Raw genomic sequence first — 110,747 nt, forward strand, 5'->3', positions numbered from 1 at the left:
TTCGAGAAGCTAGATGTCATGTTCCTTGGATTCCTCAGCTTCGTCCTAGTCGTTGATGGGCTTCGGATGTGTTAACAGGCCCTAGCGAGCAGCGCGTTTGGCCTGCCGCGCACTCGCCAACGATTCGGCCACGGCGATTTTTTCGGCGACCGCTTTCTGCATCGCCGAGCCGGTGTCCAGCAAGTCATGCAAATGGCGCCAGTGTTCGGTGGCGGCGCTGTAGTCCTGCTGCTGGAAGTCGCTGATGCCGAGCAACCACAGGGCGCGTTGATGATCCGGCTCGCGTGCGATGACCTGTTTCAGGCGCGTGCGCGATGCGGCGTCGATGGCGAAATCGCTGCGCGTGCCCATGTCTGCTGCGATCCAGCCGACGATGGCGGCGCTGTTGTCGGGGGCGAGCTTGAGTGCTTGCGCATAGGCATCGCGCGCGTCGGCCGAACGGTTTTCCTGCTCGTGCGCCTTGGCCTGCTGCATCCAGGCGTCCAGCGCCTGCAGTTGTGCTTCCTCAGCCGGACTGATGGCTGGTGTTTGTGCTTGCGTGCTGCCGGCAGCAGTCGCATCAGGCGTCGCCTGCACTGTCTGCTGCGCTGGCGTAGCGTATACGCGCGTTGCGATGGCGTCGGGCGCGCCGACCAGGCGATACAGGCCGGCGGTGGCGATCGGCAAGCCGAGCACCAGCACAATCGGCAGCGCATAGCGTGTGCTGCGATGGCGCGCTGGCTGGCGCAGCAGTGGCACCAGCAACAACAGCAGCGCGATCACTACCAACGCCACGCTTATGAAATAGAAACCGGTCATCACCACTCTTCCTCAGCTTGCGGCGCCACCGGTGTGCCGGCACGCGCACGTTTGCGCACGGTGTGGATCACCACGCCTGCACCGGCACCCAGCAGCAACAGCGGGCCGAACCACAGCAGCCAGGTGCCGCGTTTGACCGGCGGGTCGTACAGCACGAAATCCGAATAGCGCTCGACCATGTACTGCTTGATCTGCGCGTCGCTGTGGCCGGCCTGGATCTGCGCGAACACCTGATGGCGCAGATCGCGTGCGAGCGCGGCGTTGGAGTCGGCAAGGTTTTCGTTCTGGCACACCAGGCAGCGCAGCTGTGCGGTCAGACGCTGGTAACGCGCTTCCTCGCTGCGGTTCTTGAACGGCAGCGGGTCCACTGCCTGCGCCGCCAGCGGCGGTGCAAGCAGCACGCCAAGCAGCAACACCAGCAGCAAGCGCAGTTGCCGGCCTTGCATGCGCCAGTGCCAGCACCACCAGGGGCGAGCCGGCATCACTGCGCGCCCTTGGGCAGCGCGGCGATGGCCGGCAGCAGTGTGTCGTTAATGACATCGGGTGTGAGCACGCCGATGTGCTTGTAGCGGATCACGCCTTGCGCATCGATCAGAAACGTCTCCGGCGCACCGTAGACGCCGAAATCGATCGCGGTCTGGCCGGCTTCGTCGGCGATCACTAAGGCATACGGGTTGCCGTATTGCGCAAGCCACTCGGTGGCATCGGCGGGCGCATCTTTATAGTTGTAGCCGATCAGCGGCACGCCGAGCCGGTTGGCCTGCGCCATCAATACCGGATGTTCGTGCACGCATTCGGCGCACCAGCTGCCGAACACGTTGAGCACATACGGCTTGCCTAGCAGCTGGTCGCGGCTGAACTGTTGTTCGGGTTGATCCAGCCTTGGCAGCGAGAACGCTGGCGCTTGTTTGCCGATCAACGGAGAGGGCACATCGCGCGGGTTGTGTTGCATCGTCCAATAGATGCCGAAGCCGAACAGCGCCGCCAGCAACAGGAAACCCAGCAAGGGCAGCAGACGGTTCATGCGGGCGATTCCTGCGCAGTGACGATGGCATCGTGTGCCGGCGAGGTGGTCGCCTTGCCGGCGACGGCAGGCGCACGAAAGCGGCGCGCGCAGGCGCTGACAAAACCGCCCAGCATCATCAGCAGGCCGCCGGCCCAGATCCAGCGGATGAAGGGTTTGTAGTACAGCCGCAGCGTCCAGTCGTATTCGATGTGTTGATCGTCCAGCGGCTCGCCTAGTGCGACGTACAGATCGCGGGTGATGCTAGGGTCGATCGCCGATTCGGTCTGAATGCGCTCGCTGCTGTACAGGCGTTTTTGCGGATGCAGCAGCGCGATCACCTTGCCATCGCGGCTGACCTGCACGCTGCCCTGTTCGGCCTTCCAGTTCGGCCCATCGATCATTTGCACGCCATCAAACCGGAACGCGTAACCGGCGATCTCCGCGCTCTGGCCGGGCGACAGCCGCACATCGCGTTCGACCGACAGGCTGTCGGACACCAGCACGCCGGCAACGAATACCGCCACGCCCGCATGCGCGAGCAACATGCCGGCCATTTCAGCCGGAAAACGCCGCCCGCGCGGCATCTCGCGCCAACGCTTGTGCATGTACAGCGCGGTGCCGGCGGCCACCCACGCAGCGACGCCGATGCCGGCAATCGCCTTGATCTGCCCATCGGCAAACAGGCTGCCGACCAACGCACACGCAATCGCGGCGATGCCGGCGCGCGTGCCAAGTGCCTTCAACGGTGCTGCCTCGGCCTTGCCCCAGCGCAGATATGGGCCAAACGGTAGCAACAGCACCACCGGCAGCATCAGCAACGGGAACAACAGGCCGAAATACGGCGGGCCGACCGAGACCTTGCCCAGGCCGAAGGCATCGGCAATCAGCGGGAACAAGGTGCCCAGCAACACCATCGCGGCGGCCACGGTGAGCAGCAGATTGCCGATCAGAATGGCCGTCTCGCGCGAGGCGGCGGCAAACGGTTTACCGCTGGCGATCTTGGGTGCACGCAAGGCGTACAGCAGCAGCGAGCCGCCGACCACGGCCACCAGGAAAATGAGGATGTACAGGCCGCGGCGCGGATCGGCGGCAAACGCATGCACCGAGGTGAGCACGCCCGAGCGCACCAGGAAGGTGCCCAGCAACGACAGCGAGAACGCCAGGATCGACAGCAGAATCGTCCAAGCACGCAGGCTGCCGCGTTTTTCGGTGACCGCCTGGGTGTGGATCAGGGCAGTGCCGACCAGCCACGGCATGAAACTGGCGTTTTCCACCGGGTCCCAGAACCACCAGCCGCCCCAGCCCAGTTCCGCGTACGCCCACCAGCTGCCGGCGACGATGCCGGCGGTGAGGCAGGCCCAGGCCACGTTGGTCCACGGCCGCGCCCAGCGCACCCAGGCCTGTTCCAGTTCGCCGCCCAGCAAGGCCGCCACCGCAAACGCGAACGCCACCGAGAAGCCGACGTAACCGGTGTAAAGCACCGGCGGGTGGAAAGTCATGCCCGGGTCCTGCAGCACCGGATTGAGTTCGTTGCCATCCAACGGAATCGGCGACAGCCGCCCGAACGGATTGGAGGTCAGCAGGATGAAGGCGAGAAAACCCACCGATACCAGCCCCAGCACCGCCAGCACGCGGGCGGCGAAATGCTGCGGCAGATGCCGGCTGAAGGCGGCCAGCAACACCGTCCATGTCGCAAGGATGGCGATCCACAGCAGCAACGAGCCTTCGTGCGCGCCCCACACCGCGGCAAAGCGGTAGTACCAGGGCAGGGCGATATTGGCGTTGGCAGCGACATAGGCCACAGAAAAATCCAGCGACAGCAGCGACCAGGCGAGCAGGCCGAACGCCATCCACACGAACACTGCCTGGCCTACCGCTGCCGGCCGCGCAATGCCCATCAAGGCGGAGTTGCCACGCCAGGCACCGATCAGTGGCAAGACGCCCTGGGCAAGCGACAACAGCAGCGCCAGGATCAGTGCGATCTGGCCGAGTTCAGGCGTCATGGGCAAATCGCATTGTGCAACGAAGGAAGATCATGGAAGTGGTGGAAAACGGTGCGCGCGGCATCAACGCGGCGCCGACAGCGGCACCGCGGCAGCGGGAATCGGCTTGCCGACATGGCCTTCGGCCATTGCGTCCTTGAGTTCCTTGGGCATATAGGTTTCGTCGTGCTTGGCCAGCACTTCGTTGGCGACAAAGCGCCCGCCTTGCATGCGTCCGTTGGCGATCACCGATTGGTTGTCGCGAAACAGATCCGGAAGGATGCCGGTGTATTCGACCTGCGTTGCGGCGTGCTTGTCGATCACGGTGAAGTTGACTTTCAGGCTATCGGTTGCGCGCTGGATCGAGCCGGCCTTGACCATGCCGCCGAGGCGAAATTGCTGATAACTGGCCGCCTCGCCGGCGTGCACCTGGCTGGGCGTGAACAGATAGCTCATGTTCCGCTGCAGCGCGAGCACGATCAGCGTCACCGCCAGTGCGGCAGCGGCGATGACGCCGATCACCAGCCAAAGGCGTTGCTTGCGTGTTGCATTCATGGCGCGTCCCGCTCCAGCGTGGGAACTGGCTGATCGCGTGCACGTCGCGGTGTCTGTCGTTGCAGCTGGCCACGCAATTCGCGTGGCAGGCGGCGGCGACGTAACCACGGCGCTGCCAGATCGGCCAGCAACACCAGCACGAACAACGCGTACGCGGTCCACACGTAGTGGCCGTAACCGCCCATCGCCAGAAAGGTGTTCATGCGGTGCGCTCCGTCAACACGATGCGGCGTGCCCAGTCCTTGCCGCTTTCCAGTGCGAGCAGGTCCACACGCACGCGGCCGAACAGACTGGCAAGGTAATAAAACTTGGTGGCCAGCATCATCGTCAGCAGCGGCCACAGCATGTCGGCGCCCATCTTGGAGGGGCCGAGCAGGCGCACGGTGGAGCCTTGATGCAGCGTGTTCCACCACACCACCGAGTAATGCACGATCGGCAGATTCACCAGGCCCACCAAGGCGAGCAAGCCGGCCGCACGCATCGCCTGACGGCGATCTTCCACCGCGTGATACAGGCCGAGCACACCCAGATACAAGAACAGCAGCAGCAACTCCGAGGTGAGCCGTGCATCCCAGGTCCACCAGGTGCCCCACATCGGCTTGCCCCACAGCGAGCCGGTGCACAAGGTGATGAAGGTAAAGGCCGCGCCGATCGGCGCCGAGGCCATGGTCACCACTTCGGCCAGCTTGATCCGCCACACCAGCGCAATGAACGCGGACACGCCCATTGCCGCGTAGATGAAAAGACTCATCCAGGCGCTGGGCACGTGGATGAAGATGATGCGGTAGGCGTCGTGCTGCTGGTAATCCGGTGGCGCCAGTACCAGCCCGCCGTAAGCGGCCACCGCGCCGAGCAGCAGCGCCAGCGCCAGCGCCCACGGGCGCACGATGCCGGCGACGCGGTAGAACGTGGGCGGCGAGCTGAGTTTATGCAGCCACAAGGGAATCCACTTGGCCATGCCGGTGTCGTCAGTTGGAATGTTTGGCGTGCGAAGCCAGCGCGTCGACCGCAGCGCCGGCGTTGACCTGCAGCTGGCCGTCGGACATCTTGCTGGTGCGTTGCATCAGTTCGCGCAAGCCGGTCGCGTCCATCGACGGCGACATCGACAACAGCAACGCGGCCATGCCGCTGACATGCGCGGTGGCCATCGACGAGCCGGAGGTGAAGTCGTAGCGGCCATTGGGCTGGGTGGTGAGGATGTCCTTGCCGGGCGCGCTCAGCACACCGGGCATCGCGGCGGTGGCGCTGCTGCTGCGCACCACCAGCACGCCGGGCACATCGTTGGGAAAGCCATCCATGCGCCCGTTCGGCGGCATCGCGGCCACCACGATGCGGCCCTGTTGCACCAGATGCAGCAGCATCTTGCTCAGCAGCGGGTCGGCCGGGCCGCCCAGGCTCAGATTGATCACGCGCGCGGAGCTGTTGTTGATCGCCGCCAGCGCCTTGGCCAGGGTGAAGGTGTTGCAGCGGGCGGTGGCACCGACGGTCGGTGCATACCAGCATGCCTTGTAGATGCTCAGCATGGCCTTGGGCGCCATGCCGACAATGCCTTGATGGTTGTTGCTGCCGGCAGCAATGATGCCGGCCACTTCGGTGCCGTGCGAATCGCTGCTGGTGGCGAGCGCGGTGTCGTCGACCAGATCGTGCACGTCGCGGATGCGCGACTTCAGATCGGGGTGAGCGGTGTCCACGCCGGTGTCGACCACCGCCACCACCACGCCGCGGCCCTGGGTGATGGTCTGCGCGCTGGCCGCATCGGTGGCGATGAAGCCGCGTTGCATGTCCACGTACGGGTCGTTATAGCCGGACAGCGCCGTGGTCTTTTCCGATGCATCGGCAGAGAACACCGAGAAATCCTGCACCGGCTGCACCAGCTCCACGCCTTCGTCGTCGGCCAGCGCGCTGACCAGCTCGTCGCGCGATACGCCAGCCGGCGGCTGCAGCACGGCGCAATACAGGCCCAGCGAGGTGATCGGCCAGCCGGAGACTTCGCGCAGCTTGTAGCGCTGCTTGATGGCTTCCATGCGCACGGCGGCTTTCTGGCCGGCGCCGTAATAGCTGGAGGCGTAGCCGATCAGGCTGGAGCCGGCGCGTGCCGGCGGCGCGCTGAGCGGGTTGGCCACCGCCAGCAGGATGTCGCGGCTGCTATCGGGCGTATGCGCATCGGCCTGCGCCGGCGCGGTGCTGGTGCCGACAGCTTGCGCAGCATGCTGGGGCGTGTCCTGGGCATGCACGCAGGTGCAGGTGCCCAGGCCGATGAAGCCGGCGATCAAGCCGATAACGTAGAAGCGGCTCATGGTGCCGACACGATCTCGGCCAGGCGGATACGCGGGTTCGCACGCAGCTGCTGCACGGTGTGCTGCGGCTGGGCAGGCGGCTGCGGTGCGACAGGCACCACGGTGTAGGCGCCCATTTCATTGGGGCCGCCGACCACCTGCAACTGCTGCGCATGCAGCAGGCTGTCCCAGTCGGCCACGGTCATCCTGGCGTCGGGCACCACGCGGATGGCACCTTGCGGGACCGGCAAGGCGGTGGCGCTGCTGAGCGTGCGGTAGTCGTGCGAGGGCGCAGGCGCGGCCAGCTTGACGCCCATGACGCCAAGACCAATGGCCTGCACCAGGGCGGCGGCGGCCAGGGCGCGCACCGTCCAGTTGCCGGAGCGGCGTGCTACCGGCACCGGTGCCGCCGGCGCGGTGTGCTGTTCCGGCGCATCCAGGCGGCCGAGCAGGCGCAGCAGGCCGGCGTTGGCGTCCAGCTTGACCGCCGACGGCAGTGCAAGCGCTTGCCGCAGACGATTCTGCTGGGCGAATTCGGCGCTGCACGAGGCACATTTGGCCACGTGCGCGATCAGCCAGGTGTTCTCTTCCTCGGTGGCACTGTCCAGCAATACTGCGGGCATCAGTTCCCAGGCGTGCGAGCATTCCTTGCCAGGCGCGATGAAAAACGTCTTCATTGCATGGTCTCCGTGTAAGGGGCGCCGCCGGCCAGGCCGGGCAGCACATTGCGTAATTTGACCCGCGCATGAAACAGCCGGGCTTTGATGGTGCCGACCGGGCACTGCATGATTTCGGCGACTTCTTCGAGCTTGTGGCCAACGCCATAGACCAGTTCGATCACCATGCGCTGGTCGGGCGAGAGCCGTTGCATGCCCTTGTCGAGCCAGTCGCGCAGCTCGCGGTCGTCGTTGTCGTCGGCGCTGGGGGCGTGGTCTTCCACCACGGCGGTGTCGTCGATGGCCTCGCCGTCATGCTGGCGCAGGCATTTGAGCCCGCAGCGATAGGCGATGCCCATGATCCAGGTCGACACCTGCGAATCGCCGCGGAAGTCGCCGGCTTTCTGCCAGGCGATCCAGAAGCAGTCGTTGATGGCTTCCTCGATGATGTCCGGGCGGCGGGTCAGCCGCGACAGGAACCGGCACAGCCGGCCGTGGTAGCTGGTGTACATGGTCGCCAGGGCGGCACGATCGCCCGCAGCCATGCGCCGCAGCAGCATGCGGTCGGTGGCATCACCCAGGGTGTCGGAATCATTCATCGAGGCAGGCACGGCAGAAGACGTAGGTCAGTGCCCGCACGGGGGCAAAAGGTTGCAGCTGGATCAGAACGTGGTGGAGACCGTGCCCAGCCAGGGCGTTTCGCCCGGGCCGCCCTGCAGGCGCGGGGTATTGCTGCTGGTGACGATGCGTTCCAGTTTCAGCGTCCATCGTGCCCGGCTCCACTTCAGGCCCAATTGCCCGTACTGATAGCGGCCGGATTCGGCAGCGCCGTAGGCCATCGCCGGAAAGCGCGAAGAACCGGCACCGACCAACAGGCTGAAGTCGTTTTGCAGCGGGACATTGGCGGTGACGTCGATGGCCACATTCCACGGCGATTGGTCGGCGCGGGGGAAGTTGAACACCGACACCGAAAAGGTCAGCACGTCGCGGTAAGACCAGGCCAGGCTGGCTTCCTGGCGGTCGAAGGTGCGTGTGGCCTGATTGGTCGGGTAGCCGTAATACAGCAGGCTGGCCTGCATCTGCCAGCGGTCGTCCAGCATCCAGGCGCGTGCGGCCTGGGCGGTGACTGCCACCGGCTTGCTCAGCGAGGGCGATTGCAGCGCGACCGAGGTGGAGACCGACCAGCCGGGCGAGGGCAGCCAGTAGCCGGCCGCCTGCAGCGTGGCCTTGTTGGGCGCGATCGAGATGCCCCGGTCGATCAGCTGCGAGGTCAGCGCCACCGCGCCGCCGACATTGGCGGCCATGGCGCCGGGGCTGATGACCAGGGCCAGCAGCAGGCAGTGGCGCAGCGTGGAGTTGTGCCGGCGCATGTGCAGGCACAGGCAACGCGGGTTGGCGCTGGCCGTTGTGCAGTGCCGCTGCCGCATGTTCAGCTCTGGCCTGTCCCACGGGTGCCCGCCGCAGGCGCAATGGCGTCGCGTTCGGAAGGGGGACGACCTGGCAGGCGAGACAGGGGGCAACGGATGAGCGTCTACGGTGAGCGGGGCGCAATAGTGCCTGATTGCGTCGGGCAGACCGCTGCGGGCACTACGGTTCCGTTCATATACGCGAAGGAATCGCGTCCGGCAACACGGCCGGCGCGACGCCCGAAGCGCAGTGCGCCCCGGTTGCCGGCCGGCAGGGGTGACTGCCGGCCGGTCAAGCAACGCTCAGTGCAGCGTGTTGAGATAGGCGATCAGCGCGTCTAGCTCTTTCTGATCTTCCAGGCCTTCGTACTTCATCTTGGTCCCCGGCAGGGCCTTGGACGAGGATTGCGACAGATAGGTCTTGAGCTGGGCGGGCGTCCACTGCCACTTGCTGCCCTTGAGTGCATCGGAGTAATTGCTGTAGTCCGCCAGGCTGGCGGCCGGGCGCCCGGCCACGCCGAACATGGACGGGCCTTTCTTGTTCTTGCCCTGGGCCGCGCTGTGGCATTCGGCGCATTCGGTCATGAACACGCCTTTGCCATCGGCCGCGCGCGCGTGCGGGGCAAGCAGTGCGCCGGCCAACAACAGGCCGGCCAGCGGGGCGCACAACAAGGTTTTGTGGAGTGACTTCATGGGGGTCCTTACGCGTGCGGGGGAATCAGAACGAGACATTGACCGACAACGAGAAGGTGTCGAGATCGCGCGGATTGGTGATTGGATTGCCGCCACCGAACACGTTGGTGGTGCTGCCGTTGAACTTGTCGAAGCGGAACCAGGTGGCCGCGAAACGCACGTTGGCGTTGGTGGTGTAGGTGCCTTCCTTACCGAACGGGGTCCAGTACAGCAGGATCAGATTGGCGGTGGTGTCGGGGATGCCGTAGGGCTGATAACGCGCCACATCGAACGAGCCGCTGTTGATCAGATGCGCTGCCAGCACGCCATAGGTCTGCTTGAACGCGTAGTTCATGCTGATGTTCTGGTCGCGCACGCTGCCGCGGTCGCGCGGCGACATGCTCGGGTCGGTCGGCTGCAGCGGGCTGCCGTATTTGCGGCGCTCGTAGATGTTGACGTAGGCCAGCGACAACACGTGCTCGCGGGTGCCGAGGAACTGATAGGTCAGGTCGTAACCCAGATCGGTGAAGTCATCGGTGGGACCGCCGCTGCGCAGGCGTTGGCGACGGGTGGTCATCGCGGTCAGGCCGGCCGAGAAGAACTGCCGCTTCATGTCCTTCATATAGGCAAAGCGCGCATAGCCGGTGTCGCTGAGCTTGCCCGGGTCGTTGTTGGGGTTCCAGCCCAGGTGGTCCTGCGCATCTGCGGACAATGCGCTGTAGCTGCCGACTTCGCCGTACCAATTGCGGTCGAACAAGCCGTACACGCTGGCACCGATCACGCGGTTGGAGAGCGCCGACGAACTCAGCATGCTGGCCGAGCCGGCGTTGGACACCGGGCTCAGGGTCGATGCATTCGGCAGCACCTGGATCGGATCGGACACGCCGGGATTGTTGTTGACGCTGACGCCGACCATCGCGTCCTTGCCGGCAAGCTGAAACGGCTTGCTGACGAAGCGCAGATCCACATCGTCCAACTGGGTGTTGAAGGTGTCGTTGCCGCCGTTGTTGGAGCGGATCTTGGAGTAACCGCCGATGTGGTCGTTGACCCGGCCGGCCAGATACAGATCGGCTTGGTTGATGCGTGCGCTGCTGTCGCCGCGGGCGGGATTGCTCCGCGTCCAGGTGACCTGGCCGGAGACCGGAATCTTGGTGCCGTTGCCATCGGTATCGGTGAAGCCGCCGAGCTTGAAGCGCATGCCATACGGCGTGAGCGAGGGGCCATAGGAGCCGATATGGCAATCCGCGCATGAAGAGCCGGTCTGGCGCGCGAACGAAGGGATCGCCTGCGCCTGCGTGCTGGCCAGCAGCAATAACGGGCCGGACACGCACAACAAGGACGTCAGGGAGGCGGTGCGCGTGGCGGCAACGCGACGCGGGGCGGGCTGGGGAGTAGGCATGGAAAGTCCTTGTTCGACGGTGCGGGGTTCGGCGCTGCGGGAGCGGGGGAGGGCTGGCAACTCGGGGGAATTCATCGGGCTTTTTTCGGCAACACGCGATGCAGCACGCCATCGCGCAGCACCAGGTGATGCCAGAGCGCGGCGCCGATATGCAGGATCACCAGGGCCAGCAAGACCCAGGCGGCATTCAAGTGCCAGGTGCCCAGGGTGTCGGCCAGGTCTTCGTCCGGCGCGACCAGATTCGGCAGCGTCAATCCGAACAGGTAGACCGGTTTGGCGTAGGCGTTGCTCAACGACCAGCCGATCAGCGGCAATGCGACCATCAGGCCGTACAGCGCGAAATGGGTGGCGCCTGCAGCCAGCCGCATCAGCAGCGGCGACGGCGGGCCGGGCGGCAGCTTGCGCAGGCGGATGCGCAAGCCCACGCGCAGGACGAAGAGAAAGAGCACCATCAAACCGAAGTGGCGATGGCCTTCCATCAGCCACTGACGCAATGCGCGTCCTTCCAGCTCGGCGCGCAGCAAAATCAGTGTGGCGGCCATGGCCAGGCACAGCACCGTCAGCCAGTGCAGCACGCGCATCGATTTGGGAAGTGGAATGACCTGCGCAACCGGCGGCGCGTGTTGCGGCAGCACAGTGGCGCTGTCGGTGGCGGCGGTGTCTGGCGCCTGAGGGGATGAACGCATTTGGTCGGTGTGCTCCGGTGCTGGTCGTTGGTTCCGGCAGTGCGTCGTGCGCTGCCAGGCCTGGCTCCCCACGCCGGCCGATCTGCGGCCAGGTGAACGTGCACCGATATGTGCGGCGATGCCGGCAAAAGGTTGCATCGCCCTGCGGGCGTTGCGCGGCAATCCGTGCATATCCACGTCTGCTGCGTCTGCAACTGCGCTTGCGCGCACATGGATTCGCAGTGCCGTGACGTGGTGCAACCTTTGGCGCATCCCGGTGCACTCAGGCATGTCGCACTACGTGCAGTCAGCGGTTACGCCCCCGAATCATGGCCATCGAACGCATCCAGTTGCACACCCACGGTGACGATCGCGGTCTGCTCATCTCGTTGGAGCAGCAGCGCAACGTCCCGTTCGAGATACGTCGCGTGTATTACCTGTTCGGCACCCGCGACGGCGTGCACCGCGGCCAGCATGCGCACCGGCAGCTCAATCAACTCGCCGTTGCCCTGCATGGCTCGGTGACGATCCTGCTGGACAGAGGCGACGGCACTGACCAGGAGGAAGTAGTGCTGGACGATCCTTCGCAAGGGCTGCTGCTCGGCCGCATGGTGTGGCGCGATCTGTATCGCTTCAGCCCCGACTGCGTGTTGATGGTGCTGGCCGACCAGTTCTACGACCCGGCCGATTACATTCTGGATTACGACCAATTCGTGAGCGAAGTGCGCGGCGAACATCGCCAGCGACATAGCCACGAAAGTAATAGCCCCTTTAGTGCCGCTCTGCTTGGGGTGCAGTCGTAAATGGATGGGCTAGAGAATATTCCTTTCCTGGATTTGCGTGCAGTCAATGCGCGCTACGCGGATGAATTGAAAGTTGCTGCCGCGCGGGTGATCGATGCCGGCTGGTATGTGCTCGGGCAGGAACTGGCCGCGTTCGAAGAAGAATTCGCCAGCTACTGCGGCGCCGCGCATGCGGTGGGCGTGGGCAACGGGCTGGATGCGTTGTCGCTGATCCTGCGCGGCTATCGCGAGCTGGGGGTATTGCGCGAGGGCGACGAGATCATCGTGCCCGCCAACACCTTCATCGCGAGCTTTCTGGCGATCAGCCAGAACCAGTTGGTGCTGGTGCCTGTGGAGCCGGATCCGCTGACTTTCAACATGGACCCGGCCGGTGTGGAGAAGGCGATCGGGCCACGCACGCGCGCCATCATGGCGGTGCATCTGTATGGGCAGCTGGCCGACATGGCCGCATTGCAAACGCTTGCTCATCGCTACGGTCTGCTGCTGATCGAAGATGCCGCGCAAGCGCATGGCGCGCGGGCGGGCGGGCGGCGTGCCGGTGCCTTCGGCGATGCGGCGGCGTTCAGTTTTTTTCCGACCAAGAACCTGGGCGCACTCGGCGATGGTGGTGCGGTGGTGACCTCGGATCCGCGTCTGGCCGAGCGCATTCGCGCGCTGCGCAATTACGGCTCGGAGGTGAAATATCACCACACCTGCCAGGGCGTGAATTCGCGGCTGGATGAAATGCAGGCGGCGTTCTTGCGGGTCAAACTGGGGTATCTGGAGGATGAGATCGCGCGTCGGCGCGCGGTGGCGCAGCGCTATCTGCAAGGCATCGAGCATCCGCTGATCACGTTGCCTACGGTGGTCGCCGAGGAACAGCATGTCTGGCATCTGTTCGTGGTGCGCAGTCCGCAGCGCGATGCCTTGCAGGCGCATTTGCTGCGCCTGGGCATCCACACCCAGATCCATTACCCGGTGCCGCCGCATCGGCAGCCTGCCTACACCACGCTAGGCGATGCCTGCCTGCCGGTGAGCGAGGGCCTGCACCGTGAAGTGCTGAGTCTGCCGATGGGCCCCGCATTGGATGACGCGTCGGTGGAACGTGTGATTGCCGCATGCCAATCGTTCGGCAGCCCTGCATGAATCTCATCCGCAGCAGCGCGTACACCGGCGTTGCGACGCTGGCCAAGCTGCTGGCTGCGCTGGTGGTGGTGAAGTTGGTAGCCGTCTATGCCGGCCCGCAGGGTGTCGGCCGCTTGGGCCAGTTCCTCAATCTGATGTCGGTGCTGGCGGTGTTGGCGGGCGGCGGTATCAGCGCCGGCATCGTCAAGTACGTGGCCGAGTATCGCGACGATGCGCCGGCACTGGCACGCTTGCTAAGCGCGGCGCTCTGGTACGCCTTCTGCGCGGCTTGCGTCATGGCGGTGTTGGCGGTGTTGTTCAGTGGCGTGATTGCCGAGCGCCTGTTGGGCGATGCAGCGTATCGGCCGCTGATCTGCGTGCTGGCGATCGCGCAGCTAGGCATTGCCTTGGTCAATTACATCCTGGCGGTGATCAACGGTTTCATGGATGTTCGCCGTCTGGCATTTGTGCAGGTGAGCGGCGCGGTGTTGAGCGTTGCGCTGGTGGCGTGGCTGTCCAGCCTGGCGCAGCTGCAGGGCGCATTGCTGGCACTGGTGCTGGGCCAGGTGCTGTGGTTGTTGGCTGGCGTGCCGGCACTGCGACGCAGCCCGTATTTCCTACGCGAGATGTTGCGCCTGCGTTTCGATGCACCGATGACGCGCAAGCTGGCCGCGTTCTCGGCGATGACGCTGACCGCCACGCTGGTGCCGCAGTTGGTGGCCATTGTGGTGCGCGACCATCTGGCGTTGCAGTTCGGATGGCAGCAGGTGGGTTATTGGCAGGCCGTCAGCCGGGTGTCGGATGCCTATCTGCTGTTCTTCACCACCGCCATCAACGTGTATTACCTGCCCAAGCTGGCCTCCCTGCACGATCGTGCGGCGCTCGGACGCGAGCTGCGGGCCGCGTATCGTTATGTGATGCCGGCGGTGATCGCGATGGCGCTAGGTGTGTACATGCTCCGCGATTGGGTCACCTGGCTGCTGTTCGATGCGCGATTCGCTGCAGCAGCACCGCTTTATGGTCCGCAGTTGCTGGGCGATGTGATCAAGATCGCCGCGTTCGTGCTGTCGTACGTGATGCTGGCCAAGGCGATGACGCGGCTGTTCGTGATTTCCGAATGCGTGTTCGCCGCCAGCTACCTGGCGCTGGTGTATTTGTTCACGACGCAGTTCGGGCTGATCGGGGCGATGTATGCCTTTGTCGCCAACTACGTGGTGTATCTGCTGTTCAATATCGTGGTGGTGCGTCGCTATCTGGTGCAGACCGCATGAGCGATCAAACCCAACCGAGCGGGCGAGCGAGCTGGCCGCTGGTGTCGGTGCTGATTCCGGCCTATAACCACGCTCGTTTCGTGCAGCGTTGTCTGGATAGCGTGTTGGAAGACCCGTATCCGTGCAAGGAGATCGTCATCATCGACGACGGCTCCAGCGACGCCACGGGCGAAAAGATCGCGCAGTGGATTGCCACCCATGGCCATCGGCTGCCGGTGCAGTTCGTGCAACGCGACAACCGCGGTGTGGCGGCCACGCTCAACGAGCTAGCCCTGCGTGCGCGTGGCGACTACCTGCGCATTGTTGCAAGTGACGATTATTTGATTCCTGGGGGAATCAAAGTGCAGGTTGGCTATCTCAAGAGGAATCCATCCAAGCTGGCTGTCATTGGCGATGCATGTGTTGTGGACCGAGAAGGACGAAGATTGCACGAGAGCGCGATGCGCGACTTGCATCGTGTTAACAAGAAATTGTATCTATCAGAAAATGGCATTCGCCGTGCTGTCATTTCAAATTGGGCGGTAAGTGGTGCGGTCTTGATGCTGAGGCGGAACGCATTCGATGCAGGGATGATATGGGATGAGACGCTCCGGATTGAAGACTGGGACTTATATCTCAGGCTGGTCGCCCGTGATGCGCTGGCCTTCATGGATGTCACGGTATGTGCGTATCGCTTGCATGGGGAAAATGTCAGCAAGACACGGGAAACCAATAAAAGATTGAGTAATCTCGGCGAATTCGGAGTGGTAGCCGAGCGCAGTGCAGCTATGTTCAATGATAGTGAGTACTGGCTGCTGCGTGCGCAATCAAGTTTGATAACTGCAAAAATTGCTTTCCTGAAGAAAAAATATTTTAAAGTTTTGACCCATGTCTCGATCTACTGCGCTAGATCCATGATGGCTTTGCGTAAACCAGGCGGGGGCGTATTCCGGTGATTCCATCCGCTGGAGAGCTGCTGCGCAGGCCCCTAATGTATTTTTTTCCTTCGCTGATAATCAGTTGCTTCGTTACGATCGTCACCTATGAGCTACCGCCGGGCTATATGCAGGGCATCGTATGGTTGGTCACGGCGGCATGGGCTGTGCTGATTATTGACTTGCTGATTGGATTCAAGCTTCCCGCGCTGGAGCGCTTTCGCAACTATCGCTACGCCGGCACGCGCGATGCCTTCGTGGTGATGACGCTGGCGGCAATGGTGACGGTGTTCTGCATCGTGGATGTGGCGCTGTTTCCGATTCCTCTGTTCAGCGATCCGTCCTCTTACGCCACCTTGAGCCCATTGCGCTCGCATGTGCGGCACATCTCCAACATGTGTTGGATCTTGCCGCCGATCGCGCTGCTGTGCGTGCGCCACCGCGGGCTGCGTGCGGCGATGGTGACGCTGGGGTTCGTATTCCCGATTGTGGTGATCGACCGCAACCGCATCTTTGCCGGACTGTTTTCGTTCGTGCTGGTGATGCTGTTGCGCCGCGATCCTGCGCGCCGCCTGCCGTGGAAGACCATTGGCCTGCTCGTGCTGGCTGGGGGCGGGGTGTTTTCGATCCTGGGCGCACTGCGTTCCGGCTCGTTGGCCACGGTTGCCTTGCCGTTCAGTGCGTTGTATCGCGCGATGCCGCAGGGCGTGCAGTGGCTGCTGCTGTACATCAGCGCCGGGCCGTACAACTTCGGCGCGATTCTGGCCAAGGGCTACGTCAACGCCAGTTTTCTGGTCAATCAACTGGTGCCGTTCAGTGGTTCGATCGCCACCGCCGGTACCAGCATTCCGCTGGATGCGCCCAATATCAATGTGGGCACGGAATTCTTCCCGTTCCTGATGGCCTGGGGCGCGCCGGGCGCCGTGATTGCACTGCTGGCGTTGTATGCGGGCCTGGTGTGGAGCGTGCGCCTGCTCAGCAGCTCGCTGTCGATCTTTCATGTGCTGATCTTCCTGCGCCTCGCCTATGCCTGCCTGATGTCGCCGTTCGCGCCGCAGGCATTCACCTGGACCAACTTCGGCTTCATCGCGCTGTGCCTGGTGTTGCATGCCTGCACCGTGTTGCTGCCCAGCCGTCATGCGGCATCTACCGCTGCCGCGTAGTGCGCGGCAGCTTCGTTTTCACCACGTTCCAGAGCCGGTGCACCATGAATCAACACGACGATATCTATCTGATCGACCTGTGGCGCATCCTGCGCCGCGAATGGCGCTGGGCGCTGGCCGCGCTGGTGGTGGTGCTTGGCCTGACGTTCGCCTTTACCCGGCTGGCCAAACCGCAGTGGGAGGCCACCGCCTGGATCCAGGTCGGCGAAATCGGCCCCACACCGGCTGGGCGCGACCCCAAGGTCGAGCCGTTCCAACGCGTGATCGATCGCATGAAGACGCGGCTGTTTCAGGATGCGGTGCTGCGCAAGGCTGGCCTGCCGCTCAACAGCCGCGCTGCGCAGTTGTATCGCGGCAGTCTCAAGCCCGATCCGGACCCGTACGCGAATCTGATCGGCGTGACCATTCGTGCCGAATCGTCCGCGCAGGCACGCCGCCTTGCGATGGCCACCGTGACCGAGCTGCAGACGCTGCACGGCCAGACCAATGCGGTGGCGCTTGGGCTCGCACGCACGCGCCTGCAAGGGTTGAATGAAGACCTGCGCGCGGCGCTCGTCAACCGGGCGCAACTGCAACAGCAAGTGCAGGCCGGGCAGGGCGGTGCTGCGGCCACACCGGCGCAGGTGGTTGCCGGTGTATTGCTGACCGACAGCAACACCACGATCCGCGCGTTGAAAGCCGAGCGCGACGATCTCATCGCCCGCCTTACCACCCGCTACACGTATCAGACCTCGTTGGCGTGGCCGCTGTATGTGCCAGATCGCCAGGCATTTCCGAATGCGATCACCGCCTGGGCCGCCGGTTTGCTCGCTGGCGCCGGGCTAGGCGTGCTGGCGGCGGTGTTTCGCAATGCCTGGCGGCGTCGCAGGGTTGCGGCCGGGCATTCCGTCGCCTGATGTAAACGGCAACGCGTTGCAGGTGGGACATCGCTCACCAAGCTGCAACCAAAGCCGCTGCGCGTGGCACTCACGGGTCAATCAAGCGATGCCGCGGTGGCGGTGTCGCGTCTGGAGAGTGTCGTGAGAACAACTGGTCTGGTGTGGGAGGCTGCGCATGTCGGTGGTCAATGAGCATGCGGCGCGTGGCGGCACGGTGGCCCCGGAGCGCTTGCTTGAAACGCAACGCGCGTTCGATAGCGTGGCCCCCGACTACGACGGCCCGCGCGGCAACAATGCGCTGATCCAGCGCATGCGCACCACGTTGTGGGACACGGTTGCGGCCGAGCTGCCGGTGGGGTCGCGGCTGGTGGATCTGGGCTGCGGCACCGGTCTGGATGCCGGCGAGTTCGCACGCCGCGGTTACAGTGTGCTGGCTACCGACTGGTCGCCGGCGATGGTCGAACGCACCCGTCATCGCGCTGCCACGCAAGGTCTTGAAGCACGGTTGACCGCCGCCCACGTCGGTATCCAGCAGCTCGATCAGCTGGATGGCACCTTCGATGGCATGTACTCCAACTTCGGCCCGCTCAATTGCGCTCCCGACCTGCCGGCAGTGGCTGCCGAGTGCGCACGTCTGCTGCGCGCCGATGGCTGCCTGGTGTTTTCGGTGATCGGGCGCATCTGCCCGTGGGAAATCGGCCATTACACGCTGCGCGGGCGCTTCAAGCGCGCAGCGGTGCGGGCTGCGCGCGGGGTCACTGCGGTGGGCATGAATGGCCACACCATCTGGACCTGGTACCACCTGCCGCGCGAGTTCTACCGCGCCTTCAACAAGCACTTCGTGCTGGACAGCTATCGCGCCTTGAGCCTGTTCCTGCCGCCGCCGTACCTGGTGGATTTTTGCGAACGGCATCCGCGTCTGTCTGAGCGCCTGGGCCGGTGCGACGACCGTTTGGGCGGGCTGCCGCTGCTGCGCGACATGGGCGACCACTTCCTGATCGTGATGCGCAAGCGCTGAGTGGAGACGCCGATGTCCATGGCCGATGTCTGTCTGCAGGGTGCACGCGCGATCACCCTGGCCGGTCCTTCGCGCGCTGCAGTGACGATGCGCGCGGGCCGCTTCGGCGGCACGCTCGGCACCGGCAGCCTGCGGCTGGATTTGCAGGGCCACGTGCTGGCGCCGGGCTTGATCAACGCGCACGATCATCTGCAGGTCAATTGTGTGCCGCCACTGCCGCAAGGCGCACCGTTCGCCAACAGCTACGCATGGATCGAGGCGTTTCAGGCACATTTTCAGCATCCCGATGTGGCGGCTGCGTTGCGCGTGCCCAAGGCGGTGCGCTTGCGCCACGGCGGTTTGAAGAATCTGCTGGCCGGCGTCACCTGCGTGGCGCAGCACGACCCTTGGCACGCCACCTTGGACGAGGCGAACTTTCCGGTCGGCCTGCTGCGCGAGTTCGGTTGGAGCTATGCGCTGGGCTGGACCGGCTATGGCCCGCCGGTGCAAGGCAGCTTTGCCGCCACGTCGCCCGAACATCCGTGGATGATCCACCTGGCCGAAGGCACCGACGCAGTGGCGGGTGCCGAACTCGAGGAGCTGGATCGGCTCGGCTGCCTGGCCTCCAATAGCGTGCTGATCCACGGCGTGGGCATGGGCGAATGCGATATCGACCGGGTGATCGCACGCGGCGCGGCGGTGGTGTGGTGTCCTTCGAGCAATCTCGCGCTGCTGGGCCGCACGCTCGATCCATGGCGCTTGTGCATGGCCGGGCGGCTGGCATTGGGCAACGATTCGCGCATCAGCGGTGCGCGCGATCTGCTGGAAGAACTGCGCATCGCCACCGACAGCGGGCTCGCACCGGATCTATTGCTCGGCATGGTCAGCCAGCAATCTGCGCGCATCCTGCGCATGCAAGCGCGCGGGTGCATCGCGCCAGGCGCTGCTGCAGATCTGCTGATCGTGCGCGATCGCGGTGGCGATCCTGCCACCAGCGTCATCGGCTGCCAACGGAGTGAACTGCGCGCAGTGATACGCGATGGCGCCCCGCGCATCGCCGACCCGGATTTCGCCAACTGGTTCGAGGCCGCCGGTATCCAGACCGTGCCGGTGTTGCTGGACGGTCGCCCCAAACTGCTCGATGCCAGGCTGGCCGACCCGGCAGTGCTGGCACTCGAACCCGGCCTGGAGTGCGTGCCGCACGCAGCGCAGGCGCCATCCGTCGCGATGGCAGCAAATGGTGCTGTGTCATGAGTGCTGTGCCGACACTTGAGCCGGCAGCGGCGTATGCGTTGTGGGCGCAGGCGTATCCGCCGCACGCGCATAACCCGGTGATGCTGGCCGAAGAACGCGCCATGCTTGCGCTGATGCCCGGTGCCTTGCAGGGCCAACATGTGCTGGATGCCGGCTGCGGCAGTGGTCGCTACATGCTGCATGCATTAAGGCGTGGCGCGCTGCATGTCACCGGTGTGGATCTGTCGCCGCAAATGCTGCAACGCGCCGGCACCGAGCTCGCCCGCGACTGGCCAGCGGCACGCGTGACTCTGCAACAAGGCAGTCTCGATAAATTGCCGTTGCCCGACGCAATTGCCGACCTCAGCGTCTGCGGTCTGGTGGTCGGGCATCTGCAGCAGCTGTGGCCTGCGCTGGAAGAACTGCATCGCGTCACCCGCGTTGGCGGGATCGTGCTGTGCAGCGATGTGCATCCGATCGGCCATGCACTTGGCTGGCGACGCGATTTCAAGGCCGACGGCCGCCAGTACGCAGTGCGGCACACGCAACATCTCTACAGTCATTGGCATACGGCATGCGCATCGCTGGGCCTGGCGATCGAAGCGGTGGCCGAACCGATGCTGGACCCGGCCGATATTCCGCCCGGTGCACGTTTCGACCAGGCGGCATTGCAGGTGCCGGTTGCCTTGGTGATGCGTCTGCGGCGCATCGCGTGAGTGATGTGGTGTTCATTGCGATTCCCGATGGCAGCGCATGCACGGCCTGCAAGCGCTACGACCCGAGCCGCTTGCGTTGCGCGCAAGAGCGCGTCATTGGCGTTGCAGAACGTGCATGCCAGTCGATGTCTGTGCCATGACCCTGCATGTGGCGCAACTCAATCTGCTGCCAACGCCCCACGGCCTGAGCGTCGAACAGGTCTTCGCGCAATGGCCATCGCTGGCCGACATCGCCGAGGCGGTGGCTAGCGCAGGGGTGCGGGTGACGGTGATCCAGGCCTCGGCACTGAACACTCGACTCACACGCCGGGGTGTGGACTACCGCTTCGTCGAGCTGGACGCGCGTGGTAGCAAACGGCGTGCGCACGTTCTCGCCGCGATGCTGCGCCAGATCGACGCAGACGTGATCCACGTGCACGGGCTGGAATTTGCCGGCGATGCGCGGCGGCTTGGGCGCCTGTTGCCGCAGAGTCCCATCCTGTTGCAGGACCATGCCAATCGCCCGCCACGCTGGTGGCGACGGATTGTGTGGCGTGCGCGTTATGCGGCGGCTGCCGGTATTGCGTTCACCTCGCTGGAACTGGCACAACCATTTCTGCGTGCGCGCTTGTTTCGATCCAGCACGCAGCTATTCGAGATTCCCGAATCGAGCAGCCGCTTCTTGCCGGGCGATCGCCTGCAGGCACGCGAGCACACGCGTCTGCATGGCGACCCATGCGTGTTGTGGGTCGGCCATCTGAGCACAGCCAAGGATCCGCTGTGCGTGCTCGATGCCATCGCCATGGCCGCACGCGTGTTGCCCGGGCTGCGGCTATGGTGCGTGTTCGACCAGGCGCCGTTGCTGGAGCAGATACAGCAGCGCCTGCGCGACGATCCGCAGCTGGCGCGCTGTGTGCAGCTACTGGGCAAGGTGCCGCATGCACGCGTGGAGACCCTGTTGCGCGCCTGCGATCTGTTCGTCTCGGCCAGCCATGCGGAAAGTTGCGGTTATGCCGCAGTGGAAGCGTATGCCTGCGGCAGCTTGCCGCTATTGACCGATATCCCTGCTTTCCGCGCGCTCAGCGAGGCCGGTGCGGTGGGCGAGTTGTATCCCGTGGGCGATGCCTCGGCCTTGGCGGAACTGCTATTGCGTGTCTCCAGGCAGCGACCCAAGCGCACACAGATACGTGCGCATTTCGATGCACGGCTCTCCTTCGCCGCCGTGGGGCAGCGCTGGGTCAACGCCTACACCCAATTACTCGCCGCCGCACCGGGACGCACAGCATGAAACTGGCCTTGGTGGTACCGGGCGGTGTGGACCGCAGCGGCGAAGTCCGCGTGATTCCGGTGTTCCTGACCCTGATCGAATGGCTGGCGCGCCATCATCAGGTGCATGTCTTCGTGCTGCATCAGGAGCCGATGCCGGGCACCTGGACATTGCGCGGCGCCACCGTGCACAACATCGGCGCGCAGCGTACCCGTCTACGCGCGATCGCCGCTATTCGTGACGAACATCGGCGCGCACCGTTCGATGTCATCCAGGCGATCTTTTCCGGCTACTGCAGCTTGATCGCGGTTGCGGCGGCAAAACTGCTGCGTCGCCCAAGCATGGTGCATATCGCCGGTGGCGAGCTGGTCGCACTGCATGCCATCGGCTACGGCGGCCGGCGTAAGTGGCGCGGGCGTCTGCGCGAAGCGGTGATCCTGCGCCTGGCCGACTGCGTCACTGCCGCCAGCGCGCCCATCGTCGATTCGCTGCAAGCACTCGGTATCCGCGCGCAGCGGGTGCCCTTGGGCGTGGATCTGCGTGCCTGGCCAGCGGCCGCACCACGCGCGCGCACTGGCGCAATTGCACGTTTGCTGCACGTGGCCAGCCTCAACCCGGTCAAGGACCAGGCCACGTTGTTGCAGGCCATGGCGGCGCTCAAACGCGCCGATGTCGCCTTTACCCTCGACATGGTCGGCGTCGATACCCTGGACGGCGCCATGCATCGCCTGGTGCAGCAGCTGGGCCTGAGCGAGCAGGTGCGTTTCTTGGGTTTCAAGACCCAGCGCGAGTTGCGCCCGATCATGCAATCGGCCGATCTGCTGGTGCTGTCGTCGTTGCACGAGGCCGGGCCGTTGGTGCTGCTGGAAGCTGCAGTGGCAGGTGTTCCCACAGTGGGGACGGCCGTCGGGCATCTGGTCGAGTGGGCACCGGTCTGCGCACTGGCAGTGCCGCCGGGCGATTGGGCGGGGCTGGCAGAAGCCGTCCGTCAGGTGGTGGCCGACGACGAACTGCGCTTGCGTCTGGCCTGGGCGGCGCAGTGCCGTGCGGTACGCGAAGACGCGGCATCGACCACACGCCTGTTCGAAAAGCTCTACCGCCAACTATGCGAGAAGTGCCCGCTGCACTGAATACCTGGGCGCGGAGTAGGCAATAGACTGCGGGCTTGCACAAACCGCTTTCAGATCAGCCAGCAAAACGCAAAGAACTGTCGCCTGGCGGTGAGCGCATGGGTTTTGTTGGCTTTCTCTTGTTGGATGGAGTCAGAAGCTTTAGGTCCAAAGCTTAGTGGGTCGAGGGCGCTGTGGCCTCACCGCACCAGAATCGAGTCACAAGCCTAGTCGGTCGAGGGCGCGATGCCCTCACCGCTCGCGGGACACGCCGCAAGTACGTCCATGTAGGCTCGGTGGCGGCATCCATGCCGCCACACGGTCCCGCAATCGGTGAGGGCACCGCACCAGACAGTTTGCCGATCGCTTTGAGAAGAGCTAAGCATATCGACCATCTCGACTGGTCCTTGCCCGCTCACCGTCGCGGGACCTTACGCGGCATGGATGCCGCGTAAGAGCCTACATGGACGTACTTGCGGCGTGTCCCGCGATGGTGGGCGGGCAAGGGCCCTGCAACCAGGCCACAGATCAACGGCTCCGCAGCCAAACCGCCAATCAGCCGCCCTGCAGCAAACCTGCGTAAAGTGGTTTTGTCAGTCGCTCCTAGCCTCACACCGGCCGCAAATACCCATCCAAAGCCGCACGCACCACATACAACATGTCAGTGCGCGGTACTGGTCGCGTAAGCCGCGTCATCAATCGGCGTGCCTGGGTCTGCCGTACCCATGGTTGCCCTTGAAGCCACAGCTGTGTCTGCAACATGTCCGCGCGTTCCTTGCGGCTTTCGGCCGACGGCGCAACGCGGTTGTGCAGATACTGCCGCGCTTCGCTCAGCGACCGCGACCATTCGATGCCGGGCAGTGCGGGCAACCACAGGTTGGAGCACGAGGCCGTGGTCAAGGTCTGGCGGGCCGCACGCATGCGCAACAACCGCGGGCAATCGGCCTGCAGGCGCGCCATCACCGCCGCCGGCACCACGCTGCGGTAGTAGCGTTGCAGCAGCAGCAGCGGCGGCAATGCCCACCACGGCGACACGCTCGCCTCTTCCCACAATTGGTCCCAATCGCGCTGCCCCATGCGGGTGGCCAGCAACGCAAGATCGTGCAGATGCATCAGCCGGATGCTGCGATGGCAGATGCCACCGGCCGCATGCAGCAGCAGATGGCACATCAATGCGCCGATGGACGGATAGGGATTCAAGCCCGGCTGCGGGCGCTCCGGCAGGATGTGTGATGTGATGTCCACGCTGTGCACCGGCAAGCGTTCCTGGATGCGCGTATGCAGCTCGATATTGATCGGCGCATCGCGATGCTCGCCCAGTCCCGCGACCGCTTCGCCTTGGATCGGCTTGAAGACCTGATGCTTCCATTGTTCGAACGAGGCCACGTAACCGAGTTCGCACAACAGTGCTGCTGCAGCTGGTGCGTTTTCCGGTTCCACCAGTAGATCGATATCGGCCATCGGGCGATCGCCCGGCAGGTACACGCCAAGCCGATGCAGTGCGGTTCCCTTCAGACCGACCAACGCGATGCCTGCAGCACGCGCCGCAGCATCGATGTGCGTCAGCAATAGGGCGATGCGCCGATGCCGATCTTCAACATGGCAGCGTTGCTCGCTCAGAAACGTCGTCCATTCGGCGTTCTGCCATAGCGAGCGACGCTGCAGCAGCGGTGATACGCCATGCGCTGCCGCCGCTGCGGCTGCCAGCTGCCATTGCAACCGATCCCATTGTGGCGCCACTTCGCCTGGCTGCGCCAACTCCTGCGCCAGCCGTTCGGTGGCCGTGCGCAGGCCGTGCTTGATGGTGCGAAGGGAAGGCTGCATGCGAAGGTGATCCGATAAGGCGAGGTGATGTGCGAGAAGATCGAGAGGCGTTGCGCGCTAGCCGACCAGCACGGTTGCCAGCTGCCGCGGTTGACCTGTGGCAACGCTGACCAGCGGTTCGGTGCGATGCTGTTTTTCTGATGCGATCAGTTCGGACCAGCGTGCTTCCAGGCGATCGGATGCCTGCGCAAACGCATCGGCACTCATCGTTGCGCGCGCCTGTTGCAGATCCACTTGCGTATGCAGCAGATCGCGCACGCTGCGATAGAACTCCGAGCCGTAGGCGCCACGGAACATCATCGCCAGGTCGTCGCTGTCCTGCCAATGGGTCTTGCCGCCCAACTGGTTTTTCACTTCTTCGTAGAACTTGGTGCCGGGCAGGGGATAGGACACGCTGACGCCGATGATGTCCGGGTTGGCCTGCGTCACCAGGGCGCGCGTGGCCAGGATGTCGTCGAGTTCCTCGCCCAGATAGCCGAGTTGAATGAAGAAACCCACGCGAATGCCGCGCGCACCCAGGCGTTGGCGTGCGGCGATCACCTCGCCAACCGTGGTTCCCTTGGTCATCTTGTCGAGGATGCGCTGGCTGCCGCTTTCCGCACCCAGCCAGGCCTCTGCGCAGCCGGCGCGCGCCAGTGCCGCGGCCATGCGCTCGCTGGCCAGATCGGCGCGGGTCTGGATGGTGAACGGAATCGCGCCATCGGCATCGGTCAAACGCTGCGCAAAGGTTTCCACCCAATCGATATGGAAGCCGAAGATGTCATCGGCCATCCAGATGTGATCGGGTTGAAAACTGCGTTTGAGGTGGATCATTTCGGCAGCCACATCTTCGGCATCGCGGCGCTTGTAGTGGTTGCCCCAGATCGGTTTGGCGCACCAGTTGCAGCGGAACGGGCAACCGCGCGAGGCGGCCATGTTCAAGCTGAAATAGCCGTGCCGTTGCTGCCAGAAACGCTGGTAACGCGGCATGTCCACCAGGTCCCATGCCGGCAGGCCGCTCAGGCGTGCGTCCGGCGGTTGTGCGCCGCGATGTACGTGTGCCTCAGCGGAGGGGCTGGTGGCGATACGTGCAACGCCCGCGAGCCAGGCACCCGTGTCGATGGTGGGATCTGCTTCGACGCGCGCCACCAGTTCCAGCAGCGGTGCGATGCCTTCGCCGATCAGTACCGCGTGCGCGCCAGCGGCCAGAAACACATCCGGATTGTCCGAGGCATCCGATCCGGCCACCAGCACGCGGCAACCGGCCGCACGCGCCTGCGCAATCATCTGGCAGGCAGCCTCGCGCATGCGGCTCAGGCACATCTTGGTGAGGAAGTTGAAGTTGTCTTCGTAGAACACCACCATGTCCGGCTGCGCGGCGTGCAAGGCGCCGGTGTAGTCCTGCACATCCTCGGCCAGCATCGCGTCGAACAGGCTCAAGGTATGGCCACGCTCGCGCAGCAACGCTGCGACCTGCAGTGTTGCCAACGGTGGATACGGCTTGCCGCGCTCCCATTGCTTCGGGTCGTAACGCAGAAAATACGAATGACTGACCTGGATCTTTAGCATCTGCACAAGGCTCTCGTTCTGTCGCCAGCTACGCGCAGCAATGGCGTGCGCAGACACCGGCATTCGGCTCGGCAGTAGGTGCGCACGCAGATGCGTTTGGTTGCGCCGCTGCGAAGCGCGCTATGCCATGCGTTATGCATGTGTGTCGCAGGCAGCGATGCAACCTTTCAGCAACGGATCGGCACACACCGGCTGATTGATGCAATGGATGGAAGGCATGCCCCACTCGGCCGCGTTGGCGGAACACCTGCCAGTGAGCGATACCGCACGCTTGGCGCCGCCCGGCAATGCGCTATCGCCTGCAGACCCGTTCGGTGAGCGCAGTGAGCGTCGATTCGTGGTGCGCCGGCAGATTCTCGGTGCGCTGTTTCATTTCCAGAGCGACAGCGAGGCGTTGCTGGCGTTGGTGGATGCCGCCTATGCAGGCTTGCCCGCGCATCGCCTGCCGGCTGCGCCGGAATTCCATGTCACGCTGGATCTGGTATCGCGTGGCCAGGCGCCATCGAGCGCAGAACCGCCACCGGTGCGCACGCACGCAAGCGGTGGCTTGCTGTGCGGCATCTTGGATGCCTGCAATTACCTGATGCTGTCGGTGCCCGAGCGCCGCGCCATGCTGGTGGTCTCCGAGGACATGCTCTCCCACGCCTATCACGTGCGCTATGAGCTGATCGAATTTGTGGTGTTCCTGCTTGCTGCACGCGGAATGGGATTGGTGCCGCTGCACGGTGCCTGCGTGGGCCGGCACGGACGCAGCGTGTTGCTGCTCGGCGCCAGCGGTGCGGGCAAGTCGACGCTGGCGCTGCATAGCTTGCTGCATGGGCTGGACTTCATCGCCGAAGACGGCGTGTTCGTTGCGCCGGAGAGTCTGCTGACCACCGGCGTTGCCAACTTCCTGCATCTGCGCTCGGACGCGCTTGGTCTGGTCGATGCAGACACTCGCGCGTGGATCAGCGCATCGCCGACCATCCGCCGCCGCAGTGGCGTGGAAAAGTTCGAGATCGATATCCGCCATGGCCGTGCACAGCTTGCGCGCACGCCCTTGCAGCTGTGCGCCGTGGTGATGCTGTCCGGCACACCTGCCAGCACGTCGGCGCAGCGTCTGCTGCCAACGCCGGCCGAGCAGATTGCCGAGTGTCTGGCGCGCGATCAACCTTACGCCGCCGGTCAACCAGGGTGGCAGCGCTTTGTCGAACAGGTGCAGCGTGTCGGCATGTTCACGCTGCGGCGTGGCACGCATCCGCAGGCATCGGTGGATGCACTGCTGCAGTTGTTGCGATGAGGGCGCAGATGCCGGTGCGTCGTCGCGTGATCCATACGCCTGCCAGCGTGCCGAAGCGCCTCTTGCACGATGTGCATCGCTGAGATGCAGACCTCCATCCCCCGCGATCGCATGCGTGCCGGCTTGCGCACGTTCGTCGGCACGCTGGTGCCTGCAGACGGGCCAACCATCGCGCTCTATGTCGCCCTGTCACTGGCGGCTGCATTGGCCGGCAGCATCGTGGCGGTCTGCCTGGTGCCATTGGTACAACCCGGCCACAGCGTGCAGTTGGCCGGCTATCGGCTGGCGTTGCCTGATGGTCTGGCGATACAGACGGCGCTGTTTGCCGGCGTCAGCCTGGTATTTGCCGCACTGCGATGGCATAGCGCGCGGCTGGCCGCACGGCTGACCAGCCGCTACGCAATCGGGCTGCGCCGTCGCGTGCATGCCGCGTTGATCGACGCACCGTTGCCAGCCTTGTCCGGCGCCAGTTCGGCAGAAATCGCCAACGTACTCACCTATAACATCGAAATCGCCACACAAGGTTTCGGCGCGGTGCTGCAGCTGCTGGTGGCCGGCATGACGGCGCTGGTGAGCATCTGCATTGCCGTGCTGATCGCACCCACGCTGGTGCTGGCGATGCCGTTGCTGCTCGCCCTGGCCTGGTTGGGCTTGCGCATCTCCAGCAGCGACAGGCAGGCGCGCATCAGCCGCGACTACGTGGCCGACATGACGCAGTTGTTCTGGTTGAGCGAAGATTTCCCGCGTCGCCTGCGGCATGTGCGCTCGTTCCAGCGCGAAGACGTCGAAAGCGGCCATTACGAGCGCATTTCCACGCGGCTGGGGCAGGGCTATGCACAACAGCAGGAGCTGGTGGCGGGTAGCCGCTTGGTGCTCGAACTCACTGCCGTGGCCGCGATCGCCGGCATTCTGGTGCTGGCCAATCTCTGGCAGGGCGCCGACCGCGCCGCGCTGATCGCCGTCAGCCTGCTGCTCGGGCGCTTGCTGCCGTATCTGGTCACCACGCGGCAAAGCGTGCAGCAACTGCGCTCGGCCTGGCCTGCATTGCAGTTGTGGCGGCGTTATGTGGAACTAGGCACCACGCGTGCGCAGGCGCCGGCAGAAACGGCAGTGCCATTGCCGGCAGCGCTGCATATCGAACACATCGGCCTGGCACCGCCGCTGCCCAGGCTCGATCTGGGTCCGATGATTCTGCTGCCGGGCGAAATGACCTTGGTCGTCGGGCCGTCCGGTATCGGCAAGAGCAGTCTGATGGATGTGCTTTCCGGGCAGACCCCGCCCGCACAGTTCACCGCGCATATGGCCGGACGCCGGCTGGATTTCGGCGCGTATCGCGCATTGGTTCGGCATAGCGCCTACATCGGCCAGGGCGTGCGGCCATGGCAGCGCAGCGTGCGCGATTGTCTGGACTGGGCGCTGCCCGGCACGGCGGATGCACGCATGTGGGAGGTGTTGGGCGATGTCGGTTTGAGCGCGCGCCTGCAGCGCGACGGTCAAGGTCTGGACACGCCGATCAATGGCCCGGAGGGACGCCTGTCCGGTGGCGAATCGCAGCGCTTGTTGTTGGCGCAAGTGCTGTTGCGCCAACCGACCTTGGCGGTGCTGGACGAAGCCACCAGTGCGCTGGATGCAGATGCCGAACATCAGGTGTTGTGCACGCTACGCCAGCGTCTGCCGCAGACCGTGTTGGTGGTGGTCTCGCATCGCACCAGCCTGGCCGCAGTGGCAGATCGCACGGTTGCGCTCGGCGTCGTGCTTGCTGCGCATGCAGCTGTCAAAGTTGATGCAGTTGCAAGCTCGCGCACGTAATCGCTGTCTAGTTCAATTGCGTCGGCACAGGGATTAACCGGCAATTTCTTCCAGTGCACGATTGCGCGTCCGCGGCCCGAACAACGCAATCACGCTGGCCACGATCGACATGCTGATCACGATAAACGCCAGCACGCCATGGCTGCCGACCTGCGCAAGCAGCCAACCGATCAGCACGCTGCTCACGGCGGTGGAAAGACGGCTGAAGGAATAACAGAACCCTACTGCACGCGCGCGCAATCCGGTGGGGAACAGCTCGGCCTGGTAGCCGTGATAAGCGAAGCTCATCCAGGCATTGCAGAACGCAATCATCGCCCCGCACGCCACCATGCCGGTCGCCTGATGCTGCTGCGAAAACAGCACGCCAAACAGCACTGCGCCCAACGCCGATGCGGTGATCTGCCACTTGTTTTCCCAGCGCTGCGCAAAGCGCAGCAACAGCAGCGGTGCCAACGGGTAAGCCAGCGAGATCGCAAAGGAATAGCCCAGGCTCTTGGTCACGCCGGTGCCTTGCGCCGAGATCAGTGCCGGCAGCCAATTGCCGAAGCCGAAGAAGCCGATCGCCTGAAAGATATGGAACACCACCAGCATGCCGATGCGCCCGCGATAGGGCGCTCGCCATAACAGCGATGGCTGCGTGTCGCTGTGTGCCAACGGCACAGCCACCTGCTGCGGCATCGCCAATGGCGCGCCCAGATCGCGTTCGCAGCGCGCCTCCAGTTGGATCAGCACCGCGTCCGCTTCGGCATGGCGTCCTTGCGCCGCCAACCAACGGGCCGATTCCGGCAAACGGCTGCGCAGCCACCAGATCGCCAGCGCAAACACGCCACTCAGCAATACCACCCAACGCCAGCCGCTCACCCCCAGCGGTGCATGCGGCACCAGCAGCCAGGCGGTCAGCGCCACGGCCGGCACGGCCAGAAACTGCACGAAGAACGCAAACGCAAATGCGGCGCTACGCATATGCCGCGGCACCAATTCGGACAGGTAGGTGTCGATGGTGACCAGCTCGATGCCTAACCCGATCCCCACCACAAAGCGCAGCACGATGACGCCGGTGGCAGTGCTTTGCAGGCCCATCGCCACAGTGGCAGCGGTGTACCAGATCAACGCGAACGTAAAGACCAGCCTGCGCCCAAAACGATCGGCAAACGGACTCAGCAATGCGGCGCCGACAAACAGGCCCAGAAAGGTCGCCGCCGCAAACGCGGCCTGGTCGGACATGCCGAACACACCATCCGCACCGCTGGCGAAAATGCCATCGCGGATCAGCCCGGGGCTGATGTAGGCGGTCTGGAACAGATCGTACAACTCGAAAAATCCGCCCAGCGCGAGCAAGCCAACCAGCCGCCACAGCGTGGCACTGGCCGGCAGCCGATCAATGCGCGCCGCGATCTGCGCAGCGCCGGAAGCAGGGTCAAGCGGAGCGGTCAAAGCCATTGTCATGCAGCGCGGCCAGTTCGGCATCCATCGTAGCCAGCCCTCTGATCGGTCAGCAGCTGTGCTTCGCGACGCGCTCAACGCATTCGCGCACCAGCAGCCACAGGCATCTAAAAGCCCCTCTCCTGCGGGGCGAGAAGGAAGGCACGGCTTGCGCGCCACTGGCGCGTGTCTTGGAGCGCCCGCGCCGCAAGCGCGGGCCGAGGCGCGGAGCGGGGGCGAGGCCCTAGCAATAGTTGAGCACACGAGGCTTCGCACGCACCCTCATCCGCCCCTGCGGGGCACCTTCTCCCGATGGGGAGAAGGGAGTAAAGCCTCCATAACCATCCCCGCTGTTCGACCACTGGAATGCTGTAATCCCCTCAGCGCCACCTGAGCGGGTAGCAATGCCTGCCGGCCAGCCCCATCTCTTGCACATCATTCATACCCCGGAGTCATCCGATGACGCCCATTTCCGTGCTCGACCTGGCGCCGGTCTGCGAAGGCAGCGACACCACCCACGCCTTCGCCAACATGCTCGATCTGGCCCAGCACGCCGAGCGCTGGGGCTACCAGCGTTATTGGCTGGCCGAGCACCACAACATGCCGGGCATCGCCAGCGCGGCCACTGCGGTGCTGATCGGTCATGTGGCCGGTGGCACCAAGACCATCCGCGTCGGCGCCGGCGGCATCATGCTGCCCAACCATGCGCCGCTGCAGGTGGCCGAACAGTTCGGCACGCTGGCGTCGTTGTATCCGCAGCGCATCGACCTGGGCCTGGGCCGTGCGCCCGGTACCGACCAGCCCACCGCGCGCGCCTTGCGCCGCTATTTCGACAGTGCCGATCACTTCCCGCAGGACGTGGCCGAGCTGCTGCGCTACTTCGCACCGGCGGTGCCGGGGCAGCTGGTGCAGGCCGTGCCGGGCGCCGGTCTGGACGTGCCGGTGTGGTTGCTGGGCTCCAGCCTGTTCAGTGCGCGCCTGGCCGCAGCGATGGGCCTGTCGTTCGCGTTCGCCTCGCACTTCGCGCCCGATGCGATGGACGAAGCCGTGGCCATCTACCGCCGCGAGTTCCGCCCGTCCGCGCAGTTGGCCAAGCCGCACGTGATGCTGGCCTTGAACGTGGTGGCCGCCGAGACCGAGGCGCAGGCGCGCCGCCTGTTCACCACCCAGCAGCAGAGTTTCGTGAACCTGCGTCGCGGCAAGCCGGGCAAGATTCCCGCGCCGATCGACGATATCGACAGCTTCTGGCAGCCGCACGAACGTGCCGGTGTGGAACGCGCGTTGGCCTGCACGGTGCTGGGCGACGCCGAGCAGATCGCGCAGGGCGTGGCCGAGTTCATCGATCGCCACACGCCGGACGAGTTGTTGTTCACCGCCAACATCTACGACCATGCCGCGCGTCTGCGTTCGTTCGAAATCGCCGCCATCGCTTGCCGCGAGCTGGATGTGACCACTGCGTGATTCACGTCGCTTTGCGCGGCGATCCGCTCAGATGCGTCCACATCCATTGGGAAGACCAGCATGCACCTTCAGCAACGCAGCGAGAGCATCAAGCAGTTGGCGGAATTGATCCGCGGCGTGGACATTGCGATGTTCACCACCGTCTCGGCCGACGGCAAGTTGGTGAGCCGGCCGTTGGGCACGCAGGAGGTCGAATTCGATGGCGACCTGTGGTTCGCCACCGCTGCCGATAGCCCGAAGGTGGCAGAGATTGCCGCCGACCCGCGCGTCAATGTGGCGTACGCCTCGGCGTCGAAGAACAGCTATGTGTCGGTCGCCGGTACCGCGCGCGTGGTCAATGACCGCGCCAAGATCGATGAACTCTGGTCGCCGGCAATGAAGGTGTTTTTTCCGGGCGGCAAGGACGACCCCAATCTGCGTCTGATCCATGTGCGCGCCGAATCTGCCGAATACTGGGACGGCCCGAGCGGGCTGCTCGGCAAGGCGCTGTACTTCGTGATGACGGCAGTCACCGACGACACGGGCAGCCTGTCCGACAACCGTGTGGTCGATCTGAAGTAACTGCTGCCGATCAAGTGTGTCGGTCGTCTCGCGCGTCAGCGCCAGGCGGCCGGCCACCAATCGCGCACCAGATCCAGCAGCTGGTCGGAAGTGACCCCGAACACCGCCACCGACACCAGCGCCGCCGCCCAGCCCACCAACAGCAATGCGCCATCGCGTTCCAGCAGGGCAAGCGCGAACAACAGCAGGATCAAGCCGAAAATGTAGTTGGTAAACGGGATCGGCAGCGTCAGCAAGATGCCGACCAGCACCAGCAGCAAGCCGGTGAACACCTGCGCCGGAATACGATCCAGCATGCCGTGCAAACGTGGCTTGAGCAGCCGGTCCAGGCGCTGCAGCGTCGGTGCAAGCCGCGCAACGAAACGCTGGCTGGTACTGCGGCGCGGCCCACGATCGCCGATGAAACGCGGCACCCACGGTTTGCGCAGGCAGCACATCATCTGCACGCCGATCAGCACCGTCAGCGGCCCGCTGATGCCGCCGGCCACGCCGGGAATCGGGATGAAAGAGGGCAGGATCGCCAGAAACAGGAACACGCCGAACGCGCTCTGCTGCAGATCGGCCAGAATCTCGCGTACACGCAACACGTGATTCGGATCGCCCTCGCTGAAGGCCGCCAGCAGGCTGCGCATGCCTTCGTTGCGATACCGCATGTGTTCGCCGCCGGAATCATCGGATGGCGGCGCGCCTTTATCCGACGATGTCATCGCTGTCCTCATCGCCGATGCGGCTCAGCAACAGCTTGTCCACGCGCGCCCCATCCAGATCCACGATCTCGATACGCCACCCGGCCCAATCGAAGAATTCGCCGGCCTGCGGAATACGCCCGAAGTAATAGATGCACAGACCCGCGAGCGTGTGGTAATCGCCTTCGTCGGCTTCGGGCAATTCGGCGCCCAGCACTTCGCGCAGTTCTTCCACCGGCAGCGACCCGTCGATCAGCAGCGAGCCGTCCGCGCGCGTGATCACCAGCGCGTCTTCGTCGGTGTTTTCCACCGCCTGCAGACGGCCGACCACTGCGCCCATCAGGTCGCTGATGGTCACCAGGCCGCGGATTTCGCCGTATTCGTCGACCACCAGCGCCATCGACTGCTGTTCTTCGCGGAAGATCTCCAGCAGCTTCATCGCATGCGTGGATTCGGAGACGAACAAGGTATCGCGCAGCGCCTGGAACAGGTTCTCGCCGTGCCCGCCCATGCGCGTGACCAGCGATTTGACTTCCAGCACGCCAGCAATGTCCTGGTCGCTGCCGCGATACACCGGGTAACGTGAGAACTCATGCTCGCGCATCATCTGCAGATTGCGTTCCGGCTCGGCATTGGCATCCAGCCAGGCGATGCGGTTACGCGGCGTCATCAGGCTGTCGGCGGTGCGGTCGCCCAGGCGCATCACCCGATTCATCATGTCGCGCTCGTGCGCATCGATCACGCCGGCTTCGTGGCTTTCGGCCACCAGCATGCGGATCTCTTCTTCGGTCACCGATGCCGATTCGTCCTTGCCCATGCCCAGCATGCGCAGCACCAACCGGGTCGAGCGCGCCAGCACCCACACGCCGGGTGCGGCAATCTTTGCCAGCCACGCCATCGGCACCGCCACCACGCCGGCAATGTCTTCGGAATTACGCAGCGCCAGCCGTTTGGGGACCAGTTCGCCGAAGATCAGCGTCAGGAAGGTGATCAAGGCCACCGCCAGCGTGCTGCCGATCACCGCCGAATACGGTTTGGGCTCGCCAACCAGCGAGAAAGTGGCCGACAGCGCAGGGAAGGCCAGCTGCAGCCGCTCGCCGATTGCCTCGCCGATGGCTTCGCCGCCGAACAGGCCGGTCAGGATGCCGATCGAGGTGATGCCGATCTGCACCGTGGACAAAAAGTTTTCCGGGCTTTCGGCCAATGCCAGGGCCCGCGCGGCGCGCTTGCTGGAGCCGGCCATCTGCTTCAGGCGGCTCTTGCGCGAGGTCATCAGCGACATCTCCGACATGGCGAAGAAGCCGTTCAACAAAATCAGCGCGATAACGATCAGAAACTCAACCACGGGCGTCTTCCCCGGTCAGTGAAGGGGAGGGCGGGCGAGCACTAGGTTGGCCGGCGCGCACGAGGGCGGGGCGGCAACGGGAGGGTAGGGGGTCGTCTTCCATAGGGTGCACCCGAAGGCGCGCGAGCATGTTAGCAAACCGCAGGGTGGTTCGAGCCGGGAAATGCGCATGTGAAGGCCGCCCCAGGCACCGAGATATCCAGACACGTCACGGAACGGTCATAATTCGCCCTCGGCGTCCGTCTCTCCCTCGACGGCAGGAAGTTCTTCACCCATGTTCTCGTTGCAGACCATCTTCGGTTCCGGCAAGCAGTTCTATGCGCTTCTGAACGAAGCGGCGCAGGCCGCCTACGACAGCACCAAGGCCTTGCACGCCATGATGCGCACGTCCGACCGCCAACCCGCGCTGGACGCCTTCAAGCTGGCCCGCCTGCGCGAACGCGCCGCCTCGGACAAGATCGGCCAGGCGCTGGTGGACAGCTTCATGACCCCGATCGAGCGCGAGGACATCGAAGCGCTGGGTTCGGCGCTGTACAAGATCCCCAAGCAGGTCGAGAAATTCGCCGACCGCTATTCGCTGGCCACCAAGCATCTGGAGCACATCGACTTCGCGCCGCGCGCGGCGATGCTGGAACAGGCTGCCGCGGTGGTGGTGGAAATGGTCAACGACCTGCCGCAGATGAACATCGATCGCATGACCGCGCTCAACGACAAGCTGCGCATGCTGGAAAACGAAGCCGACCGGCTGATGCTCGAGCTGTATCGCGACATCTATTCCGGCCGCCTGGACACGCTGCAGATGTTCCTGCTCAAGGAATTCTTCGAGATTCTGGAAAAGGCCATCGACCGTTGCCGCGAGGCAGGGGTGGTGGTGTACCAGATCGTGCTGAAGAACAGCTGAGGTCGCCGCGTGCTTACCCTAGTTCTGGTGGTGATCCTGGCGGCGTTGGTATTCGAGTTCATCAACGGCTTCCACGACACCGCCAACTCCATCGCTACCGTGGTCGCCACCAAGGTGTTGTCGCCGGGTTGGGCGGTCATGCTGGCCGCCGGCATGAACCTCATCGGCGCGCTCACCGGCACCGCCGTGGCGCTGACGATTGCCTCCGGCCTGCTCAACACCAACGTGGTCGAGGTCACCCCGCAGGTGATTCTGTGCGCGCTGCTGGGCGGCATCATCTGGAACCTGATCACCTGGTGGAAGGGCCTGCCGTCGTCGTCCTCGCACGCCTTGATCGGCGGCCTGTGCGGCGCCGGCCTGGCTGCGGCGCACAACAACTGGGACGCCCTGATCTGGTCGGAGAACATCGGCAACTGGGCCAAGAACAAGGGCCTGTTGTGGAAGGTGTTCGTGCCGATGATCACCTCGCCGATCGCCGGCTTCCTGCTCGGCATCGTGGTGATGCTGCTGCTGTGGGCGATCATCGCCGGCATGGCCAAACTCGGCGGGCCGATTGGCCGGCTGGCGCGTCCGCGCTGGGTCAACGCCTTCTTCGGCAAGGCGCAGATCGCCTCGGCCGCCTACATGGGGTATGCGCACGGCCACAACGACGCGCAGAAGACCATGGGCATCATCGCCATGACCCTGATCGGCGCGCAGTCGGCCGGTGCACTGGACGATCTGCCGAGCTGGCTGAGCTTCCTGCATCCGGGTACGGGCATTGGAGCCGGCGACGGCATCCCGATGTGGATCGTGCTGACCTGCGCGGTGGTGATGGCCGCCGGCACCGCCTCGGGCGGCTGGAAGATCATCAAGACGCTCGGCCACAAGATGGTCAAGCTGCACCCCATCCACGGCTTTGCCGCAGAAACCAGCTCGGCGACCGTGCTCACAGTGGCCGCGCACTTCGGCATGCCGGTATCGACCACGCACAGCATTTCCACTGCGATCATGGGCGTTGGTTTTGCCAAGAATCCACGCTCGCTGCGGCTGGGCGTGATCGAGCGCATCGTCTGGGCCTGGATTTTGACCATCCCGGCCGCCGGCGGCGTGGCGTATCTGATCCTGCGTTGCTTCGAATGGTTTGGCTGGACCTGAGCGCTGTCGTAGCCTGGTCACCTCGGTCGGCGACGATACGGCGCTGGTTGCGGGTGGTCCTGTTGCAGCTCATCCCGTTCGACACGATGTTCTAACGCGTTCTGCCTGAGGAAAACGCGCCGATGATGCTTGCGCTGGTGTGCGTGCTGTTCCTGCTGTCCTGGCTGATCGGCCGCCGGCGCTGGCGGCGCAGCGCCCGCGCGCTGGCGGCGGCCACGTTGGCGTTGCTGCTGCTGGTCGGCTGCGGTCCCTTGTCGAGCTGGATGCTGCACGGCTTGCAACAGACCGGCGTCAACGATTTCAACGACTGGCGCGCGCGCAACATGATCGTGTTGCTGGGCGCGGGCACGGTGCGGCCCGATGGCCCGGATGCCACTGCTGAAGCGAACATGTTTGCTTACGGCCGCATTGTCGAGTCGGCGCGGCTGTATCGGCAATGCCGCGCGCATGGCGGCGACTGCAAGATCGAGATCAGCGGCGGCGACGCGCGCGGGCTGGGCCTGTCCGAAGCGGTGGTGTATCGAAAGGTGCTGATCGGGATAGGTATCGATCAGGCCGATCTGATCATGGAGCCCTCCAGCATGAACACCTGGCAGAACGCGCAGTTCAGCCAGCCGTTGCTGCGCAAGTACCGTGCCGATCGGGTGGTGCTGGTGTCCTCGGCCACGCACCTGCGCCGCGCCGAACTGTACTTCCGTCACTTCGGCATCGAGGCCACGCCGGTGCGCTCGGACTGGTTGACCGCCTCCTGGGCCTGGTTGCCGCAGAGCTACAACTTCACCGTGGCCGATGTCGCCCTGCACGAGTATCTGGGCATTGCGCGCTATCGGGTCTACGAGTGGTTGGGCTGGAATGTGAAGGCCACGCTGCCCGGGGAGTTGTAAGCCGGGAGTGGAGATTCGGGATTCGGGATTGGGAATTCGAGATTCGAGATTCGAGATTCGAGATTCGAGATTCGAGATTCGTAAAAGCCGGCGCGCGTCCTGGTGTGCGCGGCTGATTTATTTCCAACATTGCTTGGTGCGGTGGAGAGCTCGACGGGAGCAACGCATGCGCGGCGGCCGGGAAAAGTAACGGCTCAGCACGGTGGTTTTGCGACTGCTGCGCATTCGCTTGCTGCAACCGGCCTGCAGCATCGCCAGCCGCGTGTGCGGCCGGCGATGCGAATGCTCAGCGTGTTTCGTACATCGCCTTGACGTCGTTGCGGAATGCGGCCTGGCTGTCGGCGCGGTTGTAGAACATGTGGCCGCCCGGATACTCGCGCACCTGCACACGTTTCAGGTCGTTGCCCATCGCCGGCATCTGATCCACAGTCAGCACCGAGCCCATGAACGGGCAGGAGAGATCGTTCCAGCCGTGCGCGATCAACACGCGCAGTTTCGGGTCGATCGCCACCGACTGACGCAGTTGCGTTACCGCGCCCTTGCGCAGTTCGTCGTTCCAGTCCCACAGTTTGTTGACGTCGTAATTGAGCGCCTGATAACGCGCATCGACCTTCCAGCCGACCACGCGGGTGACGAAGTCCACCATCGCGGTGGTGGTCGGCGCGATGATGCTGTCCAGCAACGGGTCGTTGGCGCGTTGCTCCGGATCGTTGGGGAATGGGTCGAACGCGGTCACGTTGGAGTCGTAGCGGCTGCCCAGTTCGCCCTTGTCGCGAAACACCTCGCGCAAGTACGCCTGCGTTTCCAGGCGTCCGCCGGAGCGCCGCACATACGCCGGATCCAGCCCGGTCATGCGCGTGACCTGCTGCAGCATCGCCTCGCTGGCCTGCGGGTCGGTGCGTCCTTTCATCAGCGCCACCGCGTAGTCGCCGCGGGTGTAATCGATCACCTCGCGCATGGCGCTGTCGCTGAGCTTGCCCTGGCGCTCCAGGTGCGCGGCGGCGATCGAGGGCAGCGTCATCATCCATGCCAGTGGCGACACATCGCTGTTGTCGTCCAGAGTCGGGTTGAGATACGGCGACACCAGCACCACACCGTTCATCGCCACGCCCAGTCGGGTCTGCAGGTAATGGGTGATGCGCGGGCCACGGAAGCCGCCATAGCTTTCGCCGACCAGGTACTTGCGCGCCTGCAGACGACGGTTCTTGAGCAGCCAGTCGTAGACCACGCGCGAGAGGTATTCCACGTCGGCCTGCGGGTTGTAGAACTGCTTCTTGGCCTCGTCGTCGCCGATCAGGGAGCGGCTGAAGCCGGTGCCGACCGGGTCGATGAACACCAGATCGGTGAAGTCCAGCCAGGTGCCAGGGTTGTCGCGCAATGCCGCCGGTGCCGAGGCGCTATCGCCTTCGGCGCCGAAACCCACCACCTTCGGCCCGATCGCGCCCATGTTCAGATACACCGACGACGCGCCGGGCCCGCCGTTCAATGCGAACGTGACTGGCCGGTCCTTTCCATCCACGGTGTAGGCAGTGAATACCACCTCGCCGGTGGTCTTGCCTTGCGCGTCGCGTACCGGCAGCGTGCCGACGGTGGCGGTGTAACTCAGCGTCCGGCCGGCCACGCGCGTGCTCTGACGCACGCTGGCATCGGCTGGCAACGGCGCAGGCTTGGATGCCGCTGCGTCGGGTTTTGCATCGCTTTTGGCGTCGCTTTTGCTATCGTTTTTATCTGGCGCAGCAGCCAGCGCCGTCCCGCTGAGCAGGACACAGGCCAGCAGGCCGGCACGGAGAAAAGAGGGCATGGCGATCGAGGTTCGAACAGGGGAGCGACGATGCTAGGCCCCGGCAGCGCTCGGTGGATGTGCACAAAGGCATGTGTGTCGCGCTGACCGATGTGGCTTGCCTGCTGGCTTGAAGCGGCGTGTGCGGCTGTCAGGTGGTGGTCTGATCTAAAGGGTGGGGTTTGCGCAGTCCGTTGAAAATCGGCGTCTACCGAAAAGAAAACCTATAGCACACCCTTCTCCCCTCGGGAGAAGGTGCCCCGCAGGGGCGGATGAGGGTACGGGCGAAGCCTCGTGTCATCCAGTACAGAGTGGCTTCGTCCCGTACCCTCACCCCAACCCCTCTCCCGGCGGGAGAGGGGCTTTAACTTCCGATGTTTTTACCCTTTCCGTATCTTTTAAACTTCCAGCGAAGCCAGATCGCCCTTACTCTCAAGCCACTGCTTGCGATCGCCGGCGCGCTTCTTCGCCAGCAACATATCCATCAACGAACGGGTCTGTTCGCCATCGTCGATGGTCAGCTGCACCAGCCGGCGCGTGTCCGGGTGAATGGTCGATTCGCGCAACTGCTGCGGATTCATCTCGCCCAGGCCCTTGAAGCGGGTGACGCTGACCTGGCCCTTGATCTTCTCGCGCGCGATCTTGTCCAGCAGCGTGGTCTTTTCTTCCTCGTCCAGCGCGTAGAACACCTGCTTGCCCACGTCCACACGGAACAGCGGCGGCATCGCCACAAACACGTGTCCAGCGGCCACCAATGCCGGGAAATGCCTGAGAAACAGCGCAGTCAACAAGGTCGCGATATGCAAACCATCGGAGTCGGCGTCGGCCAGGATGGTGACCTTGCCGTAGCGCAGCCCGCTGATGTCGTCCTTGCCCGGGTCGCAGCCGATCGCGATGGCCAGGTTGTGCACTTCTTCGGACGCCAGCACGCTGCCCGAGGCCACTTCCCAGGTATTGAGGATCTTGCCGCGCAGCGGCAGGATCGCCTGAAAATCCTTGTCGCGCGCCTGCTTGGCCGAGCCGCCGGCCGAGTCGCCTTCGACCAGGAACAACTCGGTGCGCGACAGGTCCTGGCTGATGCAATCGGCCAGCTTGCCGGGCAGGGCCGGGCCCTGGGTGACCTTCTTGCGGACGATCTGCTTTTCGGTCTTCAACCGCGCACTGGCACGGTCGATGGCGATCTGCGCGATCTTCTCGCCGATCTCCACGTTCTGATTGAGATACAGGCTGAAGGCATCGTGCGCGGCGCCTTCGATGAAACCGGCGGCCTGGCGCGAGGACAGGCGCTCCTTGGTCTGCCCGGAGAATTGCGGGTCGGTCATCTTCAGGCTGAGCACGAAGGTGACCCGGTCCCACACATCTTCCGGCGCCAGCTTGACCCCGCGCGGCAGCAGGTTGCGGAAATCGCAGAACTCGCGCAACGCATCGGTCAGGCCCGAACGCAGGCCGTTGACGTGGGTGCCGTGCTGCGCGGTCGGAATCAGGTTGACGTAGCTTTCCTGTACCAGTTCGCCTTCCGGCACCCAGGCCGCGGCCCAGTCGACGATCTCGGTGTCTTTCTTCAGGCTGCCTGCGAACAGGTCGGCCGGCAGCATCTCGTGCTCGGCCATTTCGCCTTTCAGATAGTCGCGCAGGCCATTTTCGAAGTGCCAGCTGTCCTGCTCGCCGGTGGCTTCGTCATGCAGTTTGACGGTCAGCCCGGGGCACAGCACCGCCTTGGCGCGCAGCAGATGGCGCAGCGCGCGCACGTTGAACTTGGGCGTGTCGAAGTACTTCGGGTCGGCCCAGAAGCGCAGCCGCGTGCCGGTGTTCTTCTTGCCGACGGTGCCGACCACTTCCAGCTTGGAGGCGGCAATGCCGTCGCGGAACTCCATGCGGTGCTCGCTGCCTTCGCGCTTGATGAACAGCTCGACCTTGGTCGACAGCGCATTGACCACGCTTACACCCACGCCGTGCAGGCCGCCGGAGAAGGTGTAGTTGCGATTGTTGAATTTGCCGCCGGCGTGCAAGCGGGTCAGGATCAACTCCACACCGGGAATCTTCTCCTCCGGGTGCATGTCCACCGGCATGCCGCGGCCGTCGTCGGAGACCTCGCAGCTGCCATCCTTGAACAAGGTCACTTCGACCTGCTTGGCGTGACCGGCCAGCGCCTCGTCGACCGAGTTGTCGATCACTTCCTGCGCCAGATGGTTCGGGCGCGCAGTGTCGGTGTACATGCCAGGACGGCGTTTGACCGGGTCCAGGCCCGACAGCACTTCAATATCGGCGGCGTTATAACGGGTGTTCATGCATCTCTTGGCACGTGAAACGACGCGCAAGTGTGGGGGCAGAACCGTTTTTTTGCACGCGACAGGCGTTCAGTGCAGGGCGGGGTGCGGCTGGATACCCTGGCGTTGGATTCGGAACCAAACGTCCCCACCTGAGGATGTCACCGAAACCGGAGGACACCATGAAGTTCAAGCACATTCTGATGCTCACCCTGGGTGCGGCCGCAGTGGCGGCGCTTCCTGCCATGGCCCAGGCCGCTCCGCAGCAGACCGGTCAGGGCGCCGCCGCGCAGAAGGCCGACGACGCCAAGGCCAAGACCGAAGCCGAGCGCAAGGCAGAGCGCCGTGCCGCCGCTGCTGCACAGAAGCCCAAGGCCGATGCCGCGCTGCCCGAGGAAGAGGAAGAAAAGAAGCCGGCGCGCTGATCGCGCTGCGCATCGGCTGGCTTCACATCGGTCATCTGCTCACAAACGCCCCGGCCCAGGTCGGGGCGTCTGCATTTGCGACCCACGCGGCGCGCGTTTGTCACTGCGTGATCGCAGCGGCGTCACGCAACCCTTGGGCATTCGTCCGTCACCCGCTAAACTATGGCTTTCCGGGAGGCTTCAAGCCCCATGACCCCCCTGATTTTTGTTACAGGCGGCGTAGTGTCCTCGTTGGGTAAGGGCATTGCGGCTGCTTCGCTTGCGTCCATTCTTGAAGCGCGTGGCCTGAAGGTCACGATGATGAAGCTGGACCCGTACATCAATGTGGACCCGGGCACGATGAGCCCGTTCCAGCACGGCGAGGTCTACGTCACCGACGACGGTGCCGAGACCGATCTGGATCTGGGCCACTACGAGCGCTACGTGCGCACGCGTCTTTCGCGCAAGAACTCCGTCACCACCGGCCGGATCTACGAGAACGTGATCCGCAAGGAGCGTCGCGGCGATTATCTCGGCGCCACCGTGCAGGTGATTCCGCATATCACCGACGAGATCCGTCGTTGCATCGACGAGGCCACCGCAGGTTTCGATGTCGCATTGATCGAGATCGGCGGCACCGTGGGCGACATCGAGTCGCTGCCGTTCCTGGAAGCGATTCGCCAGGTGCGCACCGAGCGCGGCGCCGAAAAGGCCATGTTCATGCACCTCACCCTGGTGCCGTACATCGCTGCTGCCGGTGAGTTGAAGACCAAGCCGACCCAGCATTCGGTCAAGGAACTGCGCTCGATCGGCATCCAGCCGGACGTGCTGCTGTGCCGCTCCGAGCAGGCGGTGCCGGATTCGGAACGTCGCAAGATCGCGTTGTTCACCAACGTCTCCGAGCGCGCAGTGATCAGCTGCCCGGATATCGACGTGCTGTACGGCATGCCGCTGGAACTGCGCCGCCAGGGCCTGGACGAGTTGGTGATCGATCAGTTCAAGCTGCGCGACAAGGTCGCCGCGGCCGATCTGTCCGAATGGGCTGCGGTGGTGGATGCGGTCAAGCATCCGCTGGACGAAGTCACCATTGCGGTGGTCGGCAAGTACGTCGATCACCAGGACGCCTACAAATCGGTGGCCGAAGCATTGCGGCACGGTGGCCTGCGCCAGCGCACCAAGGTCAATCTGAAGTGGCTGGAAGCGCAGGATCTGGAAGGCAGCGACATGGCCGCCTTGCAGGACATCGACGGCATTCTGGTGCCGGGCGGTTTTGGCGATCGTGGCTTCGAAGGCAAGGTGCAGACCTCCAAGTACGCGCGTGAGCACAAGGTGCCGTACTTCGGTATCTGCTACGGCATGCAGGCGGCGGTGGTGGACTATGCGCGCCATGTCGCCAATCTGGATGCGGCCAACAGCACCGAGAACGATCGCCAGTCGCCGCACCCGGTGATCGGCCTGATCACCGAATGGCGCACCGCCACCGGCGAAGTCGAAAAGCGCGACGAGAAGTCCGATCTGGGCGGCACCATGCGGCTGGGTCTGCAGGAGCAGCGCCTGAAGCCGGGCACGCTGGCGCGCGAGGTATATGGCAAGGATGTGGTGGCAGAGCGGCATCGTCATCGCTACGAGTTCAACAACCGCTACCGCACCCAGCTGGAAGATGCCGGCCTGGTGATTTCCGGCAAGTCGATGGACGACACGCTGGTGGAAATGGTGGAGCTGCCGCGCGAGACGCACCCGTGGTTCCTGGCTTGCCAGGCGCACCCGGAATTCCTGTCCACACCACGCGACGGGCACCCGCTGTTCATCGGCTTCGTGCGCGCCGCGCGCGAGAAGAAGGCGGGCGGCAAGTTGTTGAAGGAAGCGCGTGCGTGAGATTTTCCTTCTCCCATCGGGAGAAGGTGGCGCGAAGCGCCGGATGAGGGGCGCCGCAGTAAACCGGAAGATGGCAACCATGACGAACGCGTCGCCACGCGCCAGCGAGGGCAAACCATCGGGCTTCACCAGCGCTTCGCCAACCTTACACTCACCCCAACCCCTCTCCCGGTGGGAGAGGGGCTTAATCAATAGGTGACCTGATGAAACTTTGTGATTTCGACGTTGGCCTGGATCAGCCGTTGTTCCTGATCGCCGGCCCCTGCGTGATCGAGTCGATGCAACTGCAGCTCGACGTGGCCGGCAAGCTCAAGGAGATCACCGGCAAGTTGGGGATCAACTTCATCTTCAAGTCGAGCTTCGACAAGGCCAATCGCACCTCCGGCACCAGCTTCCGCGGCCCCGGCCTTGAAGAGGGCTTGAAGGTGCTGGCTGCGGTGAAGCAGCAGATCGGCGTGCCGGTGCTCACCGACGTGCACGAGTACACCCCGATGAACGAAGTGGCCGCCGTCGTCGACGTGCTGCAGACGCCGGCCTTCCTGGTCCGCCAGACCGACTTCATCAAGAACGTCTGCGCCGCCGGCAAGCCGGTCAACATCAAGAAGGGTCAGTTCCTGGCGCCGTGGGACATGAAGCCGGTGGTCGACAAGGCCAAGTCGACCGGCAACGAGCAGATCATGGTCTGCGAGCGTGGCGCCTCGTTCGGCTACAACAATCTGGTCAGCGACATGCGCTCGCTGAGCGTCATGCGCGACACCGGCTGCCCGGTCGTCTTCGATGCCACCCATTCGGTGCAGCTGCCGGGCGGGCAGGGCACCAGCTCCGGCGGCCAGCGCGAGTTCGTGCCGGTGCTGGCGCGCGCTGCGGTGGCGGTGGGTATCTCCGGGCTGTTTGCCGAAACCCATCCGGATCCATCCAAGGCGCTGTCCGATGGCCCCAACGCGTGGCCGCTGGACCGCATGGAGGAACTGCTCGAAACCCTGATGGAACTGGATGCCGTCACCAAGAAGCACGGGTTCGCGCGCTTCGCATGAGTTCCGACCCATGGGCGCAGGCGGCGTTGCACCAGCAGCGCCGGCACTGGCGCGGTTGGCCGTGGGGCTGGATCGCGCTCGGCCTGTCGGTCGGTGCCTGGGCCTGTATGGCCGTCATGGCCTTCCTGGTGACCGCCAGCATTGGCATGCCGGGCGACGGTAGCCACGCGATGCAGACCACACGGATCCCGATGCTGGTCACGCTGGTGGTGGCCGCGTTGGTCACGCTGGGAGGCCTCATCGCCGGCCCCATGGCACTCTGGCTGCGTCGCCAGCCTGCCGCAGCCGTCGTCGGGCTCGCGTTGCTGCTGGTGTTTGTGCTGCTGTTTGGCTTGTCGCTGCTTGGCTTGATGGCCTAGCGGCGCTCTGGCGGGCTTGTCGCGCGTCCGCTCCGCATGCGATTTGGCAATGGGACGGTGTGCGGCGATAATCCCGCAGCTTGTTTCCGGTGTACTTCCCCCCTTACTGGTAACCGATCGTTCCTATGACCACTATCGCCAAGATCCTCGCCCGCGAAATCCTCGACTCCCGCGGCAATCCCACGCTGGAGGCCGAAGTCACGCTGGAAGACGGCTCGTTCGGCCGCGCCGCCGTGCCCTCGGGCGCCTCGACCGGCACCAAGGAAGCGGTGGAACTGCGCGATGGCGACAAGACCCGCTACCTGGGCAAGGGCGTGCTGCATGCAGTGCAGAACGTCAACGGCACCATCGCCGAGACGCTCAAGGGCTTCGATGCGGCCGACCAGCAGGGCTTGGACCGTCGCCTGATCGACCTGGACGGCACCGAGAACAAGGGCCGCCTGGGCGCCAACGCGCTGCTGGGTGTTTCGCTGGCCGCCGCGCATGCCGTGGCCGCCTCGCGCAAGCAGCCGCTGTGGCAGTACCTGTCCACCATCACCGAATCCGATGTGTCGCTGCCGGTGCCGATGATGAACATCATCAACGGCGGCGCGCACGCCGACAACAACGTCGACTTCCAGGAGTTCATGGTGCTGCCGGTCGGCTGCAGCTCGTTCTCCGAAGCGCTGCGTGCCGGTACCGAAATCTTCCACGCGCTCAAGTCGGTGCTCAAGGGCCACGGCCTGAGCACGGCAGTGGGCGATGAAGGCGGCTTTGCGCCGGACTTCCGCAGCAACGTCGAAGCGCTGGACACCATCCTCGAAGCGATCGGCAAGGCGGGCTACACCGCCGGCGAAGACATCCTGCTGGGCCTGGACGTGGCCTCCAGCGAGTTCTACGACAACGGCAAGTACAACCTAGTCGGCGAGAACAAGCGCCTGACCAGCGAGCAGTTCGTCGACTTCCTGGCCGACTGGGTCGCGCAGTACCCGATCATCAGCATCGAAGACGGCCTGGCCGAAGGCGACTGGGCCGGCTGGAAGCTGCTCACCGACCGTGTCGGCAAGAAGGTGCAGCTGGTTGGCGACGATCTGTTCGTCACCAATCCGAAGATCTTCAAGCAGGGCATCGACTCGGGCACCGCCAATGCGATCCTGATCAAGGTCAACCAGATCGGCACGCTGACCGAGACGCTGGAAGCCATCGCGATGGCGCATGCGGCCAACTACGCCTCGATCGTCTCGCACCGCTCGGGCGAAACCGAAGACACCACCATCGCCGACATCGCCGTGGCCACCACCGCCACGCAGATCAAGACCGGTTCGCTGTGCCGCAGCGATCGCGTCGCCAAGTACAACCAGTTGCTGCGCATCGAGCAGGCGTTGGGCTCCGGCGCACGCTATGCCGGTCGCGACGCGTTCGTTTCGATCAAGCGATAAGCCGTGCGCAACTGGCGCTGGCTACTGCTGGTGCTGGCGGTGCTGCTGGCTTGGCTGCAGTACCGCTTCTGGTTCGGGCCTGGGAATTCCGGCGAAGTCATGATGCTGGAAGCCCAGGTCGCGCATCAGACACAGGACAACGAAGGTCTGCGCCAACGCAACCAGGCGTTGGCAGCAGAGGTGAAGGATTTGAAGGACGGCGAGGCGGCAATCGAGGAACGCGCGCGCAGCGAGCTGGGCATGATCAAGCCGGGCGAGACGTTCTATCGCGTGGTCGAGGATGCGCCGCCGCTGCCGCCCGCAGTGGCCGCGCCGTCGATCGAACCTGAGGCGCCCGCTGCAACCGCTCCGGCGGAACAGCCATGACCGGTTCGATCTGGGCGATCGTGCCGGCCGCCGGGCGCGGCACGCGCTTTGGTGGACAGACCCCCAAACAATATCTGCATGCTGCTGGTCAGCCTTTGATGGCTTACACGCTGGCGGCACTGGCAGCGCATCCGGTGGTGGCCGGAATTGTCGTGGCGATCGCGCCCGACGATGCCGACTGGCCGGGTTGGACGGCGGTGCAGTCCAAGCCGGTGTTGACCTGCGTGGGCGGCGTGACCCGCGCCGCATCGGTGCTGGCTGGATTGCTGGCCTTGCCCGAGAGCGTGCGCGCCGACGACTTTGTACTGGTGCACGATGCCGCACGTCCCAATCTGGCGCTGGCCGATCTGGAGCGCTTGCTGGAAATCGGTCGCGGCGATCCGGTCGGCGCAATCCTGGCCGCACCGGTGCGCGATACCCTCAAGCGGGCCGGCGACGATGGCGGCATCGATGCCACCGAGCCGCGCGAGCGTCTATGGCGCGCGCTGACCCCGCAGCTGTTTCGCCGCCATCAACTGATCCGTGGCCTTACCGAAGCATCGGCCGCTGGCGTGGATGTGACCGACGAGGCGATGGCGATGGAGCGGCTGGGATTGCGTCCGTTGCTGGTGGAGGGTGCCGAAGACAACTTCAAGGTGACCACGCCGGTTGACCTGGCGCGGTTCGAATTCGAACTGGCACGCCGCGGTGTGGCGGTGGATGCCGAATTAGTGGCCACACGCAACGATGCGGTGTTTGCCGGTGCCAATCACGACGTCAACACGCTTTAGAGCGGCTGTCGAACGATTGCCAGGCCGGTTTGCGGAACCGGCTGTGTAGGCCACTCGTACACTGCTCTCTACTTTGCAACGTCCATGCCGACCTAAACGACAGCTTGCTCCCTGTTATTGGGCACTCTCACTCACCACGGATTTTCCATGTCTTTCAATGTTCGAATCGGTCAGGGCTACGACGTGCATGCGTTCGGTGCGGGCGATCACGTGATGCTGGGCGGCGTGCGCGTCGCGCACAGCCATGGCGTGCTCGCGCACAGCGATGGCGACGTGGTGTTGCACGCGCTGTGCGATGCGATGCTGGGCGCGCTGGCGCTGGGCGATATCGGTCAGCACTTTCCGCCGTCCGACCAGCGCTGGAAGGACGCCGACAGCGCGCAGTTTCTGCGGCACTGCGATCACTTGCTGCGCGAGCGTGGCTGGCGCGTTGGCAATGCCGACATCACCGTGGTCTGCGAGCGCCCCAAGATCGGCCCGCATGCGCTGGCAATGCGCGAACGCATCGCCGGCCTGCTGGCGATCGAGCTCGATGCGGTCAGCGTCAAGGCCACCACCAGCGAACAACTCGGCTTCACCGGTCGCAGCGAAGGCATCGCTGCGCAGGCGGCGGTGTTGCTCGGCAGGATCGCAGCCTGACGGCGACAAACAAAACCACTGCGCTCATCGTCATGCAGGCGCGGCAGGTGCTCTGTACAGCATGTCGCACGCGCACCCTGCGGTTCCGAGCGTGCCGTCCACACTCACCTGACGACTGCCGGCCAGGTTTTTAGCCGCTCTAACTCGCAGTCACGCACGCCGGGCTCGCCTCGGCGCTGCAATGCGACACCACCGCGCCGAGGCATTCGGCACACAGCGCACGACACGTCGGCGCGAAGGTCAACCACAGCATGAGCGACACCTTTCTTCTGCCGCGCGCGCATGGCGCTGCGGTCCTTGGCGCAGCAATGCGCAGCACGCCCGAAGATTTTCAGGTCGATGAGCTGCCGGCATTCGAAGCTTCCGGCGAAGGCGAGCACCTGTTGCTCAGCGTGCGCAAGCGTGGCCAGAACACCGCGTACATCGCCAAGAAACTCGCACTGTGGGCAGGCATTGCGGAAATGGGCGTTGGCTACGCAGGGCTGAAGGATCGCCACGCAGTGACCACGCAGCGTTTCAGCGTGCATCTGCCCAAACGTATCGCGCCGGACATCGCTGCGCTCGACGACGACGAAATGCAGGTGGTCGACAGCACCTGGCACAACCGCAAGCTGCAACGCGGCGCGCTGCACGGCAATCGCTTCGTGCTGACGCTGCGCCAGGTGCAGGGCGAACGCGATGCGATCGAGCAACGCTTGCAGGCGATCGCCGCACGCGGCATTCCCAACTGGTTCGGCGAACAACGCTTTGGTCGCGATGGTGGCAACGTGGCATCGGCGTTGGCGATGTTCGGCTACACGCTGGATACCGCCGGTGCGTTGGTGCCGGCACCGAAGCGGCGTCTGCGCAACGATCAACGTTCGATCCTGTTGTCGGCGGCGCGCTCGGCACTGTTCAATCGCGTGCTCACTGCGCGCGTGGAGCAGGGCAGTTGGGACACTGCGCTGGAGGGCGAGGCCTGGATGCTGGATGGCTCACGCAGCGTGTTCGGTCCCGAGCCGTGGAGCGAGGTGCTGGCCGAGCGTCTGGCGCGCTTCGATATTCATCCCAGTGGTCCGTTGTGGGGCGTGGGCGAGCTGCGTTCGACCGACCAGGCTGCAGCAGTGGAGCGGGGCGCGTTGTCCGATCCGCAATCCGAGGCGCTGCGGATCGGTCTGGAAGCCGCTGGCTTGAAGCAGGAGCGCCGCGCCTTGCGTTTGCGCCCGCAAGGATTGGACTACCGCTGGCTGGATGCGCAGACCCTGCAGGTCGAATTCGCACTGCCGCCGGGCTGCTACGCCACCGCGGTGCTGTGGGAGCTGGGCGAGGTGATCGACGCAGGTCGCGGCATGGCCAATGTCCGTTCCGACACTTGAGTTTTGCGTCGTGCGGCGACGCGCAGCGCAAACAAACGTTGCCGGAGCCGAGGCGTTGTAGGAGCGGCCCTGGCCGCGACGGGCGTCACCGATAACACCGAACAATGCGCCAGCGCAGCTTTCGCTAGCGCCGCGCCAACAACACCAACAACGCTCCCGTGCCGCCTTGCGTGGCCGGCGCCGAATGAAACGCCAGCACATCGTTGCGCTGGCGCAACAGACGGTCCATCAGGTTCTTCAACACCGGCGCGCCGTTGTCCGACTGCAGCCCCTTGCCATGGATGATGCGCACGCAGCCGTGTTCGTGCGCATGCGCATCGAGCAGGAACTGACGCAACAACGACTCGGCCTGCGCTGCGGTGGCGCCATGCAGATCCAGTTCGTCCTGGATCGAGAACTGGCCGCGCTTGAGCCGCTGAAACAAGCGGGTGGGAAGATTCTCGCGCCGATAACTGGCGGTGTCGCCCGCCTCCAACGGCGCGCTGTCGCGCAGCAGACGTGCGAATTCGGTGTGCGCTTCGGCGTCGTCGCGCTCGGCCATGCGCGCGCGCGGCTTCGGTCGCGGTTTGGCGTTGGCCGGGGGGGCGACTTCACGAATCGGCTTGACCGCGCCAATCGCTGCGCGGAACAACGCGCCGTCGTCTTCGTCTTCAGGATGCGACATGCTCACAGCGTAACGTGCCCAACCTCAGGTGCAAGCGAAGATCAAGCGCGAAGGCGAGGGACGCATCCGGTATCATGACTCGGTTTTCCGAGGAGTCCCATGCGCGTACTGGTTAGCAACGACGACGGTGTCGACGCCCCCGGCATCCAGATTCTGGCCGAGGCGCTGCGGCGTGCCGGTCATGAAGTGATGGTGGTCGCCCCTGACCGCGACCGCTCCGGCGCCAGCAATTCGCTGACGCTGGACGTGCCGATCCGCACCCGCCGCATCGACGCGCAGACCTGCGCGGTGGCCGGCACGCCGACCGACTGCGTGCATCTGGCGCTGACCGGCATGCTCGATTACGACCCGGACATCGTGGTTTCCGGCATCAACAACTCGGCCAATCTCGGCGACGACGTGATCTATTCGGGCACCGTGTCGGCCGCGATGGAAGGCCGCTTCCTCGGCTTGCCCGCAGTGGCGGTCTCGTTGGTGACGCACAACCATGAAGCGCATCACTACGAAACCGCCGCGCGCGCAGCGGTGGAAATCGTGGCGCGCCTCAAATCCGATCCCTTGCCCGCCGACACCATTCTCAACGTCAACGTGCCGGATCTGGCCTGGTCGGATGTGCTCGGTTTCGAAGTCACCCGGCTCGGCAACCGCCACCGTTCCGAGCCCTGCGTGCCGCAACGCGATCCGCGCGGCCGTACCGTGTACTGGATCGGCCCGGCCGGTCCCGAGCAGGATGCCGGCGCCGGCACCGATTTCCACGCCGTGCGCACCGGGCATATCTCGATCACCCCGATCCATGTCGACCTCACCCGCTATCAGGCGCTGGAAACCGTCGCCGGCTGGGTCGGTGGCCTGAATGCCGCACTGGACGCACCGGCATGACGCCGAGGCTGCGTCTGCTGCAACCGGAGTCGGTGGGGATCGGCATGACCTCGCAACGCGTGCGCGACCGGCTGGTCGAGCGCCTGCGCGAGGCCGGCATCCAGGACGAGGCCACGCTCAACGCGGTGCGTACCGTGCCGCGCCATCTGTTCATCGATGAAGCGCTGGCCTCGCGCGCCTACGAAGACACCGCATTGCCGATCGGCCACGGCCAGACCATCTCGCAGCCCTGGGTGGTCGCGCGCATGACCGAGGCGGTGCTGCAGGTCGGCCCGACCAAGGTGCTGGAAGTGGGCACCGGATCCGGCTATCAGGGCGCGATCCTGGCCGCGCTGGGCCTGGAGGTCTATACCGTCGAGCGCATCGGAGACCTGCTACGGCAGGCGCGCAAGCGCTTCCGGCATCTGGGCATGAACGTGCGCAGCAAGCACGACGACGGCCGCATCGGTTGGCCCGAGCATGGTCCCTACGACGCCATCGTGGTCACGGCTGCCGCCCCGGCGCTGGTCGATGCGCTGGTCGATCAACTGGCGGTCGGCGGGCGGCTGGTCGCCCCGGTTGGTGGTGCGTCTTCGCAATCCCTGATGCAACTCACACGTGGTGCCGATGGCGCAATCGAACAGCAGGTTCTGGCGCCGGTCACGTTCGTCCCGCTGTTGTCGGGCATGCTGGATTGAATCCATGAGAGTTCCTCGATGAAGATCTTCGGGCCGTTGTACGACGTGGCCATTCGTTGGTCGCGCAACCGGCGCGCACCTGCGCTGCTGACCGGCCTCAGTTTCGTTGAGGGCTTCATCTTCCCGGTACCGCCGGAAGTGATGTTGGCGCCGATGTCGCTGGCCGAACCCAAGCGTGCATTGTGGTTCGCCACCTTGAGCCTGATCGGCTCGGTGTGCGGCGCGCTGGTCGGCTATCTGCTCGGCCATTTCGCCTTTGCCGCATTGCAGCCGGCGATCGAATGGCTGGGCTGGAGCGTGAAGATCCAGGCGCAGATCGAGATGCTGCGCGCACTGGTGGCCGAGTCGCCGTGGAAGGCCTTCTGGGCACTGGTGCTGGTGGGCTTCACCCCGATTCCGCTGAAGATCTTTACCTGGGCCTCGGGCGTGGTCGGTGTGCCGATCCTGCCCTTCATCGCCAGCATGTTGGTGGGGCGCGGCAAGCGCGTGTATCTGGTGGCCGGCGCGATCCGGCTAGGTGGCGCGCGCGCCGAAGCGGCCTTGCATCGCTGGATCGAACCGTTGGGCTGGGTAGCCATGGCGGTCCTGGCTGCGGGAGCAGGGTGGTTGGTGTGGAAGACAATGAACGGATGAGCACGTTGCAGATGAATTCGGTACGTAAGACAGCAGTCATGCTCGTGGTCGCCGCCGGGCTGACCGCCTGTAGCAGCGCCACGGTAGTGCGTTCGCCTGGGGCGGGCGGTTCGTCGTCCTCGCGTCCGTCTGCGGCTGCGCGTGCATCGGTGCCGCGCCCAGGTGCGACCGTCACCGTCCAGCGCGGCGACACGCTGTACGCCATTTCGCGCCGGACCAATATCACTGCGCCGGATCTGGCCGCCTGGAACGGGCTGTCCTCGCCGAACACCATCTATCCAGGCCAGACGCTCAAGCTGTATCCGGGTGGTGCCAGCAAGCCGGGCAGCAGCACCTCGACGGCCGGCACGGTGGTTCCGCCGCGGCCGACTGCGCCGATCGCTGCACCGGTCAGTAGTGGATTCCAGTGGCGCTGGCCAGCCGACGGCGTGGTGGTCGGGACCTTCGTCGCCGGCGAGACCACCAAGCAGGGCGTGGATATCGCCGGTGCCAGCGGGCAGGCGGTACGTGCCGCAGCCGATGGTGTGGTGGTGTATTCCGGCGCCGGCCTGGTCGGTTACGGCGAGCTGATCATCATCAAGCACAACGACCAGTGGCTGTCCGCCTACGGTCACAACCGCAAGCGCCTGCTCAACGAAGGCCAGAGTGTCAAGGCCGGCCAGCAGATCGCCGAGATGGGCCGCAGCGGTGCCGCCCGCGACATGCTGCACTTCGAGATTCGCTACAACGGCAAGCCGGTGGATCCGCTGCTGTATCTGCCTAAGAAGTGATTGGGGATTTGGGATTTGGGATTCGCACCTGCAACGGCGCTGGGCTGATGGTGCTGCGTGGAAGGTGCGGTCTACCGGCCTGACAATCGCTTGGGGCATCGTTGCGGCTGTTCGCCTGAGAGCGAAACTTGCTCCAGCCCGCGTTTACGAATCCCCAATCCCGACTCCCTAATCCCGTCCCTCAAGAATCATCGCCAGCGCCACCCGGCGGCCTTCGCTGGCCAGCACGTTGTAGGTGCGCGCCGCGGCCGCATTGGTCATCGCTTCCAGGCCGATGCCGCGGGTCAGGCAGGCTGCCAGCACGTCCGTCTTCGGGAACTGCTGCCGCTCGCCGGTGCCCAGCAGGATCACCGCCGGGGCCAGCGCCAGCACCGCGTCCATATGTCCGGTCTGAAGCTGTTCCAGGCTGGGCACCGGCCAGCGTTCGACCAGTTCATCGGGCATCAGGATGAAGCTCTGCTGCAAGATGCGCTCGTTCACCTTGGCATGGCGGCCATCGGCCGCGCGCAGCGCATAGGTGTAGTCGGGATGTTCCTGGCTTAAAGGCATAACGAACTCGTCAGGTCAGCCGCGCGGCAACACGATCTGGCGCTTTTCCTTGCTGGGGCGGTAAAGAATGGCGACATGGCCGATCCGCTGCACCAGCGCGCTGCCGGTCTTTTGAGTAATGTCGGCAATCATGGCGTCGCGGGCCTCGCGATCCTCCGATGCCACCTTCACCTTGATCAGTTCGTGGCGCTCGAGCACTTCCTCGAGTTCGGCCAGAAATGCCGGCGTGACCCCTTTGCCGCCGGTTTGCAGCAGTGCTTTGAGATCGTGGGCCTGGCCGCGCAGGAAACGGTTCTGGGCGGAGGTGAGAACAATGGACATGCAGGATCAAAGGGAAGCAAAGGGTGTTCAGGGTATCATGGCGACCCGTTCGGACCCCTTTGCCAATGCCCTCCCGCAGTAAAAGCAGCCAGCGCTGGCTCAAGGAACACTTCGCCGACCCTTACGTGAAGAAGGCTCAGGCCGAAGGCATGCGCTCGCGCGCTGCCTACAAGCTGGAGGAATTGCTCCAGCGCGACCGTCTGCTCAAACCCAACATGGTGGTGGTCGATCTGGGCGCCGCGCCCGGCGGCTGGTGCCAGCAGGTGCGCAGGTCGTTGGGCGACACCGGCCGGGTACTGGCGCTGGATATCCTGGAGATGCCCCCGCTGGCCGGGGTGGAGTTCCTTCATGGCGACTTCAGGGAACAAGCCGTCCTATCGGAATTCGAAGCGATGTTGGGCGATGTGCCGGTGGACCTTGTTCTGTCCGATATGGCCCCCAATAAGAGTGGCATGGATGCGGTCGACCAACCGCGGATGATGCACCTGGCGGAACTGGCGATGGAATTTGCCGACAACCACCTCAAGACGGGTGGGGCATTTTTGATCAAGCTGTTCCAGGGTGTTGGATCCGACGACTACATTCGCGAGCTTCGCCGCCGCTATGAGAAGGTGACGATTCGCAAACCGGCGGCCTCGCGCAAGCGCTCCCCGGAAGTTTATGCGCTCGGTCAGGGCAAGCGTGCCCAGATCAAGTAAGCTGCCAATGACCACCGTGTTTCAAGAATTTGAAGAGTAGAGGGCACCGGAGCCAATGAGGATGAACGACTTGACCAAGAATCTGCTGCTGTGGGTGGTCGTCGCGGTTGTGCTGATGGTCGTCTTCCAGAGCTTCTCGCCGCGGATGGCAGGCGGCGTCGGCCCCGACTCGATCACCTACACCCAGTTCCTGAAGGAAGTGGACTCCGGGCGCGTCAAGTCGGTGGACTACACCGATGAGACCAACCTGGCCGTCAACGCGATCCGCTTCAAGCGCACCGACGGCAGCGAAGCCACCGTGTACGGTCCGCGCGACGACAAGCTGGTCGACGTGCTGTACAGCAAGAACATCGAAATGACCCGCCAGAAGCCCTCCACCGGCCCTGGTTTCTGGTCGTTGGTGCTCAACTTCCTGCCGGTCATCCTGATCATCGGCTTCTGGCTGTTCATCATGCGCCAGATGCAGGGCGGTGGCGGCGGTGCCAAGGGTGCGATGAGCTTCGGCAAATCGCGCGCCAAGTTGCAGGGCGAGGACCAGGTCAAGATCACTTTTGCCGACGTCGCCGGTTGCGACGAGGCCAAGGAAGAAGTCAGCGAGTTGGTCGACTTCCTGCGCGACCCGACCAAGTTCACCAAGCTGGGCGGCAAGATTCCGCGCGGCGTGTTGATGGTCGGCCCGCCGGGTACCGGCAAGACGCTGCTGGCCCGCGCGATCGCCGGCGAAGCCAAGGTGCCGTTCTTCAGCATCTCCGGTTCGGACTTCGTCGAAATGTTTGTCGGTGTCGGCGCGAGCCGTGTGCGCGACATGTTCGAGCAGGCCAAGAAGCACGCGCCGTGCATCATCTTCATCGACGAAATCGATGCGGTGGGCCGTCATCGCGGTGCCGGTCTCGGCGGCGGGCATGACGAGCGCGAACAGACCTTGAACCAGCTGCTGGTCGAAATGGACGGCTTTGAAGGCGGCGAAGGCGTGATCGTGATCGCGGCCACCAACCGTCCCGACGTGCTGGATCCGGCGCTGCTGCGTCCGGGCCGTTTCGATCGCCAGGTCGTGGTCGGGTTGCCGGACGTCAAGGGTCGCGAGCAGATCCTGCGTGTGCACATGCGCAAGCTGCCGCTGGCCGACGACGTGGTGCCGATGGTCATCGCACGCGGTACGCCGGGGTTCTCCGGTGCCGATCTGGCCAACCTGTGTAACGAGGCGGCGTTGTTCGCCGCGCGTGGCAGCGAGAAGGAAGTCCGCATGGACCACTTCGACCGTGCCCGCGACAAGATCCTGATGGGCGCCGAGCGTCGCTCGATGGCCATGAGCGAAGACGAGAAGACGCTGACCGCGTACCACGAAGCTGGCCATGCCATCGTCGGCCGTCTGGTGCCGGAGCATGACCCGGTCTACAAGGTCACCATCATTCCGCGTGGTCGCGCCCTCGGCGTGACGATGTATCTGCCGGAAGGCGACCGTTACTCGATGAACCGGGTGGCGATCGAATCCCAGCTGTGCTCGCTGTATGGCGGCCGTGTTGCCGAGGAGTTGATCTTCGGCGGCGACAAGGTCACCACCGGTGCCTCCAACGACATCGAGCGTGCGACCAAGATGGCGCGCAACATGGTCACCAAGTGGGGCTTGTCCGACGAGCTTGGCCCGGTGGCCTACGGCGAGGAAGAAGACGAGGTGTTCCTGGGCCGTTCGGTAACCCAGCACAAGAACGTCTCCGACGAAACCGCGCGCATGATCGACGAAGTGGTTCGGTCGATCCTGGACAAGGCCTACAGCAAGACCAAGGCGATCCTCACCGAGAACCTGGACAAGCTGCACGCGATGTCGCAGCTGTTGCTGCAGTACGAAACCATCGATGTGCCGCAGATCGACGCCATCATGGAAGGCCGCGAGCCGCCGCCGCCGGCAGGTTGGGCCAAGTCCGACAAGGACGGTGGCAACAACAACGACAAGGGCAGCCCACGTCCGTTGCCGCCGATTGCCGGGCCAGCTGAGCAGCTGTAACGCTACGCATCGGTCAGCTGCAGCAGCATCCATCAAGGCCGGGGAGCGATTCCCGGCCTTGATGCGTTTGAACGCTGACCAGCGCAGCTCCCGGCTTCGGTCATTGGCGGCCTCCGTTGATAATGCATTCGGCAGATCGCAAAACACGCGCGCCACGGTAGCGCGCATCGGTCGCCACCCATCGCAACCCCTGCAGGAGAACCCCACGATGTTCGACACCGCCCTCAAGCTGGATTGCGCCGGTCGCATCCTGCGACTGGATGCGCCGCAGGTGATGGGCATCGTCAATGTCACGCCCGATTCGTTTTCCGACGGTGGCCAGCACGCCACCTGCGAGGCCGCCATCGCACATGGCTTGCGTCTGGTCGAGGAGGGCGCTGCGGTGCTGGATATCGGTGGCGAATCCACCCGTCCTGGCGCGACGCCGGTCGCGCTGGAAGAAGAGCTGCAGCGCGTGATTCCGGTGATCGACGCATTGGCGCGTCAAACCAGCGTGCCGATCAGTGTGGATACCTTCAAACCGGAGGTGATGCGCGCGGCCGTCGCGGCCGGCGCCGGCATGATCAACGATGTCTATGCGCTGCGTTCGCCGGGCGCGTTGGATGCTGCATCGGAATTGCGCGTGCCGGTGGTGCTGATGCACGCACGCAGCGCACCGCATGCCATGCAGGACGCGCCGCACTACGACGACGTGGTGGCCGAGGTGCACCGTTTTCTGGCCGAGCGCATCTTCGCCGCCGAAATGGCCGGCATCGACAAACGCCGGTTGATCCTCGACCCGGGCTTCGGCTTCGACAAGACCACCACGCACAACCTCACCGTGCTGGCGCAGCTGCAGCGCCTGCAGGAATTCGGCCTGCCGGTGCTGGCAGGGCTGTCGCGCAAGCGGAGCATCGGCGAGTTGACCGGGCGCGAACGTGCGGCCGAGCGTGTGCATGGTTCGGTCGCCGCACATCTGATTGCCGCGCAGCACGGCGCCCTGTTGCTGCGCGTGCACGATGTGGCCGCGACCGTGGATGCCTTGAAGGTGTGGAGTGCGATGTCGGCAATCCCCGTGCCGCGTGTGAGTGCGCCTGCGGCACCGACCATCCGTTGGCCGGACGAGGACTGATGCCGGCCGACCGACGCCCGCTCGCGATCGCGTTGATGGGCCCGACCGCCAGCGGCAAGACCGCGCTGGCACTGGAAGCAGCGCAGCGCTGGAATGGCGAGATCGTCAGCGTCGATTCGGCACTGGTGTATCGCGGGCTGGAGATCGGCGCGGCCAAGCCGGATGCCGCCATGCGTGCAGCCGTGCCGCATCATCTGCTCGATCTGCGCGATCCCTGGCAGATCTATTCGGCGGCGGAGTTCGCCAGCGATGCGCGGGAGGCGATCGATCAGATTGTGGCGCGCGGCAAGCTGCCGATTCTCGCCGGCGGCACCGGACTGTATTTCCGCGCCTTGCTGGAAGGGCTGTCGCAGCTGCCCGAAGCCGATCCGCAGGTTCGCTTGACGATCGCAGCCGAAGCCGAACAACTCGGCTGGGCCGCGCTGCATGCACAACTGGCGCAGGTCGATCCGGTCGCGGCTGCACGTATCCACAGCACCGATCCGCAGCGTATCCAGCGGGCGTTGGAGGTCTACCGCATCAGCGGCAGGCCGATCAGTTACTGGCAGGCGCTGCCGCCAGGCCCGCGCCTGCCGGTGCGGGTGTTGAAGGTGGTGCTGGCGCCGCGCGAGCGCGCAGTGCTGCACGCGCGGATCGAACAGCGACTGGACGCCATGCTGGCGCAGGATTTTCTGGCAGAAGTGGAGCGTCTGCGCGCGCTGCCGCAACTGCGCGCGGTTGCCGCGCCGCTGGATCTGCCTGCGATCCGCGCGGTCGGTTATCGCCAGGCCTGGGAGTATCTGGATGGCGCCGGCAGCCTGGCGCAGTTCCGCCAAAAAGCCATCTATGCGACCCGTCAACTGGCCAAGCGGCAACTCACCTGGCTGCGTGGCGAGCTCGACGCGCGCTGGTTCGATCCGGAGCGTGACCGCCATCAATTGGAAGCCGCACTTGTCGGCTTCCTCGCTCATCGTCCCGCTGTGCCGCAGGCTTCAGGCGTGTAACATCCCGTTTCCGGGGCCGGCTGGGGATGGCAGGTGTCGACCGGGACAATAAGAACAATAATGAAGAGGAGTTTTCGATGGCTAAGGGGCAATCTTTACAGGATCCATTCCTCAACGCGCTGCGGCGCGAGCGGGTGCCGGTCTCTGTGTATCTGGTCAACGGCATCAAGCTGCAGGGCACGATCGAGTCGTTCGACCAGTTCGTGGTGCTACTGCGCAACACCGTGAGTCAGATGGTTTACAAGCACGCCATCTCCACGGTCGTGCCGGCGCGCAATGTGCGCGTGGGGCCGGGCGGTGGTTATGTGCAATCCAATGAAGGCAACCAGGCGGAAGATGACGACGTCGAGCAGTAATGGAGTAGTGCGTGTTTGATCGCTCACGTAAGGGTGAACATGCGCTGTTGATTCAGACCCACTCCGGTGGGCCTGCCGAAGAGGATGTGCTGGAGGAGTTCGCCGACCTTGCAAAGTCGGCGGGCGCCACGATCGCGGCCACGCTCACCGCGCGCATCGACAAACCGAGCCCGTCGACCCTGATCGGCAGCGGCAAGCTGGAAGAGGTCAAGGCGGCTGCCGAAGCCACCGGCGCGGATCTGGTGCTGGTCAACCACACCTTGTCGCCCGGTCAGGAGCGCAATCTGGAGCGCTACCTGGAGCGGCGCGTGATCGACCGCACCGGGCTGATCCTGGACATCTTCGCGCAACGTGCGCGCAGCCATGAAGGCAAGCTGCAGGTCGAGCTGGCGCAATTGCGGCACATGGCCACCCGGCTGGTGCGCGGCTGGACCCATCTGGAGCGTCAGCGCGGCGGTGCGATCGGCCTGCGCGGCCCTGGCGAAACCCAGCTGGAAACCGACCGCCGCCTGCTGCAGAAGCGGGTGGAACAGTTGCAGCAGCGGCTGGAAAAAGTCGAGGTGCAGCGCACCCAGATGCGTCGCGCGCGTATGCGCAGCGAATTGCCGCGCATTGCATTGGTCGGCTATACCAACGCCGGCAAATCGACGCTGTTCAATGCGTTGACCGGTGCCGAGGCCTACGTGGCCGATCAATTGTTCGCCACGCTCGATCCCACCGTGCGCCGCATCGCGTTGCCGGGCGGCAGTGCGATCCTGGCCGATACGGTCGGCTTCGTGCGCGATCTGCCGCACCAACTGGTCGCCGCGTTCCGCTCGACCCTGTCCGAAGCACGCGACGCCGATCTGTTATTGCACATCGTCGATGCGGCCGACCCGTTGCGAGAAGAACGCATCCGCCAGGTCGATGAGGTGTTGCATGCCGTCGGTGCGGGCGATCTGCCGCAGCTGCTGGTGTTCAACAAGATCGACAAGATCGAGGGCGCGCAAGTGCGTCACGATGCACAGGACGGCATCCCCGACCAGGCGCGGCGCGAACGCGTGTGGGTCTCTGCGCGCGATGGACGCGGGCTGGAAGAGTTGCAACACGCACTCGGCCAGCGGCTGGATCTGCGTCATCTGACCGGACAGCTGCGGCTGCCGCCGTCGGCGGGGCGCTTGCGTTCCAAGCTGCATCAGCTGGAAGTGGTGCGTAACGAGCAATCCGACGAGGATGGCTGGTTGCTGGACGTCGATCTGCCGATGGTCGAAGCCGAGCGGCTCGCCGCCACCGAAGACGGCGCACCGCTGCGCGCGATGCTGCCGGATCGCCGCGAAGACTGGGAATCGTGATGGCACTGCACAGTCGGGTTGGCTCGACTGTGCAGAACGCCCGAGTCGATCCAGCGCGGGCCGAGCAGTACGCCTGCCTTGTGCATATCGCCACTGAACCTCTGCCACGCCGTGGCTGCCCCGTTTCTGCAGCCGCCGCAGACAGATGGGACGAATTGGGCTAAAACGTTCGCTGCCTCTTTATTCCCTTGCCTATGTCCATGTCCGCCGATTTCGAACTGCAGCAGTTGGCCGAAACCCTTGGTCAGCAACTGCTTGCTGCGCGCGAGCGCCTGGTCACCGCCGAGAGTTGCACCGGCGGCTGGATCGCCAAGGCGGTGACGGATGTGGCGGGTTCGTCGCACTGGTTCGATTGCGGCATGGCCGCATACAGCTACGAGGCCAAGCAGGCATTGCTGGGCGTGCGTCCGCATACGTTGGAAGTGCATGGTGCGGTCAGCCGCGAAACGGTGATCGAAATGGTGTCCGGTGCGCTGGTCAATTCCGGCGCCAGCATCGCCGTGGCGGTGACCGGCATTGCCGGGCCGGGTGGCGGCAGCGAGGACAAGCCGGTCGGCACGGTGTGGATCGGCTGGAAGCGTCGTGGTGGTTATGCCACTGCGCAGCTGTTCCAGTTCAACGGCGATCGCGATGCAGTGCGACGGCAAACCGTGGTTGCGGCGCTGCGCGGATTGAGCGCATTGCTATAGGTGCGTGATCTGCGCGCCAGCGGCTCGGGTTCATTAGCTGTCTGATGTGTCGCACAAGTGTGATTGCCAACGCCGCGATGCTCGCCTGACGATGCGTGGCATTGTTTTAACGCATGGCTCCAATGCGTATCGAACGATAGCCGCATTCGTCACGCGCTCCGTGTGTTCGGTTACCTGCGTTGCTCAGTCTCGTTAACCCGGTAAGGTGTGAAGCCACGCGAACTGCGGCGCTCGCCGTACTGCATCGCCTGCGCGCTTTGTCGGGGGATAAACATGGGTATGGATCAGCAACGTGGCACCACGCTTGCGCTCGCACTTTTTGCGGGCATGCAGGTATCGCCGCTGTGTGCACAGACAACGGCGCAGCCAGATCCGAAGGAGCCGGCAACGCTGGCAGCGCTCAAGGTCACCGCGCAAAAGCGCGAGGAATCGCTGCAGAACGTGCCGGTGGTGCTTTCGGTGTTTCCCGAGCAGCTGTTGCAGGACAGCGGCGTGCACGACATCAAGGAGCTGCAGATGCTGGTGCCCGGCTTGATCGTGACCAGCAGTCAAAGCGCGGCCCAAACCACCGCGCGCATTCGCGGCATCGGCACGGTTGGCGACAATGCCGGGCTCGAATCCTCGGTGGGTGTGGTCATCGATGGCGTGGCCCGCGCGCGCAACGGCGTGAGCTTTGCCGACCTGGGGGAGCTAGAGCGCATCGAAGTGTTGAAAGGCCCGCAAGGCACTGTCTTCGGCAAGAACACCTCGGCCGGTGTCATCAACGTGGTCACGCGCCGGCCCAGTTTTACCCGCAGTGCCGATGCCGAAATCACCGCGGGCAACTTTGGTGCGCTCGGGATTACCGCCGCCTTCAACGATGCGCTGGGCGACACCAGCGCATTACGCGTGTATACCGCCAGACGGCGTCGCGATGGATTCGAGCAGGTGGTCACCGGCGCTGGTCCGCGCACCGCCACCGACGATGGCGACCAGAATCTGCGCACCGCGCGCGTGCAGCTTCTTTGGGAGCCCACCGACGATCTGGACATCAATCTGGCGGCCGACGACACCAGCCGCCAGGAAAATTGCTGCGTCACCGTGACCACCGAGCGCGGTCCGACCGCTGCGCTGATCGATGCGCTGACGCCTGGCGGGCAGGGCACCACTGCGCGTGCCGACCCTCAGAGCAGGCGTGCCTACAGCAATCGCAGTACCGCGCAGGAGATTCAGGACAAGGGCATCTCGGCACAGGTGGACTGGACCACCCCCTGGTTGAGCGAGGCGGTGCTGACTTCGATCACCGCAGTGCGCGACTGGAAATCCGTCAACGGCCTGGATTTCGATTACAGCGCTGCAGACATTCTCTATCGCGCTCCGCGCGAGGACGAGATGCTGACCAGGTTCAAGACCTTCAGTCAGGAACTGCGCCTGGCTGGATCGAGTGAGCGTCTCGATTGGATGGTCGGCGTGTTTTACGCCGACGAAACCCTGCATCGCAACGAGTCCTATCGCTTCGGCAGTGCGTACGAGCCGTATCTGTCGAGCGTGCTGCTTGCACGCGTCAATCCGGCGTTGGCCGCACGTGCGGATGCGACGCGTTTTCTTGCCGACGCCACCGGCTTGCCGGCCGGCACGCTGTTCCGCGGCCAGGGTAGCCAGGACCGCTTTCGGCAGGATGGCACCAGCGCCGCGCTGTTCACCAACAACACCTGGCATGCCACCGACGCGCTGGATGTCGTGGTGGGGTTGCGCTACACCTACGAGAACAAAACGCTGCGATCGGCATTTCAAAATCCCGATGGAAGCCCGGCGTGTGCCAGTTATTTCGCGCCTAGCGGCCAGGTCGATCCGGCTGCGTTGCGGCGGATCGGTGCGGCGCTGGTGGCGCGTGGTGTACCCGCGTCTGCGGTGCCGACGATCGCACCGCAAGTGATCGGCTTCACCTGTCTGCCTTGGGCCAATGTCGCCCATGATGGTCGTCGGACCGAGCAGCAACGCACCGAGCGCGAGTGGTCCGGTACCGCCAAGCTGGCGTATCGCTGGAACGATGCGCTGATGACGTATGTGTCGGCGGCGCGTGGCTACAAGGCAGGCGGTTTCAATCTGGATCGCGTGCAGTCCTCCGATGGCTTGTCCAGCGGCGTGCAGGGCATCCTGCCGGTGGATGACACCGCGTTCCCGGGCGAGTTCGTCGACAGCTACGAGCTCGGCGCCAAGAGCACCTGGCTCGGTGGCAACCTGCTGTTGAATGCAGCGCTGTTCTATCAGGATTTCAGCGATTTTCAGCTCAACAACTTCCTGGGGACCAGCTTTGTGGTGCGTGCCATTCCCACCGTGGTGTCGCGCGGCATCGATGCCGAAATCCTGTGGCAGGGCGCGGTGCCTGGCCTGATGCTGCAAGGCGGGCTCAGCTATACCGACACCCGCTATGGCGACGATCTCTTACCGGATGCGGATCTGGCGCTGCTGCCGGGCAGCCGTTTGAGTTTTGCGCCGCGGTGGTCGGCCAATCTGTCGGTGACCTACGAACGTGCGCTTGGCAACCGGCTCACGGGCCGTTTCAACGTTGGCGCCAAGTACAGCTCCGAATACAACGCAGGCTCGGATCTGGATCCGCAAAAATCACAACCGGGCTACACCTTGCTCAATGCGCGCCTGGGCATCGGCGCCAACGACAAGCGCTGGCTGCTGGAAGCGTGGGCAGAAAATCTCGGCAATGAAACCTATCGGCAGATCGTCATCGACGCGCCGCTACAGGCTGGTTCGTGGAATGCGTTTCTGGGGGCGCCGCGCACGTATGGAGTGACGTTGCGGCTGCGTTATTGAGCCTGTTTCGCCTGACGTCCTGGCAGCGTTACACGGACGGGTTACAGCAAGCACGATCTAACGTGGGCTAAGCCTGATGTGGAGGGAGGCGCGACATCGTCATGCAGATCGGCTACAAACAAGCTCTCGTTGTTGAGCTGCGTGCCGATGCATCTGATGTTCGCCCCTGTGTTGTTTTCCTCCATGCCGCAGGCCGCTGTTGGCGGGCTGCTCTTTTTTATGGGCTGCTGCGCTGCATATCTTCAGCAGTCTGTGCGTAAGACCCTCGCTCACTCGATGACCGTGCGTGTCTGCGACGATGCAAGTGACTGCACAGCGCAGAGATCGCGTCGAAGAAAAGCATCACCGGTGGTATCGACCTTCAACATCCCACGGCGCGCTGCGCAGCGTGTTTGCGTGCAGTACTTGCATGCCGCACACGCACAGGCGGTGCACTGATGTGGGAAGCGCTCGGCACCGTTCGTGACCTCGGACGTCTGCAGGAAATCGCCGCGGTCCTGATTCGTTACGGGTTCGGCGATGTGGTGCGCCGCATTGGCTTGGCCGATGTGCTCGAACGTGCCGGCAAGCTGTTGCACTGGCATAACGCCGAAGGCCGCCTGCGCCTGTCCGCCGCAATGCGCGTGCGGCGCGCCCTGGAAGAACTCGGGCCAACCTTCGTCAAGCTGGGGCAGGTACTGGCCACGCGTGTGGACCTGTTGCCGCAGGAGTGGATCGAAGAGTTGAGCGAGCTGCAGAACGCAGTTCCCGCGCTGCCGTTCGAGCAGATCCGCCCGCAATTGGTCGCAGCGCTGGGCGCCGAGCCTGAGAGCGTGTTCGCGCGCCTGGACGAACACCCTTTGGCTGCCGCATCGCTGGCGCAGACGCATCGGGCCTGGCTTGCCGATGGCACACCGGTGGTGTTGAAGATCCGTCGCCCCGGTATCGGCGACACCATCGATGCAGATCTGCGCCTGCTCGCGCGACTGGCTGAGATCGTGGAAGCACGTGCCCCCGACCTGAAGCGCTATCGCCCCGCCGAAGTCGTGCAGCAATTCACCGTGTCCCTGCGGCGCGAACTCGACTTCGCCGCCGAGTGCCGCAATGCCGAACGCATCGCCGCCAATTTCGCCAACGACCCCAATGTCGTGGTGCCAAAGGTGTATTGGGAGTGGACCTGCGACTCGCTGAATGTGCAGGAGTTCATCGACGGTATTCCCGGGCGCGATCTGGCCGCAGTCGATGCGGCCGGCCTGGACCGCAAGGCGCTTGCACGCACCGGCGCCGGCATCGTGTTCAAGATGGTGCTGCAGGATGGCTGCTTCCATGCCGACCCGCACCCGGGAAACATTTTCTATCTGCGCGACGGGCGCATTGCGGTGATCGACTTCGGCATGGTCGGGCGCGTCTCCGAGCAGCGCCGGTTTCAGGTCGCGCAACTGCTGCACGGCATGGTGAGCTATGACGCCGAAGCGGTCATCGACGTGCTGCTGGAGTGGGCCGGTACCAATCTGGATGTCGATGAGTCGCGCTTGCAGCAGGACATCGGCGCCTTCGTCGACGAATATCGTGGCGTGCCGTTGAAGGAACTGCGCATCGGCGCAATGCTTGGCGATGTCACCTCCATCCTGCGCGATCACGGGCTCACGTTGCCCTCGGATCTGGCGCTGATGATCAAGGCGTTTCTCACGCTCGAAGGCATGGGCCGCCAGCTCGACCCGGATTTCGATATGGCCAGCGAAGCGCGCCCGTATCTTGAACGCGTGGTGCTGCAGCGTTACGCACCGAGCGCGATGTTGCGGCGCAGCCGGCGTACCGTGACCGGGGCGATCGATCTACTTGGCGATCTGCCGCGCGATCTCAAACGGCTGCTGCAGGCCGCGCGTCGTGGCAAGCTGCAACTGCATGTCGAAACGCGTGCGTTGCGCGAGTTCGGCGAGCAGGTCGATCGTGCCGCCAATCGGCTCACCATGGGCATTGTCACCGCGGCATTGGTGATTGGCTCGTCGATCGTCATGAACAGCGTCGGCGGCAGTGCCAGTCGCTGGCTGCTGGCGTTGGGTGTCGGCGGGTTCATCGGTGCGGCACTGTGCGGCATCTGGATCCTGTTCTCGATCTGGCGCAGCCGGCGTTAGCGCAGCCGTTCGGCTTCGATGCTGCTGTCTGCAACCCGCTCGTCGGGTTGCAGACCAAAGCTGCAAACAACAGTTGCGCAGGCGTCAGTTAGTAGTAATACTACTAACCATGGAACTGACCGATACCCAGCAAGCAATCCTGGCCTTGATCGCCGAGCGCATCGACGCCGATGGCGTGCCGCCCTCGCAAACCGAGATCGCGCGTGCGTTCGGTTTCAAGGGCGTGCGCGCAGCGCAGTACCACCTGGAGGCGCTGGAACAGGCGGGTGCGATCCGTCGTGTTCCGGGTCAAGCGCGTGGCATCCGCCTGGCCGGGCGGGGCACACAGTCGCGCACACCGCCGGCCAGCGAGCCTGTCCGCGACGACGTATTGCGTCTGCCAGTGCTGGGCCGCGTTGCAGCCGGCCTGCCGATCGGCGCGGATATCGGCTCGGACGACTTCGTGGTGCTGGACCGGGTGTTCTTCTCGCCCTCGCCGGACTACATGCTGAAAGTGCAGGGCGATTCGATGCGCGACGAAGGCATCTTCAACGGCGACCTGATCGGCGTGCATCGCACCCGTGACGCGCGCTCGGGGCAGATCGTGGTCGCCCGGATCGATGAGGAGATCACGGTCAAACTGCTGAAGATCGGCAAGGACCGCATTCGGCTGCTGCCGCGCAACCCGGACTACGCGCCGATCGAAGTGTTGCCGGATCAGGATTTCGCGATCGAGGGCTTGTATTGCGGGCTACTGAGGCCAAATCGTTGAGCAGTGCGCTGATGGGCGTGCTGGCTTTTTCCCGAGCCGGCACCGCAGGATTTCCCGCTGCCATCGCACTGACCGCATCCCTAATCTGAGTGTGTCGCCGCCAGTCTCAGCCTGTGCGATACACCACCGCTACATTCGCCCTACACCGAAATCACTGACAAGGATCACCCAGATGGACGAGAACAAAAAGCGCGCCCTTTCCGCAGCACTGAGCCAGATCGAAAAGCAATTCGGCAAGGGTTCGGTCATGCGCATGGGCGACCGCGCCATCGAGGCGGTCGAAGTCATTCCAACCGGTTCGTTGATGCTGGATATCGCACTCGGCATCGGCGGTCTGCCCAAGGGGCGCGTGGTCGAAATCTACGGGCCGGAAGCCTCGGGCAAGACCACGCTGACCCTGCAGGTGATCGCCGAATGCCAGAAGAAGGGCGGCACCGCAGCCTTCATCGATGCCGAGCATGCGCTGGACCCGATCTATGCTGCCAAGCTGGGCGTCAACGTCGACGATCTGCTGCTGTCGCAGCCCGATACCGGCGAGCAGGCGCTGGAAATCGCCGACATGCTGGTACGTTCGAGCTCGGTGGACATCGTGGTGGTCGACTCGGTCGCCGCGCTGACCCCGAAGGCGGAAATCGAAGGCGAGATGGGCGACCAGCTGCCAGGTCTGCAGGCACGTCTGATGAGCCAGGCGCTGCGCAAGCTGACCGGCAACATCAAGCGCTCCAACACCCTGGTGGTCTTCATCAACCAGCTGCGCCACAAGATCGGCGTGATGATGCCGGGCCAGAGTCCGGAAGTGACCACCGGCGGCAATGCGCTGAAGTTCTACGCCTCGGTGCGTCTAGATATCCGTCGTATCGGCGCGATCAAGAAGGGCGATGAAATCATCGGCAATCAGACCAAGATCAAGGTGGTCAAGAACAAGCTGGCGCCTCCGTTCAAGCAGGTCGTGACCGAAATTCTCTACGGCGAAGGCATCAGCCGCGAGGGCGAATTGATCGACATGGGCGTGGAAGCCAAGCTGGTCGAGAAGGCCGGCGCCTGGTACAGCTACGGCGAAGAGCGCATCGGGCAGGGCAAGGACAATGCGCGTACCTATCTGCGCGATAACCCGCAGGTTGCGATCAAGCTGGAAGCCGAGCTGCGCGAGAAGTTCCAGCCCGCCGAAGCGCCGCGTGAAGCCGGCGACGACGCCGAGAAGGAATAAGCGATAAGAGCAGCCAGAAGAACCTGGCGGATAGCTGTCAGATAGGTGGGGCGGTGCGCAGGAAGCGCAGGCGACGGGTGGTAGGTGCTCGCCTCTAACGCTGGCCGCACCTGTCTGACAGCAGTGCAACAGGTTTCGATGGCCGCTCCAAAGTTTTTCTATCGCGGGGACGGTGGAGTCAGTGCCGCCGCGCTTCGCGATAGATCTATCGAAGGCCAGGAGGGCAGGCGCCATGGACGGCGCATTGGTTGAGCAGTGATTTGGTGATTCAGGACACCTCACGATGGACGAGCAAGAGCCCGCGCCAAAGCGGGGACGCCGGTTCAAGGAACAGACGCCGGTCCAACGCGCACTCGGATTGCTGGTGCGTCGCGAGCATTCGCGCAAGGAATTGAACCGCAAGCTGCTGGCGCGCGGCATAGAGCCGGAAGCTGCCGAGGCTGCCGTAGAGCGTCTCGCGGGTGAAGGCTGGCAGGACGACACCCGGTTTGCGGCGTCGGTCGTTCGTAATCGTGCAGGCTCGGGCTATGGTCCACTGCATATTCGCGCCGAACTCGGAACCCATGGCCTGGATAGCGAGGCCATCAGTGCTGCCATGGAGACCTTTGAAGGCGATTGGACCGAAAACGCACGCGATTTGATCCGTCGTCGGTTCGGCGAACAAGGCCCGGTGGATCTGCCGCAGCGGCGCAAGGCCGCCGATCTATTGGCCCGGCGTGGTTTTGATGGCAACAGCATTCGTAGCGCCACGCGCTTCGAGCTTGAGGACTGAGGGCGTCAGGCCTGCTACCCTTTGTGGTTTAAGGTTGTTCCGCTCGTCTGCGCCCACATTCATTGGGTGACCGGGACCGCCGCCCGCCCAATGCCAGCACATGAACGCACCTGCCAAATACAGCACTTCCCAGATCCGTAGTGACTTCCTTGCCTTCTTCGAGGGCAAGGGCCACACCATCGTGCCGTCCGCACCGCTGGTGCCGGGCAACGACCCGACCTTGCTGTTCACCAACTCGGGCATGGTCCAATTCAAGGACGTCTTTCTCGGCGCGGAAAAGCGCAGCTATGTGCGTGCTGCCGACGTGCAGCGCTGCCTGCGTGCCGGCGGCAAGCACAACGATCTGGATTCGGTGGGCTATACCGCGCGCCACCACACGTTCTTCGAAATGCTGGGCAATTGGTCGTTCGGCGATTATTTCAAGAAGGACGCCATCAGCTGGGCCTGGGAGCTGCTGACCCAGGTCTGGAAGCTGCCGGCCGACCGCCTGCTGGTCACGGTGTACCACACCGACGAAGAAGCCTTCGCATTGTGGCGCGACATGATCGGCATCCAGGAAAGCCGCATCGTGCGCATCGGCGACAACAAGGGGGCGCCATATGCCTCCGACAATTTCTGGCAGATGGCCGATACCGGTCCATGCGGCCCGTGCACCGAGATCTTCTTCGACCATGGTGATCACATCGCCGGTGGTCCGCCAGGTTCGCCGGACGAGGATGGCGATCGCTTCATCGAGATCTGGAATCTGGTCTTCATGCAGTTCGATCGGCAGCCCGATGGCACCTTGATTCCGTTGCCGGCCCCGTGTGTGGATACCGGCATGGGTCTGGAGCGTCTCGCTGCGATCCTGCAGCACGTGCATACCAATTACGAAATCGACGTGTTCCAGGCGTTGATCGGCAAGGCCAGCGCGCTGACCGGCGTTGCCGATCTGGAAAACAAGTCGCTGCGGGTGATCGCCGATCACATCCGCGCCTGTTCGTTCCTGATCGTCGATGGCGTGCTGCCCTCCAATGAAGGTCGTGGCTATGTGTTGCGCCGGATCATCCGGCGTGCGCTGCGCCATGGCTGGATGCTCGGTGTGCGCCAGCCGTTCTTCAGCAAGATGGTGCCGACCCTGGTCGAGCTGATGGGTGAGGCCTATCCGGAGCTGGTGGTCGCTCAAGCGACGGTCGCGCGCGCCTTGCTGGCCGAGGAAGAGCGCTTTGCCGAAACGCTGGACGCCGGCATGAAGATCTTCGACGACGTCGCTTCGCGCGCGCAGGAGGTCATTCCCGGTGCCGATGCATTCCGTCTGTTCGACACCTACGGATTTCCGGTCGATCTGACCTCCGACATCGCACGCGAGCGCGGCTTGCGTGTGGACATGGAGGGCTTCGAGTTCGCCATGGAGCGTCAGCGCGAGACGGCGCGTGCCGCAGGCAAGTTCGGGGGTGGCGTCGCATTGCCGGCCGATCTGGTCGCTACGATGTCGCCGACAGTGTTTCTGGGCTACGAAGCCTACGACGCCGATGCGCTCAAGGTCGTTGCGTTGCTCAAGCAGGGTCGTCCGGTCGAACGCGCCGACGCCGGTGACGAGGTCATCGTGTTCACCGACCGCACACCGTTCTATGCCGAGTCCGGTGGTCAGGTCGGCGATAGCGGTCAACTGAGCGGGACCGGTGTCTCCATCGACATTGCCGATACGCAGAAATTTGCCGGGCAGTTTCATGGTCATGTGGGGCGCATCACCGAAGGCGCGCTTGCGCTGGGCGATGTGCTGTCCGGCGGGATCGACGTGCAGCGTCGCGGCAAGACCATCCTCAATCACTCGGCCACGCATCTGCTGCATGCGGCCTTGCGCGAAGTATTGGGCACGCACGTCCAGCAGAAGGGTTCGTTGGTTGCGCCGGATCGTTTGCGTTTCGACTTCTCGCACTTTCAGCCGATCACTGCCGAAGAACTCGCCGTGATCGAACGCAAGGTCAACGCCGAGGTGCGCACCAACCACGGTGTCGAAGTGCACAACATGGCCATGCAGGAAGCGCTGGATTTCGGCGCGATGGCGTTGTTTGGCGAAAAGTATGGCGAAAACGTGCGTGTGCTGAAGATGGGCGGGTATTCCACCGAACTCTGCGGCGGCACCCACGTCACCCGTACCGGCGACATCGGCCTGTTCAAGATCACCTCCGAGGGTGGTGTGTCTTCGGGCGTGCGCCGTATCGAGGCGGTGACCGGGCAGGGCGCGCTGGACTACGTGGCCGACGAAGAGCGTCGTCTGCTTGAGGCCGCTCATCTGCTCGGCGGCAATGCGACTGAAGTCGTCGACAAGGTGCGCGCGCTCACCGAGCGCCAGAAGCGTCTGGAGCGTGAGCTGGAATCACTCAAGGCCAAGCTCGCCTCGGGTGCGACTGCAGATTTGGGCGCCAGCGCTGTCGACGTGGCCGGAGTCAAGGTCATCGCGGTGCGTCTGGAAGGCTTCGATGCCAAGGCACTGCGCGATGCGATGGATCGGCTGAAGCAGCAATTGGGCGATTCGGTGATCGTGCTGGCGGGTGCATCTGCCGGCAAGGTCGCGCTCGTTGCCGGCGTGAACGGTAGCCCAACTGGCAAGGTGAAGGCAGGGGAACTCCTCGGCCATATCGCCAGTCAGATCGGGGGCAAGGGCGGTGGCCGTCCGGATCTCGCCCAGGGTGGTGGCGAGGACGGGCCCGCCCTTGCGACCGCACTCGACGGCGTGCACTCCTGGGTCAAGCAACACTTGGGCTGAACACTTGTCCTGCCATGCCTTGCTGGCTGGCAGGATCTGCCGCTACCATTTCCGGTCTATTCCCTTTACCTATAGACGCGTCTCATCAGGAGGCCGTCGATGCTGGTGGGAAACCCACCGGTTCCAGGAGATTTGAAAAATGTTGATCCTCACTCGCCGGGTAGGCGAAACCTTGATGATCGGCGACTCGGTCACTGTTACCGTGCTCGGCGTCAAGGGTAATCAGGTGCGCATCGGCATCACCGCACCGAAAGATGTGGCTGTGCACCGCGAAGAAATCTATCAGCGCATCCAGCGTGGCGATGAGCCGGTCGCTTCCGGCGCGCATCACGGCGACGATTCTTCGAATTGATTGTCGTAAAGGGTTTACGTTAGCCCCCCTTACCCGGTATTCTTCGCGGCCTGCCACGGACATCGCGGCAGGACGTGAAAACTGGAGCGATGCCCGAGCGGCTGAAGGGGCTCCCCTGCTAAGGGAGTATAGGGTCAAAAGCTCTATCGAGGGTTCGAATCCCTCTCGCTCCGCCAGTGTTCTAGACGCCCGCAAATCATTGATTTGCGGGCGTTTTTATTTGCGTCGCATAATCGGTTTTCAAGCGGTGCTGGTGAGCTTTGCAGCATGCTCATCGCACTCATCGCACCTCGTCCTCAATGCACACTTGCGCGTGTTCTTGGCCGCATCTGAATCGCCTCAAACCTGCGGCATGCAGGGGTTCAAGTAACTCCGGTATAGGTCGCTAAACACGTGACCTACAGCTCGGATTTCAATGTGATGCGCTTACCGCCGCTACTTGGACGCCTGTTCTCTTTCTGGAGCCGCAGGCTGCAACACAAAGCCAATGCGGTGGACCGGGTCATGGCGGTGATCGAGTTCGATCTGGATGGCCGCATTCTGGATGCGAACGAGAACTTCCTGTCCTTGATGGGCTACCGGCTGGACGAGGTGGTCGGCCAGCATCACCGCATGTTCGTGACTGCCAGTGATCGCGACAGCGAAAGCTATCGTCAGTTCTGGGCGGCACTGCGGCGCGGCGACTTCAACGCCGGGCGCTTTTGCCGGTTGGACAAACACGGGCGCGAGGTGTGGATCAACGCGTCGTACAACCCGCTGCTGGATCGATCCGGCAACGCCTATCGCGTGGTGAAGTACGCCACCGACATCACGGCGCAGGTGCGCCAGACCGCCGATTTCGAAGGGCGGATCGATGCGATCGACAGGGTCATGGCGGTCATCGAGTTTTCGCTGGATGGCACCGTGCTCGAGGCCAACCAGAATTTTCTGCAGGTGATGGGTTACCGGCTCGATGAGATCCGCGGCAAGCATCACGGCATGTTCGTGGATGCGTCCACGCGCCAATCGGCAGCCTATCGCGCGTTCTGGGAAAAGCTCGGGCGCGGCGCATTCGATGCGGGGCGCTACAAGCGCGTCGGTAAGGATGGGCAGGACGTGTGGATCCAGGCGTCCTACAACCCGGTCCTCGATGAGCATGGGCGTCCATACAAGGTGGTCAAGTACGCCACCGATGTGACCCGTCAGGTGATCGATTCGGCCGATGCAGATGGCCGCATCCAGGCCATCGACAAGGTGATGGGCGTGATCGAATTCGATCTGGAAGGGCGCGTGCTGAGCGCCAACGATAATTTCCTGGCGATTTTGGGATATCCGGCCGCCGAAGCGATCGGGCAGCACCATCGCGTGTTCGTGGATGCGGCGTATGGCGTCTCCGAGGAGTACCGCAATTTCTGGGCGAAGCTGGCGCGTGGGCAGTTCGATGCGGGCCGTTATCGCCGGCTGCGCAAGGACGGTAGCGCGGTGTGGATCCAGGCCTCCTACAACCCGATCCTGGATGTCTCCGGACGGCCGTACAAGGTGGTCAAGTACGCCACCGATGTGACCGATCAAGTGCGCTCGGCCGAGCGCATGCGCGAGTTGATGCGGCAGACCATGAGCATCGCGCAGAACGTGCAGCGCGAGGCGCACCATATTTCGATCAGCAATGAGGAACTGGTGAGCCGCGCATCCTCGCAGTCCACCGCAGTGGCGCAGACCTCGACCACCATCGATCAGCTGGCGGAAACCGTGCGCATCAATTCCGAGAGCGCGGGGTCGGCGCAGCGCATGGCCGAAGAGTCGGCCAATGTTGCGCGACGCGGTGCCGAGGTCATCGCCGAGGTGGTCAAGACCACCGCCAACATTCGTTCGGCGACCGATCGCATTGGCCAGATCATCGAGGTGATCGACGGCATCGCCTTCCAGACCAACATCCTGGCGCTCAACGCGGCAGTGGAAGCGGCGCGCGCCGGCGAGCAGGGGCGTGGATTTGCCGTGGTGGCGACCGAGGTGCGTAGTCTGGCGCAGCGCTGCAGCGTGTCGGCCAAGGAGATTCGTTCCCTGATCGACAACGCGACCGATCAGGTTGGCGATGGTTCGCGCCTGGCCGAACAGGCCGGTGTGGTGATGCAGGACATGGTCGGCTCGGTGCTTCGCGTGACCGCAACCGTGGAGCAGATCGCCGCCGCCAGCCAGGAGCAGGCGCAGGATATTTCGACCGCCAACACGGCGCTGCAATTGATTGGCGTGCAGGCGCGCGACCAAGCGCGGATGGTCGACGATCTGGCGCGTTCGGCGCATGTGCTCGAAGCCGATGCGGATGCGTTGTTCGCATTGGTCAACGGCGATGCCGATGGGTCTTCTGCAATAAAGGGTGCGCACGCAGAGCCGTTCGCCAAATCGCAGGCCGCGTGACTCAGGCGGCGTGACTGTGGGCATTCGCTGTGTGGCGTTGTTGAAGCGGCTATACCCACCCTCGTAGTTGCCTAGCTGCGGCGCGTGCCGGCAGCTAGGTCTGCGCAAAACTAAAAGCGCTCGCCAGCAGATGCATCCGCGCACCACAAAGACCGCCAGAACCTAATGCTGTTCACTGAGGTAGCTGATCGAGGGCTCCTGCATCTCGGCATAGTCTCCAATCGGCTCATTCTTCAAGCTAAATAAAAAACGGCGCTCCCCGCGCGGGAAGTGCCGTTTTTTCAAGTGAACTGCATTGCGCCAGGAGCGCGCTTTGCCTGTTCCAACCAGCTGCGATCATGCGGCGCGCCGATTCACTGCAGCGCGCCGCACTACCAACCGCTGCCGCTTACTTGGGCAGATCGAACACCAGCACTTCTGCGTCGCGTGCGTCGGCCAGCACGAGTTCCTGCTCGGCGGTGATCTGCAGCGCATCGCCAGCGGATAGTGCTTGTCCGTTGACGCTCAGGCTGCCGCGCACCACCTGCACGTAACCGATGCGTCCCGCTGCCAGCGGGTGTTGCAGACGCACGTCGCCGTCGAGGATGGAGGCGTACAGGCGTGCGTCCTGGTGCAGGCGCAACGAGCCGGCTTCGCCGTCGGGCGAGGCGATCAGGCGCAGCTGATTGCGCTTGCTGTCGGTGTCGAAATGCTTTTCCTCGTAGCTGGGTTCGATGCCGTTGCGTTCGGGCATCACCCAGATCTGCAGGAAATGCACCGGCTCGCTGGCCGAGTGATTGAACTCGCTGTGGCTGACGCCGCTGCCGGCGCTCATGCGCTGCACGTCGCCGTAGTGCAGCACCGAGCCGGTGCCCATGCTGTCCTTGTGCTCCAGCGCGCCATCCAGGACGTAGGAAATGATCTCCATGTCGCGGTGGGCGTGGGTGCCGAAGCCTTCGCCCGGCTGCACCTTGTCTTCGTTGATCACCCGCAGCGGGCCGACGCCCATGTGGCGCGGGTCGTGGTAGCTGGCGAAGGAAAAGGTATGGCGCGAGGACAACCAGCCATGCTCGGCGCGGCCACGGGTTTCGCTCTTGCGGACATTCAACATGCTGCTTCTCCTTGAAAGATCTCGAATGGCGCCGGGGAGTGAATCGGTGTCCCTGCGGCTTGATGCGTAGTCTCCGCCTCCGTGCGGGAGACAAAAAGCGAGTAGATTTGGCCGCTATCATCGAAAAAATCGAACAATGAAAATCAGCCTGGAAGCGCTGCAAATCCTGGATGCGATCGATCGCCGTGGCTCGTTCACCGCTGCGGCCAAGGTGCTGTCCAAGGTGCCGTCGACGATTTCCTACACGGTGTCCAAGCTCGAAGACGATCTGGGGGTGCAACTGTTCGAGCGGCTCGGTCCGAAGGCGACGCCGACCCAGGCCGGGCGCGAGTTGTTGCGCGAGGGACGGCACCTGTTGCGTGCCGCGCAGGAGCTGGAGGTGCGGGTGCGGCGGGTGGCGTCGGGTTGGGAGTCGGACTTTGCGATCGGGCTGGATGCGATTCTGCCGGTGGTGTTGCTGCAGGCGCAGATACTGGATTTCTACACGGTGGCCGATAGCACGCGCCTGCGCGTGTTGAGCGAATCGCTCTCCGGCAGTTGGGAGGCGCTACTGGATCGGCGCGTGGATCTGATCGTCGCGGCGGGCGAGGGGCCGAGTGGTGGTGGCTATGTCGCCGAGCCGATCGGCACGCTGCGTTTTGTGTTCGCGGTGGCCTCCACGCATCCGCTGGCGGGCGCCGGCATGCTGGGTGCGACCGAACTGGCCGAGCATCGTGCGATCGCTGTAGCGGATTCGGCGCGACGGTTGCTGCCGCGCACGGTGGGCCTGTTGTCCGGGCGCGACGTGCTCACTGTGCCGGACATGCAGGCCAAGCTGCAGTTGCAGCTGGCCGGCGCAGGCTACGGGTTTCTGCCCGAGGCTTATGCGCGCGGCGCGCTGCAGGACGGCCGGCTGTGCGAGGTGCAGGTAGAAACCCACAAGCCCGACGAGACGTTCTATCTGGCATGGCGGCCGGGCGAGGAGGGCGAGGCATTGGGCTGGTGGCGGCGCGCCCTGCGCAGCGAGGGCCTGTTCGATGGCTGGTTGCAGTCGCTTGCCGAGACGTATCGTTCTGCCGCTGCCGGGCAGTCGCGCGCGTGAAGAAGGGCGGATAATGCGCGTTCGTCGTCGCGCAGGGTCGTCGCATGCAGGGCTTGATCGAACAGTACGGATTGGCCCTGGTGTTCGCCAATGTGCTGGCGTTGTCGCTGGGGCTGCCGGTGCCGGCGTTGCCGACGCTGGTGTTGGTCGGTGCCGGCTACGCGCTGCGCGGCGGCAGCGATGCATGGCTGGCCGGGTTGGCGGCGTTGGGCGTTTCGGTATTGGCGAGCCTGCTCGGCGATCTGGCCTGGTATCTGGCCGGTCGCCGCTTCGGTAATCGCACCCTGCAGTCGCTGTGCCGGCTGTCGCTGTCGCGCGATACCTGCATGAAAAAGACCGAGCGGTTCTTCTCGCGCTGGGGCGTGCGGATATTGGCGGTGGCCAAGTTCGTCCCGGGGTTGTCGATGGTCTCGGTGCCGATGGCCGGCGCAATGCGGGTGCGCCCGGCGGCATTTCTGCGCTACGACGCCTTCGGTGCAGCGTTGTGGGCGTTGGTCGGTCTGGGCCTGGGGGCGTTGTTCGCCCACCAGGTACAGGACGTACTCGCGTTTCTGTCCGAGCTTGGGTCGGGCGCGGTTGTCGTGTTGGCGGTGTTGTTGGCCTGCTACATCGGTTGGCGCTGGTGGCGACGGCATAGCCTGCTGCGTTCGCTGGTGCATGCGCGCATTGCAGTCGACGAGCTGGTGCCCTTGCTCGATGGCGAAGAGAGCCTGCGGCCTGCCGTGCTGGATATCCGCGCACCGGGATATCGCGATCTGCAGCCGTACACGATTCCCGGCGCGGTGTTTGCCGACGAGCGACAGCTTGTACAGATTCTGGCCACCGTGCCGCGCGATCGCAGTGTGGTGATCTATTGCGCGTGTCCGGATGAGGTGTCGGCGGCGTGGCTGGCGGGGCGAATGCGCGAGCGCGGTTATCGCGATGTGCGTCCGCTGCTGGGCGGGCTGGATGCATGGCGCGATGCCGGGCATCCGGTGACCTCGCTGCTGCCGGTGGCGGTGGTTGGTGGGCCAGATGCCGTTGGGGCGATGGCCTGATTGCGCTTGCTTTCATTCGGACAAAAAAAAGACCAGCAAGCTGGTCGTTTTCTTCAAGATTGGTGCGCCCGGAGAGATTCGAACTCCCGACCGCCTGGTTCGTAGCCAGGTACTCTATCCAACTGAGCTACGGGCGCATTATCTTGTTTTGACTTGCACATCCGTCGCAGTGCGAGCGGAGGTTTAACTAAAAAGACAGCGATGCAATGCTGTCTTTTTGCTGTTCTGATGATGGTGCGCCCGGAGAGATTCGAACTCCCGACCGCCTGGTTCGTAGCCAGGTACTCTATCCAACTGAGCTACGGGCGCGTCGTCAGGAGCGGAATTATGCGGATGCGTGGCGCACTCGTCAATCCCTTTGTGAAATGCGATTGGCAGCGGCCTCACCCATGCGGTAGCGCGGGCGCCGCCGTCATTACGGCAGGTGCGTTTCATCCACGCGAAATAAGTGCTGCCCACGCTCAGCTGCGTGTCTTCCAACCAACATGTGGCTAGCTGCTACGCACGTTCATGCGCTGGGCGCAGCACCGAAATGATCGAGCACCAGCACCTCGCCATGCCCGGGCGTGTAGCCGAGCCGGATCGCGCGCGCCACGTAGTCGATGGACGCCTCGCAGGCGTTGAGGAGCGACAGGCCCTGGCACAGCTGTGCGGCAATCGCAGCCGACAGGCTGCAGCCGGTGCCGTGCGCATCCACCTGCAGGCGCGGATGCATGAACACGTCCTGGGTGACGCCGTCATCGAAGCGGTCGATCACGCGTGCGCCTTCAAGCAGATGTCCGCCTTTGAGCAACACCGCATTGGCGCCAAGGTCGAGCAGGGCGGCGGTGGCGTGCTCGGCGGCGTCGGCATCGTCGATGCGGCGGCCGGTCAGCAGTTCGGCCTCGGGCGTGTTGGGGGTGATCAGCGTGGCCAGTGGCAGCAGGCGCGTGCGTAACGCATCCAGTGCGGCGTCTTCCAGCAGGCGCGCGCCGCTGGTGGAGACCATCACCGGGTCGAGCACCACGAACGGTGGGCGATGTTTTTCGAGCAGATCGGCTACGCAATGGATGACCTCGGCATTGGCGAGCATGCCGAGCTTGACCGCCTGAATCTCGAAATCGGCAAAGCAGGCATCGATCTGCGCCTGCAGAAATGCGATCGGCGGGATGTGCACGGCGGTGACCGCGCGGGTGTTTTGCGCGGTCAAGGCGGCAATCGCCGACAAGCCGTGCACGCGATGCGCGGCGAAGGTCTTGAGATCGGCCTGGATGCCGGCACCGCCGCCGGAGTCGGAACCGGCGATGGTCAATGCGGACAGCGTGCTGGGCGTGGTCATGCGTGGATTCTGCACTGCTGTCGGTCGGATGTGCGGGTCATCGCGCGCGCCAGCGACGCCATTGCAGGTAGGCAACGTAGCCGGCACCGGTCAATCCGGTGAGGCCGGCTGGCAGATAGAGCGCGTCGTAGTGCCAGCGCTGGAACAGCCAGGTACCGAGGATGCTGCCGCCGAGAAAGCCGCTGATGATCAACCCGCTCAGCGTAAGCCGGCGCAGTTGCAGCGGGCGCCCGCGCAGCAGATGCCCCAGGCCGATGCCCAGGTCGGTGAACATGCCGCTCAGATGCGTGGTACGGACCGCTGCGCCGCTGAGGGTGGTGGCCATGGCGTTCTGCAGGCCGCAGGCGCCTGCGGCGACCAGTACGCCGCCGATGTGATGCAGCTTGAACAGCGGAATCGCGGCCAGCAACAGCAGCGCTTCGAGCAGCAGTGCCGCGCCGTAGCGCTGTCCAAGCCGCAAGACATCGTCCTGGATGATCAGGCCGCTGAGCATGGCGCCTGCGCAGAAGGCGATCAGAATGCCCCAGAGAAAGCCGATTTCCGGCCCGGTGTCTTGCACCAGGGCAACGCCGAGCAGGCTGGTGGTGCCGGTGAGGTGGCTGACCACCTGATGTTCGGAGCCCAGGTAGCCGACCACGTTGACCATGCCGGCCACACCCGACAATGCCACCGCGCCAATCCAGACCCAGCGCGGCAGCAGGATTCCCATCTCGGGTCAGGGGGTGCCGTTGACGGCGATCTGCGAAAACGCGCCGGTTTGCGGGTCGTACAGCGCGCCCCAGAAGGCACTGCCGCCGTCGCACACCCGGATCGCCTCTTTGGCCGGTTTCACTGGCGGATCGTTTGGCAGCTTGAAGGCATTGATGTAGATCAGCTGCTGGCCCTGGATCACCGCGCCCACATATTGACGGTCGAAATCGCGCGGCTCGGGAATGGTCGGCGTCAATGCATCCTGCCTGGATTCGAGCTGTTCGATCTGTTGCTGGCTCGGTGTCCAGTAGCCGGTGATCTGGCCCGGATGGCGCGCCGGGCTGTCGCGCGAGCAGGTGTCCAGCACCTGCTCGGCAATGCTCTGGCGGGTGATAACCCAGGACTGACCGCTCTTGATGTTGGTCGGCACGCTGGCGGGCGGCGGCGTGGTGACGCAGCCGGCCAGCGCGATCAGTGCGAACGCAGCAGCGCCGCGCAGCGGATGCATCACAACACCTCCGAGGCGAAGTCGGCCAGACGCGAACGCTCGCCGCGCCGCAGCGTGATGTGCGCGCTGTGCGGCCAGGCCTTGAAGCGATCCACCGCGTAGGTCAGGCCCGAGGTGGTTTCGGTGAGGTAGGGCGTGTCGATCTGTTCGACGTTGCCCAGACACACGATCTTGGTGCCGGGGCCGGCACGCGTGATCAGCGTCTTCATCTGCTTGGGGGTGAGGTTTTGCGCCTCGTCCAGGATCAGATAGCGTGACAGGAAGGTGCGCCCGCGCATGAAGTTCATCGAGCGGATCTTGATGCGGCTGGCGAGCAGATCGTTGGTTGCCGCACGCCCCCAGGCACCGCCTTCCTGATTGTGCGTGAGCACTTCCAGGTTGTCGGTCAGTGCGCCCATCCATGGGGTCATCTTTTCTTCTTCGGTGCCGGGCAAAAAGCCGATGTCTTCGCCCACGCTCACGGTGGCGCGGGTCATGATGATTTCGCGGTAACGCTGCTGATCCATCGTCTGCGCCAGGCCGGCAGCCAGCGCGAGCAGGGTCTTGCCGGTGCCGGCGGTGCCGAGCAGGGTGACGAAATCGATCTCCGGATCCATCAACGCGTTGAGCGCGAAATTCTGCTCGCGGTTGCGCGCCACGATGCCCCACACCGCGTGCGGGCTGGTGCGGAAATCGTCCACCAGGCACAACGTGGCCTTGCCGCCACCGATCCTGGCCACGCGCAGTTCCACTTCGTCCTCGCCCGGCAGATACAGGTACTGGTTGTGATGCCAGTCTTCGTCGTCGGCCAGCACGATTTCGTAATGGGTGCGGCCACGCTCGTTCCAGCTGCGCAGGTCTTCGTTGTGCTTCTGCCAGAAGTCTTCCGGCAGCTCGACAGCACCGGTGAACAGCAGGCTGAAATCGTCCAGCGCGCGATCGTTCTGGTAGTCCTCCGCATTCAGGCCGCTGATGTAGGCCTTGATGCGCAGGTTGATGTCCTTGGACACCAGAATGACCGGCACGTCCGGGTTTTCTTCGCACAGCGCCAGCACCGATGCCAGGATCTTGTTGTCCGGAATCATCTCGCCGAAGGTGCGGCCCGGATCGATCGGGTGGATCTGGAAATACAGCCGGCCGATCGCGGCCTGGCCCTTGAGCTGGATACCCTGCGGGTGGCTGAGCAGGATGCCGGTCTTGATCTGCTCGGCGTTGGTGTTCTCCAGCAGTTCGTCCAGGAAGCGACTGACCTGGCGCGCGTTACGGCTGACTTCGGAAGTGCCCTTCTTGGCGTTGTCGAGTTCCTCGATCACCTGCATCGGCAGGAACACATCGTGTTCCTCGAATTTGAACAGCGCGGTGGGGTCGTGCATCAGCACGTTGGTGTCCAGCACGTAGATGCGCTTGCCTCGGGTCATTGGGTCTTCCAAGTGATGGAGCAGGGGCGAGCCATCACGCCTGCAGGCGCAGGGTGATGGAGGACACGGGAAACGAGGGGTGTCACTGTTTGGCGTGCGCCTTCAACGCAGCCAGCACGGCGTCGGCATGGCCGGCGACCTTGACCTTGCGCCAGGCCTGCACCACATGCCCCTCGGGCGACAGCAGGAAGGTGCTGCGCTCGATGCCGAGCACCTGCTTGCCGTACATGTTTTTTTCCTTGATCACGTCGAAGGCGCGGCACAAGGCCTCGTCGCCATCGCTGATCAGCGGAAAGGTGAATCCCTGCTTGGCGCAAAAATTGTCGTGCGACTTCACCGAGTCGCGCGAGACGCCCAGGATCACCGCGCCAGCCTGTGTGAACTGCGGCAGCAGCGCGTTGAAATCCAGGCCTTCGGTGGTGCAGCCGGGCGTGCTGTCTTTCGGATAGAAGTACAGCACCACCCATTTGCCGGCGTAGCCGCGCAAGCTGGTCTGGGTGCCGCCGGACAGCGCCAGCGGCAGGTCGAAGGTTGCAGCGGGTAATTCAAAGACAGCGTCGGTCATCGTTGCTCAGCCCAAAGTGGAGGGGCGTGCGGCTCGGTCATGCCGGGCCGACGTCCATCCCATCATAAGCAGCCACATGGAAACGTTTGGCAAGCGCGTCGAACTCCGCATTGCGCTGATTCAGCGACTCGATGGTGTGCTGTTCCAGCTTGTCCACATGCAGGAAATACGATTCTTCGTCGTCGCCATCGTCTTCGTCGCGTTCGCCAAGGAAGATGTCGATGACGCGATAGCCGTCCGTGGTCAGTTGCTCGGCGAGTTTTTGCAGCGGTTGCTGCTCCGGGTCGGCGAAGAAATATTCCCAGCGCAACGGACCGTCGAGATTCCAGTCGGTCTCGGAGCGGATGTGATCGAACATCTGTTTCAGCGCGGATAGGGCGATGGCCATCGGAACGTCTGCCTTAAAACTTCATCGGGTCCATGATCGCGTCGAGATTGAGGTGATCACAGAATTCCAGAAAATCATCGCGCAATGCGGCGATGTGCATGTTGGCCGGCACCCCGATCGTCACCTGCGCAGAAAACATCTCCGCGCCGGTCTGCATGGCGCGATAGCGCGTGCTCTGCAGGTTCTCGATGGTGATGCCCTGGCGGTCGAAGAAATCGGCCAGTTGGAACAGTATGCCCGGCTTGTCGGCAGCGATGACCTCGACGATGTAGGGCAGCAGGTTGGACTGGGTCTGCTTGGGGCCGGTGCGGTACCAGACCAGCTTGAGGCCTTCCTCGCGTTCGAGCCGGGTCAGCATCGCTTCGAGCTTGGCGACCGAATCCCAGGAGCCGGTGGCCAGTGCGGTGACCGAGACATCGCGCCCCACCGTGGCCAGGCGGGCGTCCACGAGATTGCAGCCGCTGTCGGCGATGCGGCGGGTGACGGGCAACAGGGGGGACTCCGGATGCGTCGTGTAGGCGTTGATCAGGAGGTGATTTTCGGTCGGCGAGGGCCGGGGTGTGGTGTCGGTCAAAGGGGGTTCCGGCATTGCATCAGGCTGAATGGCCGCCCGGGCAGGCGCCCTGGCGATGACCAGCATACTTGCCCGTGGTTTCGCGCCGCAAGTAACATGCAGGCGGCCACAACCCGCGTGCGCGCGGGCCTTTTCCTGTCACGTAAGAGCAGCTGAATCTTGTCCCTTTCCGGCATCATCACCGCGCTGGCGACCCCTTTCGGTCCGGATGGCGCACTCGACCTGGATGCCTGGCGGCGGCTGCTGGAGCAGCAGCTGCATGGCGGCGTGCAGGGAATCGTGGTTGCCGGCTCCACCGGCGAAGCCGCTGCATTGAGCGACGAGGAGTACGACACGCTGTTGCGTGCTGCCGTTGCGCAGGTCGCCGGCCGGGTGCCGGTGCTGGCCGGTACCGGGCTGTCGGGCACCGCCAAGACCATTGCGCAGACACGTCGCGCCGCCGCCTTGGGCGCGCAGTACGCGCTGGTGGTGACGCCGCCGTACGTGCGTCCGACCCAGGCCGGCTTGCACGCGCACTTTCTGGCGGTTGCTGACAACGGCGGGCTGCCGGTGGTGCTGTACAACGTGCCGGGCCGCACCGGTTGCGATCTGTCGCCGGAGACGGTTGCCGAGCTGGTCGGGCATCCGAATATCATCGGCATCAAGGAAGCGCGTAGCGAACCCGAGCGCATCGCCGCGCTGCTTGCGTTGCGCAGCGATATTTTTGTGGTGCTCAGTGGCGACGATGGTAGTGCCGCGCATGCGATGCTGTCGGGCGCCGACGGGCTGATTTCGGTGGCGTCCAATGCGTTGCCGTCGGCGTATCGGCGGTTGTGCGATCTGGCCCGCGATGGTCAGCGCGACGCTGCACTCGCCTGGGACGCGCGCCTGAGCGAGTACCACAGCTTCTGCGGTATCGAATCCAATCCCATCCCGGTCAAGGCGCTGCTGCAGCGGGCCGGGATCGGGCACGGCCTGCGTTTGCCGTTACTGCCACTTTCTTCGGCGCACCAGCCTGCCGCCGACCGCCTTGCCGCCGACGCTGTTGCGTTGGAAGCGCTTTCCAGCCGCGAAATGCTCGCGGCCTGACCCAGGAGATCTATCGATGCGTCATTCCGTTTCCCCCGTCCGCGTGCTCTCGCTCGCGTTGCTGGCGACCGCCACCGTCGCCGCCACGAGCGGTTGCAGCTGGTTCCACAAGGGCGCGCGCGGCGACTACGCGCTGGCGCCGGAGGCCCGTCCGCTGGAAGTGCCGCCGGACCTGAACCTGCCCGACACCTCGGGTGCGATGAAGGTGCCGACGCTGGCATCGACCACCCAGCAGACCACCTCGGCGCCGTCGGCAAGCGCCAACAGCGGCTTCACCGTGCCGGGCGATCGCGATGAGGTGTTTGCCAAAGTGGGCGCAGCACTGGCCGATATCCCGGGCCTGACCATCGCCAGCAAGGCGCAGATGCTCGGCTCCTACGACGTGACCTACGAAGGCGCCAGCTTCCTGGTGCGCGTGGTCAAGACCGACGCCGGCAGCTATGTGTCGGCCGTGGACCCGCGTGGCATGCCGGCAACGTTGGCGGCACCGGTGTCGCTGATTGCTGCGTTGAAGGGCAAGTTGGGCGGCTGAGTCTGGTAGTTGCCAGTGTCAGATAGCAAAACGGGCGCTTTGGGCGCCCGTTTTGCGTTTTGGTGCTGTGTCGCCGCCGCAGTGTTGCGCTGTCGCAACGTGCCGGGCTGGATAGCGCAACGCTGTTTTTAGCGCTGCAGCAGCGGCAACTTGTTCGGCTTGCCGTCCCATTCGGCGGCATCGGGCAACGGCTCCTGGCGCACGGTCAGCACCGGCCAGGCCTTGGCGAGCTCAGCGTTAAGCGCGACGAAGCCTTCCTGGCCTGCTGGCACGTCGTCTTCCGGGTAGATCGCGTTGGCCGGGCATTCGGGCTCGCAAAGGGTGCAGTCGATGCACTCGTCCGGGTCGATGACCAGAAAGTTCGGGCCGACATGGAAGCAATCCACCGGACAGACCTCGACGCAGTCGGTGTATTTGCACTTGATGCAGTTTTCGGTGACAACAAAAGGCATGGTGGAATCCGGCGTTTAGCCTGCCAATTCTAAAGCAGTCGGGTGCTGGGTGTGGGGGTGATGGGGATTTTGGGTTTCTGCGTTGGGGTTGATTCCTTCTCCCATCGGGAGAAGGTGCCCCGCAGGGGCGAATGAGGGTACGGGCGAAGCCTCGGGTTACCCGCCATTCGTAGCGGCTTCGCCCCGTACCCTCACCCCAACCCCCGCTCCGCGCCCCGGCCCGCGCTTGCGGCGCGGGCGCTCCAAGGCACACGCGCCAGTGGCGCGTAAGCCGTGCCTTCTCGCCCCGCAGGGAGAGGGGTTTTTGAGCCTTCTCCCGTCGGGAGAAGGTCGCGCGCTAACGCCGGATGAGAGGCGCCGCAGCAATACTCTTCGGCATGACGAACACGTCGCCACGCGCCAGCCGAAGTAAATCAACGGCCGGCGGCTTGATCAGATCAACTTACGCTGCGTATCAAACCAACTCACGCTGGCTGGCCAGCGCGAACAACCCCGTAGCGGCCAGATCTTCCGCATGCAGCTGGGTTTTGATACCCAAATGCGCCAGCGCCAGTGCATAGCGCTGCGCCAGGCCGGGGCTGCCGACCAAGTGGACGGTGCCTTGATTGCCGTGGTGCTCGCGCAGTTCGTGGCCGATCAGCAGGCCCGAGAGGTAGGACGGCAGTGCGGTGGCGGTGAGGCGGTCGAACAGGCCCAGCGTGCGGGCGCCGAACAGGTGGTGGCTGAGGCCGCCGGGGTCGGCGCTGCGATCGACACCTTGCAGGAACGCGTCGCCGTCGAGTTCGGCGTGATCGTCCTGCATCAACTTGCCGAGGATGCTGTGCTGGCGCAGCACCGCATACAGCTCGCCGGTCATGACGGTGGCGAAACCGGTCAGCTGGCCGTTGGCGATCTGTGCCCATTTGCTGTGGGTGCCGGGCAGGCAGGCGACGTGTTCGCCGTCGCCGAGTGCGGCGATCAGGCCGACCAGTTGGGTTTCTTCGCCGCGCATGACATCGGGCACGCTATGCCGTTCGCCGGTGCCTACATCGGGCATACCGTGCTGTTCGTCGGTGTTCGCATCGTGCACGCCGCGTCGTTCGCCCGTGCTCACGCCGGGCACGAACCACAGGGTGCGTCCGGGCAGCAGGTCGTCATAGCTGCGCATGGCCTGCGCAAGCGCGGTGGTGTCGGCAGGGCAGGGTAGATAGGGCTGTTCAACCCAGCCGTTGCGGCTGCCGATCATGCCCGAGAGCAGAACCGGGCCGGCCCAGCCCTCGATCAGTGCGCTCAACACCTCGGCGAAGCGGCCCTGGCAGGCCAGGATGCCGTCGCTGCCGCGGCGTTGCTCCAGCACCTTGCCGCCGGCATCGAGCAGATACCCGCGCAGGCTGCTGGTGCCCCAGTCGATGGCGATCATGCGCTGGCCACCCGGCTCTCGGGCAGGCCGTTGATGGGCAGGTCGCAGAAGTACAGGCCGCCGGCTTCCGGCGTGCGGGCAAGTTCTTCGGCGCTGTGGTCCAGGCGTGAGCTGATCACATGCAGACGATCCAGCGCGGCGCCGCCGAAGGCGCTGCAGGTGGGGTGCTTGACCGGCAATTGCACGATGCGCTCGACACTGCCGTCGGGGCGATAGCGCACCACGCGCCAGGCGCGCCACTGCGCATTCCAGAGATGACCCTCGCTGTCGATGATGGAGCCATCCGGCTCGGCATCGTCGCGATCCAGTGTGGCGAACACGCGCGTGTTGCCGGTCTGCGCGCTGTCGGCGTCGTAGTCGCAGCACAGGATCTGCGGGCGCACCGAGTCGCAGTAGTACAGCGTGCGGCCATCGGGACTGAAGCAGATCGAGTTGGGGATCGACACGCCCGGCAGCGGCAAGGCGCGCAGACCGTGACGCAGCGAGAACTGATACATCGCGCCGCGTTCAGCCTTGTCGTCGTGTTCGTCCATGGTGCCGAACACGAAGTTGCCGTTGCGATCGGCGCGGCCATCGTTGCTGCGCGTGAGCGGGTTGTCGGCTTCGACATCGGCGAGCTTTTCCAGCGGCAGCGCATCGCCCTCTCCGTCGGCGTTGTCCGGGTCGGCGATGCAGATCGATTTGGCCAGCGCGATCAGCACGCGGCCGTCGTCCATCAAGCCGATGCAGCCCGGCCGATCGGGCAGCGTCCAGTAGCGCGTATGCGCGCTTTGCGGGTGATGGCGCCACAGGCGTTTTTCGCTGATGTCGACCCAGTACAGCGCCTCGCGCTGCTCGCACCACAGCACGCCTTCGCCATGCGTGCAGCGGCTGTCGACCGCCAACACGGCGGTGTGTTCGGTCGTGCTCACCATTCGGCGATGCTGCCATCGCTGTGACGCCACACCGGGTTGCGCCAATCGGGCGGATTTTCGTTTGCGCGCTTGAGCATGTCTTCGTTGATCTCCACACCGAGCCCGGGCTTGGGCAGGGCGGCGATACTGCCATCTACACACTGAAAATCGTCTTTATTGATGACGTAATCGAGCAGGTCGGCGCCTTCGTTGTAATGGATGCCGATGCTCTGTTCCTGCAGCACCGCGTTGTGCGAAACGAAGTCCACGTGCAGGCAGGCGGCCAGCGCGATCGGGCCGAGCGGGCAGTGCGGAGCGAAGCCGACATCGTAGGCTTCGGCCATCGCGGCGATCTTGACGCACTCGGTGATGCCGCCGGCATGCGAGAGATCCGGCTGCACCATGCCGATCCCGCCGGCGCACAGCACGTTCTTGAATTCGAAGCGCGAGAACATGCGCTCGCCGGCAGCCAGCGGAATCGAGGTGCTTGCGGCCAGGCGCGGGTAGTACTCGGCCTGTTCGGCCAGCACCGGTTCTTCCACGAACAGCGGCTTGAACGGTTCCAGCTCGCGCAGCAGCGCCTTGGCCATCGGCGCGCCGACGCGGCCGTGGAAGTCGATGCCGAAGTCGATGGTGTTGCCGAAGGCCTCGCGGATCTCGGCGACCTTGACCACCGCTGCATCGACCGCGCGCGCGCTGTCGATCAGCTTCATCTCTTCGGTGCCGTTGAACTTGAAGGTGTCAAAGCCGAGCGCGCGGTAGTCGGTGATCTGCTGGATGATGGCGCCGGGGCGGTCGCCGCCGACCCAGCGGTAGGTCTTCATGCGGTCGCGCACCAGCCCGCCCAGCAGCTCGTACACCGGCACGCCCAGCGCCTTGCCCTTGATGTCCCACAAGGCCTGGTCGATACCGGCGATGGCGCTCATCAGGATGGCGCCGCCACGGTAGAAACCGGCACGGTACATGGTCTGCCACAGGTCGTTGATGCGTGCCGGATCCTTGCCGACGACATAGCCGGCCAGTTCATGCACGGCGGCTTCCACCGAGCGCGCGCGGCCTTCGATGACCGGCTCTCCCCAGCCGGTGATGCCCTCGTCGGTCTCGACCTTGAGGAACAGCCAGCGCGGGGCGGCGTGGTAGGTGGTGAGGCGGGTGATCTTCATCCTTGCAGTTCCTGGTAGGCCTGCACGAAGGCGCGTGCATGCGTCTGGGTCGTTTCGAGTGATTGCGCGGGTTTGTACAGCTCGCCACCGATGCCGGCGCCGGCAGCGCCCTGGGCGAGGAAGCCGGCCAGGGTCTGCGGGCTCACGCCGCCGACCACATACACCGGAATGTGCTTGGGCAGCACCGAGCGCAGCGCGCGTACGTGCGCTGCGCCATAGGTGGCTGCGGGGAACAACTTCAAGATCGTTGCACCGGCATCGATGGCATCGAACGCCTCGCTGGCGGTGGCGAAGCCGGCCACCACGGTGAGCCCGCGTGACACCGCATGGCGGATCAGCGACGGACGCGTATTCGGAGTGACGATGAAGCGCGCGCCGATCTCGGCCAGGGTGTCGACGTCTTCGTTGCGCAGCACGGTGCCGGCGCCGATCCAGGCGCGCTCGCCGTAGGTCTGCTGCGCCAGCGCGATGCTCTCGGCCCAGCGTGGCGAGTTGAGCGGGATTTCGATCGCGTCGAAACCGGCATCGATCAGCGCGCCGACGTGGGCGAGCGTTTCTTCCGGCGTGATGCCACGCAGGATGGCGATCAGCGGCAGGGCGAACAGGCTGGCAGTGGTGTCTGAGGTCATCGGGTTACTCGCGATAGAGCGGAAAGCGGCCGTCGGCGACCAGATGGCCGGCAACGTCGGGGGAGCTTGCGCAACTGCGCGCTGCAACGTGGTCTGCAGGCGCACGGTGAAAGAGTCAGGAACATGGGGGCGGGCAGGGCGCCGCGACGCAATGACGGGCCGATTGCAGCAATTGCGTGCGCACTCCAACAGCCTGCAATGGGCTGGCAAGATGCCGTCATCGTCGTCCACCTCCGCAGTCATGGCATGCGTGTTGCCACCTTGTGGAAGATGGGTCACGTCTGTTCTGGCCGCGCCCGGGAGGTCGGGGCTCCTGCTGCGGCGTTCGATAGCCTCGCGCGGGGAGATATGTGCTGCAAATGAAATTTTCGGCATATTCTATTCCTCCTACGAATACACCTTCGCGGCGACCTCCATGGCAAATTCCGGTACTCCCTGGTTCAACGCAGCCCGGCTGAAGACGCGCCAGCTGTTGCTGCTGCTGCATTTGCACGAACAGCGCTCGGTCCTGCGTGCGGCCGAGGCTGCCAGCATGACCCAGCCGGCGGCCTCCAAACTCCTGGCGGAAATGGAGGACATGCTGGGGGTGAAGTTGTTCGAGCGGCATGCGCGCGGGGTCGAGCCGACCTGGTACGGCCACGTGCTGATCCGGCGTGCGCGCGCGGCGATGTCGGAGATCGGGCGGGCGCAGGAAGAGATCGCTGCACTGCGTGCCGGGCGCATGGGCCAGGCCTCGATCGGTACGGTGGTCAATCCGGGGACCAACCTGGTGCCGCAGGCGATTGCCGAGGTCAAACGCGAGTTCCCGGACATCCTGGTGCGTGTGGAAATGGACTACAGCCGCCCCTTGGTGGCCAAGTTGCTGGATGGCCAGCTGGACATCGTGATCGGCCGCATCCTGGGGCCGGAGGGCGTGGGCGAGCTGGAGTTCGAGCCGCTGGCCGACGAGCCGCATTCGGTGATCGCACGTGCCGGCCACCCGCTGGCCAGTCGCGCCGGTCTGCAGCATGCCGATCTGGTGCGCTATGGCTGGATCCTGCCGCCGGCCGACAGCGTGCTGCGCGCGCGGCTGGATTCGATGTTCATGGAGCACGGCGTGCAGACACCGACCAATGCGATCGAGACCTCGTCCTTGCCGGTCACCTCGACGCTGCTGCGCGGTACCGACATGTTGACCGCCTTGCCGGTGGAATCGGTGGCGGCGCTGATCCAGGCCAAGCTGCTGACCGTGCTGCCGATCGAACTGGGGGTGCGGATGGAGTCGTTCGGCATCATCCGCCGGCGCGATTACATCCTGCCGCCGGGTGCCGAGCGCATTTTGCAGGCGCTACGCACCACCGCGCGCCGTTTGTATCTGGCTTTGCGCGGTCCGGAATCCCTTGGCTAAGCGGGCTCTGCCATTTCTATTCCGCCAGGGAATAGTGGTTCGTGATTTTTTCATTGGTTGACGCTAGATCACGCGCCTATATCTGTGAGCCAGATCGCACGCTGAAGCGCACGTGAAGTCGGGCAGGTGATCGGCGGCCAAGCCGCCATGCAGTGGGAGGGTGGACCAGCACGCTTGCGTGCGGATCCCACACGATCGTGCGGCCCGCTTGCGGTGCCGCGACAACCAGTCTTCAGTCGTCTTGCGTCCTGGGAGGGATTCGGATGTACACCTTTTCAAGCCATGCACCGGCAGGTACGGGCGTGCGCGCTCGCCGTACCTTGCGTTTGCCTCATTCCGCCATGGCCGTCAGCATTGCGTTGCTGCTCGCAGCGCCGGTTTATGCACAACAGGCGCAGACGTCCCAGAACGCTCCGCTCACCAATGCCGGCGGCAACGCCGTGGATCTGGATGCGGTGGAAGTGCGCGGTGTGCGCGCCAGCCTGATCAAGTCGCAGGTAATCAAGCGCGACGCCAGCCAGATCGTGGATTCGGTCAGCGCCGAAGACATCGGCGCCTTGCCCGATCGCAGCGTCACCGAAACCCTGCAGCGCGTCAGCGGCGTGACCATCGATCACTTTGCCGCGCGCAGCGACCCCGATCACTTCTCGGCCGAAGGCAGCGGGGTGATGATCCGCGGCCTGACCCAGGTGCGCGGCGAACTCAATGGGCGCGACATCTTCAGTGCCGCCAGCGGCCGCGGCCTGAGCTTCGAGGACGTGCCGGCCGAACTGATGGCCGGTGTGGACGTCTACAAGAATCCCTCGGCCGAAATCATCGAGGGCGGCCTGGGCGGCACGGTCAACCTGCGCACGCGCATGCCGTTCGACAATCCGGGCCGGATCGTCGGCGGCAATGTCGATTACAACTACGGTGACATGAGCAAGCAGTACAAGCCGTCGGCCTCGTTCCTGTTCAGCGATCGCTGGGACACCGGCATCGGCGAAATGGGCTTCATGATCGACGTTGCGCATTCGGAGCTGGCGACGCGCTCGGACGGCATCCAGGTCGAACCGTATGTGCGGCGTACCGATGAGGCCGTGCTGGCGGGCAGCGGGCGCAGCGAGGTCTTCGTGCCGGGCGGGGTGAACTGGCGTCAGCTGGATTTCGAGCGCAAGCGCGATGGCATTGCAGCCGCCTTCCAGTGGAAGCCCAGCGATGCCACCGAGATCTATGCGCAGTTCCTGCGTTCGCGCTACGAGATGAACTGGCAGGAGCGCGCGGCGTTCTTCAACGACAGCAATAACAGCATCACCCCGGCGCCGGGCACCACCTTCGACTACGACGATCGTGGCGGGTTTCTGCGGGGCTCGCCGGTGTCCAGCTCGTGGCGCGGGGTGCTCACCGGCGACGGCGTGCGCTTCAATACCGACAACCGCTATTCCGAACAGCGCACCACCACCACCGACATATCGGTGGGCTTCAGCCATTTCTTCAACGACAACCTGCAGATCAAGGGCGATATGCAGTTGGTGCAATCGGAGAACGAGCAGCTGGATTTCACCGTGTTCAGCGCGACCTATCTGCCCGGGCTGTCTTATGACGTGTCGGGCAAGTATCCCAGCGTGCAGATCGCCAACCCGGCCTTTACCCAGGATCCGTCCAATTACTTCTGGGCGGCGGCGATGGACCACCTGGGCAAGAATCGCGGGCGGCAGCTGTCCACGCGCGTGGATCTGGAATACACCTTCGATGACAGCAGCTGGCTGCGCTTTGCACGCTTCGGCATGCGTGCCACCGACCGCAACCAGATCAACAAGAATTCCGGCTACAACTGGGGCGTGATCTCCGACAACTGGGCAGCGATTCCAGGCACCAGCAATGGCCTGGCGAATATGTCGGAGTTCATGACCGACCAGTCGTCGCTGTTCACCTTCTCCAACTTCTTCCGTGGCGGGGTGAATGTGCCGACCACCTTGGTCGTGCCCAACAGCAGTCTGGTCAACAATTACGGCTCCGCCTCGCAGATGATCCAGCAGATCGTGGCGTTGCGCGGCTCTGGCTGGGCGCCGGACCGGTACCAGCCGCAGGACACCAATCGCCAGTTCGAACGTACGCAGGCCGCGTATGCGGCGCTGCACTTCGGCAACGACGAGGCCTGGGGCGTTCCGGTGGACGGCAACATCGGCATCCGCGTGGTGCAGACCAAGGCACAGGCCGAAGGCTTCGGCCAGTTCCAGAATCTGGCCGGTCTCAATGTGTCGCCGGAACTGCAGGCGCGCTACACCGGGCAGTACTTCGAGAACAACTCGCAGGGTAGCTACACCAATGTGTTGCCCAGCCTGAACCTGCGCCTGCGCTTCACCGATACCTTGCAGTGGCGATTTGCCGCGTCCAAGGCGATGGCGCGCCCTGACTACACTCAGATGCAGCCATACGTGTTGCTCAATGTGGAGACCAACGACGCCGGCCAGGCCACCGACTTCGTCGGCACCGCCGGCAACCCGAACCTCAAGCCGATGGTGGCCAACCAGTTCGACACCGCGCTGGAGTGGTACTTCGACACCAGCGACATGCTCTACGCCACGCTGTTCTACAAGAAGGTCAAGGATTACTTCGCCACCCAGACCCGCAGCGAGATCTACGACAACCGCGCATGGTTGGTCACGCGCCCCTACAACATGGACGAGGGCACCATTCGCGGCGCCGAGCTGGGCTACACCCAGTTCTTCGATCAGTTGCCGGGCTGGCTCAGCGGGTTCGGCGTCAATGCCAACTTCACTTTCGTCGACAGCAAGGGCGGTGCCAACACCGCGACCGATCCGTACCTGAGAACGACCGTAAGCGGCGTTGAATTGCCGTTGGAGGGATTGTCGCGACGCAGCTACAACCTGGCTGGCATTTACGAGAAGGGCCCGCTGTCGCTGCGCCTGGCCTACAACTGGCGCTCGCGCTATCTGCTGACCACCAGTGATACGTCTACCAAGCTGCCGACCTGGGCCGACGACTATGGTCAGCTGGACGGCTCGTTCTTCTATCGCTTCAACGACCACCTGCAGTTGGGCGTGCAGGCCAATAACCTGACCAATACGGTGACCAAGGTCTTGATGGGGCCGACCTCCTATGCGGACGGCGCAGTGGACCCGCGGTTGTATACGCGCTCTTCGTTCGTCAACGACCGGCGCTACTCGCTGGTGCTGCGCATGAACTGGTAAGCGAGGTCGGTCACGGATTCGGTCTGCGCCGGTTCGCAGAGTTGAGCCCGTTTCGCTGAATTCGGCAGGCTGGCCATGAACCTCCAGACCTGCCGGGTTTTTTCGTGTTGCTATGGTTTTTTGGAATAGTTCGTCAGGAATATTTCATTGGTGTGGCATGACGGCCGCGCCCTATGCTCCGGCCGCAGCCGCTAGGTAAGCCTTATCGGGATTACCACGCATCCAACCAGTCTAGGCCTTCGCCGTATGGGGATGCGGGCCAGCAACAACGACGGGCAGGGCGTTCGCGCACCCACCCGCTAAAAATTAGCAGTACATGCGTCCTGGGAGGGAGCACCATGTCAGTGCAACATCGCCACATTCCGGCAGGCCGGACTGTGGGTCAGCGTTCGATCCGTGATTTCCGCCGCTCCGTGATGGCCATCAGTGTGGCCACGCTGCTGAGCGCGCAGGCCTATGCGCAGGACGCGACCACCACTGCCGCTCCAGCGCAGGACCCGACCACCCAGCAGCTCGACACCGTGCAGGTCACCGGCACCCGCAGCAGCGTCACCAAGGCGCAGCTGGTCAAGCAGAACGCCGAGCAGATCGTCGATTCGATCGTTGCCGAAGATATCGGCAAGCTGCCCGACAACAACGTTGCCGAGGCGCTGCAGCGCATCTCCGGTATCCAGATCACGCGCAACTACGGCGAAGGCAGCTCGATCGCCATTCGCGGTCTAACCCAGGTGCGTACCGAACTCAATGGCCGTGACATCTTCACCGCCAACGACGGCCGTGGCCTGAGCTTCGAAGACGTCTCTGCCGAATTGCTCGGCGGCGTCAACGTCTACAAGAATCCCTCGGCCGACATGATCGAAGGTGGCCTGGGCGGCACGGTGGACCTGCGCACGCGTCTGCCGTTCGACTATGACGGCCGCAAGATCGCCGGCAGCGTCCAGTACAACTATTACGACCTGGCCGACGACGGCAAGCCGGCGTTCTCGGGCCTGTTCAGCGATCGCTGGCAGACCGGAATCGGCGAGATCGGCCTGCTGGTGAACTATTCCCAGCAGAAGAGCCCGTTCCGTCAGGACACCATCTCGATCGAGCCGTGGTGGGTGCAGGACAATTTGCCCGGTTACGAGGGGCAGGGTATTGCGGTTCCACGCGGCGCGGGCATCAACACCACAGTTGGCGAGCGCGAGCGTAAAACCGGCGCGTTTGCGATGCAGTGGCGTCCGAACGATTCGGTCGAGGTCTATACGCAGGTGCTGCGTTCGGAATACGACTTCAGCTGGCAGGATTACTCGTTCTTCGCACTGACCGGGCAGACGCCAATTCAAGGCTTGCCCGGCATCCAGGTCAACGACCGCAACGAGTTCGTCAACGGCTCGTTCCAGAATGTGCCGACCGAATCCAACACCAGCCTGACCGAACGTCATTCGGTGACCACCGATTACTCGCTGGGTGCCAAGTGGACGGTCAACGAAAAGCTGACCCTGAGCACGGACTTCCAGTATGTCGATGCCACCACCACCGGCACGCGCTATATCCTGTCTACCGGTCAGACCACCAGCCCGCAATTCAATGTCGATTTCCGCGGCGACTTGCCGCGCTTGTCGGTGACCGATGCCAGCGGCGCAGAAGGCTATCTGGCCGATGCCAACAACTACGACGGTTGGCGCTATCACCTGGACAACAAGGACGACAACAAGGGCACCGAGTTCGCCTGGCGTGCCGATATGGATCTGGCCTTCGACAGCGATTTCGTGCGCAGCTTCAAGGCAGGTGTGCGCTACACCGACCGCGATGCCGAGACCAAGGGCAACATCTATCGTTTTATGTGCCTTAATGCATGCATAGATAACCCGGCGGACAAGGTTCCATTCTCCCAGTTCCCGACGATTGGTCTGGTGACCAATCCAATCACCGATTTTTTCCGTGGTGAAAGCAGCACCTTTGGACGCACGTTGACGGCAGCCAATTCGGCAGTTGCCAACTACGAACAGACGCTTGCGACGTTCGGCGGTACGCCGCTGGTGTTCTCGCCCAACAACATCAATGCGCAGACCGAGAAGACCTATGCGGCCTACGGGGTATTGCGCTTCGGTGTGGACAGCGATTCGATTCCGTTCGACGGCAACATCGGCGTGCGCGTGGTGCGCACCGAAGTCGGCTCGACCGGCGTGCGTACCGCGACCGACGCCGAAGGCGGTGGCCTGATTCCGGTGGATGCGCAGCAGACCTACACCGACGTGCTGCCGAGCCTGAATCTGCGTTGGATGCTCAGCGATACGTTGCAGTGGCGTTTTGCGGCCTCGCGCGGTATTTCGCGCCCGACCTTCGATCGTCTCAATCCCAACCTGACCTTGAGCAACGGCACCTCCAACACGGGCACCGCAACGCGCACCGGCGCTGCCGGTAACCCGGAGCTGGAACCGGTCAAGGCCGACCAGTTCGATACCGCGCTGGAGTGGTACTTCGGTCAGGGTTCGATGATGTACGGCACCGTGTTCTACAAAAAGGTCGAAGGCTTCATCGCCAACGCCGTCTTCAACGAGGTGTACGACGGTCAGGTGTGGCAGATCACGCGTCCGGTCAACGGCGATGCAGGCAAGATCCGCGGTGCGGAACTGGGCTACACGCAGTTCTTCGACTTCCTGCCGGGCTGGCTGAGTGGCTTCGGCCTGCAGACCAACTACACCTATGTCGACAGCGAGGCGCCGAGCCCCACTGCCACCGACACCAACGGCCAGGCACTCACCGTGCCGCTGGAAGGGTTGTCCAAGAACAGCTACAACGCGATCCTCAGCTACGAAACGGCGCGCTTCCAGGGCCGTGTGGCCTACAACTGGCGCAGCGACTGGCTGGTGACCACCGCAGGCAACGGCACTGAAAATCTGCCGGTCTACAACAAGGGCTTCGGCCAGCTGGATGCCTCGCTGCGTTTCAACATCAATGATGTGTGGTCGATTTCGCTCGATGGCGTGAATCTGCTCGATACCCGGCGCGAAAGCTATCTGGGTTCCGAGTCGCGCTACCGCGACTTCGTGATCAACGATCGTCGGTATGGCCTGACCTTGCGGGCCAGCCTGTAGAACGTGCCGTAGGAAGTGCGTCTCCGGTCCGGCGAGCTGTGCAGGCAGCTCGTTGGACCGGTGTTTTTCCAGTCGATGGCAACCATCGACCGCAACGGGAGCCGGAGGAATGATCGTCATGATCGATCCGCCTACTGAGCGCCGTCGTCTTCGTACGCAATCGTGGCAGGCCCGTCTGTGGGTGTTGCTGCTGTTGGCGTCTGTCTTTGGGCTGCATGCCGCCGAGTCCGGCGCGCAGGGGCCTTACCAATGGCGCAGCGTTGCCATTGGCGGTGGCGGATTCGTCACCGGGGTGCTGTTTCATCCCGCAGAGCGCGATCTTGCGTATGCGCGCACCGATGTCGGTGGCGCCTACCGTTGGGATGCGCGTGCGCAGCAGTGGATCGCACTGACCGATTGGTTGGGAGCCGACGACTGGAATCTGATGGGGATCGACGCCTTCGCGGTCGATCCTGCCGACCCGAAGGCGCTGTATCTGGCCGCGGGCACCTATATGCACGAGCGCGCCGGCAATGCGGCGGTGCTGCGTTCGTTCGATCGCGGTCACAGCTTCGAGCGTGCCGAGTTGCCATTCAAACTGGGTGGCAACCAGCTGGGGCGTTCCAATGGCGAACGCCTGGCGGTGGACCCGCACGATGGCCGCGTGCTGTTGCTCGGGTCGCGCGATGCGGGCCTGTGGCGCAGCGCCGATCGCGGCGCGCATTGGGCGCGTGTGGAGGCGTTTCCTGCCGAGGCATTGGCGGGTGCCGTTGCGCGCAATCATGTCGGGCGCGAGCAGGCCGTCGGCATCGCGTTTGTGGTCTTCGACCCGGCAAGCGGCCGCGCCGGTGCGCCGACGCCGCGCATCTATGTCGGTGTGTCCACTGCGCAAACCAGTCTGTATGTGTCCGAAGATGAAGGTCGCAGCTGGTCGGCCGTGGCCGGGCAACCCAAGGGCTTGCGTCCCAGCCACATGGCCGGTGGCAGCGGTGGGCACTGGTATCTGAGCTACGGCGACCAGCCCGGTCCGGATCTGATGGCCGGTGGCGCGCTATGGAAATACACCCCGGCGCAGGCGCGCTCGAAGGCGGGTTGGAGCGAGATCAGCCCGATTGCGCAGCCTGCCAGTGGCGATGGTTTCGGCTGGGGCGCGGTAGCGGTGGATCCGCAACAGCCGCAGGTACTGCTGGCCAGTACGTTCCGCCGCCGCACACCGCGCGACGAGTTGTTTCGCAGCGTCGATGGCGGTCGCAGCTGGACGCCGTTGTTGGCCGCATCGCAGTTCGATCACAGCGCAGCGCCGTGGACCGCGCAGGCGACGCCGCACTGGATGGGTGCCTTGGCGATCGATCCGTTCGACAGTAACCACGCGCTGTTCGTCACCGGCTACGGCATCTGGGCCTCGCGCAATCTGCAGGAGTTCGCCAGGCAGCAGCGTCCATTGCAATGGTGGTTTCAGGATCGCGGGCTGGAAGAAACCGTGCCGCTGGATCTGCTCAGCCCGATGCAGGGCGCGCATCTGCTCAGCGCGCTGGGCGATATCGATGGCTTTCGGCATGACGATCTGGACCGCGCACAATTGCAGTACGCCGGACCACGCCTGACCAATGGCGAGAGCATCGATGCCGCCGGGCAGGCCGCGCAATGGGTGGTACGTAGCGGCACCGTGCGCGATCGCCGCAACAACGAAATTCGCGCGCTCTACTCGCGCGATGGCGGCGCGCAGTGGACGGCGTTTGCCAGCGAGCCGCCAGCGGGGCAGGGCGCCGGCAACATCGCCATTTCCGCCGACGCATCCCAGGTTGTGTGGGCGCCCGACAAAGGTGGCGTATGGCGCACGGCCGATTTCGGCAAGCAATGGCAGCGTGTGCAGGGGCTGCCCGACACTGCGGTGGCGGTAGCCGATCGCGTTGATGCGCGGCGCTGGTATGCAGTGGATACCGCGAGCGGGCGCTTGTTCGAGAGCCGCGATGGCGCAGCGAACTTTCGCGACACCGGTGCGCAGGTTGGCAGCCCGGCACGCGATGAGCGTGCGCGTCCGCAACTGCGCCCCGATCCGTGGCGTGCGGGTGTGGTGTATCTGGCCAGCCCCACGCTGGGCGTGATGCGCTGGCAGGACGGTCGTTTGCAGACCTTGTCCACGCCGGACCAGGCGCGTTCGTTGGGCATCGGCAAGGCGCTGCGCGAGGGTGCACCGCCGGCGCTGTATCTGGCCGGCCGTGTGGATGGCGTGGACGGTGTATTCCGATCCGACGACGAAGGCACGCACTGGTTGCGCATCAACGACGATGCGCACCGTTTCGGCAAGCCGTACAGCGTGACCGGCGATCCGCGCATCCCCGGGCGCGTGTACTTCGCTACTGGTGGGCGTGGCATTTTCTACGGCGATCCACGATGAGCGCTGCGTACCTGCGCGCGTCATTGTGCTGTCTTACTGTATGCGGCGGCGCGTGCTGTCGCTTTGTTGCGCGCCGAGTGGCTGCGCCGACTCTGGAGATCACTGCATGACCGCTTCTTTCATCCGTCGTGGCTGCCTGTTGGGCCTGGCGCTGATCAGCCCCGCCGCGTTGGCACAACCGACCCTGCCATTGTTGTTTGCCGATGGCGCGGTATTGCAGCGCGACCAGCCGATGCCGGTGTGGGGCTGGGCATCGCCGAATGCCGTCATCACGGTCAGCTTTGACGGCAAACGCACCACCGCCAAGGCCGACGCGAAAGGGCAGTGGAAGGTGAATTTGCCCGCGCATAAGGCCGGTGGCCCGTATGTGCTGAGTGTGCAGGGCGATGGAGGCGAGTTGCAGGTGCGGGATGTGCTGGTCGGCGATGTGTGGCTGGCCAGTGGTCAATCGAATATGGAGTGGCCCTTGGCGCAGGCCAGCGATGGTGCGCAGGCAGTGGCTGCTGCCAACGACCCGCAATTGCGCCACTTCAAGGTGCCCAAGTCGTGGTCGGTGCAGCCGGAAGCGCGCCTGACCGGCGGCGACTGGAAAGCGGCGACGCCGGAGAATGCCGGCGAGTTCACTGCAGTGGGATATTTCTTCGCCAAGGAGCTGCGTGCCAGCACCGGCGTGCCGATCGGCATCGTCAACAGCACCTGGGGTGGCAGTGCGATCGAAGCGTGGATGGAGGCGGCTTCGCTGGGGTTGAACGCCGACCAGAATCAGGGCGCGATCGAAGCGATCAAGCAACGCGATGCCACCGCGCAGGCCGCCACCGGCAAGCGCATCGCGCGCTGGCCCAAGGTGGACGGCGACATGCTGCAGTGGCGCGAACCGACGTTTGACGACAGCGACTGGGACAGCATCCCGACCACCCAGCAATGGGAACTCAGCGGCTATGACGGCATGGATGGTATCGCCTGGTATCGCACCACAATCACGCTGAGCGCTGCCGAGGCCAAGACCGGTATTGCGCTGGGTGTTGGTCAGATCGATGACTCCGATATCACCTATGTCAACGGCGCCCAGGTTGGCCAGACCACCAAGCAGTGGAACCTGCCGCGCGTCTACACCGTGCCGCCTTCTGCACTGCATGCAGGCGTCAACCACATCGCCGTGCGGGTGGAAGATCTCAGCGGTGGCGGCGGCATGCATGGTCCGGACGAGCAGCGCTTTGTGCAGACCACCGCCGGTGCCAGGCGCGCCTTGAGCGGCTGGAAATTCCGCCCTGCGGCCGTGCGCGTGTCGCTGGCCGACAACAAGAATCAGCTGCCCACGCTGCTGTACAACCAGATGATCCATCCGCTGCAGCCGTTCCCGGTCAAGGGCGTGATCTGGTATCAGGGCGAAACCAATGCCAGCGACACCGGTGCGGTGAAATATCGCGAGCAGTTCGCGGCGATGATCCAGCAATGGCGCGCCGAACGCGGTGCGAAACAGCTGCCGTTTCTATGGGTGCAGCTGGCCAACTTCAAGGCCGGTGGCGACAAGGGCGAACTGAGCCCGTGGGCGCTGTTGCGCGAGTCGCAATCCAAGACGCTGGCGCTGCCGGCGACCGGGCAGGCGGTGATCATCGATATCGGCAACCCCACCGATATCCATCCCACCAACAAGCGCGATGTCGGCCATCGTCTGGCGCTTGCGGCGCGGCATGTGGCTTATGGCGAAACGCTGGTGTACAGCGCGCCGGTGTTCAAGCGCGCGAGCTTCGCCGATGGCCAGGCGGTGCTGAGTTTCGATCTGCAAGGCAGTGCGTTGCAGGTGCGTGGCGGTGGCCAAGTGCAAGGCTTCCGTGTCGCCGGTGCCGACAAGCAGTTCCATCCAGCCACCGCGCAACTCGATGGCGATCGCGTGATCGTACGCAGCGATGCGGTGTCTGCACCGGTCGCCGTGCGCTACGGCTGGAGCGAAAACCCGGATGACGCCAACCTGGTCAATCGCGAACACCTTCCCGTTTCCCCCTTCCGCACCGATACCTGGTGACACGGAGTCTTATGTCCATGCATTCCCCCGTTACGCGTGCGATCGCTCCTTCCACTGCACGCCGTTGCCTGCGTCCGCTGCTGCTGTCCGCGCTGGCGCTGGCCTTGGCTGCGTGCCAATCCGGTGAGCAGGACAAGGCCAAACCTGCCGCGGTCGCACCGGCTGCCGGCACCGCAGCCACCGCGCCTGCCACCGCAGCGGCACCAGCTGCACAAACGCCAATGCCGCAGTTCGTCAGCAAGGACGGCAAGCATGCGTTGATGGTCGATGGTGCGCCGTTCCTGATCCTGGGCGCGCAGGTCAACAACTCCAGCAACTATCCCGGGGTGATGGACAAGGTGTGGCCTGCGATGCAGGTGCTGGGCCCCAACACCGTGCAGGTGCCGATCGCCTGGGAGCAGGTTGAGCCGGAAGAAGGCAAGTTCGATTTTTCCTTCGTCGACACGCTGCTCAACCAGGCGCGCGAGCACAAGGTGCGGCTGGTGCTGCTGTGGTTTGCGACCTGGAAGAACAACGGCCCGGCGTACGCGCCGCATTGGGTCAAGACCGACAACCAGCGCTTCCCGCGCGTGGTGACGCGCGAGGGCAAGGCGATCGGGTCGCTGTCGCCGCATGCGCAGGCCACGCTGGATGCAGACCGCAAGGCCTTTGTTGCCTTCATGCAGCATTTGAAGCAGGTCGATCCGCAGCACACCGTAATCATGATCCAGCCGGAAAACGAGCCGGGCACCTACGGCAGCGTGCGCGACTTCTCGCCGATGGCGCAGAAGCTGTTCGACGGCCCGGTGCCGGACGAACTGCTCAAGCGTTTGAACAAGCAGCCGGGCAGCTGGGCGCAGGTGTTCAGTGCCGATGCCGACGAGATCTTCCATGCCTGGTCGATCGGTCGCTACATTGATCAAGTGGCCGAAGCCGGCAAGGCTGAGTACCCGCTGCCGATGTACGTCAACGCCGCACTGCGTGGCCCGTTCAATCCCGGCCAGCCCGGTCAATACGCCAGCGGTGGTCCCACCGATAACGTGCTGGATGTGTGGAAGGCCGCCGGTCCGCATATCGACCTGCTGGCGCCGGACATCTACATGCCCGAATACCGCATGTACACCACGGTGTTGGAGCGCTACGCACGTCCGGATAACGCCTTGTTCGTTGCCGAAACCGGCAACCGCCCCGAGTACGCGCGTTATCTGTTCCCCACACTGGGCCACGACGGCATCGGCTGGTCGGCGTTCGGCATGGACTACACGCGTTATTCCAACTATCCGTTGGGCGCCAAGCACGTCAACGAAGAAACGCTGGCGCCGTTCGCGCTGGGTTTCGATCTGGTCAAACGCGGCATGCGTCCGTTCGCCAAGGCCGCCTCCGAAGGCAAACTCCACGGCACCGCAGAAGAACCCGGCCAGGCCGTGCAGGAGCTCAAGCTCAACGAGCGCTGGAGCGCCACCATCACCTATGGCGTGCCGCAGTTCTGGTTCAAGGGCGAGCCGCCGGGCAACCCTGAGCCGATTGGCGCGGCCTTGATCGCCGAGCTCGGCCCGGACGAATTCCTGGTCACCGGTTACCACGTGCGCGTGACCCTGCATCCGGCCAGCGAGGCGACCGCCAACATGCTCTACGACCGCGTCGAGGAAGGCGTGTACGACGGTAGCGACTGGAAGTTCGAGCGCAACTGGAACGGCGACCAGACCGATTACGGCGTCAATTTTTCCAGTGCGCCGCAGCTGCTGAAGATCAAGCTGGCGACTTACAAATAAACGCGGTTATCAGCGTTGCCGCGCAGCCCGATAACTGCGCAGCGCGCTGTCAGCCACGTTGAATTCAATGAACCCATGCGCTGCCGCCCCCGCGGCACCGCTTCGTAATTCCAAGGGAGTGAACATGCAAACCACCAACCGTTCCGCCGGCCATGCGCCTGCCACCCGACGTACACCGCTCGCGCACTGCCTGGCGTTGTCGCTGGCCCTGCTGGCCAATGCCGCGCATGCGCAGGAAGTGCGCAAGGCCGCCGATGGCGTCACCGTGGTGCCGAGCGCCAAGGGCGCCGCACCGGTGCGTCTGCAGGTGGTGGATGCCGGCATCATCCGCGTCAGTGCCGATCCGGATGGCGACTTCGCGCGCACGCCCAGCCTGATGCGCGTGCCGGTGCAGGGCGACAGCAAGTTCCAGCTCGCAGAGCAGGGCGACAGCGTGCAGCTGAAGACCGGCAAGGTCACCGCCACGGTGTCCACCGTCGATGGCCATGTCAGCTTCGCCGATGCCAACGGCAAGCCGGTGCTGTCGGAAGTGGCCGGCGGGCGTAGCTTTGCCCCGCTCAAGGTCGAAGGCAAGCAGTACCTGAGCGTGCGTCAGCGCTTCCAGTCGCCCGATGACGAAGCCTTGTACGGCTTTGGCCAGCATCAACAGGGCTGGATGAATCAGAAGGGCCGCAACGTCGAGTTGCAGCAGAACAATATCGATATGGCGGTGCCGTATCTGGTGTCCAGCCGCAACTACGGCCTGCTGTGGGACAACAACTCGATCAGCCGCCTGGGCGACCCGCGCGGCCTGCAGCCGCTGCCCAAGACGCTCAAGCTGTACGACGCCAAGGGCAAGGCCGGCGCATTGACCGCGCGCTATGCGATCAACGGCAAGCAGATTGTCGAGCGTCGCGAGAGCGAGGTGAACTACCAGTACCTCAGCGACCTGACCAAGTATCCGAAGAAGGCAACGACCAAGGACAAGGACAGCCGCATGCAGGTCACCTGGGAGGGCGAGATCGAAGCGCTCACCGGTGGCGAGCACACCTTCTCGCTGTATTCGAGCGAATACGCCAAGTTGTACGTGGACGGCAAGCTGATCATCGATCGCTGGCGCCAGAACTGGAACCCGTGGAATCACGAGTTCAAGCTCGCGCTGGAGCCAGGCACGCGCCACACCGTCAAGATCGAGTGGGACCTGATCGACCCCAGCTACATCGCGCTGCTGCACCGCGACCCGCTGCCGGCCACCGAAGCCAAGGACTTGTCGCTGTGGTCCGAAGCCGGGCAGATGATCGACTACTACTTCGTCTCCGCCGATTCCTACGATCAGGCGATTGCCGGCTATCGCGAACTCACCGGCAAGTCGGTGATGCTGCCCAAGTGGGCCTATGGCTTCTGGCAGAGCCGCGAGCGTTACAAGAGCCAGGATGAGCTGGTCGGCGTGCTGGCCGAATACCGCAAGCGCAAGCTGTCGCTGGACAACATCGTGCTGGATTGGTCGTACTGGCCGGAAAACGCCTGGGGTTCGCACGATTTCGATCCACAGCACTTCCCGGATCCGGATGGCATGGTCAAGTCCGTGCACGACATGCACGCGCAGATCATGATTTCGATCTGGCCCAAGTTCTATCCCACCACCGCCAACTACAAGGAACTGGACGCCGCCGGTTTCATGTACAAGCGCAATGTCGAAGTGGGTGAGCTGGACTGGATCGCCAAGGGCTACAAGAACTCGTTCTACGACCCGTATTCGGAAAAGGCGCAGGCGATCTACTGGCGTCAGGTCAACGAGAAGCTCAACAGCAAGGGCTTCGATGCATGGTGGATGGACGCCGACGAGCCGGACGTGCATTCCAACCTGGACATCGGCGAACGCAAGGCACGCACCACGCCGACCGCGTTGGGCCCGTCCACCGAGTTCTTCAATTCGTATCCGTTGCCGCACACCCACGGCGTGTACGTAGGCGACCGTGCGGCCGACGACAAGCGCGTGTTCATCCTGTCGCGCAAGGGCTATGCCGGCACCCAGCGCAATGCGGTGGCGGTGTGGAGCGGCGACATCGTCTCGCGCTGGGACGACATGCACGACCAGATTTCCGCGGGCGTCAACATGGCGCTGTCGGGCCTGCCCAACTGGACCTTCGACATCGGCGGTTTTGCGGTGGAGAAGCGCTACGAAAACCAGGACCCGGCGCATCTGCCTGAGTGGCGCGAGCTCAACACGCGCTGGTTCCAGTTCGGTGCGTTCGTGCCGATCTTCCGCTCGCACGGCCAGTTCCCGTACCGCGAAATCTGGAACATCGCCCCGGAAGGCACGCCGTTCTACGACAGCATGGCCTACTACAACCGCCTGCGTTACGCGTTGCTGCCGTACATCTACAGCCTGGCCGGCGACACCTATCAGCGCGACGGCGTGATCATGCGCGGCATGATGATGGACTTCCCGAACGACCCCAAGGTTCGCGACATCAACGACCAGTACCTGTTTGGGCCGGCGTTCCTGGTCGCTCCGGTGACCCGCTTCGGCGCCACCTCACGTCAGGTGTATCTGCCGGCCGGCAGCAGCTGGCTGGATTTTTCCACCGGCAAGCGCTACGAAGGTGGCCAGAGCATCGAAGCGGCCGCGCCGATCGAGCGCATGCCGTTGTTCGTGCGCGCCGGTTCCATCGTGCCGACCGGCCCGGTGCAGGAATACGTAGACCAGACGCCGGATGCACCGCTCACTGTGGTGGTCTACACCGGCGCCGACGGCCAGTTCTCGCTGTATGAGGACGACGGCAAGGGCTACGGCTACGAGAAGGGCGAGTTCAGCCGCATTCCGCTGAGCTGGAACCAGGCCAAGGGCGAGCTGAGCATCGGCAAGCGCGAAGGCAGCTGGACCGGCATGCAGGCCAAACGCACCATCAATGTGCGCTTCGTCGATGGCCCGCGCGAGGATACCGGTGCGCTCGAGCCCAAGACCGACGCCAGCATCCAGTACGACGGCAAGCCGGTCAGCGTGTTGCAGCGCAAGATTGCGTCCGGCAAAGCGCGTCGTCGATGATCGCAGGTCGTTGTCAGTCAGTGAGTGCGCAGATGCCGGATCGCCGCGAGGCTCGGGCGTGCAGGTCCGGTCATGCAGCACGGTGGTGCACGTGCTGACCCGCAGGGAAGTCTGCAAGGCAACCGGTGCCGCACTCGCGGTGCTGGGTGCTGCGCCGGCGGCGTCCGCTGTGGCTGCGCCGACGAAAGCAGCCGGCGAGCAATCGCTGCCTGCCGCCGCTGCGGGCGATGCCTTGCAGCTGTGGTATCGCGAACCGGCCAACGAATGGGTACAGGCCTTGCCGGTCGGCAACGGCCGGTTGGGCGCGATGGTGTGGGGCGGCATTGCCCACGAGCGCCTGCAACTCAACGAAGACACGCTGTACGCAGGCGGCCCGTACGATGCCACCAGCCCCGACGCGCTGGCGGCCTTGCCGCAGGTGCGCGCGCTGATTTTTGCCGGGCGCTATGCCGAAGCCGAAGCACTGGCCGACGCCAAAATGCTCTCGCGTCCGCTCAAGCAGATGCCGTATCAACCGCTGGGCGATCTGCTGCTGGATTTCGACCGTGCCGACGGCATCAGCGAGTATCGCCGTCAGCTCGATCTGGATACCGGCGTGGTCACCACCACCTTCCGTTCCGGCGGCGCTGTGCACAAGCGCGAAGTGTTCGTGTCGGCGCAATCGCAGTGCATCGTGGTGCGCCTGTCGTGCGATCGCCCCCGTGCGATTTCCTTGCGCGTGGGCATCGACAGCCCGCAGACCGGCGAGGTCACGGTGGAGCAGGGCGGCCTGCTGTTCAGCGGTCGCAACGGCAGCTTCGCCGGCATCGACGGCAAGCTGCGCTTTGCGTTGCGCGTGTTGCCGCAGATCAAGGGCGGCACGGTCAGCGATCTGCGTGACCGCTTGCGCATCGAGGGCGCCGATGAAGTGGTGCTGCTGCTCACTGCCGCCACCAGCTACCAACGCTTTGATGCCGTCGATGGCGATCCGCTCGCGCTGACCGCAGCAAGCTTGAAAAAAGCAGGCAAGCTGGACTACACCGCATTGCTGCGTGCGCATCTGGCCGATCATCAGCGGCTGTTCCGGCGCGTGGCGATCGACCTCGGCACCAGCGAAGCGGCGAAGCTGCCCACCGACGAACGCGTGCAGGCGTTTGCCAAGGGCAACGACCCGGCACTGGCGGCGTTGTATCACCAGTTCGGCCGGTACCTGTTGATCTGCAGCTCGCGGCCCGGTTCGCAGCCGGCCAATCTGCAGGGCATCTGGAACGACCTGATGCAGCCGCCGTGGGAAAGCAAGTACACCATCAACATCAACACCGAGATGAACTACTGGCCCAGCGAGGCCAACGCGCTGCACGAATGCGTCGAACCGCTGGAATCCATGTTGTTCGATCTGGCCAAAACCGGGGCGCACACCGCACGCGCGATGTACGACGCGCCCGGTTGGGTGGTGCACAACAACACCGACCTGTGGCGCCAGGCCGGGCCGATCGATGGCGCCAAGTGGAGCCTGTGGCCGATGGGCGGCGTGTGGCTGCTGCAACAGCTGTGGGACCGCTGGGATTACGGCCGCGACCGTGCCTACCTGGGCAAGATCTATCCCTTGTTCAAGGGCGCGGCGGAGTTTTTCGTCGCCACGTTGGTCAAGGACCCGCAGACCGGCGCGATGGTGACCAATCCCTCGATCTCGCCGGAAAACCAGCATCCGTTCAATGCTGCGCTGTGTGCCGGCCCCACCATGGACGCGCAACTGCTGCGCGATCTGTTCGCGCAATGCATCGCCATGAGCAAGCTGCTCAAGGTCGACGATGCCTTCGCACAACACCTGAGCACGCTGCGCGAGCAATTGCCGCCCAACCGTATCGGCAAGGCGGGGCAGCTGCAGGAATGGCAGCAGGACTGGGATATGCAGGCGCCGGAGATCCATCACCGCCACGTCTCGCATCTGTACGCCCTGCATCCCTCCAGCCAGATCAATCTGCGCGACACGCCCGAGCTTGCCGCTGCAGCCAAGCGCACGCTGGAAACACGAGGCGACAACACCACCGGCTGGGGCATCGGCTGGCGCCTGAATCTATGGGCACGTCTGACCGATGGAGAGCATGCGTATCGCATCCTGCAATTGCTGATTTCGCCCGAGCGCACCTACCCGAATCTGTTCGACGCGCATCCGCCATTCCAGATCGATGGCAACTTCGGCGGCACCGCCGGCATCACCGAGATGCTTTTACAAAGTTGGGGTGGCAGCGTGTTCTTGCTGCCCGCATTGCCCAGTGCCTGGCCGCGCGGCAGTGTGCGCGGCTTGCGCATCCGCGGCGGTGCCAGCGTGGACCTGGAATGGGACGGCGGTCGCCTGCAGCAGGCACGCGTACACAGCGACCGTGGCGGGCGCTATCAACTGTCTTACGCAGGGCAGACCCTGGACCTGGAACTGGGCGCCGGTCGCACCCAGCAGGTCGGCCTCAACAACAACCGATTGGTGACGCAATGAGCTTGTACATAGGACTGGATGTGGGCACGCAGAGCGTCAAGCTGGTGGCCTACGATCCGCAAGAGCGCGCCGTGGTGGCCACCATCGCCGCGCCCATGGAGCTGATCAGCCGCGACGACGGCACCCGCGAGCAACAGGCGCAGTGGTGGATCGACGGCATCGTGCATTGCTTCGCACAGCTCGATGGAGAGCTGCGTGCGCAGGTGCGCGGTATCTCCGTCTCCGGCCAGCAGCACGGCTTTGTGCCGGTGGCTGCCGATGGCAGCGTCACCGCACCGGTGAAGCTGTGGTGCGACACCAGCACCGCGCGGGAATGCGACGAGATCATGGACGCGGTGGGCGGCGTGGCCGGCAGTGTGGCCACCGCCGGCAATCCGATCATGGCCGGTTACACCGCCTCCAAGTTGCCGTGGACGCGCAAGCATCGCCCCGAGGCGTACGCCGCGATGACCACGGTGATGCTGCCGCACGATTACGTGAACTTCTGGCTCACCGGTGAGCGCTTCACCGAAGTCGGCGATGCCTCCGGCACCGGCTGGCTGGATGTGCGCACCCGCCAGTGGTCCGAGCGCATGCTCGGCGCGATGGATGCACAGCGCGATCTGCGCGCTGCATTGCCGCCGCTGGTGGAAACCGGCGCGGTGTATGCGTTGTCCGACGCAGCTGCAGAGGCGCTGAATCTGCCGGCCGGTGTACGTGTCACCACCGGTGGCGGCGACAACATGATGGCCGCGATCGGCACCGGCAACGTGGTGCCGGGTCGCCTGACCATGAGCCTGGGCACTTCCGGCACCTTGTTCGCGTATGCCGATCACCCGGTGGTGGACGACGACGCACGCTGGGCCGCGTTCTGCTCGTCCAGTGGCGGTTGGTTGCCGCTGATCTGCACGATGAACTGCACCGTCGCCACCGAGGCGGTGATGCAGATGTTCTCCATCACCCGCGAGCAGACCGAGGCGCTGATCGCCAGCACCACACCGGGCGCCGATGGTCTGGTGTTGCTGCCGTTCTTCAACGGCGAGCGCACCCCGAATCTGCCGTCCGCACGCGGCTGCCTGTTCGGCATGGAGCTGCACAACACCACGCCGGCACATTTCTATCGCGCCGCGATGGAAGGGGCGACCTACAGCCTGCGCAACGGCTTCGATGCCTTCGTTGCCGCGGGTCTGCAGTTCGACACCATCCTGCTCACCGGCGGCGGCAGCAAGAGCGCGCAGTGGCGGCAGATGGTGGCCGACATTTTCAATCTGCAGGTCGTGGTGCCGACCCAGCCCGAAGGGGCCGCATTCGGCGCTGCATTGCAGGCCCTGTGGGCGTGCGATCGCGACGACGGCGGCGCAGACGCCTTGTCGGATGTGGTGCTGGAGCATCTGCAGACCGACGAGGCGCTATCGGCGCGCCCGGATCCGCAGCGCGTGGCCCAGTATCAGCAGCATTACCAGAACTTCCTCAAGCACCTGCAGGTCGTCAGCCCGCTCTACGCCGGCTGATCGACAACACCCTTTACAACTCCCCCAGCAGCAAGGACATCTCACCCCATGAGCAACACCGTCTACATCGGCGCGAAAGAATATTTCCCCGGCATCGGCAAGATCGGCTTCGAAGGCCGCGATTCTGACAACCCGCTGGCGTTCAAGGTCTACGACGCCAACAAGCAGATCGGCGACAAGACCATGGCCGAGCATCTACGCTTTGCGGTGGCCTACTGGCACAGCTTCTGCGGCAACGGCGCCGATCCGTTCGGCCCGGGCACGCGTGCGTATCCGTGGGATGTGGGCGCTACCGCACTCAATCGTGCCGAAGCCAAGGCCGATGCCGCGTTCGAATTCTTCACCAAGCTCGGCGTGCCGTATTACTGCTTCCACGA

Annotated in this window: 96 protein-coding genes, 3 tRNA genes and 1 pseudogene; 61 read left to right on the forward strand and 39 right to left on the reverse strand. The window is 64.3% G+C overall.

The features are described from left to right. Positions 1–81: 81 nt before the first annotated feature. The 14 genes from XcyCFBP4188_RS12370 to XcyCFBP4188_RS12435 form a co-directional block, all read right to left on the reverse strand. Positions 82–798 (reverse strand): tetratricopeptide repeat protein, encoded by a 717-nt coding sequence (locus XcyCFBP4188_RS12370; protein WP_104592229.1) that lies wholly within the window; start codon positions 796–798, stop codon positions 82–84. After that, on the reverse strand, positions 798–1,280 hold the full coding sequence (locus XcyCFBP4188_RS12375) for a cytochrome c-type biogenesis protein (RefSeq protein ID WP_043911134.1): 483 nt from the start codon (positions 1,278–1,280) through the stop codon (positions 798–800). The genes XcyCFBP4188_RS12370 and XcyCFBP4188_RS12375 overlap by 1 nt, the downstream gene beginning before the upstream one ends. Further along, positions 1,280–1,822, reverse strand: coding sequence for a DsbE family thiol:disulfide interchange protein (locus XcyCFBP4188_RS12380; protein ID WP_104592230.1), 543 nt, complete (start codon positions 1,820–1,822; stop codon positions 1,280–1,282). The genes XcyCFBP4188_RS12375 and XcyCFBP4188_RS12380 overlap by 1 nt, the downstream gene beginning before the upstream one ends. Further along, on the reverse strand, positions 1,819–3,807 hold the full coding sequence (locus tag XcyCFBP4188_RS12385; protein ID WP_104592231.1) for a heme lyase CcmF/NrfE family subunit: 1,989 nt from the start codon (positions 3,805–3,807) through the stop codon (positions 1,819–1,821). The genes XcyCFBP4188_RS12380 and XcyCFBP4188_RS12385 overlap by 4 nt, the downstream gene beginning before the upstream one ends. 63 nt (positions 3,808–3,870) lie before the next feature. Further along, positions 3,871–4,341: a cytochrome c maturation protein CcmE gene (gene ccmE / locus XcyCFBP4188_RS12390; RefSeq protein WP_095574646.1), complete on the reverse strand. Its 471-nt coding sequence runs from the start codon at positions 4,339–4,341 to the stop codon at positions 3,871–3,873. Next, entirely contained in the window at positions 4,338–4,544 is a 207-nt protein-coding gene (gene ccmD, locus XcyCFBP4188_RS12395; RefSeq protein WP_043911132.1) for a heme exporter protein CcmD, read from the reverse strand. Before ccmD ends, ccmE begins: the two co-directional genes overlap by 4 nt. Then, the gene (gene ccmC / locus XcyCFBP4188_RS12400) at positions 4,541–5,299 is read right to left on the reverse strand and encodes a heme ABC transporter permease CcmC (RefSeq protein WP_006452991.1); all 759 of its coding nucleotides are present in this window, start codon (positions 5,297–5,299) and stop codon (positions 4,541–4,543) included. The genes ccmD and ccmC overlap by 4 nt, the downstream gene beginning before the upstream one ends. Before the next feature lie 10 nt (positions 5,300–5,309). Continuing rightward, positions 5,310–6,638: a S8 family serine peptidase gene (locus XcyCFBP4188_RS12405; RefSeq protein WP_074057680.1), complete on the reverse strand. Its 1,329-nt coding sequence runs from the start codon at positions 6,636–6,638 to the stop codon at positions 5,310–5,312. Then, complete coding sequence (locus XcyCFBP4188_RS12410) at positions 6,635–7,294, reverse strand: zf-HC2 domain-containing protein (protein ID WP_167393545.1); 660 nt, start codon at positions 7,292–7,294, stop codon at positions 6,635–6,637. The genes XcyCFBP4188_RS12405 and XcyCFBP4188_RS12410 overlap by 4 nt, the downstream gene beginning before the upstream one ends. Then, on the reverse strand, positions 7,291–7,872 hold the full coding sequence (locus XcyCFBP4188_RS12415; protein ID WP_006452988.1) for a sigma-70 family RNA polymerase sigma factor: 582 nt from the start codon (positions 7,870–7,872) through the stop codon (positions 7,291–7,293). The genes XcyCFBP4188_RS12410 and XcyCFBP4188_RS12415 overlap by 4 nt, the downstream gene beginning before the upstream one ends. 63 nt (positions 7,873–7,935) lie before the next feature. Beyond that, complete coding sequence (locus tag XcyCFBP4188_RS12420; protein ID WP_374730449.1) at positions 7,936–8,700, reverse strand: TorF family putative porin; 765 nt, start codon at positions 8,698–8,700, stop codon at positions 7,936–7,938. A gap of 282 nt (positions 8,701–8,982) precedes the next feature. Continuing rightward, complete coding sequence (locus XcyCFBP4188_RS12425; RefSeq protein ID WP_006452986.1) at positions 8,983–9,372, reverse strand: c-type cytochrome; 390 nt, start codon at positions 9,370–9,372, stop codon at positions 8,983–8,985. A 25-nt stretch (positions 9,373–9,397) separates the two neighbouring features. Continuing rightward, the gene (locus XcyCFBP4188_RS12430) at positions 9,398–10,750 is read right to left on the reverse strand and encodes a hypothetical protein (RefSeq protein WP_043911129.1); all 1,353 of its coding nucleotides are present in this window, start codon (positions 10,748–10,750) and stop codon (positions 9,398–9,400) included. A 71-nt stretch (positions 10,751–10,821) separates the two neighbouring features. Then, the gene (locus tag XcyCFBP4188_RS12435) at positions 10,822–11,436 is read right to left on the reverse strand and encodes a cytochrome b (protein ID WP_006452984.1); all 615 of its coding nucleotides are present in this window, start codon (positions 11,434–11,436) and stop codon (positions 10,822–10,824) included. 308 nt (positions 11,437–11,744) lie between these two features. On the opposite strand from XcyCFBP4188_RS12435, the gene XcyCFBP4188_RS12440 reads away from it, so the two are divergent. The 11 genes from XcyCFBP4188_RS12440 (at position 11,745) to XcyCFBP4188_RS12490 (ending at position 22,870) form a co-directional block, all read left to right on the forward strand. Further along, entirely contained in the window at positions 11,745–12,218 is a 474-nt protein-coding gene (locus tag XcyCFBP4188_RS12440) for a sugar 3,4-ketoisomerase (protein WP_006452983.1), read from the forward strand. Continuing rightward, entirely contained in the window at positions 12,219–13,343 is a 1,125-nt protein-coding gene (locus XcyCFBP4188_RS12445) for a DegT/DnrJ/EryC1/StrS family aminotransferase (protein ID WP_074057677.1), read from the forward strand. Further along, complete coding sequence (locus XcyCFBP4188_RS12450; RefSeq protein ID WP_104592233.1) at positions 13,340–14,593, forward strand: O-antigen translocase; 1,254 nt, start codon at positions 13,340–13,342, stop codon at positions 14,591–14,593. Before XcyCFBP4188_RS12445 ends, XcyCFBP4188_RS12450 begins: the two co-directional genes overlap by 4 nt. Further along, on the forward strand, positions 14,590–15,528 hold the full coding sequence (locus tag XcyCFBP4188_RS12455; RefSeq protein ID WP_104592234.1) for a glycosyltransferase family 2 protein: 939 nt from the start codon (positions 14,590–14,592) through the stop codon (positions 15,526–15,528). Before XcyCFBP4188_RS12450 ends, XcyCFBP4188_RS12455 begins: the two co-directional genes overlap by 4 nt. Before the next feature lie 35 nt (positions 15,529–15,563). Then, positions 15,564–16,670, forward strand: a complete 1,107-nt coding sequence (locus XcyCFBP4188_RS12460) for a hypothetical protein (protein WP_104592235.1) — start codon at positions 15,564–15,566, stop codon at positions 16,668–16,670. Between the two features lie 44 nt (positions 16,671–16,714). Next, positions 16,715–17,566 carry a Wzz/FepE/Etk N-terminal domain-containing protein gene (locus XcyCFBP4188_RS12465; RefSeq protein WP_043911137.1) on the forward strand — a complete coding sequence of 284 codons (852 nt, stop codon included), beginning with the start codon at positions 16,715–16,717 and terminating at the stop codon, positions 17,564–17,566. Between the two features lie 157 nt (positions 17,567–17,723). Further along, positions 17,724–18,566: a class I SAM-dependent methyltransferase gene (locus XcyCFBP4188_RS12470; RefSeq protein WP_006452975.1), complete on the forward strand. Its 843-nt coding sequence runs from the start codon at positions 17,724–17,726 to the stop codon at positions 18,564–18,566. Between the two features lie 12 nt (positions 18,567–18,578). Beyond that, entirely contained in the window at positions 18,579–19,799 is a 1,221-nt protein-coding gene (locus XcyCFBP4188_RS12475; protein ID WP_104592236.1) for an amidohydrolase family protein, read from the forward strand. Further along, on the forward strand, positions 19,796–20,494 hold the full coding sequence (locus tag XcyCFBP4188_RS12480; RefSeq protein ID WP_104592237.1) for a class I SAM-dependent methyltransferase: 699 nt from the start codon (positions 19,796–19,798) through the stop codon (positions 20,492–20,494). Before XcyCFBP4188_RS12475 ends, XcyCFBP4188_RS12480 begins: the two co-directional genes overlap by 4 nt. Positions 20,495–20,630: 136 nt before the next feature. Continuing rightward, positions 20,631–21,761, forward strand: a complete 1,131-nt coding sequence (locus tag XcyCFBP4188_RS12485; protein WP_104592238.1) for a glycosyltransferase family 4 protein — start codon at positions 20,631–20,633, stop codon at positions 21,759–21,761. Further along, on the forward strand, positions 21,758–22,870 hold the full coding sequence (locus XcyCFBP4188_RS12490; protein ID WP_104592239.1) for a glycosyltransferase family 4 protein: 1,113 nt from the start codon (positions 21,758–21,760) through the stop codon (positions 22,868–22,870). The genes XcyCFBP4188_RS12485 and XcyCFBP4188_RS12490 overlap by 4 nt, the downstream gene beginning before the upstream one ends. A 588-nt stretch (positions 22,871–23,458) precedes the next feature. Here the strand turns inward: XcyCFBP4188_RS12490 and XcyCFBP4188_RS12495 are convergent. After that, complete coding sequence (locus XcyCFBP4188_RS12495; RefSeq protein WP_006453082.1) at positions 23,459–24,673, reverse strand: nucleotidyltransferase family protein; 1,215 nt, start codon at positions 24,671–24,673, stop codon at positions 23,459–23,461. Positions 24,674–24,730: 57 nt separating this feature from the next. Next, on the reverse strand, positions 24,731–26,284 hold the full coding sequence (locus XcyCFBP4188_RS12500; RefSeq protein ID WP_104592240.1) for a B12-binding domain-containing radical SAM protein: 1,554 nt from the start codon (positions 26,282–26,284) through the stop codon (positions 24,731–24,733). Between the two features lie 154 nt (positions 26,285–26,438). Between XcyCFBP4188_RS12500 and XcyCFBP4188_RS12505 the strand changes: the two genes are divergently transcribed. Further along, positions 26,439–27,500 (forward strand): phosphoenolpyruvate carboxykinase (ATP), encoded by a 1,062-nt coding sequence (locus XcyCFBP4188_RS12505; RefSeq protein ID WP_104592260.1) that lies wholly within the window; start codon positions 26,439–26,441, stop codon positions 27,498–27,500. A gap of 84 nt (positions 27,501–27,584) precedes the next feature. Continuing rightward, positions 27,585–29,309 carry an ATP-binding cassette domain-containing protein gene (locus XcyCFBP4188_RS12510; protein WP_043911184.1) on the forward strand — a complete coding sequence of 575 codons (1,725 nt, stop codon included), beginning with the start codon at positions 27,585–27,587 and terminating at the stop codon, positions 29,307–29,309. Between the two features lie 33 nt (positions 29,310–29,342). Here XcyCFBP4188_RS12510 and XcyCFBP4188_RS12515 read toward each other — a convergent pair whose 3' ends face one another. After that, entirely contained in the window at positions 29,343–30,755 is a 1,413-nt protein-coding gene (locus tag XcyCFBP4188_RS12515) for an MFS transporter (protein WP_104592241.1), read from the reverse strand. A gap of 435 nt (positions 30,756–31,190) precedes the next feature. Here XcyCFBP4188_RS12515 and XcyCFBP4188_RS12520 point away from each other — a divergent pair, with 435 nt between their 5' ends. Next, positions 31,191–32,192 carry an LLM class flavin-dependent oxidoreductase gene (locus XcyCFBP4188_RS12520; protein ID WP_006452787.1) on the forward strand — a complete coding sequence of 334 codons (1,002 nt, stop codon included), beginning with the start codon at positions 31,191–31,193 and terminating at the stop codon, positions 32,190–32,192. A 60-nt stretch (positions 32,193–32,252) separates the two neighbouring features. Beyond that, positions 32,253–32,753 (forward strand): pyridoxamine 5'-phosphate oxidase family protein, encoded by a 501-nt coding sequence (locus tag XcyCFBP4188_RS12525; RefSeq protein WP_006452786.1) that lies wholly within the window; start codon positions 32,253–32,255, stop codon positions 32,751–32,753. Positions 32,754–32,788: 35 nt separating this feature from the next. Here the strand turns inward: XcyCFBP4188_RS12525 and XcyCFBP4188_RS12530 are convergent, their stop codons facing one another. Together XcyCFBP4188_RS12530 and XcyCFBP4188_RS12535 are read right to left on the reverse strand one after the other, a co-directional pair. Then, positions 32,789–33,460, reverse strand: a complete 672-nt coding sequence (locus tag XcyCFBP4188_RS12530) for an exopolysaccharide biosynthesis protein (RefSeq protein WP_167393546.1) — start codon at positions 33,458–33,460, stop codon at positions 32,789–32,791. Beyond that, positions 33,444–34,784 (reverse strand): hemolysin family protein, encoded by a 1,341-nt coding sequence (locus XcyCFBP4188_RS12535; RefSeq protein ID WP_006452784.1) that lies wholly within the window; start codon positions 34,782–34,784, stop codon positions 33,444–33,446. Before XcyCFBP4188_RS12535 ends, XcyCFBP4188_RS12530 begins: the two co-directional genes overlap by 17 nt. A 274-nt stretch (positions 34,785–35,058) precedes the next feature. Between XcyCFBP4188_RS12535 and XcyCFBP4188_RS12545 the strand changes: the two genes are divergently transcribed. The 3 genes from XcyCFBP4188_RS12545 (at position 35,059) to XcyCFBP4188_RS12555 (ending at position 37,706) form a co-directional block, all read left to right on the forward strand. Next, on the forward strand, positions 35,059–35,685 hold the full coding sequence (locus XcyCFBP4188_RS12545; protein WP_104592242.1) for a DUF47 domain-containing protein: 627 nt from the start codon (positions 35,059–35,061) through the stop codon (positions 35,683–35,685). Positions 35,686–35,694: 9 nt separating this feature from the next. Then, positions 35,695–36,822: an inorganic phosphate transporter gene (locus XcyCFBP4188_RS12550; protein WP_104549334.1), complete on the forward strand. Its 1,128-nt coding sequence runs from the start codon at positions 35,695–35,697 to the stop codon at positions 36,820–36,822. Positions 36,823–36,944: 122 nt separating this feature from the next. Beyond that, a complete protein-coding gene (locus tag XcyCFBP4188_RS12555) occupies positions 36,945–37,706 on the forward strand; it encodes a YdcF family protein (protein ID WP_006452780.1) in 762 nt (253 codons plus the stop codon). 286 nt (positions 37,707–37,992) lie between these two features. On the opposite strand, the gene XcyCFBP4188_RS12560 is transcribed toward XcyCFBP4188_RS12555, so the two are convergent. After that, positions 37,993–39,507: a S10 family peptidase gene (locus XcyCFBP4188_RS12560; protein WP_006452779.1), complete on the reverse strand. Its 1,515-nt coding sequence runs from the start codon at positions 39,505–39,507 to the stop codon at positions 37,993–37,995. A 377-nt stretch (positions 39,508–39,884) separates the two neighbouring features. Beyond that, a complete protein-coding gene (gene parE, locus XcyCFBP4188_RS12565) occupies positions 39,885–41,774 on the reverse strand; it encodes a DNA topoisomerase IV subunit B (protein ID WP_104592243.1) in 1,890 nt (629 codons plus the stop codon). Positions 41,775–41,935: 161 nt separating this feature from the next. Between parE and XcyCFBP4188_RS12570 the strand changes: the two genes are divergently transcribed. The 9 genes from XcyCFBP4188_RS12570 to truD all read left to right on the forward strand — a co-directional run bounded on the left by XcyCFBP4188_RS12570 (position 41,936) and on the right by truD (position 49,973). Next, entirely contained in the window at positions 41,936–42,178 is a 243-nt protein-coding gene (locus tag XcyCFBP4188_RS12570) for a hypothetical protein (protein WP_006453323.1), read from the forward strand. Positions 42,179–42,367: 189 nt separating this feature from the next. Continuing rightward, positions 42,368–44,032: a CTP synthase gene (pyrG, locus tag XcyCFBP4188_RS12575; RefSeq protein WP_023903735.1), complete on the forward strand. Its 1,665-nt coding sequence runs from the start codon at positions 42,368–42,370 to the stop codon at positions 44,030–44,032. A 203-nt stretch (positions 44,033–44,235) separates the two neighbouring features. Further along, positions 44,236–45,066: a 3-deoxy-8-phosphooctulonate synthase gene (kdsA, locus tag XcyCFBP4188_RS12580; protein ID WP_074057658.1), complete on the forward strand. Its 831-nt coding sequence runs from the start codon at positions 44,236–44,238 to the stop codon at positions 45,064–45,066. Then, a complete protein-coding gene (locus tag XcyCFBP4188_RS12585) occupies positions 45,063–45,425 on the forward strand; it encodes a hypothetical protein (protein WP_074057657.1) in 363 nt (120 codons plus the stop codon). The genes kdsA and XcyCFBP4188_RS12585 overlap by 4 nt, the downstream gene beginning before the upstream one ends. A 125-nt stretch (positions 45,426–45,550) precedes the next feature. Beyond that, entirely contained in the window at positions 45,551–46,843 is a 1,293-nt protein-coding gene (eno, locus tag XcyCFBP4188_RS12590; protein WP_104592244.1) for a phosphopyruvate hydratase, read from the forward strand. 3 nt (positions 46,844–46,846) lie between these two features. Then, positions 46,847–47,209, forward strand: a complete 363-nt coding sequence (gene ftsB, locus XcyCFBP4188_RS12595) for a cell division protein FtsB (RefSeq protein WP_006453318.1) — start codon at positions 46,847–46,849, stop codon at positions 47,207–47,209. After that, the gene (ispD, locus tag XcyCFBP4188_RS12600) at positions 47,206–47,979 is read left to right on the forward strand and encodes a 2-C-methyl-D-erythritol 4-phosphate cytidylyltransferase (protein ID WP_006453317.1); all 774 of its coding nucleotides are present in this window, start codon (positions 47,206–47,208) and stop codon (positions 47,977–47,979) included. The genes ftsB and ispD overlap by 4 nt, the downstream gene beginning before the upstream one ends. A gap of 147 nt (positions 47,980–48,126) precedes the next feature. After that, positions 48,127–48,618, forward strand: coding sequence for a 2-C-methyl-D-erythritol 2,4-cyclodiphosphate synthase (gene ispF, locus XcyCFBP4188_RS12605; protein ID WP_006453316.1), 492 nt, complete (start codon positions 48,127–48,129; stop codon positions 48,616–48,618). A 251-nt stretch (positions 48,619–48,869) separates the two neighbouring features. Next, entirely contained in the window at positions 48,870–49,973 is a 1,104-nt protein-coding gene (truD, locus tag XcyCFBP4188_RS12610; RefSeq protein WP_006453315.1) for a tRNA pseudouridine(13) synthase TruD, read from the forward strand. Between the two features lie 124 nt (positions 49,974–50,097). Here the strand turns inward: truD and XcyCFBP4188_RS12615 are convergent, their stop codons facing one another. Beyond that, complete coding sequence (locus tag XcyCFBP4188_RS12615; protein WP_006453314.1) at positions 50,098–50,637, reverse strand: Smr/MutS family protein; 540 nt, start codon at positions 50,635–50,637, stop codon at positions 50,098–50,100. A 99-nt stretch (positions 50,638–50,736) separates the two neighbouring features. Between XcyCFBP4188_RS12615 and surE the strand changes: the two genes are divergently transcribed. Genes surE through XcyCFBP4188_RS12635 form a run of 4 tightly spaced genes read left to right on the forward strand, consistent with a single transcriptional unit; the run spans position 50,737 to position 53,596 of the window. Then, positions 50,737–51,516 carry a 5'/3'-nucleotidase SurE gene (surE, locus tag XcyCFBP4188_RS12620; protein WP_006453313.1) on the forward strand — a complete coding sequence of 260 codons (780 nt, stop codon included), beginning with the start codon at positions 50,737–50,739 and terminating at the stop codon, positions 51,514–51,516. Further along, positions 51,513–52,193, forward strand: coding sequence for a protein-L-isoaspartate(D-aspartate) O-methyltransferase (locus XcyCFBP4188_RS12625; RefSeq protein ID WP_006453312.1), 681 nt, complete (start codon positions 51,513–51,515; stop codon positions 52,191–52,193). Before surE ends, XcyCFBP4188_RS12625 begins: the two co-directional genes overlap by 4 nt. 18 nt (positions 52,194–52,211) lie before the next feature. Then, complete coding sequence (locus tag XcyCFBP4188_RS12630) at positions 52,212–52,826, forward strand: YqaA family protein (protein WP_104592245.1); 615 nt, start codon at positions 52,212–52,214, stop codon at positions 52,824–52,826. Further along, positions 52,823–53,596, forward strand: coding sequence for a peptidoglycan DD-metalloendopeptidase family protein (locus XcyCFBP4188_RS12635; protein ID WP_074057651.1), 774 nt, complete (start codon positions 52,823–52,825; stop codon positions 53,594–53,596). Before XcyCFBP4188_RS12630 ends, XcyCFBP4188_RS12635 begins: the two co-directional genes overlap by 4 nt. A gap of 168 nt (positions 53,597–53,764) precedes the next feature. Here the strand turns inward: XcyCFBP4188_RS12635 and XcyCFBP4188_RS12640 are convergent, their stop codons facing one another. Next, complete coding sequence (locus XcyCFBP4188_RS12640) at positions 53,765–54,145, reverse strand: Mth938-like domain-containing protein (protein WP_074057650.1); 381 nt, start codon at positions 54,143–54,145, stop codon at positions 53,765–53,767. Between the two features lie 15 nt (positions 54,146–54,160). After that, a complete protein-coding gene (gene yhbY, locus XcyCFBP4188_RS12645) occupies positions 54,161–54,466 on the reverse strand; it encodes a ribosome assembly RNA-binding protein YhbY (protein ID WP_006453307.1) in 306 nt (101 codons plus the stop codon). 65 nt (positions 54,467–54,531) lie between these two features. Here yhbY and rlmE point away from each other — a divergent pair, with 65 nt between their 5' ends. From rlmE to XcyCFBP4188_RS12725, 16 genes are all read left to right on the forward strand, one after another. Next, a complete protein-coding gene (gene rlmE, locus XcyCFBP4188_RS12650; protein ID WP_055828640.1) occupies positions 54,532–55,164 on the forward strand; it encodes a 23S rRNA (uridine(2552)-2'-O)-methyltransferase RlmE in 633 nt (210 codons plus the stop codon). 61 nt (positions 55,165–55,225) lie between these two features. Continuing rightward, a complete protein-coding gene (gene ftsH, locus XcyCFBP4188_RS12655) occupies positions 55,226–57,166 on the forward strand; it encodes an ATP-dependent zinc metalloprotease FtsH (RefSeq protein WP_006453305.1) in 1,941 nt (646 codons plus the stop codon). 208 nt (positions 57,167–57,374) lie between these two features. Continuing rightward, positions 57,375–58,277: a dihydropteroate synthase gene (gene folP, locus XcyCFBP4188_RS12660; protein WP_104592246.1), complete on the forward strand. Its 903-nt coding sequence runs from the start codon at positions 57,375–57,377 to the stop codon at positions 58,275–58,277. Further along, positions 58,277–59,260, forward strand: a complete 984-nt coding sequence (gene miaA / locus XcyCFBP4188_RS12665) for a tRNA (adenosine(37)-N6)-dimethylallyltransferase MiaA (RefSeq protein ID WP_104592247.1) — start codon at positions 58,277–58,279, stop codon at positions 59,258–59,260. The genes folP and miaA overlap by 1 nt, the downstream gene beginning before the upstream one ends. Before the next feature lie 77 nt (positions 59,261–59,337). Continuing rightward, complete coding sequence (gene hfq, locus XcyCFBP4188_RS12670) at positions 59,338–59,616, forward strand: RNA chaperone Hfq (RefSeq protein WP_005915027.1); 279 nt, start codon at positions 59,338–59,340, stop codon at positions 59,614–59,616. 11 nt (positions 59,617–59,627) lie between these two features. Beyond that, on the forward strand, positions 59,628–60,947 hold the full coding sequence (gene hflX / locus XcyCFBP4188_RS12675; RefSeq protein ID WP_104592248.1) for a ribosome rescue GTPase HflX: 1,320 nt from the start codon (positions 59,628–59,630) through the stop codon (positions 60,945–60,947). Between the two features lie 194 nt (positions 60,948–61,141). After that, positions 61,142–61,636 carry a CinA family protein gene (locus XcyCFBP4188_RS12680; protein WP_023903749.1) on the forward strand — a complete coding sequence of 165 codons (495 nt, stop codon included), beginning with the start codon at positions 61,142–61,144 and terminating at the stop codon, positions 61,634–61,636. Positions 61,637–61,909: 273 nt separating this feature from the next. Continuing rightward, a complete protein-coding gene (locus XcyCFBP4188_RS12685) occupies positions 61,910–64,444 on the forward strand; it encodes a TonB-dependent receptor (RefSeq protein ID WP_104592249.1) in 2,535 nt (844 codons plus the stop codon). A gap of 437 nt (positions 64,445–64,881) precedes the next feature. Continuing rightward, complete coding sequence (gene ubiB, locus XcyCFBP4188_RS12690) at positions 64,882–66,558, forward strand: 2-polyprenylphenol 6-hydroxylase (RefSeq protein ID WP_006453298.1); 1,677 nt, start codon at positions 64,882–64,884, stop codon at positions 66,556–66,558. A gap of 109 nt (positions 66,559–66,667) precedes the next feature. After that, positions 66,668–67,309 (forward strand): transcriptional repressor LexA, encoded by a 642-nt coding sequence (gene lexA / locus XcyCFBP4188_RS12695; protein WP_104592250.1) that lies wholly within the window; start codon positions 66,668–66,670, stop codon positions 67,307–67,309. 172 nt (positions 67,310–67,481) lie between these two features. Next, positions 67,482–68,516: a recombinase RecA gene (gene recA, locus XcyCFBP4188_RS12700; RefSeq protein WP_104592251.1), complete on the forward strand. Its 1,035-nt coding sequence runs from the start codon at positions 67,482–67,484 to the stop codon at positions 68,514–68,516. Between the two features lie 283 nt (positions 68,517–68,799). Continuing rightward, the gene (gene recX, locus XcyCFBP4188_RS12705) at positions 68,800–69,288 is read left to right on the forward strand and encodes a recombination regulator RecX (RefSeq protein ID WP_006453295.1); all 489 of its coding nucleotides are present in this window, start codon (positions 68,800–68,802) and stop codon (positions 69,286–69,288) included. 100 nt (positions 69,289–69,388) lie between these two features. After that, on the forward strand, positions 69,389–72,037 hold the full coding sequence (gene alaS, locus XcyCFBP4188_RS12710; protein ID WP_006453294.1) for an alanine--tRNA ligase: 2,649 nt from the start codon (positions 69,389–69,391) through the stop codon (positions 72,035–72,037). Positions 72,038–72,176: 139 nt separating this feature from the next. Continuing rightward, entirely contained in the window at positions 72,177–72,389 is a 213-nt protein-coding gene (csrA, locus tag XcyCFBP4188_RS12715) for a carbon storage regulator CsrA (RefSeq protein WP_003481884.1), read from the forward strand. Between the two features lie 83 nt (positions 72,390–72,472). Next, positions 72,473–72,565 (forward strand) — tRNA-Ser (locus XcyCFBP4188_RS12720). Positions 72,566–72,836: 271 nt separating this feature from the next. Beyond that, a complete protein-coding gene (locus tag XcyCFBP4188_RS12725; protein WP_172839309.1) occupies positions 72,837–74,783 on the forward strand; it encodes a methyl-accepting chemotaxis protein in 1,947 nt (648 codons plus the stop codon). 388 nt (positions 74,784–75,171) lie between these two features. Here the strand turns inward: XcyCFBP4188_RS12725 and XcyCFBP4188_RS12730 are convergent, their stop codons facing one another. After that, complete coding sequence (locus XcyCFBP4188_RS12730; protein WP_006453292.1) at positions 75,172–75,873, reverse strand: pirin family protein; 702 nt, start codon at positions 75,871–75,873, stop codon at positions 75,172–75,174. A 136-nt stretch (positions 75,874–76,009) separates the two neighbouring features. Here XcyCFBP4188_RS12730 and XcyCFBP4188_RS12735 point away from each other — a divergent pair, with 136 nt between their 5' ends. Together XcyCFBP4188_RS12735 and XcyCFBP4188_RS12740 are read left to right on the forward strand one after the other, a co-directional pair. Continuing rightward, on the forward strand, positions 76,010–76,954 hold the full coding sequence (locus tag XcyCFBP4188_RS12735) for a LysR substrate-binding domain-containing protein (RefSeq protein WP_006453291.1): 945 nt from the start codon (positions 76,010–76,012) through the stop codon (positions 76,952–76,954). A gap of 44 nt (positions 76,955–76,998) precedes the next feature. Then, positions 76,999–77,991 carry a DedA family protein/thiosulfate sulfurtransferase GlpE gene (locus tag XcyCFBP4188_RS12740; protein ID WP_006453290.1) on the forward strand — a complete coding sequence of 331 codons (993 nt, stop codon included), beginning with the start codon at positions 76,999–77,001 and terminating at the stop codon, positions 77,989–77,991. 60 nt (positions 77,992–78,051) lie between these two features. Here the strand turns inward: XcyCFBP4188_RS12740 and XcyCFBP4188_RS12745 are convergent. From XcyCFBP4188_RS12745 to XcyCFBP4188_RS12785, 9 genes are all read right to left on the reverse strand, one after another. Further along, positions 78,052–78,128 (reverse strand) — tRNA-Arg (locus XcyCFBP4188_RS12745). Positions 78,129–78,223: 95 nt separating this feature from the next. Beyond that, a tRNA-Arg gene (locus tag XcyCFBP4188_RS12750) sits at positions 78,224–78,300 on the reverse strand. Between the two features lie 199 nt (positions 78,301–78,499). Continuing rightward, the gene (gene thiD / locus XcyCFBP4188_RS12755) at positions 78,500–79,309 is read right to left on the reverse strand and encodes a bifunctional hydroxymethylpyrimidine kinase/phosphomethylpyrimidine kinase (RefSeq protein WP_006453289.1); all 810 of its coding nucleotides are present in this window, start codon (positions 79,307–79,309) and stop codon (positions 78,500–78,502) included. A 37-nt stretch (positions 79,310–79,346) separates the two neighbouring features. Continuing rightward, positions 79,347–80,018, reverse strand: coding sequence for a YoaK family protein (locus XcyCFBP4188_RS12760; RefSeq protein WP_006453288.1), 672 nt, complete (start codon positions 80,016–80,018; stop codon positions 79,347–79,349). Positions 80,019–80,024: 6 nt separating this feature from the next. Further along, on the reverse strand, positions 80,025–80,507 hold the full coding sequence (locus XcyCFBP4188_RS12765; RefSeq protein ID WP_006453287.1) for a hypothetical protein: 483 nt from the start codon (positions 80,505–80,507) through the stop codon (positions 80,025–80,027). Next, positions 80,507–81,904, reverse strand: coding sequence for a PhoH family protein (locus tag XcyCFBP4188_RS12770; RefSeq protein ID WP_006453286.1), 1,398 nt, complete (start codon positions 81,902–81,904; stop codon positions 80,507–80,509). Before XcyCFBP4188_RS12770 ends, XcyCFBP4188_RS12765 begins: the two co-directional genes overlap by 1 nt. A gap of 82 nt (positions 81,905–81,986) precedes the next feature. Beyond that, the gene (locus XcyCFBP4188_RS12775) at positions 81,987–82,469 is read right to left on the reverse strand and encodes a peroxiredoxin (RefSeq protein ID WP_006453285.1); all 483 of its coding nucleotides are present in this window, start codon (positions 82,467–82,469) and stop codon (positions 81,987–81,989) included. Positions 82,470–82,506: 37 nt separating this feature from the next. Further along, on the reverse strand, positions 82,507–82,857 hold the full coding sequence (locus XcyCFBP4188_RS12780) for a ribonuclease E inhibitor RraB (RefSeq protein ID WP_074057641.1): 351 nt from the start codon (positions 82,855–82,857) through the stop codon (positions 82,507–82,509). A gap of 13 nt (positions 82,858–82,870) precedes the next feature. Beyond that, entirely contained in the window at positions 82,871–83,497 is a 627-nt protein-coding gene (locus XcyCFBP4188_RS12785; protein WP_023903766.1) for a glycine cleavage system transcriptional repressor, read from the reverse strand. Positions 83,498–83,590: 93 nt separating this feature from the next. On the opposite strand from XcyCFBP4188_RS12785, the gene dapA reads away from it, so the two are divergent. Both dapA and XcyCFBP4188_RS12795 read left to right on the forward strand, forming a co-directional pair. After that, complete coding sequence (gene dapA, locus XcyCFBP4188_RS12790) at positions 83,591–84,499, forward strand: 4-hydroxy-tetrahydrodipicolinate synthase (RefSeq protein ID WP_006453282.1); 909 nt, start codon at positions 83,591–83,593, stop codon at positions 84,497–84,499. 16 nt (positions 84,500–84,515) lie between these two features. Then, positions 84,516–85,031 (forward strand): hypothetical protein, encoded by a 516-nt coding sequence (locus XcyCFBP4188_RS12795; RefSeq protein ID WP_043911465.1) that lies wholly within the window; start codon positions 84,516–84,518, stop codon positions 85,029–85,031. A gap of 128 nt (positions 85,032–85,159) precedes the next feature. On the opposite strand, the gene fdxA is transcribed toward XcyCFBP4188_RS12795, so the two are convergent. From fdxA to XcyCFBP4188_RS12820, 5 genes are all read right to left on the reverse strand, one after another. Beyond that, positions 85,160–85,483 carry a ferredoxin FdxA gene (gene fdxA / locus XcyCFBP4188_RS12800; protein WP_006453280.1) on the reverse strand — a complete coding sequence of 108 codons (324 nt, stop codon included), beginning with the start codon at positions 85,481–85,483 and terminating at the stop codon, positions 85,160–85,162. A 454-nt stretch (positions 85,484–85,937) separates the two neighbouring features. Further along, a complete protein-coding gene (locus tag XcyCFBP4188_RS12805) occupies positions 85,938–86,882 on the reverse strand; it encodes a 2-dehydro-3-deoxygalactonokinase (protein WP_104592252.1) in 945 nt (314 codons plus the stop codon). After that, the gene (locus XcyCFBP4188_RS12810) at positions 86,879–87,796 is read right to left on the reverse strand and encodes an SMP-30/gluconolactonase/LRE family protein (RefSeq protein WP_046932131.1); all 918 of its coding nucleotides are present in this window, start codon (positions 87,794–87,796) and stop codon (positions 86,879–86,881) included. Before XcyCFBP4188_RS12810 ends, XcyCFBP4188_RS12805 begins: the two co-directional genes overlap by 4 nt. Then, on the reverse strand, positions 87,790–88,938 hold the full coding sequence (gene dgoD / locus XcyCFBP4188_RS12815) for a galactonate dehydratase (RefSeq protein WP_006452717.1): 1,149 nt from the start codon (positions 88,936–88,938) through the stop codon (positions 87,790–87,792). Before dgoD ends, XcyCFBP4188_RS12810 begins: the two co-directional genes overlap by 7 nt. Beyond that, positions 88,935–89,567: a 2-dehydro-3-deoxy-6-phosphogalactonate aldolase gene (locus tag XcyCFBP4188_RS12820; protein ID WP_006452718.1), complete on the reverse strand. Its 633-nt coding sequence runs from the start codon at positions 89,565–89,567 to the stop codon at positions 88,935–88,937. The genes dgoD and XcyCFBP4188_RS12820 overlap by 4 nt, the downstream gene beginning before the upstream one ends. A gap of 415 nt (positions 89,568–89,982) precedes the next feature. On the opposite strand from XcyCFBP4188_RS12820, the gene XcyCFBP4188_RS12825 reads away from it, so the two are divergent. From XcyCFBP4188_RS12825 to XcyCFBP4188_RS12870, 10 genes and pseudogenes are all read left to right on the forward strand, one after another. Further along, positions 89,983–90,954: a LysR family transcriptional regulator gene (locus tag XcyCFBP4188_RS12825; RefSeq protein ID WP_104592253.1), complete on the forward strand. Its 972-nt coding sequence runs from the start codon at positions 89,983–89,985 to the stop codon at positions 90,952–90,954. A 263-nt stretch (positions 90,955–91,217) separates the two neighbouring features. Further along, entirely contained in the window at positions 91,218–94,148 is a 2,931-nt protein-coding gene (locus XcyCFBP4188_RS12830; RefSeq protein ID WP_043910828.1) for a TonB-dependent receptor, read from the forward strand. A gap of 338 nt (positions 94,149–94,486) precedes the next feature. Further along, the gene (locus XcyCFBP4188_RS12835) at positions 94,487–97,228 is read left to right on the forward strand and encodes a TonB-dependent receptor (protein WP_104592254.1); all 2,742 of its coding nucleotides are present in this window, start codon (positions 94,487–94,489) and stop codon (positions 97,226–97,228) included. Between the two features lie 109 nt (positions 97,229–97,337). Next, positions 97,338–99,605, forward strand: a complete 2,268-nt coding sequence (locus XcyCFBP4188_RS12840; RefSeq protein WP_104592255.1) for a WD40/YVTN/BNR-like repeat-containing protein — start codon at positions 97,338–97,340, stop codon at positions 99,603–99,605. A 106-nt stretch (positions 99,606–99,711) separates the two neighbouring features. Further along, positions 99,712–101,628 (forward strand): sialate O-acetylesterase, encoded by a 1,917-nt coding sequence (locus tag XcyCFBP4188_RS12845; protein WP_006452724.1) that lies wholly within the window; start codon positions 99,712–99,714, stop codon positions 101,626–101,628. 83 nt (positions 101,629–101,711) lie between these two features. Further along, positions 101,712–103,379 carry a GH35 family beta-galactosidase GalD gene (galD, locus tag XcyCFBP4188_RS12850; protein WP_104592262.1) on the forward strand — a complete coding sequence of 556 codons (1,668 nt, stop codon included), beginning with the start codon at positions 101,712–101,714 and terminating at the stop codon, positions 103,377–103,379. Between the two features lie 124 nt (positions 103,380–103,503). Further along, positions 103,504–106,407, forward strand: coding sequence for a TIM-barrel domain-containing protein (locus tag XcyCFBP4188_RS12855; RefSeq protein ID WP_104592256.1), 2,904 nt, complete (start codon positions 103,504–103,506; stop codon positions 106,405–106,407). Positions 106,408–106,498: 91 nt separating this feature from the next. Beyond that, positions 106,499–108,880 carry a glycoside hydrolase family 95 protein gene (locus XcyCFBP4188_RS12860; RefSeq protein WP_043910839.1) on the forward strand — a complete coding sequence of 794 codons (2,382 nt, stop codon included), beginning with the start codon at positions 106,499–106,501 and terminating at the stop codon, positions 108,878–108,880. Next, complete coding sequence (xylB, locus tag XcyCFBP4188_RS12865) at positions 108,877–110,370, forward strand: xylulokinase (RefSeq protein ID WP_104592258.1); 1,494 nt, start codon at positions 108,877–108,879, stop codon at positions 110,368–110,370. Before XcyCFBP4188_RS12860 ends, xylB begins: the two co-directional genes overlap by 4 nt. A gap of 48 nt (positions 110,371–110,418) precedes the next feature. Continuing rightward, a pseudogene (locus tag XcyCFBP4188_RS12870) lies at positions 110,419–110,747 on the forward strand (xylose isomerase); the annotation flags it as partial.

It is taken from the genome of Xanthomonas hortorum pv. cynarae, assembly GCF_002939985.1.
Lineage (GTDB): Bacteria > Pseudomonadota > Gammaproteobacteria > Xanthomonadales > Xanthomonadaceae > Xanthomonas > Xanthomonas hortorum_D.

Excerpts from the sequence above, each read along its gene's own strand:
- XcyCFBP4188_RS12805 (WP_104592252.1), bottom strand. The coding sequence starts at position 86,882 with ATGATCGCCATCGACTGGGGCACCAGCAGCCTGCGCGGGTATCTGCTC.
- XcyCFBP4188_RS12845 (WP_006452724.1), top strand. The coding sequence starts at position 99,712 with ATGACCGCTTCTTTCATCCGTCGTGGCTGCCTGTTGGGCCTGGCGCTG.
- recA (WP_104592251.1), top strand. The coding sequence starts at position 67,482 with ATGGACGAGAACAAAAAGCGCGCCCTTTCCGCAGCACTGAGCCAGATC.
- XcyCFBP4188_RS12525 (WP_006452786.1), top strand. The coding sequence starts at position 32,253 with ATGCACCTTCAGCAACGCAGCGAGAGCATCAAGCAGTTGGCGGAATTG.
- XcyCFBP4188_RS12445 (WP_074057677.1), top strand. The coding sequence starts at position 12,219 with ATGGATGGGCTAGAGAATATTCCTTTCCTGGATTTGCGTGCAGTCAAT.
- XcyCFBP4188_RS12425 (WP_006452986.1), bottom strand. The coding sequence starts at position 9,372 with ATGAAGTCACTCCACAAAACCTTGTTGTGCGCCCCGCTGGCCGGCCTG.
- XcyCFBP4188_RS12570 (WP_006453323.1), top strand. The coding sequence starts at position 41,936 with ATGAAGTTCAAGCACATTCTGATGCTCACCCTGGGTGCGGCCGCAGTG.
- ispD (WP_006453317.1), top strand. The coding sequence starts at position 47,206 with ATGACCGGTTCGATCTGGGCGATCGTGCCGGCCGCCGGGCGCGGCACG.
- XcyCFBP4188_RS12560 (WP_006452779.1), bottom strand. The coding sequence starts at position 39,507 with ATGCCCTCTTTTCTCCGTGCCGGCCTGCTGGCCTGTGTCCTGCTCAGC.
- XcyCFBP4188_RS12585 (WP_074057657.1), top strand. The coding sequence starts at position 45,063 with ATGAGTTCCGACCCATGGGCGCAGGCGGCGTTGCACCAGCAGCGCCGG.
- XcyCFBP4188_RS12410 (WP_167393545.1), bottom strand. The coding sequence starts at position 7,294 with ATGAAGACGTTTTTCATCGCGCCTGGCAAGGAATGCTCGCACGCCTGG.
- XcyCFBP4188_RS12625 (WP_006453312.1), top strand. The coding sequence starts at position 51,513 with ATGACGCCGAGGCTGCGTCTGCTGCAACCGGAGTCGGTGGGGATCGGC.
- parE (WP_104592243.1), bottom strand. The coding sequence starts at position 41,774 with ATGAACACCCGTTATAACGCCGCCGATATTGAAGTGCTGTCGGGCCTG.
- XcyCFBP4188_RS12555 (WP_006452780.1), top strand. The coding sequence starts at position 36,945 with ATGATGCTTGCGCTGGTGTGCGTGCTGTTCCTGCTGTCCTGGCTGATC.
- truD (WP_006453315.1), top strand. The coding sequence starts at position 48,870 with ATGAGCGACACCTTTCTTCTGCCGCGCGCGCATGGCGCTGCGGTCCTT.
- yhbY (WP_006453307.1), bottom strand. The coding sequence starts at position 54,466 with ATGTCCATTGTTCTCACCTCCGCCCAGAACCGTTTCCTGCGCGGCCAG.
- folP (WP_104592246.1), top strand. The coding sequence starts at position 57,375 with ATGTTCGACACCGCCCTCAAGCTGGATTGCGCCGGTCGCATCCTGCGA.
- XcyCFBP4188_RS12475 (WP_104592236.1), top strand. The coding sequence starts at position 18,579 with ATGTCCATGGCCGATGTCTGTCTGCAGGGTGCACGCGCGATCACCCTG.
- XcyCFBP4188_RS12435 (WP_006452984.1), bottom strand. The coding sequence starts at position 11,436 with ATGCGTTCATCCCCTCAGGCGCCAGACACCGCCGCCACCGACAGCGCC.
- XcyCFBP4188_RS12405 (WP_074057680.1), bottom strand. The coding sequence starts at position 6,638 with ATGAGCCGCTTCTACGTTATCGGCTTGATCGCCGGCTTCATCGGCCTG.
- thiD (WP_006453289.1), bottom strand. The coding sequence starts at position 79,309 with ATGACCACGCCCAGCACGCTGTCCGCATTGACCATCGCCGGTTCCGAC.
- XcyCFBP4188_RS12785 (WP_023903766.1), bottom strand. The coding sequence starts at position 83,497 with ATGCTGGTCATCGCCAGGGCGCCTGCCCGGGCGGCCATTCAGCCTGAT.
- XcyCFBP4188_RS12825 (WP_104592253.1), top strand. The coding sequence starts at position 89,983 with ATGGCAAATTCCGGTACTCCCTGGTTCAACGCAGCCCGGCTGAAGACG.
- csrA (WP_003481884.1), top strand. The coding sequence starts at position 72,177 with ATGTTGATCCTCACTCGCCGGGTAGGCGAAACCTTGATGATCGGCGAC.
- XcyCFBP4188_RS12480 (WP_104592237.1), top strand. The coding sequence starts at position 19,796 with ATGAGTGCTGTGCCGACACTTGAGCCGGCAGCGGCGTATGCGTTGTGG.
- XcyCFBP4188_RS12545 (WP_104592242.1), top strand. The coding sequence starts at position 35,059 with ATGTTCTCGTTGCAGACCATCTTCGGTTCCGGCAAGCAGTTCTATGCG.
- XcyCFBP4188_RS12415 (WP_006452988.1), bottom strand. The coding sequence starts at position 7,872 with ATGAATGATTCCGACACCCTGGGTGATGCCACCGACCGCATGCTGCTG.
- XcyCFBP4188_RS12820 (WP_006452718.1), bottom strand. The coding sequence starts at position 89,567 with ATGACCTCAGACACCACTGCCAGCCTGTTCGCCCTGCCGCTGATCGCC.
- XcyCFBP4188_RS12640 (WP_074057650.1), bottom strand. The coding sequence starts at position 54,145 with ATGCCTTTAAGCCAGGAACATCCCGACTACACCTATGCGCTGCGCGCG.
- XcyCFBP4188_RS12385 (WP_104592231.1), bottom strand. The coding sequence starts at position 3,807 with ATGACGCCTGAACTCGGCCAGATCGCACTGATCCTGGCGCTGCTGTTG.
- XcyCFBP4188_RS12470 (WP_006452975.1), top strand. The coding sequence starts at position 17,724 with ATGTCGGTGGTCAATGAGCATGCGGCGCGTGGCGGCACGGTGGCCCCG.
- ftsH (WP_006453305.1), top strand. The coding sequence starts at position 55,226 with ATGAACGACTTGACCAAGAATCTGCTGCTGTGGGTGGTCGTCGCGGTT.
- XcyCFBP4188_RS12450 (WP_104592233.1), top strand. The coding sequence starts at position 13,340 with ATGAATCTCATCCGCAGCAGCGCGTACACCGGCGTTGCGACGCTGGCC.
- XcyCFBP4188_RS12460 (WP_104592235.1), top strand. The coding sequence starts at position 15,564 with ATGTATTTTTTTCCTTCGCTGATAATCAGTTGCTTCGTTACGATCGTC.
- XcyCFBP4188_RS12810 (WP_046932131.1), bottom strand. The coding sequence starts at position 87,796 with ATGGTGAGCACGACCGAACACACCGCCGTGTTGGCGGTCGACAGCCGC.
- XcyCFBP4188_RS12685 (WP_104592249.1), top strand. The coding sequence starts at position 61,910 with ATGGGTATGGATCAGCAACGTGGCACCACGCTTGCGCTCGCACTTTTT.
- XcyCFBP4188_RS12775 (WP_006453285.1), bottom strand. The coding sequence starts at position 82,469 with ATGACCGACGCTGTCTTTGAATTACCCGCTGCAACCTTCGACCTGCCG.
- XcyCFBP4188_RS12520 (WP_006452787.1), top strand. The coding sequence starts at position 31,191 with ATGACGCCCATTTCCGTGCTCGACCTGGCGCCGGTCTGCGAAGGCAGC.
- XcyCFBP4188_RS12370 (WP_104592229.1), bottom strand. The coding sequence starts at position 798 with ATGACCGGTTTCTATTTCATAAGCGTGGCGTTGGTAGTGATCGCGCTG.
- surE (WP_006453313.1), top strand. The coding sequence starts at position 50,737 with ATGCGCGTACTGGTTAGCAACGACGACGGTGTCGACGCCCCCGGCATC.
- alaS (WP_006453294.1), top strand. The coding sequence starts at position 69,389 with ATGAACGCACCTGCCAAATACAGCACTTCCCAGATCCGTAGTGACTTC.
- XcyCFBP4188_RS12490 (WP_104592239.1), top strand. The coding sequence starts at position 21,758 with ATGAAACTGGCCTTGGTGGTACCGGGCGGTGTGGACCGCAGCGGCGAA.
- dgoD (WP_006452717.1), bottom strand. The coding sequence starts at position 88,938 with ATGAAGATCACCCGCCTCACCACCTACCACGCCGCCCCGCGCTGGCTG.
- recX (WP_006453295.1), top strand. The coding sequence starts at position 68,800 with ATGGACGAGCAAGAGCCCGCGCCAAAGCGGGGACGCCGGTTCAAGGAA.
- XcyCFBP4188_RS12760 (WP_006453288.1), bottom strand. The coding sequence starts at position 80,018 with ATGGGAATCCTGCTGCCGCGCTGGGTCTGGATTGGCGCGGTGGCATTG.
- XcyCFBP4188_RS12380 (WP_104592230.1), bottom strand. The coding sequence starts at position 1,822 with ATGAACCGTCTGCTGCCCTTGCTGGGTTTCCTGTTGCTGGCGGCGCTG.
- XcyCFBP4188_RS12510 (WP_043911184.1), top strand. The coding sequence starts at position 27,585 with ATGCAGACCTCCATCCCCCGCGATCGCATGCGTGCCGGCTTGCGCACG.
- pyrG (WP_023903735.1), top strand. The coding sequence starts at position 42,368 with ATGACCCCCCTGATTTTTGTTACAGGCGGCGTAGTGTCCTCGTTGGGT.
- fdxA (WP_006453280.1), bottom strand. The coding sequence starts at position 85,483 with ATGCCTTTTGTTGTCACCGAAAACTGCATCAAGTGCAAATACACCGAC.
- ispF (WP_006453316.1), top strand. The coding sequence starts at position 48,127 with ATGTCTTTCAATGTTCGAATCGGTCAGGGCTACGACGTGCATGCGTTC.
- miaA (WP_104592247.1), top strand. The coding sequence starts at position 58,277 with ATGCCGGCCGACCGACGCCCGCTCGCGATCGCGTTGATGGGCCCGACC.
- XcyCFBP4188_RS12485 (WP_104592238.1), top strand. The coding sequence starts at position 20,631 with ATGACCCTGCATGTGGCGCAACTCAATCTGCTGCCAACGCCCCACGGC.
- hfq (WP_005915027.1), top strand. The coding sequence starts at position 59,338 with ATGGCTAAGGGGCAATCTTTACAGGATCCATTCCTCAACGCGCTGCGG.
- ubiB (WP_006453298.1), top strand. The coding sequence starts at position 64,882 with ATGTGGGAAGCGCTCGGCACCGTTCGTGACCTCGGACGTCTGCAGGAA.
- XcyCFBP4188_RS12515 (WP_104592241.1), bottom strand. The coding sequence starts at position 30,755 with ATGACAATGGCTTTGACCGCTCCGCTTGACCCTGCTTCCGGCGCTGCG.
- XcyCFBP4188_RS12735 (WP_006453291.1), top strand. The coding sequence starts at position 76,010 with ATGAAAATCAGCCTGGAAGCGCTGCAAATCCTGGATGCGATCGATCGC.
- xylB (WP_104592258.1), top strand. The coding sequence starts at position 108,877 with ATGAGCTTGTACATAGGACTGGATGTGGGCACGCAGAGCGTCAAGCTG.
- kdsA (WP_074057658.1), top strand. The coding sequence starts at position 44,236 with ATGAAACTTTGTGATTTCGACGTTGGCCTGGATCAGCCGTTGTTCCTG.
- XcyCFBP4188_RS12465 (WP_043911137.1), top strand. The coding sequence starts at position 16,715 with ATGAATCAACACGACGATATCTATCTGATCGACCTGTGGCGCATCCTG.
- XcyCFBP4188_RS12420 (WP_374730449.1), bottom strand. The coding sequence starts at position 8,700 with ATGCGGCAGCGGCACTGCACAACGGCCAGCGCCAACCCGCGTTGCCTG.
- XcyCFBP4188_RS12795 (WP_043911465.1), top strand. The coding sequence starts at position 84,516 with ATGCGTCATTCCGTTTCCCCCGTCCGCGTGCTCTCGCTCGCGTTGCTG.
- XcyCFBP4188_RS12500 (WP_104592240.1), bottom strand. The coding sequence starts at position 26,284 with ATGCCGGTGTCTGCGCACGCCATTGCTGCGCGTAGCTGGCGACAGAAC.
- XcyCFBP4188_RS12730 (WP_006453292.1), bottom strand. The coding sequence starts at position 75,873 with ATGTTGAATGTCCGCAAGAGCGAAACCCGTGGCCGCGCCGAGCATGGC.
- XcyCFBP4188_RS12530 (WP_167393546.1), bottom strand. The coding sequence starts at position 33,460 with ATGACATCGTCGGATAAAGGCGCGCCGCCATCCGATGATTCCGGCGGC.
- ccmD (WP_043911132.1), bottom strand. The coding sequence starts at position 4,544 with ATGAACACCTTTCTGGCGATGGGCGGTTACGGCCACTACGTGTGGACC.
- XcyCFBP4188_RS12830 (WP_043910828.1), top strand. The coding sequence starts at position 91,218 with ATGTACACCTTTTCAAGCCATGCACCGGCAGGTACGGGCGTGCGCGCT.
- XcyCFBP4188_RS12495 (WP_006453082.1), bottom strand. The coding sequence starts at position 24,673 with ATGCAGCCTTCCCTTCGCACCATCAAGCACGGCCTGCGCACGGCCACC.
- rlmE (WP_055828640.1), top strand. The coding sequence starts at position 54,532 with ATGCCCTCCCGCAGTAAAAGCAGCCAGCGCTGGCTCAAGGAACACTTC.
- XcyCFBP4188_RS12770 (WP_006453286.1), bottom strand. The coding sequence starts at position 81,904 with ATGACCCGAGGCAAGCGCATCTACGTGCTGGACACCAACGTGCTGATG.
- eno (WP_104592244.1), top strand. The coding sequence starts at position 45,551 with ATGACCACTATCGCCAAGATCCTCGCCCGCGAAATCCTCGACTCCCGC.
- XcyCFBP4188_RS12765 (WP_006453287.1), bottom strand. The coding sequence starts at position 80,507 with ATGCATCCGCTGCGCGGCGCTGCTGCGTTCGCACTGATCGCGCTGGCC.
- XcyCFBP4188_RS12455 (WP_104592234.1), top strand. The coding sequence starts at position 14,590 with ATGAGCGATCAAACCCAACCGAGCGGGCGAGCGAGCTGGCCGCTGGTG.
- XcyCFBP4188_RS12855 (WP_104592256.1), top strand. The coding sequence starts at position 103,504 with ATGCAAACCACCAACCGTTCCGCCGGCCATGCGCCTGCCACCCGACGT.
- lexA (WP_104592250.1), top strand. The coding sequence starts at position 66,668 with ATGGAACTGACCGATACCCAGCAAGCAATCCTGGCCTTGATCGCCGAG.
- XcyCFBP4188_RS12505 (WP_104592260.1), top strand. The coding sequence starts at position 26,439 with ATGCCCCACTCGGCCGCGTTGGCGGAACACCTGCCAGTGAGCGATACC.
- XcyCFBP4188_RS12440 (WP_006452983.1), top strand. The coding sequence starts at position 11,745 with ATGGCCATCGAACGCATCCAGTTGCACACCCACGGTGACGATCGCGGT.
- ccmE (WP_095574646.1), bottom strand. The coding sequence starts at position 4,341 with ATGAATGCAACACGCAAGCAACGCCTTTGGCTGGTGATCGGCGTCATC.
- XcyCFBP4188_RS12615 (WP_006453314.1), bottom strand. The coding sequence starts at position 50,637 with ATGTCGCATCCTGAAGACGAAGACGACGGCGCGTTGTTCCGCGCAGCG.
- XcyCFBP4188_RS12680 (WP_023903749.1), top strand. The coding sequence starts at position 61,142 with ATGTCCATGTCCGCCGATTTCGAACTGCAGCAGTTGGCCGAAACCCTT.
- XcyCFBP4188_RS12635 (WP_074057651.1), top strand. The coding sequence starts at position 52,823 with ATGAGCACGTTGCAGATGAATTCGGTACGTAAGACAGCAGTCATGCTC.
- XcyCFBP4188_RS12630 (WP_104592245.1), top strand. The coding sequence starts at position 52,212 with ATGAAGATCTTCGGGCCGTTGTACGACGTGGCCATTCGTTGGTCGCGC.
- ccmC (WP_006452991.1), bottom strand. The coding sequence starts at position 5,299 with ATGGCCAAGTGGATTCCCTTGTGGCTGCATAAACTCAGCTCGCCGCCC.
- XcyCFBP4188_RS12780 (WP_074057641.1), bottom strand. The coding sequence starts at position 82,857 with ATGGCCATCGCCCTATCCGCGCTGAAACAGATGTTCGATCACATCCGC.
- XcyCFBP4188_RS12840 (WP_104592255.1), top strand. The coding sequence starts at position 97,338 with ATGATCGTCATGATCGATCCGCCTACTGAGCGCCGTCGTCTTCGTACG.
- XcyCFBP4188_RS12835 (WP_104592254.1), top strand. The coding sequence starts at position 94,487 with ATGTCAGTGCAACATCGCCACATTCCGGCAGGCCGGACTGTGGGTCAG.
- XcyCFBP4188_RS12430 (WP_043911129.1), bottom strand. The coding sequence starts at position 10,750 with ATGCCTACTCCCCAGCCCGCCCCGCGTCGCGTTGCCGCCACGCGCACC.
- XcyCFBP4188_RS12740 (WP_006453290.1), top strand. The coding sequence starts at position 76,999 with ATGCAGGGCTTGATCGAACAGTACGGATTGGCCCTGGTGTTCGCCAAT.
- XcyCFBP4188_RS12375 (WP_043911134.1), bottom strand. The coding sequence starts at position 1,280 with ATGCCGGCTCGCCCCTGGTGGTGCTGGCACTGGCGCATGCAAGGCCGG.